112 protein-coding genes, 2 tRNA genes and 1 pseudogene (2 of these 115 running past the window's edge) are annotated in these 115343 nt (G+C 63.0%); 43 read left to right on the forward strand and 72 right to left on the reverse strand.

All coding sequences use genetic code 11. The annotated features are described in order from the left end of the window. Nucleotides 1-724: the 3' portion of an amino acid permease gene (locus EHW12_RS20720; protein WP_003945184.1), read on the forward strand. It extends 659 nt beyond the left edge of the window; the window shows 724 of its 1383 coding nt (coding positions 660-1383); its start codon lies off the left edge, out of view; the stop codon is at nt 722-724. A 9-nt stretch (nt 725-733) separates the two neighbouring features. Here the strand turns inward: EHW12_RS20720 and EHW12_RS20725 are convergent, their stop codons facing one another. Both EHW12_RS20725 and EHW12_RS20730 read right to left on the reverse strand, forming a co-directional pair. Beyond that, entirely contained in the window at nt 734-1492 is a 759-nt protein-coding gene (locus EHW12_RS20725) for an ABC transporter permease (RefSeq protein WP_125051624.1), read from the reverse strand. Then, nucleotides 1492-2481 carry an ATP-binding cassette domain-containing protein gene (locus EHW12_RS20730; RefSeq protein WP_125051626.1) on the reverse strand — a complete coding sequence of 330 codons (990 nt, stop codon included), beginning with the start codon at nt 2479-2481 and terminating at the stop codon, nt 1492-1494. The genes EHW12_RS20725 and EHW12_RS20730 overlap by 1 nt, the downstream gene beginning before the upstream one ends. A gap of 124 nt (nt 2482-2605) precedes the next feature. Between EHW12_RS20730 and EHW12_RS20735 the strand changes: the two genes are divergently transcribed. Then, the gene (locus tag EHW12_RS20735; protein WP_042926343.1) at nt 2606-3913 is read left to right on the forward strand and encodes a DUF222 domain-containing protein; all 1308 of its coding nucleotides are present in this window, start codon (nt 2606-2608) and stop codon (nt 3911-3913) included. On the opposite strand, the gene EHW12_RS20740 is transcribed toward EHW12_RS20735, so the two are convergent. The 8 genes from EHW12_RS20740 to EHW12_RS20775 all read right to left on the reverse strand — a co-directional run bounded on the left by EHW12_RS20740 (nt 3910) and on the right by EHW12_RS20775 (nt 13097). After that, the gene (locus tag EHW12_RS20740; protein ID WP_042448773.1) at nt 3910-5511 is read right to left on the reverse strand and encodes a substrate-binding and VWA domain-containing protein; all 1602 of its coding nucleotides are present in this window, start codon (nt 5509-5511) and stop codon (nt 3910-3912) included. The two genes, EHW12_RS20735 and EHW12_RS20740, sit on opposite strands and share 4 nt — an antisense overlap. A 213-nt stretch (nt 5512-5724) precedes the next feature. Beyond that, nucleotides 5725-7137, reverse strand: a complete 1413-nt coding sequence (locus EHW12_RS20745; RefSeq protein ID WP_030536217.1) for an acyl-CoA synthetase — start codon at nt 7135-7137, stop codon at nt 5725-5727. A 12-nt stretch (nt 7138-7149) separates the two neighbouring features. After that, nucleotides 7150-7830 carry a hypothetical protein gene (locus EHW12_RS20750; RefSeq protein ID WP_030536218.1) on the reverse strand — a complete coding sequence of 227 codons (681 nt, stop codon included), beginning with the start codon at nt 7828-7830 and terminating at the stop codon, nt 7150-7152. Between the two features lie 64 nt (nt 7831-7894). Beyond that, entirely contained in the window at nt 7895-8998 is a 1104-nt protein-coding gene (dapC, locus tag EHW12_RS20755; RefSeq protein ID WP_125051628.1) for a succinyldiaminopimelate transaminase, read from the reverse strand. A gap of 5 nt (nt 8999-9003) precedes the next feature. Then, a complete protein-coding gene (gene fdxA / locus EHW12_RS20760; protein WP_003945248.1) occupies nt 9004-9327 on the reverse strand; it encodes a ferredoxin in 324 nt (107 codons plus the stop codon). 146 nt (nt 9328-9473) lie between these two features. Further along, nucleotides 9474-10232 carry a hypothetical protein gene (locus EHW12_RS20765; protein ID WP_125051630.1) on the reverse strand — a complete coding sequence of 253 codons (759 nt, stop codon included), beginning with the start codon at nt 10230-10232 and terminating at the stop codon, nt 9474-9476. Further along, entirely contained in the window at nt 10232-12790 is a 2559-nt protein-coding gene (locus EHW12_RS20770; protein WP_003945208.1) for a bifunctional FO biosynthesis protein CofGH, read from the reverse strand. The genes EHW12_RS20765 and EHW12_RS20770 overlap by 1 nt, the downstream gene beginning before the upstream one ends. A gap of 118 nt (nt 12791-12908) precedes the next feature. Beyond that, complete coding sequence (locus EHW12_RS20775; protein WP_003945217.1) at nt 12909-13097, reverse strand: hypothetical protein; 189 nt, start codon at nt 13095-13097, stop codon at nt 12909-12911. A gap of 82 nt (nt 13098-13179) precedes the next feature. Between EHW12_RS20775 and EHW12_RS20780 the strand changes: the two genes are divergently transcribed. Beyond that, nucleotides 13180-13683, forward strand: a complete 504-nt coding sequence (locus tag EHW12_RS20780; RefSeq protein ID WP_042926352.1) for a PH domain-containing protein — start codon at nt 13180-13182, stop codon at nt 13681-13683. Then, nucleotides 13680-15251 (forward strand): PH domain-containing protein, encoded by a 1572-nt coding sequence (locus tag EHW12_RS20785; protein WP_125051632.1) that lies wholly within the window; start codon nt 13680-13682, stop codon nt 15249-15251. Before EHW12_RS20780 ends, EHW12_RS20785 begins: the two co-directional genes overlap by 4 nt. Here EHW12_RS20785 and EHW12_RS20790 read toward each other — a convergent pair. The 6 genes from EHW12_RS20790 to typA all read right to left on the reverse strand — a co-directional run bounded on the left by EHW12_RS20790 (nt 15211) and on the right by typA (nt 21607). Then, nucleotides 15211-16056: a uroporphyrinogen-III synthase gene (locus EHW12_RS20790; RefSeq protein WP_003945251.1), complete on the reverse strand. Its 846-nt coding sequence runs from the start codon at nt 16054-16056 to the stop codon at nt 15211-15213. The genes EHW12_RS20785 and EHW12_RS20790 overlap by 41 nt on opposite strands. A 51-nt stretch (nt 16057-16107) precedes the next feature. Beyond that, nucleotides 16108-16524 carry a hypothetical protein gene (locus EHW12_RS20795; RefSeq protein WP_030536224.1) on the reverse strand — a complete coding sequence of 139 codons (417 nt, stop codon included), beginning with the start codon at nt 16522-16524 and terminating at the stop codon, nt 16108-16110. A gap of 92 nt (nt 16525-16616) precedes the next feature. Then, the gene (locus EHW12_RS34700; protein ID WP_003945210.1) at nt 16617-16775 is read right to left on the reverse strand and encodes a hypothetical protein; all 159 of its coding nucleotides are present in this window, start codon (nt 16773-16775) and stop codon (nt 16617-16619) included. A 107-nt stretch (nt 16776-16882) separates the two neighbouring features. Then, nucleotides 16883-17767 (reverse strand): N-acetyl-1-D-myo-inositol-2-amino-2-deoxy-alpha-D-glucopyranoside deacetylase, encoded by an 885-nt coding sequence (mshB, locus tag EHW12_RS20800; protein WP_007726273.1) that lies wholly within the window; start codon nt 17765-17767, stop codon nt 16883-16885. Further along, nucleotides 17764-19548, reverse strand: coding sequence for an ABC transporter family substrate-binding protein (locus EHW12_RS20805; protein ID WP_030536226.1), 1785 nt, complete (start codon nt 19546-19548; stop codon nt 17764-17766). The genes mshB and EHW12_RS20805 overlap by 4 nt, the downstream gene beginning before the upstream one ends. A gap of 151 nt (nt 19549-19699) precedes the next feature. Further along, on the reverse strand, nt 19700-21607 hold the full coding sequence (gene typA / locus EHW12_RS20810) for a translational GTPase TypA (RefSeq protein WP_007726276.1): 1908 nt from the start codon (nt 21605-21607) through the stop codon (nt 19700-19702). Between the two features lie 324 nt (nt 21608-21931). Between typA and EHW12_RS34705 the strand changes: the two genes are divergently transcribed. Continuing rightward, nucleotides 21932-22108 (forward strand): hypothetical protein, encoded by a 177-nt coding sequence (locus tag EHW12_RS34705; RefSeq protein WP_003945207.1) that lies wholly within the window; start codon nt 21932-21934, stop codon nt 22106-22108. On the opposite strand, the gene EHW12_RS20815 is transcribed toward EHW12_RS34705, so the two are convergent. Continuing rightward, nucleotides 22086-22511 carry a (deoxy)nucleoside triphosphate pyrophosphohydrolase gene (locus EHW12_RS20815; RefSeq protein ID WP_125051634.1) on the reverse strand — a complete coding sequence of 142 codons (426 nt, stop codon included), beginning with the start codon at nt 22509-22511 and terminating at the stop codon, nt 22086-22088. The two genes, EHW12_RS34705 and EHW12_RS20815, sit on opposite strands and share 23 nt — an antisense overlap. Nucleotides 22512-22527: 16 nt before the next feature. Between EHW12_RS20815 and EHW12_RS20820 the strand changes: the two genes are divergently transcribed. From EHW12_RS20820 to EHW12_RS35410, 3 genes and pseudogenes are all read left to right on the forward strand, one after another. Next, nucleotides 22528-22830, forward strand: a complete 303-nt coding sequence (locus EHW12_RS20820; RefSeq protein WP_003945236.1) for a 4a-hydroxytetrahydrobiopterin dehydratase — start codon at nt 22528-22530, stop codon at nt 22828-22830. Between the two features lie 271 nt (nt 22831-23101). Beyond that, the gene (locus EHW12_RS20825) at nt 23102-23845 is read left to right on the forward strand and encodes a hypothetical protein (RefSeq protein ID WP_003945233.1); all 744 of its coding nucleotides are present in this window, start codon (nt 23102-23104) and stop codon (nt 23843-23845) included. Nucleotides 23846-23923: 78 nt separating this feature from the next. After that, a pseudogene (locus EHW12_RS35410) lies at nt 23924-24321 on the forward strand (hypothetical protein). On the opposite strand, the gene EHW12_RS20835 reads toward EHW12_RS35410, so the two are convergent. After that, nucleotides 24312-24770 (reverse strand): MarR family transcriptional regulator, encoded by a 459-nt coding sequence (locus EHW12_RS20835; RefSeq protein WP_125051636.1) that lies wholly within the window; start codon nt 24768-24770, stop codon nt 24312-24314. The pseudogene EHW12_RS35410 and the gene EHW12_RS20835 sit on opposite strands and share 10 nt — an antisense overlap. Nucleotides 24771-24855: 85 nt before the next feature. Here EHW12_RS20835 and EHW12_RS20840 point away from each other — a divergent pair, with 85 nt between their 5' ends. Further along, nucleotides 24856-26286, forward strand: a complete 1431-nt coding sequence (locus EHW12_RS20840) for an MFS transporter (RefSeq protein ID WP_003945218.1) — start codon at nt 24856-24858, stop codon at nt 26284-26286. Nucleotides 26287-26521: 235 nt separating this feature from the next. Next, complete coding sequence (locus EHW12_RS20845) at nt 26522-27022, forward strand: nuclear transport factor 2 family protein (protein ID WP_007726289.1); 501 nt, start codon at nt 26522-26524, stop codon at nt 27020-27022. Here the strand turns inward: EHW12_RS20845 and EHW12_RS20850 are convergent. Continuing rightward, nucleotides 27009-27791: a DUF1906 domain-containing protein gene (locus EHW12_RS20850; protein WP_030536231.1), complete on the reverse strand. Its 783-nt coding sequence runs from the start codon at nt 27789-27791 to the stop codon at nt 27009-27011. The genes EHW12_RS20845 and EHW12_RS20850 overlap by 14 nt on opposite strands. Before the next feature lie 895 nt (nt 27792-28686). Here EHW12_RS20850 and EHW12_RS20855 point away from each other — a divergent pair. After that, nucleotides 28687-28917 (forward strand): PLD nuclease N-terminal domain-containing protein, encoded by a 231-nt coding sequence (locus tag EHW12_RS20855; RefSeq protein ID WP_007726301.1) that lies wholly within the window; start codon nt 28687-28689, stop codon nt 28915-28917. Here EHW12_RS20855 and EHW12_RS20860 read toward each other — a convergent pair. From EHW12_RS20860 to EHW12_RS35915, 8 genes are all read right to left on the reverse strand, one after another. Continuing rightward, nucleotides 28905-29846, reverse strand: coding sequence for an antibiotic biosynthesis monooxygenase (locus EHW12_RS20860; protein WP_125051638.1), 942 nt, complete (start codon nt 29844-29846; stop codon nt 28905-28907). The genes EHW12_RS20855 and EHW12_RS20860 overlap by 13 nt on opposite strands. Nucleotide 29847: 1 nt before the next feature. Beyond that, on the reverse strand, nt 29848-31248 hold the full coding sequence (locus tag EHW12_RS20865; RefSeq protein WP_125051640.1) for an amidohydrolase family protein: 1401 nt from the start codon (nt 31246-31248) through the stop codon (nt 29848-29850). 69 nt (nt 31249-31317) lie between these two features. Further along, nucleotides 31318-32016 carry a CPBP family intramembrane glutamic endopeptidase gene (locus EHW12_RS20870; protein ID WP_020908494.1) on the reverse strand — a complete coding sequence of 233 codons (699 nt, stop codon included), beginning with the start codon at nt 32014-32016 and terminating at the stop codon, nt 31318-31320. Between the two features lie 153 nt (nt 32017-32169). After that, nucleotides 32170-33153, reverse strand: a complete 984-nt coding sequence (locus tag EHW12_RS20875; protein ID WP_054188752.1) for an iron-siderophore ABC transporter substrate-binding protein — start codon at nt 33151-33153, stop codon at nt 32170-32172. Nucleotides 33154-33241: 88 nt separating this feature from the next. Continuing rightward, on the reverse strand, nt 33242-33721 hold the full coding sequence (locus EHW12_RS20880; protein WP_125051642.1) for a VOC family protein: 480 nt from the start codon (nt 33719-33721) through the stop codon (nt 33242-33244). An 85-nt stretch (nt 33722-33806) separates the two neighbouring features. After that, nucleotides 33807-34739: an alpha/beta hydrolase family protein gene (locus EHW12_RS20885; RefSeq protein WP_241199016.1), complete on the reverse strand. Its 933-nt coding sequence runs from the start codon at nt 34737-34739 to the stop codon at nt 33807-33809. A gap of 50 nt (nt 34740-34789) precedes the next feature. Beyond that, entirely contained in the window at nt 34790-35794 is a 1005-nt protein-coding gene (locus tag EHW12_RS20890) for an alpha/beta hydrolase family protein (RefSeq protein ID WP_125051644.1), read from the reverse strand. Nucleotides 35795-36127: 333 nt separating this feature from the next. Next, complete coding sequence (locus tag EHW12_RS35915; protein WP_256931554.1) at nt 36128-36259, reverse strand: hypothetical protein; 132 nt, start codon at nt 36257-36259, stop codon at nt 36128-36130. Nucleotides 36260-36531: 272 nt separating this feature from the next. On the opposite strand from EHW12_RS35915, the gene EHW12_RS20895 reads away from it, so the two are divergent. Together EHW12_RS20895 and EHW12_RS20900 are read left to right on the forward strand one after the other, a co-directional pair. Then, a complete protein-coding gene (locus EHW12_RS20895; protein ID WP_125051645.1) occupies nt 36532-37653 on the forward strand; it encodes a winged helix DNA-binding domain-containing protein in 1122 nt (373 codons plus the stop codon). Nucleotides 37654-37767: 114 nt separating this feature from the next. Beyond that, nucleotides 37768-39465, forward strand: coding sequence for a fumarate hydratase (locus EHW12_RS20900; protein ID WP_125051647.1), 1698 nt, complete (start codon nt 37768-37770; stop codon nt 39463-39465). A gap of 60 nt (nt 39466-39525) precedes the next feature. Here EHW12_RS20900 and EHW12_RS20905 read toward each other — a convergent pair whose 3' ends face one another. The 7 genes from EHW12_RS20905 to EHW12_RS20935 all read right to left on the reverse strand — a co-directional run bounded on the left by EHW12_RS20905 (nt 39526) and on the right by EHW12_RS20935 (nt 44180). Beyond that, nucleotides 39526-39876 carry a hypothetical protein gene (locus EHW12_RS20905; protein WP_003945214.1) on the reverse strand — a complete coding sequence of 117 codons (351 nt, stop codon included), beginning with the start codon at nt 39874-39876 and terminating at the stop codon, nt 39526-39528. A gap of 52 nt (nt 39877-39928) precedes the next feature. Then, nucleotides 39929-40492, reverse strand: a complete 564-nt coding sequence (locus EHW12_RS20910; RefSeq protein ID WP_003945221.1) for a mismatch-specific DNA-glycosylase — start codon at nt 40490-40492, stop codon at nt 39929-39931. 20 nt (nt 40493-40512) lie between these two features. Next, nucleotides 40513-41841: a WS/DGAT domain-containing protein gene (locus tag EHW12_RS20915; RefSeq protein ID WP_125051649.1), complete on the reverse strand. Its 1329-nt coding sequence runs from the start codon at nt 41839-41841 to the stop codon at nt 40513-40515. Nucleotides 41842-41873: 32 nt separating this feature from the next. Further along, complete coding sequence (locus EHW12_RS20920) at nt 41874-42350, reverse strand: SRPBCC family protein (RefSeq protein ID WP_007726321.1); 477 nt, start codon at nt 42348-42350, stop codon at nt 41874-41876. 75 nt (nt 42351-42425) lie between these two features. Next, nucleotides 42426-42791 carry a VOC family protein gene (locus tag EHW12_RS20925; protein ID WP_125051651.1) on the reverse strand — a complete coding sequence of 122 codons (366 nt, stop codon included), beginning with the start codon at nt 42789-42791 and terminating at the stop codon, nt 42426-42428. Beyond that, on the reverse strand, nt 42788-43174 hold the full coding sequence (locus EHW12_RS20930; RefSeq protein WP_003945275.1) for a phage holin family protein: 387 nt from the start codon (nt 43172-43174) through the stop codon (nt 42788-42790). The genes EHW12_RS20925 and EHW12_RS20930 overlap by 4 nt, the downstream gene beginning before the upstream one ends. Before the next feature lie 40 nt (nt 43175-43214). Further along, nucleotides 43215-44180, reverse strand: a complete 966-nt coding sequence (locus EHW12_RS20935; RefSeq protein WP_125051653.1) for an L-lactate dehydrogenase — start codon at nt 44178-44180, stop codon at nt 43215-43217. Nucleotides 44181-44287: 107 nt separating this feature from the next. On the opposite strand from EHW12_RS20935, the gene EHW12_RS20940 reads away from it, so the two are divergent. Both EHW12_RS20940 and EHW12_RS20945 read left to right on the forward strand, forming a co-directional pair. Beyond that, a complete protein-coding gene (locus tag EHW12_RS20940; RefSeq protein ID WP_125051655.1) occupies nt 44288-45130 on the forward strand; it encodes a PE-PPE domain-containing protein in 843 nt (280 codons plus the stop codon). Between the two features lie 62 nt (nt 45131-45192). Continuing rightward, on the forward strand, nt 45193-46290 hold the full coding sequence (locus tag EHW12_RS20945) for a glycerophosphodiester phosphodiesterase family protein (RefSeq protein ID WP_206434765.1): 1098 nt from the start codon (nt 45193-45195) through the stop codon (nt 46288-46290). A gap of 296 nt (nt 46291-46586) precedes the next feature. On the opposite strand, the gene EHW12_RS20950 is transcribed toward EHW12_RS20945, so the two are convergent. Continuing rightward, nucleotides 46587-46662: transfer RNA gene (locus tag EHW12_RS20950), tRNA-His, on the reverse strand. 187 nt (nt 46663-46849) lie between these two features. Between EHW12_RS20950 and EHW12_RS20955 the strand changes: the two genes are divergently transcribed. Further along, on the forward strand, nt 46850-47812 hold the full coding sequence (locus EHW12_RS20955; protein WP_125051657.1) for a pseudouridine synthase: 963 nt from the start codon (nt 46850-46852) through the stop codon (nt 47810-47812). 18 nt (nt 47813-47830) lie between these two features. On the opposite strand, the gene ychF is transcribed toward EHW12_RS20955, so the two are convergent. Beyond that, the gene (gene ychF / locus EHW12_RS20960) at nt 47831-48910 is read right to left on the reverse strand and encodes a redox-regulated ATPase YchF (RefSeq protein ID WP_019744568.1); all 1080 of its coding nucleotides are present in this window, start codon (nt 48908-48910) and stop codon (nt 47831-47833) included. Between the two features lie 70 nt (nt 48911-48980). Beyond that, on the reverse strand, nt 48981-49502 hold the full coding sequence (locus EHW12_RS20965) for a CD225/dispanin family protein (RefSeq protein WP_030244403.1): 522 nt from the start codon (nt 49500-49502) through the stop codon (nt 48981-48983). An 89-nt stretch (nt 49503-49591) separates the two neighbouring features. On the opposite strand from EHW12_RS20965, the gene EHW12_RS20970 reads away from it, so the two are divergent. The 3 genes from EHW12_RS20970 to EHW12_RS20980 all read left to right on the forward strand — a co-directional run bounded on the left by EHW12_RS20970 (nt 49592) and on the right by EHW12_RS20980 (nt 53776). Then, nucleotides 49592-51169 (forward strand): FMN-binding glutamate synthase family protein, encoded by a 1578-nt coding sequence (locus tag EHW12_RS20970; protein ID WP_125052689.1) that lies wholly within the window; start codon nt 49592-49594, stop codon nt 51167-51169. Nucleotides 51170-51281: 112 nt separating this feature from the next. After that, on the forward strand, nt 51282-53564 hold the full coding sequence (locus EHW12_RS20975; RefSeq protein ID WP_007726338.1) for a carbon starvation CstA family protein: 2283 nt from the start codon (nt 51282-51284) through the stop codon (nt 53562-53564). A 17-nt stretch (nt 53565-53581) separates the two neighbouring features. After that, a complete protein-coding gene (locus tag EHW12_RS20980) occupies nt 53582-53776 on the forward strand; it encodes a YbdD/YjiX family protein (RefSeq protein WP_030536248.1) in 195 nt (64 codons plus the stop codon). Nucleotides 53777-53782: 6 nt separating this feature from the next. Here EHW12_RS20980 and EHW12_RS20985 read toward each other — a convergent pair whose 3' ends face one another. Next, on the reverse strand, nt 53783-54187 hold the full coding sequence (locus EHW12_RS20985; protein WP_007726341.1) for a hypothetical protein: 405 nt from the start codon (nt 54185-54187) through the stop codon (nt 53783-53785). Between the two features lie 152 nt (nt 54188-54339). Between EHW12_RS20985 and EHW12_RS20990 the strand changes: the two genes are divergently transcribed. Next, complete coding sequence (locus EHW12_RS20990; protein WP_003945249.1) at nt 54340-55533, forward strand: AI-2E family transporter; 1194 nt, start codon at nt 54340-54342, stop codon at nt 55531-55533. On the opposite strand, the gene EHW12_RS20995 is transcribed toward EHW12_RS20990, so the two are convergent. Both EHW12_RS20995 and EHW12_RS21000 read right to left on the reverse strand, forming a co-directional pair. Then, nucleotides 55534-58512, reverse strand: coding sequence for an SMC family ATPase (locus EHW12_RS20995; RefSeq protein WP_125051659.1), 2979 nt, complete (start codon nt 58510-58512; stop codon nt 55534-55536). It abuts the gene before it with no gap. Beyond that, nucleotides 58509-59684, reverse strand: a complete 1176-nt coding sequence (locus tag EHW12_RS21000) for an exonuclease SbcCD subunit D (protein WP_125051661.1) — start codon at nt 59682-59684, stop codon at nt 58509-58511. Before EHW12_RS21000 ends, EHW12_RS20995 begins: the two co-directional genes overlap by 4 nt. A 217-nt stretch (nt 59685-59901) precedes the next feature. On the opposite strand from EHW12_RS21000, the gene EHW12_RS21005 reads away from it, so the two are divergent. Then, a complete protein-coding gene (locus EHW12_RS21005; protein WP_042448843.1) occupies nt 59902-60858 on the forward strand; it encodes a DUF6542 domain-containing protein in 957 nt (318 codons plus the stop codon). A 69-nt stretch (nt 60859-60927) separates the two neighbouring features. Here the strand turns inward: EHW12_RS21005 and EHW12_RS21010 are convergent, their stop codons facing one another. Further along, on the reverse strand, nt 60928-61941 hold the full coding sequence (locus EHW12_RS21010) for a 4-hydroxy-3-methylbut-2-enyl diphosphate reductase (protein ID WP_003945273.1): 1014 nt from the start codon (nt 61939-61941) through the stop codon (nt 60928-60930). A gap of 153 nt (nt 61942-62094) precedes the next feature. On the opposite strand from EHW12_RS21010, the gene EHW12_RS21015 reads away from it, so the two are divergent. Genes EHW12_RS21015 through EHW12_RS21025 form a run of 3 tightly spaced genes read left to right on the forward strand, consistent with a single transcriptional unit; the run spans nt 62095 to nt 64171 of the window. Continuing rightward, nucleotides 62095-62694 (forward strand): lipid droplet-associated protein, encoded by a 600-nt coding sequence (locus tag EHW12_RS21015; RefSeq protein WP_030536251.1) that lies wholly within the window; start codon nt 62095-62097, stop codon nt 62692-62694. After that, complete coding sequence (gene xseA, locus EHW12_RS21020; RefSeq protein WP_125051663.1) at nt 62691-63956, forward strand: exodeoxyribonuclease VII large subunit; 1266 nt, start codon at nt 62691-62693, stop codon at nt 63954-63956. Before EHW12_RS21015 ends, xseA begins: the two co-directional genes overlap by 4 nt. Further along, complete coding sequence (locus EHW12_RS21025; protein WP_003945276.1) at nt 63953-64171, forward strand: exodeoxyribonuclease VII small subunit; 219 nt, start codon at nt 63953-63955, stop codon at nt 64169-64171. Before xseA ends, EHW12_RS21025 begins: the two co-directional genes overlap by 4 nt. Nucleotides 64172-64192: 21 nt before the next feature. Here the strand turns inward: EHW12_RS21025 and EHW12_RS21030 are convergent, their stop codons facing one another. Beyond that, the gene (locus EHW12_RS21030; protein WP_003945206.1) at nt 64193-64762 is read right to left on the reverse strand and encodes a DUF4245 domain-containing protein; all 570 of its coding nucleotides are present in this window, start codon (nt 64760-64762) and stop codon (nt 64193-64195) included. A 180-nt stretch (nt 64763-64942) separates the two neighbouring features. Here EHW12_RS21030 and glpX point away from each other — a divergent pair, with 180 nt between their 5' ends. Further along, the gene (glpX, locus tag EHW12_RS21035; RefSeq protein WP_003945202.1) at nt 64943-65977 is read left to right on the forward strand and encodes a class II fructose-bisphosphatase; all 1035 of its coding nucleotides are present in this window, start codon (nt 64943-64945) and stop codon (nt 65975-65977) included. 101 nt (nt 65978-66078) lie between these two features. After that, entirely contained in the window at nt 66079-67482 is a 1404-nt protein-coding gene (locus EHW12_RS21040; protein ID WP_003945220.1) for a class II fumarate hydratase, read from the forward strand. Nucleotides 67483-67531: 49 nt separating this feature from the next. Here EHW12_RS21040 and EHW12_RS21045 read toward each other — a convergent pair whose 3' ends face one another. Both EHW12_RS21045 and EHW12_RS21050 read right to left on the reverse strand, forming a co-directional pair. Further along, entirely contained in the window at nt 67532-68251 is a 720-nt protein-coding gene (locus EHW12_RS21045; protein WP_125051665.1) for an NAD(P)-binding domain-containing protein, read from the reverse strand. Between the two features lie 59 nt (nt 68252-68310). Then, on the reverse strand, nt 68311-68766 hold the full coding sequence (locus EHW12_RS21050) for a nitroreductase family deazaflavin-dependent oxidoreductase (RefSeq protein ID WP_064112899.1): 456 nt from the start codon (nt 68764-68766) through the stop codon (nt 68311-68313). Between the two features lie 340 nt (nt 68767-69106). On the opposite strand from EHW12_RS21050, the gene EHW12_RS21055 reads away from it, so the two are divergent. The 5 genes from EHW12_RS21055 to EHW12_RS21075 all read left to right on the forward strand — a co-directional run bounded on the left by EHW12_RS21055 (nt 69107) and on the right by EHW12_RS21075 (nt 73931). Next, the gene (locus EHW12_RS21055) at nt 69107-69673 is read left to right on the forward strand and encodes a TetR/AcrR family transcriptional regulator (RefSeq protein WP_003945239.1); all 567 of its coding nucleotides are present in this window, start codon (nt 69107-69109) and stop codon (nt 69671-69673) included. A gap of 97 nt (nt 69674-69770) precedes the next feature. After that, nucleotides 69771-71342: an MFS transporter gene (locus EHW12_RS21060; protein ID WP_047270321.1), complete on the forward strand. Its 1572-nt coding sequence runs from the start codon at nt 69771-69773 to the stop codon at nt 71340-71342. A gap of 97 nt (nt 71343-71439) precedes the next feature. After that, nucleotides 71440-73053 (forward strand): serine hydrolase, encoded by a 1614-nt coding sequence (locus tag EHW12_RS21065; protein ID WP_125051667.1) that lies wholly within the window; start codon nt 71440-71442, stop codon nt 73051-73053. A 17-nt stretch (nt 73054-73070) separates the two neighbouring features. Beyond that, nucleotides 73071-73496, forward strand: a complete 426-nt coding sequence (locus tag EHW12_RS21070; RefSeq protein ID WP_007726363.1) for a limonene-1,2-epoxide hydrolase family protein — start codon at nt 73071-73073, stop codon at nt 73494-73496. Between the two features lie 30 nt (nt 73497-73526). After that, nucleotides 73527-73931 carry a carboxymuconolactone decarboxylase family protein gene (locus tag EHW12_RS21075; protein WP_003945227.1) on the forward strand — a complete coding sequence of 135 codons (405 nt, stop codon included), beginning with the start codon at nt 73527-73529 and terminating at the stop codon, nt 73929-73931. A gap of 60 nt (nt 73932-73991) precedes the next feature. On the opposite strand, the gene EHW12_RS21080 is transcribed toward EHW12_RS21075, so the two are convergent. The 5 genes from EHW12_RS21080 to EHW12_RS21100 all read right to left on the reverse strand — a co-directional run bounded on the left by EHW12_RS21080 (nt 73992) and on the right by EHW12_RS21100 (nt 80545). Further along, entirely contained in the window at nt 73992-75359 is a 1368-nt protein-coding gene (locus tag EHW12_RS21080) for a PhoH family protein (RefSeq protein WP_007726365.1), read from the reverse strand. Between the two features lie 275 nt (nt 75360-75634). After that, a complete protein-coding gene (locus EHW12_RS21085; protein ID WP_030536254.1) occupies nt 75635-76351 on the reverse strand; it encodes a LuxR family transcriptional regulator in 717 nt (238 codons plus the stop codon). A gap of 26 nt (nt 76352-76377) precedes the next feature. Further along, nucleotides 76378-77811, reverse strand: coding sequence for an amidase family protein (locus EHW12_RS21090; RefSeq protein WP_030536255.1), 1434 nt, complete (start codon nt 77809-77811; stop codon nt 76378-76380). 153 nt (nt 77812-77964) lie between these two features. Next, a complete protein-coding gene (gene glyA / locus EHW12_RS21095; RefSeq protein WP_003945195.1) occupies nt 77965-79272 on the reverse strand; it encodes a serine hydroxymethyltransferase in 1308 nt (435 codons plus the stop codon). 76 nt (nt 79273-79348) lie between these two features. Next, the gene (locus EHW12_RS21100) at nt 79349-80545 is read right to left on the reverse strand and encodes a hypothetical protein (protein ID WP_054782059.1); all 1197 of its coding nucleotides are present in this window, start codon (nt 80543-80545) and stop codon (nt 79349-79351) included. Nucleotides 80546-80717: 172 nt separating this feature from the next. Here EHW12_RS21100 and coaA point away from each other — a divergent pair, with 172 nt between their 5' ends. After that, on the forward strand, nt 80718-81650 hold the full coding sequence (gene coaA / locus EHW12_RS21105; RefSeq protein ID WP_003945270.1) for a type I pantothenate kinase: 933 nt from the start codon (nt 80718-80720) through the stop codon (nt 81648-81650). A 6-nt stretch (nt 81651-81656) separates the two neighbouring features. Here coaA and EHW12_RS21110 read toward each other — a convergent pair whose 3' ends face one another. Next, nucleotides 81657-82424, reverse strand: a complete 768-nt coding sequence (locus EHW12_RS21110; protein ID WP_003945211.1) for an isoprenyl transferase — start codon at nt 82422-82424, stop codon at nt 81657-81659. A gap of 172 nt (nt 82425-82596) precedes the next feature. Here EHW12_RS21110 and EHW12_RS21115 point away from each other — a divergent pair, with 172 nt between their 5' ends. Continuing rightward, nucleotides 82597-83265, forward strand: coding sequence for a hemolysin III family protein (locus EHW12_RS21115; RefSeq protein ID WP_058037248.1), 669 nt, complete (start codon nt 82597-82599; stop codon nt 83263-83265). Here EHW12_RS21115 and EHW12_RS21120 read toward each other — a convergent pair. From EHW12_RS21120 to mca, 3 genes are read right to left on the reverse strand one after another with little or no spacing between them, the layout of a single operon-like run. Continuing rightward, a complete protein-coding gene (locus tag EHW12_RS21120) occupies nt 83232-85259 on the reverse strand; it encodes a thioredoxin domain-containing protein (protein WP_125051669.1) in 2028 nt (675 codons plus the stop codon). The two genes, EHW12_RS21115 and EHW12_RS21120, sit on opposite strands and share 34 nt — an antisense overlap. Nucleotides 85260-85278: 19 nt before the next feature. After that, a complete protein-coding gene (locus EHW12_RS21125) occupies nt 85279-85593 on the reverse strand; it encodes a hypothetical protein (protein WP_125051671.1) in 315 nt (104 codons plus the stop codon). Then, nucleotides 85590-86468, reverse strand: a complete 879-nt coding sequence (gene mca / locus EHW12_RS21130; RefSeq protein WP_125052692.1) for a mycothiol conjugate amidase Mca — start codon at nt 86466-86468, stop codon at nt 85590-85592. The genes EHW12_RS21125 and mca overlap by 4 nt, the downstream gene beginning before the upstream one ends. 302 nt (nt 86469-86770) lie before the next feature. On the opposite strand from mca, the gene EHW12_RS21135 reads away from it, so the two are divergent. Together EHW12_RS21135 and greA are read left to right on the forward strand one after the other, a co-directional pair. Then, nucleotides 86771-87196 carry a DUF4307 domain-containing protein gene (locus EHW12_RS21135; protein WP_164490595.1) on the forward strand — a complete coding sequence of 142 codons (426 nt, stop codon included), beginning with the start codon at nt 86771-86773 and terminating at the stop codon, nt 87194-87196. 227 nt (nt 87197-87423) lie between these two features. After that, on the forward strand, nt 87424-87918 hold the full coding sequence (gene greA, locus EHW12_RS21140; protein ID WP_007726385.1) for a transcription elongation factor GreA: 495 nt from the start codon (nt 87424-87426) through the stop codon (nt 87916-87918). An 88-nt stretch (nt 87919-88006) separates the two neighbouring features. On the opposite strand, the gene EHW12_RS21145 is transcribed toward greA, so the two are convergent. Next, nucleotides 88007-89107, reverse strand: a complete 1101-nt coding sequence (locus tag EHW12_RS21145; protein WP_003943296.1) for a C40 family peptidase — start codon at nt 89105-89107, stop codon at nt 88007-88009. Between the two features lie 205 nt (nt 89108-89312). On the opposite strand from EHW12_RS21145, the gene EHW12_RS21150 reads away from it, so the two are divergent. Both EHW12_RS21150 and EHW12_RS21155 read left to right on the forward strand, forming a co-directional pair. Continuing rightward, the gene (locus EHW12_RS21150) at nt 89313-89558 is read left to right on the forward strand and encodes a hypothetical protein (RefSeq protein ID WP_153211881.1); all 246 of its coding nucleotides are present in this window, start codon (nt 89313-89315) and stop codon (nt 89556-89558) included. Further along, nucleotides 89555-90349, forward strand: a complete 795-nt coding sequence (locus EHW12_RS21155) for an FAD:protein FMN transferase (RefSeq protein ID WP_003943281.1) — start codon at nt 89555-89557, stop codon at nt 90347-90349. The genes EHW12_RS21150 and EHW12_RS21155 overlap by 4 nt, the downstream gene beginning before the upstream one ends. Nucleotides 90350-90355: 6 nt before the next feature. Here the strand turns inward: EHW12_RS21155 and ilvA are convergent, their stop codons facing one another. From ilvA to EHW12_RS21170, 3 genes are all read right to left on the reverse strand, one after another. After that, the gene (gene ilvA, locus EHW12_RS21160; protein ID WP_223304414.1) at nt 90356-91519 is read right to left on the reverse strand and encodes a threonine ammonia-lyase; all 1164 of its coding nucleotides are present in this window, start codon (nt 91517-91519) and stop codon (nt 90356-90358) included. 135 nt (nt 91520-91654) lie between these two features. Then, entirely contained in the window at nt 91655-92827 is a 1173-nt protein-coding gene (locus EHW12_RS21165; RefSeq protein ID WP_007728802.1) for a cystathionine gamma-synthase, read from the reverse strand. Nucleotides 92828-92871: 44 nt separating this feature from the next. Further along, on the reverse strand, nt 92872-94257 hold the full coding sequence (locus EHW12_RS21170) for a cystathionine beta-synthase (protein WP_003943292.1): 1386 nt from the start codon (nt 94255-94257) through the stop codon (nt 92872-92874). A gap of 71 nt (nt 94258-94328) precedes the next feature. Between EHW12_RS21170 and EHW12_RS21175 the strand changes: the two genes are divergently transcribed. Both EHW12_RS21175 and EHW12_RS21180 read left to right on the forward strand, forming a co-directional pair. After that, on the forward strand, nt 94329-95300 hold the full coding sequence (locus tag EHW12_RS21175; RefSeq protein ID WP_042448870.1) for an SGNH/GDSL hydrolase family protein: 972 nt from the start codon (nt 94329-94331) through the stop codon (nt 95298-95300). Between the two features lie 121 nt (nt 95301-95421). Beyond that, a complete protein-coding gene (locus EHW12_RS21180) occupies nt 95422-96639 on the forward strand; it encodes an acetyl-CoA C-acetyltransferase (RefSeq protein ID WP_019744600.1) in 1218 nt (405 codons plus the stop codon). Nucleotides 96640-96705: 66 nt separating this feature from the next. On the opposite strand, the gene EHW12_RS21185 is transcribed toward EHW12_RS21180, so the two are convergent. The 9 genes from EHW12_RS21185 to EHW12_RS35420 all read right to left on the reverse strand — a co-directional run bounded on the left by EHW12_RS21185 (nt 96706) and on the right by EHW12_RS35420 (nt 107082). Beyond that, the gene (locus tag EHW12_RS21185) at nt 96706-97461 is read right to left on the reverse strand and encodes an enoyl-CoA hydratase/isomerase family protein (protein WP_070162425.1); all 756 of its coding nucleotides are present in this window, start codon (nt 97459-97461) and stop codon (nt 96706-96708) included. 120 nt (nt 97462-97581) lie between these two features. Next, nucleotides 97582-98430 (reverse strand): Bax inhibitor-1/YccA family protein, encoded by an 849-nt coding sequence (locus EHW12_RS21190; RefSeq protein ID WP_020970268.1) that lies wholly within the window; start codon nt 98428-98430, stop codon nt 97582-97584. 194 nt (nt 98431-98624) lie between these two features. Further along, a complete protein-coding gene (locus tag EHW12_RS21195) occupies nt 98625-99761 on the reverse strand; it encodes a methyltransferase (protein WP_007728811.1) in 1137 nt (378 codons plus the stop codon). Between the two features lie 73 nt (nt 99762-99834). Beyond that, the gene (locus tag EHW12_RS21200) at nt 99835-100521 is read right to left on the reverse strand and encodes a nitroreductase (RefSeq protein WP_003943290.1); all 687 of its coding nucleotides are present in this window, start codon (nt 100519-100521) and stop codon (nt 99835-99837) included. A 68-nt stretch (nt 100522-100589) separates the two neighbouring features. Then, complete coding sequence (locus EHW12_RS21205; RefSeq protein WP_042448880.1) at nt 100590-101495, reverse strand: TIGR03619 family F420-dependent LLM class oxidoreductase; 906 nt, start codon at nt 101493-101495, stop codon at nt 100590-100592. A gap of 3 nt (nt 101496-101498) precedes the next feature. Further along, nucleotides 101499-102350, reverse strand: a complete 852-nt coding sequence (locus EHW12_RS21210) for an SDR family oxidoreductase (RefSeq protein ID WP_030536264.1) — start codon at nt 102348-102350, stop codon at nt 101499-101501. A 46-nt stretch (nt 102351-102396) separates the two neighbouring features. Next, on the reverse strand, nt 102397-104787 hold the full coding sequence (locus tag EHW12_RS21215; protein ID WP_241199018.1) for an EAL domain-containing protein: 2391 nt from the start codon (nt 104785-104787) through the stop codon (nt 102397-102399). Continuing rightward, nucleotides 104780-106042, reverse strand: a complete 1263-nt coding sequence (locus tag EHW12_RS35415) for an EAL domain-containing protein (protein ID WP_241199019.1) — start codon at nt 106040-106042, stop codon at nt 104780-104782. The genes EHW12_RS21215 and EHW12_RS35415 overlap by 8 nt, the downstream gene beginning before the upstream one ends. Nucleotides 106043-106068: 26 nt before the next feature. Then, nucleotides 106069-107082, reverse strand: a complete 1014-nt coding sequence (locus tag EHW12_RS35420; protein ID WP_241199020.1) for a hypothetical protein — start codon at nt 107080-107082, stop codon at nt 106069-106071. A 296-nt stretch (nt 107083-107378) separates the two neighbouring features. Between EHW12_RS35420 and EHW12_RS21225 the strand changes: the two genes are divergently transcribed. The 3 genes from EHW12_RS21225 (at nt 107379) to EHW12_RS21235 (ending at nt 110171) form a co-directional block, all read left to right on the forward strand. Then, nucleotides 107379-108056, forward strand: coding sequence for a tellurium resistance protein TerA (locus EHW12_RS21225; protein WP_007728823.1), 678 nt, complete (start codon nt 107379-107381; stop codon nt 108054-108056). Nucleotides 108057-108345: 289 nt separating this feature from the next. Beyond that, nucleotides 108346-108540 carry a hypothetical protein gene (locus EHW12_RS21230; RefSeq protein ID WP_007728824.1) on the forward strand — a complete coding sequence of 65 codons (195 nt, stop codon included), beginning with the start codon at nt 108346-108348 and terminating at the stop codon, nt 108538-108540. Between the two features lie 944 nt (nt 108541-109484). Beyond that, on the forward strand, nt 109485-110171 hold the full coding sequence (locus tag EHW12_RS21235) for an ammonium transporter (RefSeq protein WP_125051675.1): 687 nt from the start codon (nt 109485-109487) through the stop codon (nt 110169-110171). A 92-nt stretch (nt 110172-110263) separates the two neighbouring features. On the opposite strand, the gene EHW12_RS21240 is transcribed toward EHW12_RS21235, so the two are convergent. The 6 genes from EHW12_RS21240 to EHW12_RS21265 all read right to left on the reverse strand — a co-directional run bounded on the left by EHW12_RS21240 (nt 110264) and on the right by EHW12_RS21265 (nt 114938). Next, nucleotides 110264-110340: transfer RNA gene (locus tag EHW12_RS21240), tRNA-Leu, on the reverse strand. Between the two features lie 34 nt (nt 110341-110374). Next, nucleotides 110375-111340, reverse strand: coding sequence for a Ppx/GppA phosphatase family protein (locus tag EHW12_RS21245; protein WP_125051677.1), 966 nt, complete (start codon nt 111338-111340; stop codon nt 110375-110377). Then, nucleotides 111337-111882 (reverse strand): DUF501 domain-containing protein, encoded by a 546-nt coding sequence (locus EHW12_RS21250; RefSeq protein WP_054827653.1) that lies wholly within the window; start codon nt 111880-111882, stop codon nt 111337-111339. Before EHW12_RS21250 ends, EHW12_RS21245 begins: the two co-directional genes overlap by 4 nt. After that, complete coding sequence (locus EHW12_RS21255; protein ID WP_019744627.1) at nt 111879-112448, reverse strand: septum formation initiator family protein; 570 nt, start codon at nt 112446-112448, stop codon at nt 111879-111881. The genes EHW12_RS21250 and EHW12_RS21255 overlap by 4 nt, the downstream gene beginning before the upstream one ends. 176 nt (nt 112449-112624) lie before the next feature. Further along, the gene (eno, locus tag EHW12_RS21260; RefSeq protein WP_003946309.1) at nt 112625-113911 is read right to left on the reverse strand and encodes a phosphopyruvate hydratase; all 1287 of its coding nucleotides are present in this window, start codon (nt 113909-113911) and stop codon (nt 112625-112627) included. A gap of 214 nt (nt 113912-114125) precedes the next feature. Next, nucleotides 114126-114938: a lytic murein transglycosylase gene (locus tag EHW12_RS21265; protein WP_116058051.1), complete on the reverse strand. Its 813-nt coding sequence runs from the start codon at nt 114936-114938 to the stop codon at nt 114126-114128. A gap of 140 nt (nt 114939-115078) precedes the next feature. On the opposite strand from EHW12_RS21265, the gene efeU reads away from it, so the two are divergent. Beyond that, nucleotides 115079-115343 carry the 5' end (the start) of an iron uptake transporter permease EfeU gene (gene efeU, locus EHW12_RS21270; protein WP_125052698.1) on the forward strand. It continues 638 nt past the right edge of the window, so only the first 265 of its 903 coding nucleotides appear in the window; the start codon lies at nt 115079-115081; its stop codon lies off the right edge, out of view.

Raw genomic sequence — 115343 nt, forward strand, 5'->3', positions numbered from 1 at the left:
GATCGAGATCGTCACCATCGCCGCAGCCGAATCCGAGAATCCGGAACGCTCCATCGCCGTCGCTGTCCGGAGCGTCGTGTGGCGCATCAGCGTCTTCTACATCGGCGCCATCTCGATCATGGTTCTGGTGCTGCCCTGGAACGACCCCGAACTCGAGAGCGGCCCGTTTGTGGCCGTCCTGAACAAGGCGAACATTCCAGGCGTTGCCGGGTTCATGGAACTCGTCGTAGTAGTGGCGTTGCTTTCCGCCTTCAACGCCAACATCTACGGCACCTCTCGCATGGCGTTCTCACTTTCGCGCCGCGGCGACGGACCCGCCTTCATGGCGAAACTGTCGAGCACCGGAGTTCCGACCAATGCCGTTCTGCTGTCGGTGTTCTTCGGCTTCGTCAGCGTCCTGCTCAACTGGCTGCTCCCCGACGACCTGCTCGGCATCCTGCTCAACGCAGTCGGCGCTGCGCTGCTGGTCATCTGGATCTTCATCGTCGTCTCGCATCTGCGACTGCGAAAACAACTCGAAGCGTCGGGCAAGCTGACGGTTCGGATGTGGCTGTTCCCGTATCTGAGCTACGCGACACTCGCGATGCTCGGTGTGTTCGTCGTCCTCATGCTCTTCGACGCCGATGCCCGTGCACAGTTGATCTCGACCACCGTGTTGTTCCTCGTGATCGCGGCATTGGGTTTCCTGAACGCCCGTTGGCGTAAGCAGAATCAGCCCGTCTGATCCGTGTGCCTATGCATCCCGCCTGTTCACGACGACGATGCTGAGACAGAATACGACGAGCACGAAGAGGGCGAAGTAGATCAGGCTGCCCCAGGGTCCCCAGTGGAAATCGACGCTACCGCCGGAACCGAGAAAATTGTTGGCGTTCATGAACGGCAGGAACGGCATGATCTTCTCGCCGATACTTCCGAACAGGTTGAAAAGATTCTCGATCAGCAAGGGCCACAACAGCAGAAGCGCGATCGCACCTGCAGACTGCCGGAGCAACGCGCCCACTCCGACTGCTAGAACTACGCAGAAGAACGCGTAGATCGGTGTTCCGTAGACGACCCGCCAGTTCTCGTCGCCGGACAGAGTCAAGAATCTTCCGGCGTCACCTGCCGTGGCCTTCGTGAGGGCGAAGGCGCCGAACGACAACACGAGAGTCAGCACCGCTCCGAACCCACCGATGAGGCCCGCTTTGGCGACGAGCACCGAGGCGCGGTTCGGAACCGCCTGGAAGGTGGTGCGGATGGTCCCGAAACGATATTCGCTGGTGATCGCGAGAGCCGCCATGATCATCAGAACCAACACACCGAAGCCGGTCACTCCACTGAGTGCCCCCGAAACTGTCGGCATCATTGCACCGTTGGGGCCGCTGAGCGACGACTTGGCGCTCAGTCCGAAAACGGTAGCGAGTCCCAACCCGAGCACGATGATGATGATCGTGCACCACAGCGGCGACTTGGTCGTGGTGATCTTGATACGTTCCGCACTGAGAACAGCCATTACAGTGCACCTCCCATAGCCTGCTGCGTGTTTGCCTGCTGTGTATTTGCGTGGTGTGCACCGACACCCGGATCGATACCGGATGCGTGGTACTGGACATCGTCCCCGGTCAACTTCATGAACGCATCCTCGAGCGACCCCTGCACAGAAGCCAACTCGTACAACACGATCCCCTGCGAACCAGCCAACCCACCGATCACATCGGTGGTCGAATCCACCACCACCAATGCCGGGGCAACACCGGAACCGTCCTCACGCACCGTCAACCCCTGCGAGAGCAACACACTGCGCAACGCATCGAGCTGAGGACTACGCACCCGCACCGTCGACTCCGACGAACGATCCACGAACTCCGCCACCGTCGAATCCGAAATCAACCGACCCCGACCGATCACCACCAACTGCTCCGCCGTGAGCGCCATCTCCGACAGGAGGTGACTCGACACCAACACCGTGCGGCCCTCGGCCGCCAACCGCTGCATGAACTTACGAATCCAGACGATGCCCTCCGGATCGAGACCGTTGACCGGCTCGTCGAACAACAACACCTTCGGATCCCCCAACAACGCACCCGCCAACCCCAGACGCTGCGACATACCGAGCGAGAACCCGCCGGCCTTCTTGCCCGCCACCTCGGACAACCCGACCAACCCGAGCACCTCGTCGACGCGGGACTTCGGGATCCCGTTCGAAGCAGCCATCCACTGCAGATGCGCACGCGCACTGCGATTGGGGTGCACCCACTTCGCATCCAACAACGCGCCGACAGTCCGCAACGGCGTCTTGAGCTCGCGGTACGGCTTGCCCTCGATCAACGCCGCACCCGACGTCGGCTGATCCAAACCCAGGATCATCCGCATCGTCGTCGACTTACCGGCACCGTTCGGGCCCAGGAAGCCCGTCACGATGCCCGGCTTGACCGTGAACGACAAATCGTCCACCGCTTTCGTCGGTCCGTAAACCTTGGTCAATCCCCTCAGCTCGATCATGAGGACCAGTCAACCACGAAAACCGAACTGTCGGAACTTTCAGACGCCAACGGAGAAAGGCGTTGCGTCCGTTCGCCGTCGAGGCTAGTATCGAATGTATGTTCGACACTACCGGGGGGTAAAAGTGACGACGCAAGTATCTGAACAGGCGATATCCAAACAGGCGATATCCGAAGAGACCATCGGACAATTCCGGGCATCACTCGCCAGCATGGATCGATCCATCGACAACGCAGCACGCGTGGATCTTCTGCGCGCATTGGAAGAGTTGAAGGCCAGTTGCGCTGGTGCCCAGGCATTGCTGGCTGCCGATCTCGACGCGTTCACCCGCAACGACCGCGGCGAACGGGGAGTGCCGCGCGCATACCAAGGCCGTGGAATCAACGCGCAGATTGCCCTCGCACGGCGAGAGTCGGCTTGGTTCGGAACTCAGCATCTGAACCTGGCCCGCGCACTGAACGACGAGATGCCTCACACACTTCGACTACTCGTCGACGGCTCCATCAGTGAGCATCAAGCGACGATCCTCATGCGCGAGACTTCATGTCTCACCGCCCAGGATCGCGCTACATTGGATCGCGAGTTCTGCTGCGACGCTGCAATCTTGGACGGATGCGGCAACCACCAACTGACACAAAGAATCCGCGCACGCACTGCCGAAATAGACTCCGATAGTATTGCCAGACGAGCACGCAAAGCCGTGGGAGACAGACGAGTGACGTCACGGCCTGCGCCCGACACGATGTGCTGGCTCAATGTGTTTCTTCCCGTGGCCGAAGGTATCGCCGTGCACGCCACGCTCAGGCGCGACGCAGATTCCGTACTTGCCGGCGGGGACAAGCGCACCCGAGCGCAAATCATGGCTGATCTCCTGGTCGAGCGAGTTACCGGAATCGGCCGCGCCACACCGACACCCGTCACCGTGAATCTGGTTGTCTCCGACCAGTCATTGTTGGGCGAAAATTCCGACCCGGCGTACGTCCACGGGTACGGACCTGTACCAGCCGCTATTGCACGCGAATGGATCACCAAGGCCAGCGAAGACTCCGAAACGGTGGCAACGCTCCGAAAGCTCTACGCACGCCCCGATACGGGCGCGCTGACCGCAATGGAATCCACGGCGAGAACCTTCCCGAAGGGGTTGGCGCGATTGATCGAACTCCGTGATCGAAGCTGCCGTACTCCGTGGTGCGACGCGCCGGTTCGCCACCGCGACCACATTCGCGATCACTCCAGGGGTGGCCTCACCAGCGCAGCCAACGGTGCCGCGTTGTGTGCGGCATGCAATTACGCGAAACAGGGCTCGGACTGGACTGCCGAACCTGTACCAGGTAACCGGCACACCTTCACCACGACGACACCTACCGGGCACCGGTATTCGTCTGAGGCTCCGCCACTTCCGGCACCCTGGACCAGTCCGGATGCGGCCTAAGTTCCTCGGTGAGCCAATGCGTTCACGAACACCTCGGAAATCTCCGAGGGGTCACGAGCGATGTACGTCGAACCGCCCGTCACGCGGGAGATATCGGCGAGCGCCGCCGCATCTGCGTCATCGGTGATGCCGATGGTGACGATGATGACCGGACGCGCCGGATCCTGCTCGCGTGCAAGAACATCGAGCAACTGTTCACGGCTGATGCTGTCAGGATCTTCGTTTGCGCCGTCGGTCAAGATGATGACGCTGTTGACCGCTCGCGGATCGTACGATTCCTGAACCTTACGGAATGCGGCCAGCGTCGTGTCGTACAAACCTGTGGCGCCACGTTTGAGTTCGGTGAGCCGGTTCGCCTGATCTGCCATCAACTTTCGTTGAGTCACACCGTCGACGATCGTGTCGTAGCGCCTGATCGGCACCAATTCCTGGAAGTCCTGGGTTCCGTTCATACCTTGGGAAAACGCCCAGAGACCGGCAGCGACGCTGTCTGGGAAGACCTGATTGCCGGCCAGAGCAGCAGCAGTGGTCAACTGCATGCGCGTCTTGCCGCCTGCCGCCGGGTAGTCCATCGACGCAGACACGTCGATCGCAACGAGTGTCCGGATCGGCTTGGCCATCAGAGCCCAAGCGCCCAGTGTCTGATCGGCCACCGACTGTTCGGACACGGTCAGTGCCGTGACGTCACCGACTCCACCTTCGACGGCTCCACCGCCGGAAGTACGGAACCCGCTGCGCGTCAGCACTTCCTGAGCAGATTCACTGTGCAACAGCTCGGCGATGGCGTCACTCTTCTTGGCTGCGGCGTAGTGCCGGTCCGGTGCCGAAGCACTGACCACCAGGGGGTAATCCATGATCATGGTTCCCGTCGCCGGTACTGTCGCGGAAATCTTCGACTCGGCCTTCGTGAACTCGACGACCTGTTGCTCGGTCGAAACACCGACCTTTCCGGAGCTGACCAATTCGGTGAGCATCTTCTGTCCTACCGGCTGATCTTCGGTACGAACACTCTCCGCTTGCGCATGGGGTACGAGTGCCGCTCGAACGGATTCGGAGGTGGCCCCGGTTTCCGCGAGAGCTCCGAGAATGGGCGCCGACGCAACCCCTGTGAACAACGGATTGCCCAACGCCAGATCGGGAACCTGTAGCGCCGCGAGCCAACTGGCAAACTGTTCGCCACCGCCGGAGGCGAGAACGACAGGCGAGGTGGCGATCGAACCGCCGGCGGCAGCGACCGGCCCCTTGGCCGTCAATGCAGCTTTGCCCACCCACGCTGTCGAATCCGGTATCCACATGTCCGGCGCGTCCACGCCCTTACCCAGGGTTCCCGCAACGTCCCCGGGCAGCGCAGAGGTAACCGTGATCCGCGAACAGCCTGTCTGCTCCGGCGACGATTCTGCGAGGATCTCTGTGACTGCCGGCGCGATCGCAGGATCCGCTGCCAGCGAGTACTCGTCGACGCTCTCGCAGGAATCGGACTGTGTTGCCTTGAAGACCACCACCCCGGTGGCGACTACCGCGACGGCAACCAACCCACCCACTGCGTAGAACCCGATCGACCGCCCGCTGTCAGGACTCGAATGCCGTCCGCCCGCCATGAAATCTGCCCTTCCGAGGCCACTCGCACTCAGGCATACCGACGGTATGCGCGCGACTGGAACTGTCCCTACCGGGCGGTAGTGTAGCCAAGAACACAGAAATTCCAACTAGCACTGAATCGTCGGAGAACCGGCGAGCCCACATTCCGGGACAGGCCGGCCGAATTCACGAACCTTCAAGCGTCGCAGCGACTTTTCAGCAAACCGACCTGCCTAGAGCAGCTCACGCTTCTGAACCTTGCCCATCGCGTTACGTGGCAGAGTCTCGGCAAATCGAACCTCACGGGGACGCTTGTGCGCCGACAACTCCGCCCCGACCAACTCGACCAATTCGGCTTCGGTGACCTCGGGAGTCCCGGGCTTACGGACTACGACGGCGATGATCCGCTGCCCCAGATCGGCGTCGGGGACACCGATCACCGCAACTTCGGACACCGAAGGGTGCCCGAGGATGGCGGTCTCGATCTCGCCGGCGCCGACTCTGAATCCACCGGATTTGATCAAGTCGATGGATTCGCGGCCGACGATTCGGTGGAACCCACCCTCGTCGATGACGGCGACGTCACCGGTCTTGAAGTAGCCGTCCTCCGTCCAGGACTCGGCGGTTGCGTCCGGACGGTTCAAGTAGCCGTCGAAAAGCATCGGCCCACGTACCTGTAGGCCGCCGATACTCTGGCCGTCGTGCGGCACATCGTTGCCCTTCTCGTCACGAAGACGAGTCTCGACTCCGCGCAGCGGCACGCCGACCCACCCCGGGCGTCGCTCGCCGTCGAAACGCGTGCTCAGGGTCAGCATCGTCTCACTCATGCCGTAACGCTCGATGGGCGTCAATCCTGTTCGCTCCCGCAGCTTTTCGAAGACAGGCACGGGAAGCGGCGCACTACCGGAGACCAGAAGTCGGGCACCGGACAACGCGCGGGCAGCTTCTTCGTCTTCGGCGATACGCGACCAGACGGTGGGGACACCGAAGTAGAGGGAGCCTTTGGCCCTTGCGTAGTTTTCCGGCGTCGGCTTGACGGTGTGGATCACCCGGCTGCCGATCCGGAGGGGGCCGAGGATTCCGAGAATCAGTCCGTGCACGTGGAAGAGCGGAAGCCCGTGTACGAGGGTGTCTCGCCACGTCCAGTCCCAGGCCTCGGCGAGCGCGTCGAGCCCGGCTGCGATAGCCGAGCGACTGAGCAGAACGCCCTTCGGTGGGCCGGTAGTTCCGGACGTGTACAGGACGAATGCTGTGGACTGCGGTGCCGGTTCGGGATAGCTGTGCCACGAGCGAGCGTGCAATCGGACGGGAACCACGGGCAGGCCTTCGCAGTGGTCGTCCGTTTCGCCGAGCCACGCCTGGGCACCGGAGTCACGCAGAATGTGCTCTCGCTCAGCCTTCCCCGAGTCCGGCGGGACCGGCACAACGGTGACGCCGGCAATCAACGCCCCGACGACGGCGAGAATCGTTTTTGCTGTGGGAGTTGCCAATACGGCAACCCGATCGGCCTGCGCCACTCGCTCCGCGACCGAGGTCGCGGCACCGAGAATGGCACTCCGCGAGAGAACCGTGTCACCGATCGTCACGGCGTCGTCGAGGTCGTCACCGCGGGCAACAGCAAGGGGGTTCAAGGATCTCAGCAGCACCACGACAGCATCTCACAGCGCGGATGGTCGCAAACTTTCTCCTGCCCGACGCGCGTCCATCGAGTGCGGAGGGAACAGCGTCACCAGCGCAGCCCCCAAGAGCGCCCCGGAAAGCACCGCGAATCCGTGTGCGTCGTCGACCGTCACCAATGTTGCGCCGCCGACGACAATCAGGACCGTCAGAACAATCTCAGGCATTCGCGGGCGCACCAGAACGCCGATGCCCGCGGCCGCCGCTGCCAGAGCAAGCGTGGCACCGGAGTTGCCTGCGCCGGTCGACGGGAAGACTGCGGTGGTGAGCAAACCGAACAACAGTTGACCGAGCAGGAAGAGAGCCCAGCCACGTGCGGCGCCCCAGAGCCGAAACGCAAGCGGTGCAACCACGGCCAGCGTCGCGAGATTGGTGACAGTTCCTGCGGCCCCTCCGTCCTGAACGAGCACGGAGGTCAGAATGCGCCACCATTGCCCGTCACGAATCAACGCGGGATCACGACGAAACATCTCGAGCAGTCCCGGCATCGCCGCCTGCAAGATGGAAGGCACTGCAACCATCAGCCAGAGGAGAGCTGCCGAGAGTGGGAATTCTCCGAAAACTCGACGACTTTTCAACCACACGAGCATCAGTGCAACCGAGGCAGCAACGACAGCAAAAATCAGTACCGCGTCCAAGCCGCCGGTCCCTGAGGTGGTCACAGCGCGACCTTACATCGGACCGATACCGACATCAGGGAACCTGACACCCGCGAAAGCACACGGTTCAGGCGGAGAGGCGCTTTGCTGCCGCGGCGATTCGTTCGTCTGTTGCGGTGAGCGCGATCCGCACGTGCTTGCTCCCGCTCGGTCCGTAGAACTCACCGGGGGCAACGAGGATCCCACGATCGGCGAACCAACTGACCGTCGCTCGACATTCCTCGCCGCGCGTCGCCCAGAGGTACAGACCTGCCTCGGAATTGTCGACGGTGAATCCGGCGCCTCGAACAGCTTCGATCAACACACTACGACGCTCGCGGTACCGCTCGCGCTGGATGTTCTCGTGTTGGTCGTCGCCCAAGGCTGCGGTCATCGCCGCCTGGATCGGTAGCGGCAGGATCATGCCCGCATGCTTGCGCACCTCGAGCAGTTCCGACACCAGAGCCGGATCACCGGTGACGAACCCGGCGCGATAGCTCGCGAGATTGGACGTCTTCGAAAGTGAGTGGACCGCAAGCAAACCGGTCAGATCACCGTCGTTGACACGAGGATCGAGAATGGAGAGCGCATCGGCTTCCCACGTCAATCCGAGGTAGCACTCGTCGGAGACGACGATGGCGCCGCGCTCGCGCGCCCAGGCCACGACCTTCTGCAAGTGCTCGAGGCCGAGCACCTTGCCGGTGGGATTCGAGGGCGAGTTCACGAAGATCATCGCCGCCGACTCGGGACCGAGCTTGTTCAAGCCGTCGGCGCGCAGGACGCGAGCACCTGCCAGTTTCGCTGCGACCTCGTACGTCGGGTACGCCAACTCCGGAATGACCACTAGATCGTCGGCTCCGAGACCGAGCAATGTCGGCAGCCACGCGATCATTTCCTTGGTACCGATGGCCGGCAGCACCGCTGCCGGATCGACGTCGGGAATGTTGTAGCGGCGATCCAGTGACTCCGCCACGGCCTCGCGAAGCGCGAGCGTGCCATGAGTCGTCGGGTATCCGGGCACCTCGGCAACAGAGGCCAGAGCCTCCTGAATCACCGGGTCCACCGGATCCACCGGCGTCCCCACGGACAGGTTCACGATGCCGTCGGGATGAGAGTGCGCCTTCGCCGTGACGTCGGCGAGCGAATCCCACGGAAAATCAGGAAGCCCAGCGGCCACCGGAGTACGAGACAAGATCGCTATTCCTCACCCATGGGAGGCAGCGCCTTGATGAACGGCGTGTCGTAGTCGACCTTGCCGAGCTTGGCCGCTCCACCCGGTGAGCCGAGATCGTCGAAGAAATCGACGTTGGTGCTGATGTACGCGTTCCACTGGTCCGGGACGTCGTCTTCGTAGAAGATGGCTTCGACGGGACAGACAGGCTCACACGCGCCGCAGTCGACACACTCGTCGGGGTGGATGTAAAGCATGCGTCCACCCTCGTAGATGCAGTCGACAGGGCATTCTTCGATGCACGCCTTGTCCATCACATCTACACACGGTTCAGCAATCGTGTAGGTCACTGCCGATCTCCCTGCCTTCCTGTCGTGCATCGCCGCCGCAACACGCAGTTGCAAGGGGCCGAAAATCCGATACGACTCTCACGTACCGCGGGAACAGCCTATTATCCCCCTGCCGACCGACTCTGAGCAGGCGGGGGTAACACATTTCAGCCTACTGCGGTGATGTTCCTCGACCGAATCGCGATCCACTTCTCCCCCAGAGCGGCCGCGTGTACCAGTGCGCCCCGCTCACCGAGGTAATCCGCCACGACGCCGACCACCGGAATCTTGCCGATGATCTCGTACGGTTTTGTCCGAGACGGCCGCTTGTGCAACTCGTCCGTGATGGCACGAAAAGTCTTGGACGTGCGCCACAACGTTCCGATGAGCGCGAACGGGCGCCAGGTCTCGTCGGCGCCGCCGGCTGATTTCTCGGCGAAGTCCTCTCCGGTGAGAAGCTCTCGAGACTTCGTCTCACGCCGGCACAGCACCGACGCCAGGAGGTCCACCTGCTGATCCCGTTCGGTCACTCCGTGTTCACGAGCAACCGCAACGAGCACAACGGCCTGATTCGCGAAGGCCAGCAGGTCCTGGATCGGCAACCGATTGAGGAGGACGCCGAAGATGCCGGGGAACGCCACGGCAACGGTGTTGAGTGCACCCAACCGGGTCGTCCACCACTTCGAGCGCTGCTCGTCGGTCATCACCGACCACGCCGCCGTCCCGGGGAACTTGACGACGTCGAGGACCCAAGCGGCCGCGTCCAACACCATCGCAGCAGCGTTTCGCTCGGGATCGGTCGGCTCGAACGTCCGACGCTTGATACCGAGCGGATCGCTGTAGGCGAGGTCGAGAACCGGGTTGATCCCCCACACCGCTCGATCGAGAACCTCGACGACCTTGCGGTCCCCCAGTACGTCAGCCATCAGGCAATCGCTCCTTCGCGTCGTGCATGTGTGGTGGTTCGTTCGCGTGCCGGACGTCCGATTCCCTCGGCGATGGCGCGCAGTTCTGCGACGGTCTTCTCGGAACCGTGTTCGGAGCCGGCCATCCGCGAGATCGTCTCTTCCATCAGCGTTCCTCCGAGGTCGTTGGCGCCGCCGTTGAGCATCATCTGCGTTCCGGTGATGCCAAGTTTGACCCAGCTGGTCTGGATATTGGGTATGCGGCCGTGCAGCATGATGCGTGCCAACGCGTGTGCAGCGCGGTTGTCCCGATTGGTCGGCCCTGGCCGGGAAGCGCCCGCCAGGTACAGGGGCGCGCTCTGGTGAACGAACGGCAGCAGCACGAACTCCGTGAATCCGCCTGTACGGTCCTGGATTCCGCGAAGAACGTTCAGGTGCCCGACCCAATGGTGCGGCTGATCGACATGCCCGTACATCATCGTCGAACTCGACCGCAGCCCCACCTCGTGCGCCGTGGTGACCACTTCGATCCATTCCGCCGTCGGCAGTTTGCCCTTGGTGAGGATCCAGCGCACCTCGTCGTCGAGGATCTCCGCTGCCGTACCGGGAATGGTGTCCAGGCCCGCCTCACGAAGGGCCGTCAGCCAATCCCTGATGCTCTCACCACTGCGCGATGCACCGTTCACGATCTCCATCGGAGAGAACGCGTGGACGTGCATCGACGGCACGCGCTTCTTGACGGCCCGGACCAGGTCGGCGTAACCGGTGACGGGAAGTTCCGGATCGATACCGCCCTGCATGCACACCTCGGTTGCGCCGGCGACGTGCGCTTCCCACGCACGGTCGGCGACCTGCTCTGCCGACAGCGTGAACGCGTCGGCGTCACCCTTGCGCTGCGCGAACGCACAGAATCGGCAGCCCGTGTAGCAGATGTTGGTGAAGTTGATGTTCCGGTTCACCACGTAGGTGACGTCCTCGCCGACGGCATCCTTGCGCAGCGCATCCGCCAGTGCCACAACGGCTTCCAGGCCCGGGCCCTCCGCCGTGGCAAGGGCCAGGTACTCGTCGTCGGAACATCCGGCCGGGTCGCGTTCGGCACTGCGGAGCGCAGCCAGCAGATCGGTGTCGACGCGAATCGGAGCACTGAGCTCGAGAACCTGTTCGCGCACGGTCTCCCAGTCGCCGAACGCACTGCCCAGGTCACTGCGGGTCTCGGTGTTGCGCCCGTCCGTGTCGATCTCGGTATTGAGATCGACGCGTCCGCTCGATTCCCACGACTCGTCCGGTTCCTGCCACGGCCGACCCACCGGCTTGGTGTCGGGCAAGGCGAGACCGGTCTTGGGATCCGCCAGCGCCTGCACGTGACCCGCAATACGCGGATCGATCCACGGAGCCCCGGCCAGGACATATGCCGGCTGAGCCGCAGTGCGTTCGGTCAGCGTGAAGCCGCCCTCGGCGCTGATCTCGGCCAAGGTCTCGAGATTCGGCCAGGGACGCTCGGGGTTGACGTGATCGGGGGTCAACGGTGATACCCCGCCCCAGTCGTCCACGCCTGCGCCGAGCAGCGCGAGGCACTCGCTGTTCGAGACGAGATTCGGCGGACTCTGGATCCGCATCGTCGGCCCGAGCAGCAGGCGTGCGACGGCGATGGCCGCGAGAAACTCGTCGAGTCCAGCATCAGGCGTATTGCGCATCGCGGTATCGGGCTTGGCCAGGAAGTTCTGAATGATCACTTCCTGGATGTGGCCGAACGCCTTCTGCGACTTGCGTATCGCCATGATCGACTCGGCACGTTCGAGGAAGTTCTCCCCGATGCCCACAAGAATTCCCGTGGTGAAGGGGATGTTCAGTCGGCCTGCGTCGGTCAGGGTGCGTAGCCGAACCGCCGGGTCCTTGTCCGGGCTGCCGTAGTGGCACTCACCCTTGTCGGTGAACAGCCGGGTAGCGGTCGTCTCGAGCATCATGCCCATCGACGGCGCAACGGGCTTGAGCCGCGAGAGTTCCTGCCAGCTCATCACACCGGGATTGAGGTGTGGGAGCAGGCCTGTCTCCTCGAGTACCCGGATCGACATCGCTCGCACGTAGTCGAGGGTGGAGTCGTAGCCGCGTTCGTCCAGCCATTGCTTGGCTTCCGGCCAGCGAGCCTCGGGGCGATCCCCCAGCGTGAACAACGCTTCCTTGCAGCCCAATTCGGCGCCTGCCCTGGCAATGTCCAAAACCTCGTCCGGTTCCAGGAACATGCCGTGCCCAGCGGCACGCAGCTTCCCCGGCACCGTGACGAATGTGCAGTAGTGGCACTTGTCCTGGCACAGACGGGTCAGCGGAATGAAAACTTTTCGCGAATACGTCACGGTGTTCGGCCGACCCGCTGCCAGCAGACCGGCATCGCGAACCTTGGCCGCCGAAGAACACAGATCGGTCAGATCGGTTCCCCGTGCCTGCAGCAGCGTTGCCGCCTCGTCGACGTTCAGGGTCGCTCCGTCGCGTGCACGACGGAGAACTCGCCGCATCGCCGACGCTGACGGGCCGGGCGACGGACTGGACGAGGCGGACGCGGAAATACCTGGCATCGGAAGCATGGTGGGTTTGCCGGAGTCATCACCAGTTCGGTTCACCTAGCGATCATGCGCCATGTGGGACGACTAGTGCCACCCGGTGCCAGAAGTAGGAGGCCTCACCGCCCCGACACCGCCTCGATCACGACGGCCGGTAGTCGTCGTCGACCGCAACCTCGACTCGTTGATCCACCACGTCAGCCACTGGCGCGTCGAGCGGAATGTCGGTCAGATCGGGTTCTTCAGGGGCGTTCGGATCTACGGGTGTCGATTGTTCGAGCGCATCTGATTCCGGAGCCTCCGGGTCGAATGTCGCATCTTGTTCGGTCATCACGTGCTCCCTTCGCGGTCGCCACACTCCACGATAGGGCCGATGTCGACAGATCGCCCCTCACTCGACCAAAGTAGTGCCCATGACTGCGCCGCAACCGCTGACCATGGCCGACCCCTTATGGCGACCCAGCACCAAAGCCCCGAGGCTGTGGGCAATCACTGCCTCACTGTTCTGGGTACCCGTCATCGTCGCCGAAATCGTCTGTGCCGTCTTGGTACCCGGAATCCCGTCCTGGGTGGTCGGCACCGTATTCGCAGTCACCGTACTCTTCGCTGCCACCTACATTCTGATGGTCCCGGCGTGGCGGTATCGGGTCCACCGATGGGAGATCAGTGACACCGCGGTATACACCCGCACCGGCTGGTTCACCCAGGAGCGACGCATCGCACCGATCTCGCGCGTGCAGACCGTGGACACCGAGCGCGGACCGATCGACCGCATGTTGGGTCTGGCAACCGTCACGGTCACGACAGCGTCGTCGGCCGGGGCCGTGAAGATCTCCGCACTCGACCAGGAAGTCGCCGACCGCACGGTGGCTCAACTGACGGAGATCGCGGGTACCAACGTGGGAGACGCGACGTGAACGAGAAACAGTTGGGCGACCCGACCGCGATCGAGATCCCGGTAGAGGCGGAAACGGCAGCTGCCGAGGCCGCGGAAGAGGAACAGCCCTGGCTCCGCCTCGACCGACGCATGCTTCTGGTCCACCCCGTCAACGAAGTCGTCAAACTGCTCCCGGTCCTACTCGTCTCCGTAGTTCTCGGCAGCCAATCCGGAAACCACTGGTGGGGACTCGGCGTCGTCACTCTGCTCGTCATCTTCGGTTTGTTGCGGTATTTCACCACCACGTACCGAATCGGACCCGTCCACGTTCAACTGCGCACCGGGGTCTTCCAGAAAAAGCTGCTCTCCGTCCCGCGTAGCCGCATCCGATCCGTCGACGTCGAGGCCGGGGTCATGCACCGGTTGCTCGGACTGTCGATCGTGCGCATCGGTACCGGCCAGCGCGCCGGGAGCGGCCACGATTCGAACAAGTTCGAGCTCAACGCCCTGTCGACCGCCCTGGTTCCGGACCTACGCGCCGCACTGTTGGCCGGCGCCCAGCAAGCACGGCGACTGGAAACCCCGGGCACGCCGGTCGAAAGCATCACCGAACCGGTCGACACCGAAATCGGTCACTGGGAACCGAGTTGGGTTCGCTACGCCCCCTTTTCGTTCACCGGAATCGCCATCATCGCAGCCATCATCGGCATCTCGTTCCAATACGGCATCGGCGCTGCCGTCGCGAAATCCTCGGCAGTGAGCGACAGCTTCGACTCACTCGAGAGCCTCGGCATCGCACTGATGGTCGTCATCGCACTCGTCGTGCTGCTGGTGCTGTCGAGTGCACTCGCCTGCGTCCAGTACCTGATCGCGTTCGGCAACATGAAACTCACCGACAACGGCCGCATCCTGCATGTCAGTCACGGCCTGTTGAAGACTCGGCAAACCACACTCGACCGCGCCCGCCTCCGTGGCACGACGCTCAAGGAACCGCTCCTGCTGCGATTGGCCCGCGGCGCGCGGCTCGACGCCATCATGACCGGGGTCAGCGCCGAGAAGAAGGAATCTTCGCTACTGCTCCCGCAGGGACCGCGCAGGGAAGCCGAGCGAGTGATGGCCACCGTGATCGGTGACTCACGCCAGGCGTCCGCCCCGCTGATCCCGCACGGCCCGGCCGCGCGGCGCCGCCGGTACACCCGAGCACTGTTCCTCGCCGCGGTGGCGTTCCTGGTCTGTGTGGCGTGCGCGGCTTCGGGACTCGATGTACCGATCTACGCGTGGTTCGGGGTCGCCGTACTCGCCATCGGTGGCACCGCCCTCGCCTTCGACCGATACAACGGCCTCGGCCACGCAGTACTACCCGGATGGTTGATCACCCAAAACGGCTCGCTCGATCGCCAGCGTCACAGTCTCGAATCCGAAGGTGTCATCGGATGGACGGTGCGCGAGACGTTCTTCCAACGACGCGCGGGAGTGGCAACCGTCGTCGCCGCGACGCCCGCCGGCACCGGAAGCTACGAGGTGATCGATCTCCCCGCCGAGAACGCGTGGGCATTGATCGAAGCCGTCACTCCGGGCGGTGGCGACGTGTGGGCAGGTCGTCGATGATGAGCCGCGCCAGCGAACCGAGACGCGATCGCTCCGGCTGGATGGTCGGAACACCGAGGAGTTCCAGCGGGGCGGCCGTCACCGGTCCGACGCAGTAGGTCGGTACCGGTCCGCGCATAGCTGCGACGAACCGCTCCAGCTCGCCCATTTCTTTTGCCGTGCTGAGCATCGAGGAGACCGCGGGGGCACTGGTGAAGGTCAGCGCGTCGATCGCACCGGAACGAACTGCAGCGACCAACGCGCGGACCGGCGACTGATCCGGCGGCCGGATCCACCGATAGACCGATACCGGAGTGACAACCGCGCCGATGTCGGCGAGGGAGGCGCTCAGGTCCGTCAACGGCTCCCATTCGGTGATGGTGCCGTGCAACTGAACTGCGATGCGCAAGCCTGCCACTCCCTCGCTTCCGAGATGTGCCAGAACTTCCTCGGACGACTCACCCGAAGGCGACCATTCCTCGCGCAGTCCGGCGCCTCGGATGGCGCCCGTCGCCTTGGGGCCGCGGGCGATGATGCGCGTGTGGGCGAGAGCCCCGAGGAACTCCTCGGTCAAACCCCACGAGGCGACGGCGTCGAGCCAACCCCTGAAGCCGATCCCGGTACTGATCACGACCAATTCCGGAGGATCGGCAATCAAAGCGGACGTCTGAGTCCTCAGGTCTCGATCGTCCACCAACGGCAGCACATGGATCACCGGTGTCCGCACGATCTCCGCGCCTCGACGTTCGAGGAGCGTCGCAAATTCTTCGACACGCCGTTCTGCGGTCAAGGCGATAGTCGCACCCGCCAAATCATGTTCAGCCACAGGCTGAGTGTCCCTTATGCACGGGTCAGTTTCCTACGCGCGCGCCGAGAACTATTGCGAGCTGAGGGTGGCGAGTCTGTTGATCGCCACTTTGAAGAGGAAAACGGCGGCCGGAGCGATCGCACCGACCAGCAGCAGGAAGGTCAGAGGGGACGAAAGCACGAGTACGTCGCCGCCGGGGCCGCCCACCATGCACACCAAGAACCCGACGATCCAACCGGCGAGCGGCAATGCGGCCCTACCCGGCGTCGTAACCGTGCGGGCGGCGATCACCAATACGAGGTTCGCGGTCGCGGCTACGAGAATGCTGATGGGAAATGCCGTCGTACCGAGATGAGTCGGCAAGAACAGGACGGACAACACCGCGCACAAGAATCCGTCGAAAATCAGGACGCCGAGGATGACAGGGTCGAGCCACGACAGCGACGTTCCTGTCGAGGCGTCCGTGTTGTTCTCGACGGTCGTCATGGTTTTGATAGTGGTCTATCGGTCGTCATCGCGCGAGCGCGGGGTCCCTCCCGACAAGCACCCCGGCTCGCACCCGAAAAGCACGAAGCTGATCAGGGAACCGGCGGGAACCCGAGCAGAGTCAGCAAATGACTCTGCTGATCTGCGAATGCGTAGAGCGACCCGTAATACAAGTCGTGGTAATAACCAGCCATCGGACGCAACGAATCGACGAAGGCGACGATCTGGTTTTGCAGGTCCCAGTTGTACATTTCTTCAGCCCCCAGGCTTTGCTGTTACCGAAAGGACCACCCATCCGGTGACACGCATCACACACCACTACGGCGTCGATCGCAATGCCTGAGAGCCGACGCCCAGGTCAGCTGTGCAGCCCGCCGAACAGATCGCGCTCGCGGCCGTCCTCACCCACCGGACCGAGCGCGCCGGCGGCCAATACGAAATGCTCGACCGTCAGGATCGGTTGGACCACGTTGTTCGACAATGCGAACTCGGCTCGGCTCGGGGCTACCGTCACCTGAGTGGCGTGGGCGCTCAATGCCCTCGCCTTCGCATCGATGACGCCTCGAACGTCGATTGCCGTCGTCACGTCTGTGTCCTCGACGCTCGGCAATTCCCCGGGCTCGGGCAGACGCCAGTTCTCCGGGAACTCGGAAATCGCCGCGATGCCGCGTTCGAGTCCGCTGCGCTCGGTCACGGTCCAGTAGAACTTCGGAGTCGACCACGGCTCGCCGGTCTCGGGATACGCGGTCGTTCCTGCAGCTTCGACGGCCGCTGTCGTGATCGCGTGCGCCTGGATGTGATCCGGGTGCCCGTAGCCGCCGTTGGGGTCGTACGTGATCACGACGTGCGGCCGAATCTCACGAATGACGGCGACCACCGCGCCGACTGCTTCGTCGAGTCGAGCATTGACAAAAGCACGGGGATTGGCGGCCGAAGGTGTGCCGATCATTCCGGAGTCGCGATACCGACCGGCACCGGCGAGGAAGCGAGGAGCGGCACTGCCCAAAGCCGACAAAGCAGCGCTCAGTTCCGCGATCCGGTAGCCACCGAGTTGATCGGCCTCGGAAGCCACGAGCCCGGCCCACGCATCACCGATCACTTCGCCTTCCTCCCCCAACGTGCAGGTGAGGACTGTGACCTCGACGCCTTCGGACGCGTATCGCGCGATGGTGCCACCGGTGGTGATCGTTTCGTCGTCCGGATGTGCGTGTACCAACAGAAGTCGCTTCGCCGACGCGGTCACTTTTCCACCCTCACCCAGTCCGTAGCGTTTCCGAATATCCCCACCTGCACCGGCCCGTCGAGGACCACGCCCTCGACTCCGGTCCCGACCGCGACCAGCGCTCGGCTCTGCACGATCGGCAAAACCGCCGCAAGATCCCACAGCTTGGGTTCCGCATCGGCGATCAACGACCCCAGATCCCCGATGCCACTGAGCGCTTCGTCGATCCGACCTTGCAACGCCGGATCACACAGCCCGGACAGGTTGCTCGGAGCCTCGACGCTTGTCGTTCGGATGGGCTCCGGTGTCTGCGACGGCGTCGGTGCGGGCACTGCCGAACTTGTTGCCGGAGTGGAAGGTGCGCTCGGGCAACTGAACCGCGAGGCCAGCGAAGTGGCCGTGTCGGCGCCTGCCCGGCTCCAACCGACGATCATGTCGACGCGTCCTGTCGTCAGGTCCTCGCCGTAGAGTTCCTCCGGCGCCACCGATTCGACGGTCGCCAGGATTCCCACGTCACGCAATTCGTCGGCAGCGGTGTTTGCCACGGCGATCGCGATGTCGTCGTTTTCGGGAGCGCCGATCAGCAGTGTCAACTGGGCGCCGTCACGGACGATCGATCCGACCGTTCCAGTGCCCGTGACGATTCCGGTGGGCGGTGCCGTCAGGTAGCCGGCTGCAGTCAGCTCGCCCAGTGCTTGCTCCCTGGTCGGTTTCGGCGGCGCGGTGGGCGCATATCCCGGATCCGACGGAGCGAGGATCTGAGCTTTCACCGGGGCGGACGCCGATTCACTCCCTGCCGCCACCACGGCGAGCAGGTCCGGATCGAGCAGTCCCAGAACACCTTTACGCACCCGAACATCTGCGAAGTTCTTGCTTCGCCCGTTCACGTTGATGTCGAGAGTGCGCGGAACGTAGGAGAATGCCGTCCTGACACCCGGGATTGCAGACAGCTGAATATCCGTAGCACTACCCGAATGAACCTGCGCCACTTGGGCATCGTCGGTACGCAGCGCATCCGCCAACTGTGCAGCCGTTCCTCCGCGTCGCAGAACTATCTGATCCGGGTCTGAAGGCTTGCCCCAGAATCGGTCGTTGCGTTCGAGCACGATTTCGTCCCGGCCGCGGTCGACCGAGCGCACGTGAAAGTGGGCTCCCGACACCGGAATCCCCTCACTCAGGCCGGTGCTGAAACCGCCGGGAGTGTCCTTGATCAGGTGGGACGGAAGAATATCGGTGAACAACTCTCGCCATGCCGGATACGGCGCACGCATCACGACGTTGACCGTCTTGCCGCCGCCGGACGAGTTCACGTCGTCGATCATCTGATAGCCCGCGGGATTGACCACACCGGGAACCGAGATCATCTGCTGCCACAGGTAGCGAAAGTCTTCTGCCGCAATGGGAGCGCCGTCCGACCATTGGGCTTCGTTGCGCAGTTGGTAGCGAATCGTGAACGGGGCCTCCGACGTCACTTCAGCGGAAACGAGGAAAGAATCGTCGATCGCCCACTCCGTCGCGCCAGGTTGTGTGGGCGAATTGATCGGGCGAAACGCACTGGGCAGTACGAGGTTGCCGACTGCGGAGTTGACCGGCGACTGATCCGCGAGCAGGTGCGGGTTGAATCCGCCTCCCACCTCGTCGATTGCCACAGTGACCTGCTTCATCGCCGGAACGACCGGAGTCGGTGTGGGCTTGACGGTTTCGGTGCTCTCGACCGGAGGCGGCGGATCGGCTGTACATGCAGTCAGTGACAACGCCGTCACTGCCACTGCCAACGCCAGGTAGCGACGTCCTGAGGCCACAGACAATTCCTTCCGTACGGGGCCGCGTCGCCCCTTTGCACTCGATTCCCTGGCAGATCTTTCGCCTGGAAACCATGAAGGCGAATGTACCTTTCCGCCGAAAACTCGGCTGAAAGGCACATCCGCCTGTCAGGTTGTAACCGACGAAAGACTACAGAGCAGCCTTGTCGCGTGCCTTACTACGTGAACGCTCGCGAGCGCGCTCGGTTGCGTTGAGGTGCACCTTGCGGACGCGGACGTCCTCCGGGGTGACCTCGACGCACTCGTCGCTGGAGCAGAACTCCATCGCTGCTTCGAGTTCGAGCTTGATCGGCTTTGCGAGGGTCTCCATCACGTCTGCGGACGACTGACGCATGTTGGTCAGCTTCTTCTCGCGGGTGACGTTGATGTCGAGGTCTTCCTGACGCGGGTTGATACCGACGACGTGTCCCTCGTAGGTGTCTGCGCCGGGCTCGACGAAGAAGGTTCCGCGGTCGGCCAACTGGATCATGGCGAACGGCGTCACCGTGCCGGAGCGGTCCGAGACGAGCGAGCCGGTGTGGCGCGCACGAATCTCACCGGCCCACGGGCCGTATCCGTCGAACACGGCGTTGGCGATACCGGTTCCGCGGGTTTCCGTGAGGAAGTCCGTGCGGAAGCCGATGAGGCCACGCGAAGGAACGATGAACTCCATGCGAACCCAGCCTGCGCCGTGGTTCGACATCTGGACCATCTTGCCCTTGCGGTTGGCCAGGAGCTGCGTGATCGCGCCGAGGTACTCCTCGGGGCTGTCGATGGTCAGCTCTTCGAAAGGCTCGTGAACCTTGCCGTCGACGAGCTGCGTGACAACCTGCGGCTTACCGACGGTGAGTTCGAAGCCTTCACGACGCATCTGCTCGACGAGGATGGCGAGCGCGAGCTCTCCACGACCCTGGACCTCCCACGCATCGGGGCGACCGATGTCGAGGACCTTGAGCGAGACGTTACCGACGAGCTCCTGGTCCAGGCGGGACTTGACCATGCGTGCAGTCAGCTTGTGACCCTTGACGCGACCGACGAGCGGTGACGTGTTGGTGCCGATCGTGACCGAGATTGCCGGCTGGTCGACGGTGATGCGGGGCAGTGCGACCGGGTTCTCCAGATCGGCGAGGGTGTCGCCGATCATGATGTCCGGGAATCCTGCGACGGCGCAGATGTCGCCGGCGACGGCGACCTCACCGGGAACGCGCTCGACACCGATGGTCGTGAGGAGTTCGGTGATCTTGGTCTTCGTGACGACGGGCTCGCCGTCGACCTCGCGGCACCAGGACACGGTCTGGCCCTTGCGCAGCTCGCCGTTGTGGATGCGAACGAGTGCGAGGCGACCGAGGAATGCGGATGCGTCGAGGTTGGTGACGTGAGCCTGCAGCGGTGCGTCGACCGAGCCCTTCGGCGCGGGGACGTACTCCATCAGCACCTGGAAGAGTGCGGTGAGGTCCTCGGCGTCGGGAGCCTTGCCGTTCTCGGGCTGCACGGTCGATGCCTTGCCTTCGCGACCGGACGCGTAGAGGACGGGAAGTTCGAGTGCGAGCTCAGCGGCTTCGGCGGCCTCGTCGGACAGGTCCGATGCGAGGTCGAGGAGCAGGTCCTGAGCCTCGGTGACAACCTCTTCGATGCGGGCGTCGGGGCGGTCCGTCTTGTTGACGACCAGGATGACGGGCAGCGAAGCGGCGAGTGCCTTGCGCAGCACGAAACGCGTCTGCGGCAGGGGTCCCTCGGAAGCATCGACGAGCAGGACGACGCCGTCGACCATGGACAGGCCGCGCTCGACCTCGCCACCGAAGTCGGCGTGGCCGGGGGTGTCGATGACGTTGATGACGGTGATGGAACCGTCTTCGTTGACCTTATGTACTGCGGTGTTCTTCGCGAGAATGGTGATGCCCTTCTCGCGTTCGAGGTCGCCGGAGTCCATAACGCGATCGACCAGCTCGGCGCGCTCCTCGAACGCGCCGGACTGACGAAGCATGGCGTCGACGAGGGTGGTCTTGCCGTGGTCGACGTGTGCGACGATGGCAACGTTACGGAAGCTGGTGATGGTCACGCGATGGCTCTCCTGGCTGAGTTGATTCGGCCACGCGAAAGTCAAGTCGCACGGCTCTTCTGGTGGCCGCTGCACGAGTGTGTGATCCGAATCAGGGCACGAATCGCCTGAGAAGGCACCGCGGCCTAGTAAATACTACTCGCTCCGGGCTGATACTCCTGCATTGTGCGGCCTCTATCACCGCCCCCACCAGCGAATAGTGATCTGCACCACGCCGATGCGCGTAGGATTACGACCTGGAGAAACAGGTCATTTAAGGGTACGCTAACCTCGTTCCAAGAGCGGGCTCTCCGCCGTAGTGAAACAGGAAAGCCGCAGCGTCACATGGGAAAAGTCAAGGCAAGCAAGGTCTCGCAGCTCAAGCCTAAGAAGAAGTGCTGCCGCAAGAAGACGCGGTGCATCAAGTGTCCCGTCGTCATCATGCGGATGAAGAAGCTCGAGAACGAGGGCGCATCCAAGAAGGAACTGAAAGCGGGTCTCAAGAAGGCTCGTGCGGCGTAAGCGCGCTCAATTCCGCGAGTAACTCGGGGATCCAGGCTCGATCGTTGTCCACCAGATCCATCGACATCAGTTCTTCGGCGTCGACCCATGTCAATTGAGCATGGTCGAGCGCGACCGGTTCTCCCGACACCAACTCCGCCCGGTAGGCCCGCAGGACCAACCCCGGCGACAGTGGCACGTCGACACCGATTCTGGCGCCGCATCTCACCTCGACCGCCAGTTCCTCGAGCAGCTCCCGCGCCAACGCGTTCTGTGGCGATTCGAATTCTTCGACCTTCCCGCCCGGCAGCTCCCAACGACCGGCCAAAGCCGGCGGACTCGTCCGCTGCGCGAGGAGCAGCCTTCCCTCGCGGAAGATCGCACCGGCGACAACTTCCCGATCCCTTGCAGGTGCATCACTCATCGCACCATGATGGAGTATGGCCACTTTGTTGTCCGACTCAGCGATCCAAAACGCTCTCGACGAACTGCCCGCCTGGCAACTGTCGCCAGGGTCGATCACTCGCACGGTCGACTCCGCGACATTCCCGGACGCCATCGCACTTCTTCAACGCATCGCGGCAGTCGCCGAGGCCGCGGATCATCATCCCGACATCGACGTTCGCTGGCGAAAGGTCACGTACACGCTTTCGACACACTCGGCGGGCGGTCTCACGGAACTGGACTTCGACCTTGCCCGTCGAATTGACGTACTCGTCGACGATTCGGTCCGTTTCGACTGATCTTCGAGTGAACAAACCTCGCAATCTGACGTAACAGTTGCATCAACTTTCACATAGATCACTTCAGTCACAGGTATGGTCGCCGTAAATCACGATCGAGGCCGGTCATGCCATAGACTCCCCCCGGTGCGTAGCTGCTCAGCAACTGAACAGCTGTACAACCCGGGGGCTCTGTACATAGAGTGACCCCTCGAGCCGTCAAACGCGGAGCTCGCCTAGGCGCCCGCGCGGTATGACTAAGGATGGGGAAACAGTGCTTCGAACCCGAGGTATGCGAAAGGCGTTCACCGCCGTCGCTATTGCCGCAGTAGCAGGACTGGCATTGCCGGCACAGGCAATGGCCGATCCGGCAGCACCGCCCGCACCCGAAAGTGTGCCGATCGAGTTCCTCGCATCGTTTGCGCCCGCGATCATCGGCGCCGCCGCAGGTCCGGCCGATGTTGCAGGCGGACCGCAGCAAGCGTTGCTCGACCAGGCTCGCGCGATCCTGAACTCCCCCGGCATTCCGCCCGAGATCAAGGCCACCCTCGAGAAGGTCATCACCTTCCTCGACGGCAGCGGCGGCGGCGGACCGGCGATCCCGGACGAGAATGCCCCCGTCATCGCGCAGTTCCTCTACCCGACGCTTGGCAAGGGCTGCATCTCGGCCACCGCCGATTCGGTCGGAACCGCACTTGCCGTTCCCGGCCCGGCTCACCTGCCTCCTCCCGGTCCCGCTGCCGGTCAGGCCGGATTCGTCTTCACCGCTCTCGGTACGGCTCCCGCCGTCGACGACCAGCCGGTGCCGATGACCGTCACCTGGGTCAACATCGACAACCAGCGCAGCGCCACCCAGAACTTGACCAACGCCGCACGCATCAACCCGGACGGCCCAGCCACTCTGTCGGCTATCGCCGATACCGGCCCCGGACGCGTTCTCTCGGTGATCAGCGGTTCGCTGACCACCCAGCCGGAAGGCGCAGATCGCATCACCTGCAGCTTCCTTCCGACCGTGGGCATGTTCGCGGTAGCTTGATCGAAGTCTTGTGAAAGGGACCCACCGAATTTCGGTGGGTCCCTTTTGCATCTCCGATCACCGTGATAGACCCGATAGATGGGACATCTACGAGTGGACATCACGCACGGTCGTCCAGAGAAGAAATCCGGCCCAGACCAGTCGATACGGTCACACAAGTCGACGCGATCGATACTGTCCATCCGATCCGAGGGGTCCATTCTCTCGATCGGATCGGCGTACTCGATCCTGTCGATCGGTAGCGTCGGCTCTTTTCTTTCGATCGGAAGCATCGGGTCTACGGCGTCGGTCCTGAGTTCGGGCTCGTTCGCCAGTCTCGGGTCCGCGCTGTCCGGTCTCTCACGTTGGTCACTGCTCTCCTGGCGTGGAAATCATGCAGCCCCGAAGAACACCCGAAACTTGTTGTCATTGCGCCGGAATCGGATTCGAGCGATCCGGACCGCTCACTACGATCCGTCTCGCACTCTCAGACCTGATTCGGTCGCGGCCATTCGCGGCCTTCCAGCGCTTCGACCGAGGTATTGAATTGCCGCAGTAGGTCACCGAGCGCGAGACGCTGCTCCGGCGTCCACTCGCGGAGGACCTTTTCGACACCGGCTGTCGAATGTTCGCGATCAGCACGAAGTTTCGACAGCCCCAGCGCCGTCGGCCGGACCTTTCGCGCGAGCCCTCCGTCCGGATCCTCCACTCGCTCCACCAAGCCCTGACGCCTCAGCGCGCCGATCTGCCGGTTGATGGTGGAGATGTCGAGCGAGAAAGCGCAGGAGAGCTCCTTGAGGCTCATGGGATGTTGCAATTCCAGTCGACCGAGCAGTAGATACGCCGACCGGTCCAGATGAAGTTCGGCCCGTTGTGCGAGCGCGTGGTAACGCGAGAGCAGAGTCAACTCGTACTCGATATTCACCAGATCAGGGTCCCGGTCCATCCTCATATTGTGCAGACTACACACGATGTGTAGCGTGCACACTGGGGCGAACGCACCAATCAGAACACGCCATGGCGGGAGCCGCATGTCCGTTCACGCAGGGTCGTCCAATGTCGACGAGAAAATCCCCGACACGAACTACGCATCCTCGGGTCCAGTGCTCACCGTTCTAGGACTGTGCGGAATCGTCGTCGCCTTGATGCAGACGCTGGTAGTCCCCATCATTCCGCAATTGCCGCACCTGCTGAACTCCACTCCCGCCGACACCTCGTGGGCGGTCACCGCAACACTCCTCGCCGCCGCGGTGATCACGCCGATCAGCGGGCGCCTCGGCGACATGTTCGGCAAGAAACGAATGCTGCTGGTCAGTCTCGGGATGGTCGTTCTGGGCTCGGCCATCTGCGCGATCGCACCTTCACTGATCGTGCTCGTTGTCGGCCGAGCACTTCAAGGAGCATCAGTCGGCGCAATTCCATTGGGCATAGCCATCATTCGTGACGTTCTTCCACCGAAGAAAGTGGCCGGCGCGATGGCGGTCATGAGCGCCACCCTCGGCGTCGGCGGTGCGATCGGACTGCCGATCGCCGCGGTGATCGCCCAGAATGCCAACTGGCACTTCCTCTTCGTCACATCGGCAGCGTTCGGGCTGATCTGCATCGCACTGGTTGCGTTCGTCATTCCCGAATCGACCGTACGACGCCCGGGACGTTTCGACTTCGTCGGTGCGCTCGGCCTCACCGTTGGTCTGATCACCCTGTTACTCCCCATCACCAAGGGCGGAACCTGGGGATGGGGCGACGCGAAAACCCTGGGGCTCCTTGCGGTTTCCGCGCTCAGCTTCCTGGTGTGGGGATGGTGGGAACTTCGACGCAACGCACCGCTGGTGGACCTCCGCGTATCGGCCCGGCCGCAGGTTCTCTTCACCAACTTCGCGTCGATCGCCGTCGGTTTTGCCATGTACGGCAATTCTCTGACGCTCCCCCAACTGCTCATGGCACCGACGTCCACCGGTTACGGACTCGGACTGTCCATGGTTGCAGCGGGACTCGCACTGGCCCCCGGCGGACTCGTCATGATGGCGCTCTCGCCCGTCTCCGCTCGAATTTCGGCTTGGCGCGGCCCGCGAATCACGTTGATGCTCGGCGCCCTCGTCATCGGATTGGGTTACGCCTTCGCATATTTCACGGTGTCGAGCGTCTGGCAGGTCGCCGTGGCCGGAATGTTCATCGGAGCGGGCGTCGGGCTCTCGTACTCGGCCATGCCGGCCTTGATCATGGGCGCAGTCCCCATCACGGAATCTGCAGCCGCGAACGGACTGAACTCACTGATGCGATCGATCGGCACGTCGACGTCTGCCGCGATCGTGAGCGTCGTCCTGGCCGGAATGACCATCACCGTCGGCACCGCAGTGATCCCCTCGTTCGAGGCGTTTCGTGCCACGTTCCTGATCTCCATCGCCGCCGCCGTCGTGACGATGGTGTTCGCCGGGTTGATTCCCAAACAGAAAGTCTCGTAAGGGAATCAACCCGGCGGAGGACTCACTTCTCCGAAGAGCCTTCGATGCTGCCCGTCTGCAACTTCGACAGAAGTGTGTAGATGAAATTGATGATGATATCCACGTGGTGCCCTCTCACATAACGGGTCCCCGACCCGCCAACGACGGTACCGCAGAACTCTTCTCCATCGAATCGCCGACAATCAATTCTGCAACGTGTTCTAATTTGAGGCGACGACTACCCGAGGAGCCTTTCATGACCTGGACACGCACCGAACTCGAAGACGCCTTCGCGGGTTACCAGAACACCGTTGTCGAGTGCACTCGTTCCGGCGATTGGAACGCCTTCGCGGACATGTTCACCGAGGACGTCGTCTACGTGGAACACGCTTTCGGCACCCTCAATGGCCGAGAGGCCGTACGCAAGTGGGTCACTCGCACGATGACGGAGTTCCCGGGGCACCGCATGACCGAATTCCCGGCCAACTGGTTCGTGGTCGACGAGCAGCGCGGATGGATCGTGTGCGAGATCGACAACCCGATGGAGGATCCGGGTGACGGATCCAAGCACGGAGCCGCCAACATCACGATCCTGCATTACGCCGGCAACGGACTGTGGTCTCGCGAAGAAGACGCCTACAACCCGATGAACTTCCTATCGATGGCAAAAGCATGGTGCCTCGCCGCGGAAGCGGCGGGCACCCTCCCCGACGACGCCAAGGCCTGGCTCGCCAAATTCGGCGCTATGGTGCGATAGATCCTGTCGGCAACGAGGATCCGACCGGCTGAGCCGGACCGACCGCACCGGCCAACGACCACTGCCCGTAGTCCCGAGTGAGGATCGAGTTCAGATCCACGCCGACGCCGTCGACCTTGCGCTTGTCGATCTCGAACTGATGCAGGTTTGCCCGCGGGTGCACATACCCTGCGGGCGAGCCCCAGTTGTGCTGCCAGAACCAGGTTCCGACGCCGGCACTGATCATTGCGTCGATCACGCGAGTGTTTCCGTAGACGCCGAGCGCTCCGTTGCCGACAACCGAGGCCCACCCCTCGAGGTACGGCGTGATCAGCGTAGTGATTTCAGTAGTGGTCGGGTTGTCGTCGATCGACGCGTAGATCGGCCGACCGGACGGCCCACCAGCCGCCGCATGTAGTTCGAGGCCACGGGCAGCATGACGCTTGCCCGCTTCGCGGGCCCCGCGCCAGTCCGCCGTTCCGCCCTTGCCGAATTGATAGCAAGAAACGACTTGAAGTCCGGCCGCGGTCAACGCGTCGGTTTCCCGCGCCAGTACGGGCTTGCCGACCATCCAATCGGCGCCCGGGCGCCTGTCCGAGACGTATCGAATGGCGCCCGCATACCCGGCGGCCTTGATTGCCTGAGCGGACGGCACACCGGCGGCGTAATCGAGCAGGGTCCCGAGCGAACCGGCATTGGCCACCGACGTCGTACCGCTCAATGCAGCGAGTCCGGCAGCCGCCGATCCAGCCGCTGCGTACTTGAAGAGGTTTCTTCGCGAGACGTGCACAAAGCTCCGATCATCGGCGTGTCCCGCTCGAAGTGGCGGGCAGGCAAGCTATCTTCTTTCGCTCGCATTCCACCACAGTCACATCATCCCCGCCATGCACTTGGCCAACATGAGCCACATTTGCGACAAATGGGCTCGGTGCCCACTCCACCGCGCAGCTCGACGAAACAGAGAAGTGCCCCCGCGCCACAGGCTCGGGGGCACTTCTTGCTCTGCGGGACTTACTCTGCCGACAGGCCTTCAACGCTTCCGGAGATGAAGTCGAGGAATCCGAAGAGGTCAGCGAAAGCGCCGAGGAAGTCTGAGATGTCGCCGAAACCGATAGTAGGCATTGATATTGCTCCTGTCAGTGATGAACTGTCCGTGATGGCGGGCCACTGGCTGGCTGCCGGGGCTAACACTAGAGCCCTTCCGTTACTTTTACGACACCAAATGTGTCCGGGACGTTACATTTCAGGCCCGCTCTAGTGACCTCATATCCACAGGTAACAACCAGTCACGGTGAACAATTTGTCACCATATTGCGCATTCCTGACAAAATTCGAACATGGTTGCCGAGATCAGTTATCGTGCAGCATCACCGCTGGACCGGTGCTGCAAGAACAGAGGGCTCGACTTCCCCACCCTGAGAGATTCGCCGTCAAAGTCTCTTACTTGCGAATCGATGCCAAATTTCCCCATCCAGGGCACATTGCATCCTGAGCGTGTGCGCAATTTTTCAGCCATAACTTCAGTTAGCGAGATCTTTACGCCGAAAACGACCGGCCCGACGGCCCGCGGGACCATACCTATCGGTCATCATGGTGACGCTATTCACACTGATTTGAGGAACTCCCGGCACCGATAACAACCGGATCTCGACACCGATTGGACGTTCGAGGGCACAGTGGAGTTCATGAACCTCACAAAGAAGAAGTCCTGGAGTGAGCTGTCACCCGCGCAACGCCGCGTCGTCGCCGTGCTCGCAACGATTCAGTCCCTGTTGGCGATCGCCGCGTGGACAGACCTGGCGCGACGCCCTGCCAATACGGTCAACGGCAGCAAGAAGAAGTGGGCGGCGATCATCTTCGTCAACTTCTTCGGACCGCTCACCTACTTCCGCCGAGGCCGGATTCAGTCGAAGTAGTCCCAGAACTGCAGCCACTTCACGGAGGCGAAGAGCGTCAGAGTCACGACGTACACCGCAATTACCGCCGCGACGCCGCGCCAGTTGGTGCGGGGAACGGCGCCGTCGACCGGGTCCAGCCAATGACGGAACCATCTCGTGACCGTCGGCATCAGGAACCACGTCATGGCGCCGACGCTGACTATCTGGCTCAACCACATCGACAGCCACGGCGGCGCTCCGATCCCGTCGAGCAACGGCCCGAGAAACCTCGACAGCGTCATCACCGTCGGATAGAGGACGAGCAGGATGATCATCGCCGTCTTCCAATTCGGCGTCGCGCGAGTCTGCCCGTTCTCCGTACGCAGAATGGTGCCGAACGGTGTCGACCGCGTGGTCTCGGTGAAGTCCTCGGCCAACTCGGCCCGCAGTTTCGGTAGTGCTGCGGCCCTCTGGGGCGACGCCATCCACACCGCCAACTGCTGCTCTGTCCGAAACCGAAGGACGGACTTCCACTGGGTGGAGTCGGTGACCGACCGCAACAACATCACCGACTCGTAGCCGGAGAATCGCGAACTGAGATCGATGAGGTGTCGTTGCGTTCGCAGAAACTCATTCTCCTTACCCACGACGACGGCGTGGTCGTACACACCGATACCGGGCGGCGGCAGCACGCCGTCGATCAGAACGAGATCACTCGTCTGCGCCAGAATTCCCGTTGCAGCAGCTGATCTTTCGAGATCGCGGCGATCAGTCGACTCCAGCCAACGATGAAGATCGTCGGCACTGTCGAAAGTGACGGACACGCCGTGCGACACCGGTTCCGGTTGATCACTGATGCCACAGCTCAGGTAGCCGTCGAATCGACCGGCGGTCTCAGCCGCACGCTCGACCCACGCCCGGAATCCCGAACTCGTTCGGTGGTACCCGGTGATGGCAGTTGCGGACACGTCAGCCCGATATCCGGCGCCCTTGCACGTACACGTGCGCAATCGCGGGCTCGCGCATCGCCATCAGGAGCCCGAAGAGCGTCTGGTCGCGGGCGAGTATCGGATCATCCGAACGCGTTCCGTAGTTGACGAGCCCGGCGAGCGGCGGCCACCCGGACGGATCGATCACCAGGAAGTCGGCCTCTTTGCCCTCGTCGAAGTTGCCGATCCGGTTCTCCATGTCCAGCGCGCGAGCACCGGCGAGTGTTCCGGTGAACAGCAGTTCGGCAGGGTGCATCGACACTCCGCCGTCGCCGGCTTCGGAGATGTGAACCTTGAAGGCGTCGCCGAGGACTCGGGTGAGCAGGCACTCGTCGCCGCCACCGAAGTCCGATCCGATCGCGATGTTGACCCCTGACGCAACGGTTCGTTTCCACGGCATGGTGCCGGAGCCGAGAAACTGCTGGGAAGTAGGGCAATGTGCGATGGAGGTTCCGGTCTCCGCCATTCGTGCGAGTTCGGAGTCCTGGCAGTGCACCGAGTGCGCGAGTATCGCGCGTGGACCCAGGAAGCTCTTTCCGCCGACCTGTGAGCCCGGGAGGAACTTGCCGTCGTACGTGTCGAGATAGGTCTCGACCTCGTACTCGGCGAGTGTGGTCGCCACCTCGCCGGTTCCGGGCCGATTGTTCTCGTTGAGATGACTGTGGAAGTAGACGCCCCGGCCACGGACGGAGTCGTACAACTCCCCCAAGTCCTTCAGCGTCCGTGTTGTCACCGCGAGAGAGAAGCGGGGAACCACTGCGACGTGAATGAGCGCAGTGTTCACGTCGCCGGTGTCGGCCGCGTGCCACTTGTCGATCTCCTCGCGGGTGAGTCTGATCGCGTCCTCTTCCGAGGTGATCAGCGCGGCAGCGGAGGCCGGGCCGGTGGTCTGAATCCCACGTCCGCTGACCACTCGAAGGCCGCGTTTCAGAGTTTCCGAGAACAGGGCGTCCTGCGCGTCCGGGAAGGCCGATCCGAACACCATCGCGGCCGTGGTTCCCGTGGCGACTCGGCGAGCGCAGAAGGCCTCGGCAGCGTGCTGGGCGAATTCCGGATCAGCGAATCTCGATTCGGAGGGAAAGACGCACAGGTCGAGCCACTCGAGGAGTTGGCCGCCGCCGTAGGCGTCGCCTGCGTAGGTCTGCGGGAAATGAATGTGTGCATCGACGAATCCGGGCAGCAGGAAACCCGGTCGGTGGTCGTGAATTTCGCCGCCCGCGAGGTCTCCGGGGAGCGATTCGAATTCTCCGCAGTAGACGATCGTTCCGGCATCGTCGATCGCCAAGACGCCGTCGGGGATCGAGACGAGCGACTGCGCCGCATCCTCAACCGTCGGACGACCGGAAATGTGGAAGACATGGCCTCGATGAAGGTGCGTCACTTACTGAGCAAAGCACAAAACTACCCGGCGCCGCGCGGCGAATGCTGTCCTTTTTGTCAGATATTGGGATCAAGCAAGAGTTGCATGCCAAACAAGAGCCGCAGCCAGTGCACCTGCACCATTCAACGACCAATGCAGAGCAATCGGCGCAATCAGGCTGCCGCTGCGATGACGAAGCCAGGTGAACACGAGACCGGCCGCAGCGGTGGCGAGAACAGCTCCGAGGATGCCGGCGACCTGGCCGACGACTCCGGTACCGAGAAAGCCGGACAGCCCTTCGTTACCACTGGTCAAACCCATCGACGACGCGATGTGCCACAGTCCGAACATCAGAGAACCGGCAGCGGCGACGCCGCGGAATCCACTGACCCGGTTCAACGTGCCGTGCAGGACGCCACGGAAAGCCAACTCTTCGGGAATGACGGTCTGCAGCGGGATCACGATCATCGACGCGATGATCGCGCCGGAAATAGTGGCGTAGCGATCCGCCATGAAGAAAGGACGTGTGAGCGGAAGCAACGCGCCGACGGCGACAACCGTCAGGACCAGGCCGACGGCGGCAAGCGCGTACTTCGAACCTCGCCGCAGGTCACGAGGGGACAGCCCCAATTCCGCCCACCCCATTCCCCGGCGCTTGGTGAGCGCCAACAGGACGAGAGCAGAGATGGGTACCGTCGCGATGCTTGCCCAGGCGGTGGTGAAATGCGCGATCAGATTGGTTCCCACCAGCACCACGATCACAACAGCGATATCCACGTATGCATGCATCCGCGGAAAACGAGGAGCGGTCGCTTCGATCTCCACTGGGCCGCCGCTCGTTAGCTGAAAGTTCACTTTGTCCAGTGTACCGGCGCACGAGAACTGCCCGCCACTGTTTGCGAACACGCTCACAGTGACGGGCAGGTCCCGAAACAGCTCTGATCAGGCGCCGAGCGTGCTCGCAAACTTCGGAACGGCGTTGTCGATTGCGTAGGTCAACCCCGGTACCGAGCCACTCGAGAACGCATTGACGAGTGCCGGGTCATCGAGGATCAACAGATGTCCCTCCTGAGCCGACGGGATTGCGCGCAGTAGCGGATCGTTCGCAAACGCACTGCTGTCGAGGAAGATCGGAAACAGCACCGTGAGATCCGCGTCGAACAGGTTCAGGTTCTCGTTGGCGACCGGGATGTAGAAGTTTCCGGTGGCTTTTTCGGTGATCGCCGTCGGGATCGTGAAGCCGAGGCGGGTCATGAAGTCTGCGCGTGCGTCGCCGGGTACGTACGCGCCGTAACCGTCGGAACTGTAGGCGCCGACCGCCGCGGTCTTGCCCGCGAAGTTCGGATTGGCGGCAATCGCGGCGTCGAACTTGGCGTCGAGGCCGTCGAGTAGCGCCTTGCCTTCCGATTCTTTGCCGAGTGCCTTGGCGACGAGTTCGGTCTGCTGCTCGACCGTCGTCCCGTAGGCCGTGGCGAGACCTGGAGGCGGCCCGACCGTCGGCGCGATGGCACTGAGCTTGTCGTAGGTGGCCTGCGTGTTGTCGCTTCGCGTCCACAGAATGAGGTCCGGTTCGAGCGCGATGACGTCTTCGACGCTCAAGTCCATCGTTCCGAGGATCTTCGGGTCCGTGGTGAACTCGTCCGCAATCCAGGGTCCGACGCCCTTGCCACCGAACGCCATCCAGTCCGCGACACCGACCGGCTGTGTTCCGAGGGCAAGTGCCGTCTCGGCGTCCGACCAACCGAGCGCAACGACGCGCTGCGGGTTGGCCGGGACCTCGACGTCACCGAACATGGTCGAGACGGTTGCTCCCGCCTCCGCGGGTGCGTCAGCGCTGTCGCTGCTGCAGCCGGCAAGTCCGGCGACGGCGAGCGAGGCCGCCAAGGCGGTGACTGCAATCTTCATTCGAGAGACTTTGATTCGCATGGTTACCAGCACTCCTCCAACGCTCAGCGAGAATTAGGGAAGGCTAGCATCAGCTAACGAAGGCTGTCGCCCATCGGCCAGATCGTGTTCAGGACGCCTCTGCTGCCCGTTCGAGCTCCGCGATGTCGATCTTCTTCATCTTCATCATCGCGTCCGTGGCGCGTTGCGCCTTGGCCCGATCCGGATCCTTCATCAGTTCGAGAAGACGATTCGGGACTACCTGCCAGGACAATCCGAACTTGTCCTTGGCCCAGCCGCACGGGCCCTCTTCCCCACCCTCGGTCAGCCGGGACCAGTAGTGATCGACCTCAGCCTGATCGACGCACGGAATCTCGAAAGACACTGCTTCCGAGAACGTGAACATCGGCCCGCCGTTCAATCCGGTGAATCGCTGACCGCCGAGTTCGAAGCTGACGGTCATCACCGAGCCTGCCGCCATTCCGGAGGGCGATCCCTCGACGTACCGTTCGATTCCGAGTATCTGCCCGGAACCGAACACCGAGATGTAGAAGTTGGCTGCTTCTTCTGCTTGGTTGTCGAACCACAAACAGGGAGTGATGGAAGGCATGTTCTGTCCTTGTCGGAGAGGTTACGAAACAGGTGTACAGGGTTATAGACCCGACCCGAAACGAAAACTCATCGCCAGGAACTGCTCAAGCGGACAACGCAGATTCGAGCATCGGCCAGGAACGAACGAGTTCGTCGCGCCAGTACGGCCAACCGTGCGTCCCCACCGGCTGAGCGCTGCGGGTGACATCGACTCCGCGATCACGCAACACCTGAGTGATCTGGTCGGTGCACAGGTTCGATCCCAGTTCCATGACCCCGCCGACGACCAGTACCCGGCCCAGGGCAGGAGTATCGAGAGTTTCGTGCGGACCTGGTAGTCCCGATCCCGAGGCGAGATACACCTTGGTGCCGCGCAGCTTGTCGGCATTGGCGAAAATGTCGTGCTCTTGCCAAGCCTCGCTGCCGGCCGGACCCCACATCTGCTCCGAACGGGCATTTCCGTTGATGACCACGAGATCGGTCAACGCCTTGCCGAATCCTCCGACGGTTGTGTAGCAGCCGCTGTAGCCCGCGACCGCGTCGTACAACCCGGCCGAGCGTTGGGCCAGGATCAGAGCGGCTTCTGCACCCATCGAGATCCCGCCGATTGCGTTGTGCCCGTTGGTGGCGAACCTCGTGTCGATCAGTGGGGGAAGCTCTTTCGTCAGGAACGTCTCCCACTTCAGACGACCGAATTTCGGGTGGTCTTCCTGCCAATCGGTGTACATGGTGCCGGTTCCACCGATGGGGAGTACGACGTTCACATTCTTGTCGGCAAAGAACGGGACGATATCGCCGTTAGCCGGGGCCAACCAGTTGTTCTCCTCGATCTGCCCGGAATTGCCGTCCAGGAGATACAGCGTCCCGCGCGGTTCCGAGCGGTCGGCAGGAAGCAGCACTTTCACCGCCATGGTGCGCCCCATGGCGGGACTCGCGACGTCGAGAATCACCAAGCGCGAAGACAGTTCGGTGGCGCTCGTTATCCGGGGAGTCTCGTCGGCGAGCGCGGCCGAAGGCGGCGCCAGTACTGAAATCAAGGCGAGCGCGCCTACGAGAACGACGCTTCGAAGACTTGCTCGTTGGGGCCTCACACGCCGAGCGACGCGGCGATCATCGGCCACGAGTCGTGTAAGTCGTCTTCCCAGTATCCCCATGAATGCGTTCCTGCCGGCTTGAAGTTGTAGCGAATCTTGTTCATACCCAATGCGTTCGTCCTGTCCGCAAGCTGGGTGGTGCAGTAGTTAGTTGCCGCCTCGATTCCGCCACCGAGAACAAGCTGCAACGCCAAATCTGTGACGTCGTTGCCGATCCGCGGATCGGCAAGTCTGTCGTACGGACCCGGAATTCCGGTTGCGGTTGTGATGTACATCGGGATTCGAGGTAGCTTGTCCGCGTTGACAACCGGATCGTGAGCCGGCCAACCCGGACCAAAGTACGGACCCCACATGTTTTCCGCGTCACCCCCACCGACGGCGACCACGAGTTTCACGAAGTCCTGCCCGATGCCCGGACTCGTCATCGCGCACCCGCTGAAGGACCCGACACTCTTGTACAGCGCGGGCGCCGCCATAGCCAGATCCAGTACCGACGTGCCTGCCATCGACAGGCCTGTCAGTGCGTTCTCGCCGGTCGTCCCGAACGTCGAATCAATGACTGGCGGTAGTTCTTCCGTCAGGAACGTGGTCCACATGTTGACCCCGTTGTTGTTGCCGGATTTCGCGAGGCCGGGGTCCGGCCGCTCCCAATCGGTGTAATAGCTGAATGCTCCACCGAGAGGGGTGACCACGTTGACGTGCTTGTCCGCGAAGAACTTCGGTGCGTCGGTCCGCACCGACCACGTCGCGTCGTCTTTTCCTCCGTCTACTCCGTTGAGTAGGTAGAGCGTCGGAGCAGGCGTCGAAGTATCAGCCGGCCGCAAGACCTGCAACGGAATGTCGCGCCCCATCGACGGTGAGTACACCGAGATGTCGACCAGCCTGCTGTCCGCCGACTGAGCGTGACCTGGCGCTGCGAGGAACTGGAGCCCACATACTGCCGTGGCCAACGCCACGAAGACACGGAAAACCGTTCGTAACGCACGAGTCTCGATCATCCGGGTCACTCTCTTCGGCAGCGGAACCTTTCGAACGGTACCGCCTGAAACAGGCAAACCCGACATGATCGGAAAAACTCGATCCGGTCGACACGGAAAGGCTCACGCACCGAGTGCGTGAGCCTTCCTCGTCAGACGACGCTTACTTGGGCGTAACCGTGCCGCCGCTGAGCTCGGTCAACGCATTGAAGAATGCGGTGCCGACGCTGTTGACAGCCGTGACGACGTTCCCCACGATTTCGATGGAACCCATGAAAACTCCTACAGTTGTTTAGGTCTCGGTAACCCGAGCGGAAGTTGTGCGACAGAACAGTCCGATTCCGGCGAGCGGAATCAGCCGAGCGGCTTGAGGCTGCCCGTGTTCGCCTGAACCGAACCGATGAAGGTTTCGAACAACTGGTCGCCGGCACCAAGCGAGCCCATGCCCTTGAGTGCAAGTTCGACGATCGACATCAGTGAACCCATGTGAATCTCCTAGAGAAGTCAGAGGTCAGCTGCCAAAAAGCACCCGACAGTGCTGTGACAGCTGCGTCACATCTGTAATGTATCCGTGACGTGGGTAACAGTAATCATACGAACGACCAGTTGGCAAAGGATTCCGACAATGGGGTCATTATTTCGACTAATAAGGTCTGCTACTGAAAAAATTCCGGCCAATCGGTCGAATTTGACCAATTCTGTCGCCGCATTGATCAACCGCCCCAAATCCTGCGGTTACCCACCAGTAAACTGAAATCATGTCTAGCGCAACCTCACTCACGCAGGTAGCTAATTTCCGGTGGCACCGCCATCAACTCGACCGAGCGGTTGCCGGTGACGCCAATCACAGCGATTGCAGCATTCTCGATCTCGGGATTCAGAACACCGGACCTGACGGAGCCGCCTGGGCCCTGCGGATCCGCGGCGTCCGCGGCGACGCCACTGAGCTCGCTCTTGCCTGGACGTTGCGCGGAGCTCCCCACTATTACCGTCGGGGTGACCTGCCTGCCATCGCCGTCGCCACGTCGCCGTTCAGCGAAGCCGATGCAGCCAAACGCATTTACGACGCGAATCGGCCCCTGAAGGCCGCCGGCATCCCGACGCTGACTGCCCTGCAAACAGTTGCTACTGCGATGCGGGATATCGTCTCGAAACCAACCGTCAAGGGCGAGATGTCCGCGCAGTTGACCAACCGAGTGACCGAGCCCTATCTGAGATTCTGCCGCCCGTGCAATGCCACTCATCTGTACGAGATGCCGTTCCGGCTCGCGGCACTCCAGGCAGGCCTCGAGCTACAGCCGGACACATCTCCCCCAGTGCTCGAACGCATTCCGGGTTGGCGCCGACGCCCATTCAGCGCCACGGGCGCAGACGCAGATTCCCGCTTCGACGTGATCCGGGGTTATCTGCGGTTCTACGGCCCCGCGACTCCTGCTCACGTCGCGTCGTTTCTCGATGCTCCGGTCAGGGACGTCAAAGCCCACTGGCCAGTCGATGCCGAGGAGATCGAGGTGAACGGCGAGAAGCGGTGGATTCTCGAACAGGACCGCGAAGACTTGTTCGGCTCCCCCACCGATTCGAGTACGCGCTTGCTCGGGCCTTTCGATCCGTATGTACAGCTCAAGGATCGGGAGACCCTGGTTCCCGATCCGACCGCCCAGAAGACGGTGTGGCCGACCCTCGGGCGACCGGGCACGGTGGTGGTCGGTGGCACGATCACCGGATTGTGGCGACCACGAGCATCCGGAAAGAAGCTGAAGGTCGCGATCACCCCGTGGGGAACATGGTCACGATCGGCCCGCGCAGCAGTGGCCGAGCAGGCCGAAATACTTGCCGAATTTCGCGGCGTCGAGCTCTCCGAACTGGTCGAAGTATCTTGATCGAGCCAGTGGCATCCGGATAATTCCAGCTCACACCCGCCCCGATTCGGAGAAGGAAACCCCCAACGATAACCTGAATGCGACCTTCGCACGCACCCTTGTTCAGGAGAGATGATGGCCGACTTCCTCTATGAGGACCTGTTGCCGATCGGTGATGACACCACCGAGTACCGATTGCTCACCACCGAAGGGGTGTCGACAGTCGAGGGACCGGACGGCCGCACCTTCCTGCAGGTCGAGCCGGAAGCGATGCGCTTGCTGACCGAAACGGCGCTGCACGACATCTCTCATTACCTGCGCACGGATCACCTGACGCAGCTCGCGAGCATCCTCGACGATCCCGAAGCGTCGAACAACGACAAGTTCGTCGCGCTCGACCTGCTCAAGAACGCCAATATCGCCGCTGCCGGCGTTCTGCCGATGTGCCAGGACACCGGAACCGCCATCGTCATGGGCAAGCGTGGACAGCACGTACTCACCCCCGGCGACGACGAGAAGTCCATTGCCCGCGGTGTCTACGACGCCTACACGCGTCTGAACCTGCGCTACTCGCAGAACGCCCCCATCACGATGTGGGACGAGAAGAACACCGGCAACAACTTGCCCGCGCAGATCGAGCTGTACGCCGATACTGCTGCCGGACATGAGAACTCGTACAAGTTCCTCTTCATGGCCAAGGGCGGCGGAAGCGCCAACAAGTCCTACCTGTACCAGGAAACCAAAGCGATCCTCAATCCCGACTCGATGATGCAGTTCCTCGAGGCGAAGATCCGCTCACTCGGCACCGCAGCCTGCCCGCCCTACCACCTTGCAATCGTCGTCGGCGGTACTTCGGCCGAGTTCGCGATGAAGACGGCGAAGTACGCGTCGGCGCACTATCTCGACGAATTGCCCACCGAAGGCGCCATCACGGGTCGCGGCTTCCGCGATCACGAGCTCGAGAAGAAGGTTTTCGAGCTGACGCAGAAGATCGGTATCGGAGCACAGTTCGGCGGCAAGTACTTCTGCCACGACGTCCGCGTCGTCCGACTCCCCCGCCACGGCGCTTCGTTGCCCGTCGCCATTGCGGTGTCCTGCTCGGCAGATCGACAGGCGAAGGCCAAGATCACCCCGGAGGGCGTGTTCCTGGAACAGCTCGAATTCAACCCGGGCCGTTTCCTGCCCGAGGTCACGGACGCTCAGCTCGACGAAGAGACGGATGGCATTTCGGGTACCGGCAAGGGCGCTGCGGTCAAGATCGATCTGACCAAGCCGATGTCGGAGATCCTCGCCGAGCTCTCCAAGCACCCGGTGAAGACTCGTCTCTCCTTGACCGGTCCGCTCGTCGTGGCACGCGACATCGCGCACGCCAAGATCAAGGAACGCCTCGACGCAGGCGAAGAGATGCCGCAGTACCTCAAGGATCACCCGGTGTACTACGCCGGCCCCGCCAAGACGCCCGACGGCATGGCGTCCGGTTCGTTCGGCCCGACCACGGCCGGCCGTATGGACTCGTACGTCGAGCAGTTCCAGGCCGCCGGTGGCTCGATGATCATGCTGGCCAAGGGAAACCGCTCCAAGCAGGTCACCGACGCCTGCAACTCGCACGGCGGTTTCTACCTCGGGTCGATCGGTGGACCGGCCGCTCGCCTGGCGCTCGACTGCATCAAGAAGGTCGACATCCTCGAGTACGCCGAACTGGGAATGGAAGCCGTCTGGAAGATCGACGTCGCGGACTTCCCCGCCTTCATCGTCGTCGACGACAAGGGCAACGACTTCTTTGCGCACACCGGTGAAGTGACCCTGACGATCGGCAAGCGCCCGGGTCTGTAGACACGTCAACAGCAAAGAGCCCCGGCGAGTTTCGATCGCCGGGGCTCTTTTGTGTCTTTGTCAGGTCCAGAGCGCGGCCACGAATACGGTCACGATCGACAACCCGCCGACGACGTGTACCAGATTCGGATTGGGCTGGCCCTTCTTCTGCTTCGCCCGGGTGATCTCGGCAAGCGCCACGATGACCAGCGAAAGCACCAGCTTCACAGCGATCTTCGCGTGAATGTAGTTCTTGTCCAGGGCGCCTTCGCCCAACCCGACGATGATCAGGCCGGACACGAACTGCATCCTGGCACCCCACACCATGACCTCGGTGATCGAAGGAGCCTTGAGGACGGTGAAGTAGCTACCGACCAGGGCAGCCATGCCGAGTAGGTGAATCACTACAAAGACGTTGTATAGAACAGACATACAAGCACTTTAACTTGTACCTTGTTCTGGCCGAACGGAACTGCGACTTCTCTCAGAGAATTCCGGCTTCGGATGCGGCGGAACGATATTTCGCTGCCAAGGTGTCCACCGTCTCGTGTGCGTTGAGACCACTGGGATTGGGCACGATCCACAGTTTTGCCCCCTCGAAATCACGGTCCTGACGCCCGGCCTTCGCCTTCTTGTCACCGAAAGCTGTTCGATAGGCGGTGATCCCGGCGAAGGCAACGACTACTGGATTGGTTGCGCGCACGATGTTTCGGACCCGAACTCCGCCAGTTGCGAGTTCCTCCGACGTCAATTCATCGGCGCGCGCAGTTGCCCGCACCGCCAAATTGGTGATGCCCACTCCCCGATCGATCAGATGCTGTGTGTCAGCGTCCGACATACCCGCGGAAGGATCGATCGCATGCTCGATTATGCCTGCCCGCAGCAGTGCCGGATAGAACCGATTACCCGGTCTGGCGAAATGCGCGCCGGTCGCCGCCGTCCACAGTCCCGGATTGATACCGACGAACAACAGCCGGCAATCCGGCCCGATCAGATCCTCGATCTCGGCGTCTCGGAACGATTCCAGTTCGGCGCGCGTGAATCCCATGCAGCCAGTACATCAGGCCGTCACGACAGCGCTTCGCGCACCTCGTCGATCGCGTCGTGCATCATCTGCTCGTACACATCGACGTCCGGAATCGAGGCCGGACTGCTGGTGATGCTGATCGTCACCGTGTCCCCGATCCCGTGTACGCCGTGGGTCAACGACATGACCGGCGACAAACTCGGGAAGCCCGCTGTGAACCGAACGACGCCGCCTCCGAGCACCAGATCCGCGTCACCGCGCGCGACACTCGACACCACGGTGTTTCCAGTGACCTCGTCGGGTACTGCCGTGAAATCGTATTGCTGCACGCCCCAACGGACCAGCGGGCCGGGAACAGCGTTCAGCGCGAGATCCGACGCTGCGCTGGATGGATGGGACGCACGTGCGCGACGCTCGTCCATCGACTCCTTGATCAGTTGGGCTCGCTCACGAAGATCATCGACTTCCGGGAACAGCCCGACACCTGCATTGCGGAAGTGATTGCGCGCCGTGGGTGTACCTGCCTTGGCGATGGTCACCTCAGCTCCCAATTCGGGCGGTACCGAGCCGTCTCGCTCGGTGAGGTAGTTCGCCATCGCTACCGAGATGGCTGTCATCGCTCCGACTGTGACGGATACGCCGTCGCCACGGAAATCTGCGCTGTCCCGCACGACCATGCGCACCAGTCGGTGCGGTCCGGGAGGGATGTTCGAGCGCACCTTCGGACGGCTCGCCGCCTGCGGCGCAACAACTCCCGATTCGGTGTCCGCCTGCAGCTGTAACTGCGCGCGGTGCCCCGCCCGGCCGTCGCGGAACAGCGAAACAAGTTGGCCCGGAAGGCGCAGGGCGGCGCGGCCCAGAATCTCGGCTGATCCGCTACGCCGCACGTCCGTCTTCTGCTTCGCGGGCGGTTGCGGCGAGAACAGCTGGCGAGCAATCGCCGACGCACGTTTGCCGTCCGCCAGAGAATGAGCGACCTGCAGAACTGCGATCAGCGCCGGGCCACTGCAGCGCGGCACGCCGGTGACGCCGTGAAACAGGTGCAGCGTCCACGGGGACTCGCGCGGGTCGACGTGGTTCTCGAGTAGTTTCTCGATTCCGTGAATGCACGAGAGCCACGAGTTTTCGGGCAACTCATGCACTCTCACCAAGGAGGCGTCGACCGGCATGGGCTCCCACACCGGATAGTCGAGGTGCCACGGTGATTCACGAATCCGAACATTGAGATCCGGAATGAGCGACGCTCTTTCCACCACCGAGCGTCGTAGCTCGTCCATGTGCTGGCTCTGCCCGTCGAAACAGTAGAGCAGCAGCTGATCGTTCGGGATCTTCTCCGAAATCCAGAAGGTTTGGGCATCGGTGGGCGTCATCCGTAACACCGGGAGACGGTACCACCGGCTTGTCAGCTCTTTTCTGCAGCAGCTTTCAGCTGGGACAGGCCCTTCTCGAAATCCTTTCCGACAAGCTTGTCCATGCTGAAGATGAAACCGAAGATCTTGAAGAACAGATTCTTCTTTCCGGTCATCTTCCACGTCACCTGAACTTCACCGGAATTCGGCGAGATGAGAAACGTGGTGACGTTCTGCGCCTTGAACGGCTTGAGGAAGGCCAGGTCCAAAACTACTCGTTCATTCGGGACGGATTCGGTGATCACCATCGAACCGGAGCCCGCCTTCTTGTTTCCCGCCCAGGCGTACGAAGCCCCGACGCCCGCGTCAGGCCCCGCGTACGTACGCTGCATCGCCGGGTCGAGACCTTCCCACGGCGACCACTGAGTCCACTGATGGAAATCGTTGATCAACGCGAAGACGACCGGTGCTTCTGCCTTGACGATCGTCGTACGTTCTACCAGGAATTCGTTGGAATTCTGCGAAGCCATCGTCGATCTCCAATTCTCGGGCGTGACAAGTGTTCGGAATTATCCACGGTCGACGAGATCGGAGCGAGTCGACACTCAGTCCCGCAGGCACAGGCAGAAATAGTGACCGACCGGGTCGCGGTACACGCGGAAAGTCTGATGCTCCGGAATGTCGGTCACCCGCTGCGCTCCAAGGTTCGTCACCCAAGCCTCGGCGGGGTCGAGAGAATCCACGAACAGATCCAGATGGATCCCGACACCGGAGGTCGGCCAGTCCACCGGAACGAAATCCGGAGCGAGCTGAAACGCGAGCCGCTCCCCGCCGGGTCCTTCGATCACGTGCCAATCATCCTCGTCGCGAACACTTTTCCACTCGAGGACCTGGACGTAGAAGTTGGCCAATGCAGCCGGATCCGGGCAGTCCAGGACTGTGTAGTTCATGCCGATGTTCGGGCGCGTCACTGTGCCTTCTTCTCCTGAACTTTCTTGCGCACGAACAACAACGGAAGAACCAGCGTCGCAACGGCGGTTACCAGCCACACGACGACGGTTCCCAGAATCCACGTCGAGACACCGGAGATCGACAGATTGGAGAAGAGCGACGCCACCAACAGCGCGACAAATGTCGACACCAATCCGATTCCGCCGAGAAATGCCGGTGCATGGCGCTTTGCCACCGTGGCGATGAACGGCGCCAGGACCGACTGCGCAATCGCAAAGATCACGACCGCAACGATGAATCCGGATGTGGGCGCCGAGAAGCCCGAAAGAATCAACGACGCAACTAGAAGCCCGACAGCGGCAGAACCCAGGAAGATCGCGGCGCGAATCAGGAAGCTGATCATTTGTTGATCCTATATGTCGGATATCGAGGAGAACAGATATTCACAATCCCAGAGATTCCTGCACCTCTCGCAATGTCCGGGCAGAAGATCGGAGCCCCGAAGCCTCTCTTTCCGATAGCGGTACTTCGAGGACTCGGCCGGCACCAGCACGACCAACCATCGTGGGAAGGGACAGGCAAACGTGCTCGAGTCCGTGGACGCCGCTCTGCAAAGTCGACACCGGCAGAACCCGTTGTTCGTCCCGCAACACGACTTCCGCGATGAATGCGCTCGACAATCCGATGGCGAGGTTGGTCGCACCCTTACCCTCGATGATCTCGTAAGCACTCTCGACTACAGACTTCGCTACTTTCGCGCGTAGGTCGGGGCCGAGGACGCCACCCGACGGTCCCACGAACGAGGTTGCCGGCACTCCGCCGATGGTTGCGCTCGACCAGAGCGGAATCTCGGAATCCCCGTGCTCGCCCACGATGAAGGCATGAACGTTCTCCACCGCGACTCCGAGTTCGGTAGCCAGCAGGAATCGCAATCGGGCCGTGTCCAGCACGGTCCCAGATCCGAAAATTCGGCCGCGGTACGACAGTCCCGCGGCCTGGATCGCTGCGTAGGTCGCCACGGCGACCGGGTTGGTGACGAAGAGAAGGACCGCGTCCGGTGACACCGCCAACAGTTGTTCGGTCAGTGTCTGCGCGATCTTGACGTTCACCGCGGCAAGTTCGAGCCGCGACTGACCGGGATGCTGTTTGGCGCCCGCGGTGACGACGACCAAGTCGGATCCCGCGGTGACCGAGATGTCATCGCCTCCGTCGACAGTGCACGGCGGTGTGAACTGGGTGCCGTGGTTGAGATCGAGAACTTCGGCCCGGACCTTTGCGCTGTTGGTGTCGTAGAGGGCGAGCGCGTCGGCCGATCCGCGTATCAGGCACGCATACGCAATTGCGGTGCCGACGCTTCCCGCACCGACAACGGACACTTTTCGTCTGGATGAACGATTCGGCGTCGTCATGGGTAAATGGTGCTCGCTCGATAACGATTTCGCAGTACAACGGATTGCCAGTCTCTTCTCAGGGTTTGGATGCAGACCTCTCAGAATCGACGTGGATGATCGCTGACATGGCTGAGGTAACCGTTCTTGCAGTTGGCGGCACCGGCGAATCCCACGTCGGCGACCACGGCGCCCGTGTGCGCGGACTCCTCAGTGCCGTCACCGACGAACTCGACAGTCGATTCGATTCTCGCTGGGTCGCTTATCCCGCATCGTACGGTCCGGTCGCCGACGGCTGCCTGAGCTTTCGGCACAGCACAGCGATGGGTGTGAAAGCCCTCACCGCCGAAATCGCACAGACAGACGGCCCGGTCATGCTGATCGGATACTCACAGGGATGCACCGTGATCCGCTCGGCTCTTCCGACGCTGAACAGCGCCAACGTCATCGGAGTCGGACTGATCTCCGATCCTCAACAACCGGCGGGCGTGATCGTAGGTTGTGAGGGACACGGAGTTGCCGGCGACGGACCCGAGATCCAGCCGTGGATTCCGGTCAAGTGGATCGGGCACCCGCAGGACATGATCTGTAATGCCAGCGACGACAGCTACATTCGCGACATCGCAGACTTGACGCGCTGGATGTCCTTCTCGCAGGCACGCGTGTGGGCAGGAAAGGTTTGGGAACTACTTCGTAGCAATGCTTTCCAGAATGCGCAGAAGACTCGTTTCAGTCCCAAACAGTGGCGTACCGATCTACGACGCATTCGCACCGCGTTCCTCGAAGTACTTGGTTACCTGCCGACGAAGTTGAACCTGAACCGATTTCAGCTCAAGAACCCTCGCGGCGGTAGACACATCAGCTACGCGATCGAACCTCTCGACGAGAGCGGACTGACCGGGTGTGAGCTTCTGGCGTCGTGGATGAAGGTCCACGCGAGCGGCGTCGGGCAGCGCATTCACGCGGCCTGACCTTTACCGTTAGTTTACCTAACGAACCCCGGCGAGCCATTCGACGCCTCTACGTTCCTTTCATGCAACTGAGCAGAATATTGTCGTGCGCCGCCGTGACCGTCGCACTCCCCCTCACCGCCCTGGCGGCCCCGGCCGCCGCATCGCCAACCGGCAGTCTCGACTGGTCCGGTTCGTTCGGTAGTTCAGCGCCCCAGCCGGTTTCGACGTTCGACGTCCAAGCCCACCGCGGCGGGCTCGGCCTGTACACGGAAAGCAGCCTGGCCGCGTTCGCGAATGCCCTCGAAATGGGCGTCAGCACACTGGAGCTCGATACACAGATCACCGAGGACGGGATCGCTGTCGTCACGCACGATCGCAAGATCTCGAACAAGAAATGCCTCGACACCGAGCCCGCAACTGCGGGTGACCCGGAGTTCCCGTACGTCGGCAAATTCGTCAACACGCTGAGCCTGCAGCAGATCAAGACCATGGACTGCGGCACTCTCCCCCTTGCCGGATACCCTGAGCAGCAGAATGTTCCGGGAGCGAAAATGCAGACGCTCGAAGAAGTGCTTGCCCTGGTGAAGTCGTACAACGCACCCGGAATCAAGCTCAATATCGAGACCAAGATGGAAGCGGGAGCGCCTCACGAGACCGCCCCGCGTGAGCAGTTCGTCTCTGTTGTCCTCGACACGATCCGGGCAGCCGGATTGTTGGACAGCGTCACCATTCAGAGCTTCGACTGGGGCTCGCTCATGCTCACCCGTCAACTCGCGCCGAGTGTCCCCGTCGTTGCGCTCACAAACGGCGACTTTCTCCAGGTAGGCAAGGACGGAGCGTCACCGTGGCTCGGCGGTCTGGACATCGATGATTTCGGTGGCGACGGCATCGCGGCGGTAGCAACCTTTGGTGCCTCCGCCTACTCCCCCGTCCAAGGAACTCCGCAGGGCGGAAAGGTCGGGGATCCCGGTTTCACCCTCTATCCGACAGCCGACATGATCGCGAGCGCACATGCGCGTGGCATGAAGGTCATCCCGTGGACCGTCGATGATCCCGCCACCATGCACGCCCTGATCGACCTCGGTGTCGACGGGATCATCACCGACTACCCCAATCGTCTCCGAGCCGTTCTGGCCGAGCGAGGCATGCCACTACCTGCACCTGCGGTCAAGAAGTAGCCTCCACCGCGCACCGAAGCAGGTACCTGAACAGGTACTACGGCCGATGTCCCCGGGGTCCCGTCGGCCGCATCCTGGACAGGTACTTGCTCGGGTGATCGGAGGTGAATTCTGATGATGTCTTTGAAGGATCAGTTGGACAACTGCGAATACCTACTTGCCGACGCGGAAATGGCCGGCGACTGGAATGCTGTCCGGCGATTCAGGGAATACCGGCTCAGGCTCGTTCGACAACTGTGCAGGCAAAGGGCCGCCGGCCTCTGCGCCTAGAGGCCCGACCTCAACCGTATCTGAGCTGGTCCCTCTGGGCGGTTACGATCCGCCGTCGCCCGAGTCACAGTCGGGTGCTCTCACCAATTGAGCTACAGAAGGTATGGCCCGCAGTGCTTTTCGACTGCGATCTTTCTCTGCCGAACCATACGGGCCCGCATCTCGTCCGCGCTACTGATTTTCGAGTAGACGATCTACACCGACCACCGCTGTGAGTTCGGTTCCGCGTCCCCGCGGGGACGTCCCCGTCGAGGCCACACCGAATCACCGCTGACCAGTAGTCGATGGGATGATGACCTGCGTGTCCATGTCCCCACCGCTGCCCGTCAAGAACGGGGTTGGCCCGACGCGCCTACGCATCCCGCTCTCTGGGCCGTGGGCGACGATCGCCGAGTACGTCGTAGCCAAGTTCGACCATCTGGACGCCGAGAACCTGTATCGGCGGTTCGACGACGGCGAGTTCGTAGATACCGACGGCCACTCGATCTGCCTGAACACAGAACTCAGCGCGCACCGGTTCGTCTGGTACTACCGTGAGTTGCCGGCGGAGGACCCGGTGCCGTTCCACGAGGAGATCCTGCACACCGACGACGATCTCGTCGTCATCGACAAGCCACATTTTCTCCCGACCACTCCGAGCGGGCGATACCTGCGTGAGTCGGCGCTCATCCGCCTGCGGGTTCGTCTCGACAACCCAGATCTGACCCCGATCCATCGACTCGACCGCGGCACCGCAGGGGTGGTGATGTTCTCGGCCCGCCCCGCGACGCGCGGCGCCTACCAGTCACTGTTCGAGAAGCGTCAGGTCACGAAGGTTTACGAGGCGGTGTCGGCGCGACCGACCCGGCGGGGCCGGGATGCACCAGCGCTCGACGTCCCTCTCGTTTACCGCAACCACATCGAAGCTCGACGCGGCGAGTTGCGAGTCGTCGTCGACGACAGCCGTGAACCCAACTCCGAGACCATGATCGAGGCGCGAGGGATGGGCGTGAGTGCCTCCGGACGTGCTGTGCTGCACACGGTTCTACGTCCGCAGTCCGGACGGATGCACCAGTTGCGGGTGCATTTGGCAGCTCTCGGCGCCGGGATCCTGGGCGACCGGCGATACCCCGACCTGCTTCCCGACGCCCCGGACGATCATTCTCTCCCACTCCAATTGCTCGCGAGGGAACTCGAATTCACCGACCCGCTGTCGGGGAAAGCGCGGCGGTTCGTCACCCGTCGGACGCTCAGCGAGATGCCCGTGGGGTGAGGACCAGAAGCCGCGGATTTAGACGTTGAAGCGGAACTCCACCACATCGCCGTCGGCCATGACGTATTCCTTGCCCTCCATGCGGACCTTGCCGGCAGCCTTGGCTGCGGCCATGGAACCGGCCTCGACGAGGTCGTCGAAGGACACGATTTCAGCCTTGATGAAGCCGCGCTCGAAGTCGGTGTGAATGACGCCGGCAGCCTGGGGCGCGGTGTCACCCTTGTGGATGGTCCAGGCGCGAGCTTCCTTCGGACCAGCCGTCAGGTAGGTCTGCAGTCCGAGGGTGTGGAAGCCGGTGCGCGCGAGAGCGTGCAGGCCCGGCTCGGTCTGACCGATCGAGTCGAGCATTTCCTGGCGGTCTTCCTCGTCGAGCTCGAGGAGTTCCTGCTCGACCTTCGCGTCGAGGAACACAGCGTCGGCCGGTGCGACGGATGCGCGCAATTCCGCAACCTTCGCTGCGTCGGTGAGCACAGACTCGTCGGCGTTGAAGACGTACAGGAAGGGCTTGGTGGTGAGCAGGCTCAGCTCACGAAGCAACGAGAAGTCGAGCTTGTCCTTGACGCTGAAGAGCGTCGTGCCCTCGTTGAGGAAGGCCTGAGCCTTGAGTGCCTCGTCGTGGGCCGGCTTGAGCTCCTTGTTCTTGCGAGCTTCCTTGTCCAGACGCGGGAGAGCCTTCTCCAAGGTCTGCATGTCGGCGATCACGAGTTCGGTCTCGATGACCTCGATATCGGAGGCCGGGTCGACCTTGCCGTCGACGTGGATGACGTCGTCGTCGGCGAAGACGCGAACTACCTGGCAGATGGCGTCCGCTTCACGGATGTTGGCCAGGAACTTGTTACCCAGGCCTGCGCCCTCGGACGCTCCCTTGACGATGCCGGCAATGTCGACGAACGACACGGTCGCGGGGAGGATGCGCTCGGAGCCGAAGATCTCGGCGAGCTTCTGCAGCCGCGGATCGGGCAGCTCGACCAGACCGACGTTGGGTTCGATGGTCGCGAACGGGTAGTTCGCTGCCAACACGTCGTTGTTGGTCAGTGCATTGAAAAGGGTGGACTTGCCGACGTTGGGCAGTCCGACGATTCCGAGGGTAAGGCTCACGGTCTGTGGATTCTACGGCCTCGCGGCGACGTGACGGGTACTCGCCCCACCGTCACGTCGCGGCAGGTGATCAGTTGTAGGTATACGAATCGACGGATGACACGATCGCAACCAGGAAGATGACGTAGAACGCGATGAACAACACCCAGCAGATGACGGCTATGAGGAGCGAAATCTGCCCGAGCTTCTTCACCCGCTCGGACGCGTACTGCGCGCCCTGGTGATCGCCCATCGCCCACTTCGGGTAGATGTCGTGGAGATGGTTGAACGCGGCGAACGCGATAGGCCAGAAGAAGATGATCGACGCGACGGCCCATCCCGCGTTGGACTTCGGCGGACCGTACTGCGGCGCCGCGTACGTGGGAGCGGCACTGTACTGCTGGGTCGCGCTGTACTGCTGACCGGTCGGATACTGCTGTCCGGCTGAGTACTGCGGGTCGGTCGGGTACTGCTGGCCCGTCGGATACTCCTGGCCTGCTGAATATTGCTGACCGGCTGAATACTGCTGGCCCGCCGGATACTGCTGTTCCTTCGGATACTGCTGCTCCTTCGGATCCTGCGGGTCGGTCGGATATTGCGGTTCGGTCATGATTCCCCCAAAGAGTCGGATTCGGTTCTCTATCGCAGAACCTAGTGGAGACTTACCGCTGCCGTGTCACAGTGAGCGCCTACGCTCTCGAGGTGACTCGGATGCTGATCGTGCTCTTGATATGGATAGTGGGTCTCGGCACCGCCGCGCTCGCAATTGTCGCCTCGCCCGGATGGTGGGTGATCGCTGTCGTCACACTCGCGCTGGCGGCGATGGGCACCTACGACCTCACTCAGAAGTCCCACAGCATCCTCCGTAACTATCCGGTCCTGGGGCACGCGCGATTCCTCCTCGAGAAGATTCGACCCGAGATCCAGCAGTACTTCGTCGAATCATCCACCGATGGAATGCCATTCGATCGCGAAACGCGAGATCTGGTTTACGAGCGGGCAAAGGGAACACTGGCGGAAGAGCCCTTCGGGACCGAGCGCGACGTCAATGCGATCGGCTACGAGTTCATGACGCATTCGATTCGCGCACGGACCGCCCCCGACACCGTTCCCCGAGTTCGCCTCGGCGGACGCGATTGCACGAAGCCGTACGACATCGCTCTCCTGAACGTCTCCGCGATGAGCTTCGGGTCGTTGTCCGCCAACGCAATCGAGGCCCTCAACGCCGGCGCAGCCAAAGGCGGTTTCGCTCACGACACCGGTGAAGGCGCGATCAGTCCGTATCACCGCAAACACGGCGGCGATCTGATCTGGGAAATCGCTTCGGGATACTTCGGATGCCGAACCGAGGATGGCCGATTCGATCCTGACCGTTTTGCCGAGCGTGCCGGACTCGATCAGGTGAAGGCCATTTCGATCAAGCTCTCGCAAGGTGCGAAACCCGGGTTGGGTGGCGTGCTTCCCGGAGTCAAGGTCTCCCCCGAAATCGCTGAAACCCGCGGGGTACCCGTCGGCCAGACCGTGATTTCGCCACCCGCGCACACCGCGTTCAGCACCCCGGTCGAACTGGTCGATTTCATCGCGACCCTGCGAAAACTGTCGGGAGGCAAGCCGGTCGGGATGAAACTGTGTGTCGGCTCGCGTCGCGAATTCCTCGGAATCTGCAAGGCGATGATCGAACGCGGCATCACGCCCGACTTCATCATCGTGGACGGTTCCGAAGGCGGCACCGGCGCAGGTCCGGTGGAGTTCGAGGACCACATGGGCATGCCGTTGACCGAAGGCCTGATGCTGATGCACAACGCTCTGGTGGGAACCGGTCTGCGCCCTCTCGTGAAAGTCGGCGCTTCCGGAAAGGTGGCGAGCGGTTCCGACATCGTCAAACGCATCATCCAAGGCGCAGACTTCACGATGGCGGCCCGCGCAATGATGTTCGCAGTGGGCTGCATTCAGGCCCAGATGTGCCACACCAACCGCTGCCCGGTCGGCGTTGCCACTCAGGATCCGGCACGCACCCGCGCACTCGACATCCCCGACAAGAGCGAGCGCGTCTACCGCTTCCAGAAGGCAACCGTCGCCAGCGCACAACAGATGATCGCGTCGATGGGCATCGATTCGTTCGACCAACTGCAACCGGGAATGCTCAACCGCCGCGTCGACGGTCTCACCACGCGTACCTATGCCGACCTGTTCGACTGGCTGATGCCGGGCGAACTGCTCGACTCCCCGCCGCAGAGCTGGCTCACCGATTGGATCGACGCCGACGCTCACCGATTCTGACGGCGGTCGACTCTCGCGCCACAGATCGCGCGGATTCACCCTTCTGGTCCTACAGTGACAGATGGCCCGCTGTGACGGCGGCCACACGTGCACTAGTGGACGGAGTTCGACGATGAGCTTGACGACTGCGCCGGAACCAAATGTCGAGTACCTGAAAACCGATCCTGACCTGCCACCTGTCGGCGTCATCGACAAAACACCCATCTCCACGACTGCGCGCGTCGTCTTCCTTGTTCTCGGACTGGTCGGCGCGGGCGCCTGGTACATGATTGCGATCGTCCGCGGTGAACACATCAGTGCTGTGTGGTTCGTGTTGGCCGCAATCTGTACCTATCTGATCGCCTACCGCTTCTATGCGCGGTTGATCGAACGCAAGATCGTCAAGCCCCGCGACGACGTCGCAACTCCCGCCGAGATCATGGAGAACGGCGCCGACTACATGCCGACCGACCGTCGGGTGCTGTTCGGTCACCACTTCGCGGCAATCGCCGGTGCCGGCCCCCTGGTCGGACCCGTGTTGGCCGCGCAGATGGGATATCTTCCGGGAACGATCTGGATCATCGTCGGCGTCGTGTTCGCCGGGGCGGTGCAGGACTTCATGGTCCTGTGGATCTCGTCGAAGCGCCGCGGGCGCAGCCTCGGTCAGATGGCCCGCGAAGAACTCGGCCTTGTCGGCGGCGTCGCCGCACTGATCGGCGTGTTCGTCATCATGATCATCCTCATCGCGGTGCTCGGACTTGTGGTCGTCAATGCGCTCGCCGAGTCCCCGTGGGGAGTGTTCTCGATCGCGATGACCATCCCCATCGCGCTGTTCATGGGCGTGTACCTGCGGTATCTGCGGCCGGGCAAGGTTTCCGAGGTCTCCCTGATCGGCGTCGTCCTGCTTCTCCTTGCCATCGTCTCCGGCGGATGGGTTGCCGATACCGGTTGGGGCGCAGACTGGTTCACACTCTCGAAGGTCACCATCGCGTGGCTGATGATCGCGTACGGATTCGCCGCATCGGTGCTGCCAGTCTGGCTGCTCCTGGCACCGCGCGACTACCTGTCGACGTTCATGAAGGTCGGCACCATCGCGCTGCTGGCCATCGGAATTCTGGTCGCACGACCCGCTCTGAACATGCCGGCAGTGACGCCATTCGCCTCCAACGGCGAAGGCCCGGCCTTTGCCGGTTCACTGTTCCCGTTCCTGTTCATCACCATTGCCTGTGGCGCACTCTCGGGCTTCCACGCACTGATCGCGTCCGGTACGACGCCAAAGCTGCTCGAGAAGGAAAGCCAGACCAAGATGATCGGGTACGGCGGCATGCTGACCGAATCGTTTGTCGCGATCATGGCTCTGGTCACCGCCTGCATCCTCGATCAGCACCTGTACTTCGCACTCAACGCTCCCGCGGCACTGACCGGTGGAACACCGGAAACCGCAGCCGAATACGTCAACAATCTGCCCCTCGGCACTGCCCCCATCACACCGGACGTGCTGACTCAGGCAGCCGAGGCCGTCGGCGAAGAATCGATCATCTCGCGAACCGGCGGCGCCCCGACGCTCGCGTTCGGAATGTCCGAAGTGCTCAGCGACGTCTTCGGCGGCGACTCGCTGAAATCGTTCTGGTACCACTTCGCGATCATGTTCGAGGCGCTCTTCATCCTCACCACGATCGATGCCGGCACCCGCGTCGCTCGATTCATGCTCTCCGACTCGCTCGGCAACTTCGGCGGTCCGGCGAAGAAGTTCAAGGACCCGTCGTGGCGCATCGGCGCGTGGCTGTGCTCGCTGATCGTCGTCGCTGCCTGGGGCGCGATTCTGCTCATGGGTGTCACCGATCCGCTGGGCGGAATCAACACACTCTTCCCGCTCTTCGGCATCGCCAACCAGCTACTCGCCGCGATCGCACTGACGGTGGTCATGACGATCGTCATGAAGAAGGGCCTGTTCAAATGGGCCTGGATTCCCGGCGTGCCGCTGGTGTGGGACCTGGTCGTAACCATGACCGCGTCGTACCAGAAGATCTTCTCCGACAACCCCGCGATCGGGTACTGGGCTCAGCACAACGTGTTCAAGGACGCGAAGGCTGCCGGCGAGACGGCGCACGGTTCCGCGAAGACTCCGGAGGCCATCGATGCCGTCATTCGCAACACCTTCATCCAGGGCACGTTGTCGATCATCTTCGCGTCACTGGTGATCGTCGTGGTCATCGCCGGGATCATCGTATGTGCCAAGGCAATCCGAGCGGGCGGGCTGCCGACCACCGAGTCCCCGGAAGAACCGTCGAAAATCTTCGGACCCGCCAGCTTCATTCCGACGCCCGCGGAGAAGGAAATCCAGAAAGAATGGGACGAGCTGATCAAAGCCGGGAAAGTCCGGGCGCCCGGCGCCGCACACGGAGGTGGGCACTGACCATGACGACGGCCACCATGACGGCAAAACTCACCACAGCGTTCCGCGGAACGCTGTGGTGGGTTCGCTCGGTGATGGGTGATCTCGACTATCAGCGCTACGTCGAGCACACCCGACGCCACCACGCCGACTCACCGGTGATCAGCGAACGAGAGTTCTGGCGCCGCCGACACGCAGCAGCCGACGCCAACCCAGGCGCCCGCTGCTGCTGAATCCGGTCAGGGGCAGGTGGCCTTCGCGAGTTCGTAAATGTGGCCGGCCTGCTCGTCGGTGGGCTTGTTGCCGTTGTTCTCGGCCAGGTCGGTGATCTTGGTCTTGACCTCCGCCTCGCCCGTGCCGTTGGCGACCTCGGTACACGTGGTCGTCAAGATCTCCTCGATGTCTGCGTCGTCGCGGTTCTCCGCCAACGGTGCGTAAGCCCCACGGAACGTGGCGACGAACAGCGCCGTCTTGCCCTGATCGATGGCGTTGCCCGCTGACTGTTTCGCCGTCTCGAGCGCCTGTTGCCCGCTCGTGACTGCCTCGCTGATCTTGTTCTGCGCGTTGTCCTGATCCTCGGTGCTACACGCGGTGAGCCCGAGAACGACGATTGCTGCTGCCCCGACTGCTGCTGCGATTCTCATGACGGAAATGTTAGTCCGATCAGCATGCTTCAAAACACAGTATTGCAGCGCAACACACGAGTTATCGCATGCAGTCGTTACGATCAGCTCAGCTAGATCACCGGATTCGCACATCGGCGAGGAGATCCCTGCGCCGACGGAAAGGACGATCAGTGAGCGAGCAAGACAAGGGGACGTCCGCAGGGGTGCGCAAGCGCGACCGCGGCGAGATCATCGGGCAAGGGGGTATGTGGCTCGCAAAATGGTCGTTGGTGTTGGCGTCGATTTCGCTGGGCGCCTGGATTTTCGGCTGGCTGATCGAAAAGCTCTGGGTCATCATCCTGCCGGTGGCTCTGGCTATCGTTGTTGCGACAGTCATGTGGCCGCCGACCCGCGGCATGATCAAGCGCGGGATGCCACCGGCCGCGGCAGCCGGCATCACCCTGGTGCTCTCGATCGGAATCCTGGCCGGTGTGATCGCCGGCATCGTTCCGTCAGTGGTCAGCCAGGCCCCCGAGCTCGCGAACAAGACCACCGAGGGCATCAACCAGGTTCAGGACTGGCTCCAGGGTCCGCCGCTGAACCTGAAGGACGACCAGATCGACAACGCCGTCCATGCCGTCATCACCAAGGTGCAGGAAAGTGGAACCGCCATCGCTTCAGGCGTTTTCAGCGGCGTGAGCACAGCGAGCTCGTTGTTGGTCACGCTCGGTTTGGTCCTGATTCTCGCTTTCTTCTTCATCAAGGACGGACCGAGGTTCATCCCCTGGCTCCACGCTGTCGGCGGCGGCCGTGCCGGTCGGCATCTCGAAGAGGTCCTCACCCGCATGTGGGACACGCTCGGCGGATTCATCAGGACACAAGCACTGGTGAGTCTGATCGACGCGGTCTTCATCGGCGCCGGATTGCTGATACTCGGGGTCCCGCTGGCACCGGTGCTGGCAATTCTCACGTTCATCGGTGGCTTCATCCCGATCGTCGGTGCCTTTGTCGCCGGCGCCCTGGCTGTGTTGGTTGCGCTGGTGGCCAACGGTCTCACCACCGCCATCATCGTGTTGATCATCATCCTGGCCGTTCAGCAGATCGAAGGAAACGTCCTTCAGCCTGTGCTGCAGAGCAAGTCGATGAAACTCCACGCCGTCATCGTGCTGCTTGCCGTGGCCGCCGGTAGCTCGCTGTACGGCATCGTCGGCGCGTTCCTCGCAGTGCCCGTCGCCGCTGTGGCAGCAGTTGTCATCCGGTACATCGGCGAGCAGATCGACGAACGCGCAAGCGACAACGAGCCGATGCCCGCCGGCGATGCGTCGGACATCCTCGAGGATCAAGACGACGACGCCGAGTCAGAGGTAGAGAACAAAAAGGCCTGATCAGTCCGCGATCACCTTCACCGAGGAGCCTGCACGTCCGCGAATGACGTGCAGGCGACTCGGGATTCGCTGCCTCATCTCGTCCACGTGACTGACGATGCCCACCACTCGTCCACCGTCGCGAAGCTCGTCCAACACAGCCATCACCGAGTCGAGGGTGTCGGCGTCGAGAGTGCCGAATCCTTCGTCGATGAACATCGTGTCGAGAACGATTCCGCCGGACTCCGCCGCAACCACATCGGCAAGTCCGAGGGCCAAAGACAATGACGCCAAGAATGATTCACCGCCCGAGAGCGTCTTCGCCGAGCGAACCACACCCGTGAAGTCGTCCCGGATGTCGAGTCCCAGACCGCCGCGGCGACCCCGAGAACCTGCCTCGTCACTGTGCACGAACTCGTATCTGCCCCCGGACATCCGCTGCAGCCGAACCGATGCCGACACGGCGATCTCTTCCAACCGCGACGCGAGCACATACGCTCGCAGCGACATCTTGCGACTGTTCTGACCTTTGCCGGCGATCACGTCGGCAAGCGCCGCGAGTTCGTCGTGCAGTTCACGCTCAGGTGCAACCGCTTCGTATGCCTTCTCGAGTTGTCCGCTGAACCGTTCGAGATCCGACACACGGTTCTCGGCCAGGGAAGCAGCTGCAACAGCCGAGTTCACCACCTCGGCGCACCGAAGAGCACGCTCGCGAGGACCGTCGACGTCGACTGTCTCGACTTCGCTCACCGCAACGACCTCGGGGTCGTCGAGGACCGTCCGAGCGGCCACCTCGAGGTCGCGTGCTTTGGCGAGTTCCGTTTCGATCGCCGCGATTCGGGCCGGCGATCTCACCCCTTCGATCGCAGCCTCGACCGAATCGAATCCAGCAGCGGCCGCCGCAGCGGCCAGTTTGGTCGACAGTTCCGCCGATCGCGCCTGCGCACGAACGGCGTCGTCACGCATCTCAGACGCCGCCGAGGCAGCGGAGGCAATCCTTTCGAACCACGAGCGCCGAGCAGCGATGGTCGAATCTTCTCCCACCGCAGCGACGATCGCCGCTCGAATCTGCTCGACCGTGGCCGACAGAGTCGTCGTACGCTCGGTCAGTGCCGCCAATTCGGCCGTCAGAGAAGCGGATTCCTGTTGCAGCTCGCCGTCACGCTCGTTGAGATGCCCGAGCTTGTCGGCCAACCCTCCAACCTGACCGGCAGAGTGGGTCGCCTCGTCAACGGCGTTCCGAGCCGCGGCGCGGAGCCTGTCGAGTTCTGCGACGTCGCCGTCCCCGCCGCGGGCGATCACCCGGTCGATGTCACGGTCGACGGTTACCTGGCGGTCGACTACCTTGCTCAGGGCTTTCTCGGCCGCACGCTCGGCTGCGGACGCGACTTCCAGATCGGACTCGGTGACCGTCACGACATCAGACTGCGCCGGCGCAGGGTGTTCACGCGAACCACACACCTGGCATGGGTCACCGGGCGCGAGTGAACTCGCCAACTCCGCAGCCATGCCCTCGATACGCTTCTGCACGAGGTCGAGCCAGCGCCCGCGAGCACTCTGATGGGCGTCGCGCGCATCCAACACCTGCACACGAATCTTCTCGGCTTGCGCACGCAGAGAGACGAATTCATGAGCCGCTGCCGCAGCATCCGATGCTTTGGCCAGTGCAGCTTCGAGGCCGGGCAGAGCCGCGTGCGCGCGTTGCGCATCCTCCAGTCGTTGGCCGGCCGAGCGCACCATTTCTGGCAGTTGAGTGCGTTCAACCGCGATGGCATCGATGCGCTCGGACAGAGCGTCTCGCCGAACTCCGAGTTTCTCGATCTCGGCTTCTGCCGCATCGGCTCTGCGAGCGTCCTCCGCCATTGCGTCCAGGCGAACGATCTCGTCACGCCAGGTCCGGATCCGAGCTACGACGCGTTGACGCTCGTCGTCGGTGGGTGGCCACACCTCCGGCACAAAAATCTCCGGACCGCCCGTTGCGGAGTAGGTCGACATCGCTGCGGTCATCGATTCGAGTGCGGCAGCGAGGTGCAAGCCGGCAGCGTCCACATCGCCGGCGACAGCGGCCACCGGCAGTGCGCGCTTGGCGGTCTCGAGTTCAGCGCCGATCACAGCTCTTTGGGCGGCGCCCGTATTGAATGCTGCGAGTTCAGCGGTCGCACGATTACGGCGAGCGACCAGATCTGCGGTTCGCTGCGCCGCCGACAGAACCCGATTAGCCTCGGCTGCTGCATCTTTCGCGGTCACCAGCTCCGCAAGACTTGTATCGCGGGTGTCCTGAGCCTCGGCGAGGAGTTTGCGCGACCATTCCAGTGGGTGTGCCTCGGCGCCTACCTCGAGTCCCGCAGCTGTCTCGACCTTCGCGAGCAGTAGTCGCACGGATTGCTCCCTGGCCGCGAGCGCGGTCGCACTTGCCTTTCGCTTGGCGTCGAACCATGCCTCGACGGAGACAAAACGCTTGGTGTCGAACAGACGCTCGAGCAGTTTGCCTCGCTCGTCGCTCTCGGCACGCAGGAATTTGGCGAACTCACCCTGCGGCAAGAGCACCACCTGGAAGAACTGATCAGCGCTCATGCCCATGAGGCGGTTGATCTCGTCACCGATGTCAGGGATGCGCGAAAGGTTTTCGCCGCGGCCGTCCAACCACGTCAGTGTGGCCTTTGCGTTCTCTGTGATCGAACCGGTGCCACGCTTCTTCGGGCGCGAATACTCTGGACTGCGAACAAGTTTGATTCTGCGACCACTGATGGTCGCTTCGAGTTCCACGCGCGGCACCGAACCGGCGGGCGCGTGATCGGACAGTAGCCGTTTGCTCTCGTTGCGCGCACCCGGCACCCGCCCGTACAGGGCAAACGCAACCGCGTCGAGGATCGTGGTCTTGCCTGCCCCGGTGTCACCGTGCAGAAGGAACAGCCCGTCTGCACCCAAACGGTCGAAGTCGACCTCGACCGTGTCGGCGAAGGGCCCGAAAGAGCTGACTTCGAGTTTGTGCAGCCTCACGCGGTTTCACTCAGTTCTACCGTGGACTCCTCGGCGCGCGCGGCAGCGCTGAGCGCTTCGGCCATCAATGTGACCTCACGCTCGGACGGGTCACTACGCACTGCCGAGACAAAGCCGCGGGCGATCTCCATGTCGGATCGACCCCGTACCGCGTCACGGTACTTGAGATCCGATTGCCCTTCCGGCCTTTGCCATTCGAGATGAACGGCAAAGGGAAAACGCGCCTGAAGTTGCCTCATGGCATCGACGGGACGAACCGGATCAGTGAGCAATGCGGAGAGGTAGCACTGCTCGGAATCGGTGTACTTCGACTCACCGAGTAGTTCCTCGAGAGTTCCCGTCACCTGGCTCAGCCCCCGAATGACCGGGAGATCCAGGCGCTGCACCGACGACAGGCCGGCTGCGTCGAGTTCTATCAGCAGCGCCGCCTTACGGTGGCTGCGTTCACCGAACGAATACGGCAACGGTGAACCCGAGTACCGCACACTCTCCGAGAGCATCTGCGGAGAATGCAGGTGTCCGAGGGCGACGTAGTCGACGCCGTCGAACTCGCCCACTGCGACGGTCTCCACTCCGCCGACCGAGATGGAGCGTTCCGATTCAGAGGCCTCACCGCCCACGACGAAGGCATGGGCGAGCAATACCGATCGAGTCGCGGGGTCGGCAGCCGTTCGTTCGGCGAGATCTCGCCGAACACGCGACATGGCCGCTCCGAGGATGTCGGAATGAGTACGAGCCCGGGGCACGTCCAACTCGACGCGCGTGATCTCCGGCTCGAGATACGGAATCCCGTAAAAGGCGACGGGCCCGAACTGATCGCTCAGCATCACCGGAGTACCGATCTGGCCGACGCGAGTGATCAAGTGCAAGCCGCCGGCAGCGGCAAAGGATGCCCCGGCTCCGAGCCGCACCGCGGAATCGTGATTGCCGGACGTCGCGACGATGACCGCCCCCGCCGCCCGGATTGCCTCGAAGCCTCGATTGCACACGGTGACCGCGTCGGAACTGGGAATCGAGCGGTCGTAGATGTCCCCCGGCACGACCACGACGTCGACTCCGTGTTCGCGGACGGAATCTGCGATGGAACTGAGCACACTCGCCTGATCGGCCAACAGATCGACGCCGTGAAAGGTGCGACCTATATGCCAATCGGAGGTGTGCAGAATCTTCATGAATCCGACGGTAGAGCAGCCCACCGACACCGCCGATCTCCCACGCTGACGGCTTCGGCGGTGTGCCCCGACCCACGAGAGTCCGGTGACCCTGCACACAATCCGTCCGGTTCGTTTGGCGAAGAACCCGAAACCATCGCGCCATCGCGTCGATAAATGCGCCAGCCACGACCCGCACAAACACGGCCGACAACGCAAGAACCGCTAATGTCGTTATGTGTCTGCAACCCAACGTGCTCGCTCCGGGGTACCGCTGGACAAGCGATCGCTCATCGTGACCGTCCCCGGCCTGCCCTGGTGGGGAGTGATCCTGCTTGCTGCCGGTGTGACCGCCGTCGGCGTACTGATCGATGCCACCGGAGGCGGCGGAGAGCTCACCGCGGTGTTCTCGACGTTCTACTTCCTGGGCTGTCTCTTTGCTGTGGTTGCCGCTTCGAACAAAGCACTCTTCACCGCGATGGCCCAGCCGCCGTTGCTGCTCTTCGCTGCGGTGCCGATCGGGCACACGCTCATCGGCAAGGACAACAGCACCGCGCTGCGCGATATCGCGATCAACATCGCGTACCCGTTGGTCAACCGCTTTCCGATCATGTTGGCCGCAACCGTCGTCGTGCTGATCATCGGCGGTTTCCGGTACTTCCTGCTCAATCAGCGTCCCACCGGGCCTGCCCGCTCGACCCGCTCCCGCCGCTCGGCGGCCACCACTCGTGACTCCTCTGCGGCTGCCACGCGAGAACAACCCGCACCCGAGACCGGGCGTCGACGCAGAGTCTCGGACGCGCCCGTCCCCGGGCCGCCGCGTCGCCGCGCCCCCGAGGTGGACGAGCAGCCCGCCTACCGAAGCACCCCCAGGCGCGAGCCGATCCAGGACGAGCGTCCGCTGCCGCCTCGGAGAAGCCCTCAGCCACCCAGGGTCGATCGCACGCACCAACCGCCTACGCGTCGCCCCCAGCCCGACAGTCGGCCCGTGGCAGACGACGACTACCCGTCGTACGGTCGCCGCCGGGCGCCCGAGCCCACTCCGTCGCCCAGACGTGAGGAGCGGATGGAGCCCTTCTTCGCTTCGGGTGACGACGTATCGCCGCCGCTGCCCCCTCGCCGCCGCCCACCCGGAGTCGATCTTCCCGCGTATCCGCCGCCGCGAGTTCGGTACCGCGATCGCGAAGAGCCCTGAACAGACGCGCCCGGTAGCACAAAAATGCGGGGCACCTTCCAGATGGAAGGTGCCCCGCATTTTCTTGTTTCAGGACGTGCGCGCTGCTCGCAATTCACGGGGAAGGGCGAACACCAGAGTCTCGTTGGCAGTGGTGACGGGTTGAACGTCGTTGTATCCGTGCTCGGCAAGAAGTTCGATCACGCCGCGCACGAGCACCTCGGGTACCGATGCGCCTGACGTGATGCCGACTGTCTGGACACCCTCGAGCCACGCGAGATCGACCTCACGGGCGTAGTCGACCAGGTACGACGCGGCAGCGCCCGCCCCGAGCGCGACCTCGACCAGGCGAACCGAGTTGGACGAGTTCCGCGAACCCACCACGATCACGAGATCGCACTCGGGAGCCATCGCCTTGACCGCGACCTGACGGTTCTGCGTGGCGTAGCAGATGTCGTCGGACGGCGGGTCCTGCAGATTGGGGAAGCGCTCACGCAGGCGCGCGACGGTCTGCATCGTCTCGTCGACGCTCAGCGTGGTCTGGGAAAGCCAGATGACCTTCGACTCGTCACGAACCGTGACCGCGTCGACCGAATCCGGGCCGTCGACGATGGTGACGTGATCGGGAGCCTCACCTGCGGTGCCCTCGACCTCCTCGTGGCCTTCGTGGCCGATGAGCAGAATGTCGTAGTCGTCGCGGGCGAATCGCTTCGCTTCCTGGTGCACCTTCGTGACCAGGGGGCACGTCGCGTCGATCGTGCGCAGGTTCCGCTCGGCAGCCGAGTCGTGGACAGCCGGCGACACACCGTGCGCCGAGAACACGAGCAACGATCCCTCGGGAACCTCGTCGGTTTCGTCGACGAAGATCACGCCCTGATCTTCGAGCGTCTCGACGACGTGGCGATTGTGGACGATCTCCTTACGCACGTAGATGGGTGCGCCGTGCTTCTCGAGGGCCTTCTCGACGGTCTCGACCGCGCGGTCGACGCCGGCGCAGTAGCCGCGAGGCTCGGCGAGGAGCACGCGCTTGGCGCTGCCCTTGCGGGTGGACGGCGAATCAGCCGAGTGCGCGATACCGAGATTGAGAGGAACAGCCGAAGACATGTGACCAGCCTACTGGCACCTCGAACGTGAGACACTCCGGCAAACGTGAACACCTCGGTTTCGGGCTCCGATCGAAGGTTCCGAAGTAAACGAGTACAGCCGTCACAGGCAAGTCGGCTACCGATTGTCGGAGCTTTGCGGCAAGCTGTGGGAATGATCCGACCACCGTTCGTGGCGCGCGTTGCCGCGGGACTCGCCGTCACCGCGATGGAAGAGGCAAAGAAGTTGCCCACCACCGCCGTCGCCCTGCCGATGACCGCCGTGAGCCAGATGCTGCAGACAAGCATGCGCGTGCAGCAGTCGATCACCTCGCTGGCCATCAAGGGCGATCAGGCATTTGCACTGATCAACTGGTCTTCCGAGGACGAACAGCCCGAGTGGGCGGTCTTCGACGAAGACGTCGATGCGCCTGCTGACCCGACGCCTTCCACCGGATCGACCACCGCTGACACCCCGACCAACGCCGGTCGCTTCGCGCTCTACTCGCTCGAGCCGACTGCCCCCATCGAGGAACCCGCACCCGTCGCCGAGTCCGAATCCACGGCAGCTACGACGGACGGACCTGCCGAAGAGCCCGAGATCGTCACCGAACTCGACTACCCCAACCTCACACTCGCACAGCTCCGTGCGCGCATCCGGACGCTCAGCATCGACGAGCTGACCGCAGTCCTGGACTACGAGAATGCGACGCTCGCTCGCGCACCGTTCCAGACCATGCTCACTAACCGCATCACCACAGCCAAGGCAAAGTGACTTCCGCAACGCCCCCCGCTTCATCGCAGCGATCGTCCGGCGCCAGTAGCGCTGAGCAGCCGTGGCCGGTCCGCACGGTTTCCGCCAAGGTCGCCGGCTGGATCGATCGGCTCGGCAGTATCTGGGTCGAAGGTCAGATCACCCAGATCAATGCACGCCCCGGCACCCGAACGGCCTTTCTCGTCCTGCGTGATCCGTCGGCAGACATGTCGCTGTCGATCACGTGCTCACCGCAGTTGTTGCACAACTCCCCGGTGCCGTTGACCGAGGGCTCGCGTGTCGTGATGTTCGGCAAGCTCTCGTTCTACACCGGACGCGGAACGGTGTCGTTGCGTGTCACCGAGATTCGCGCCGTGGGTATCGGTGAGCTGCTTGCCCACATCGAGAGACTGCGCGCCTTGCTCGCCGCCGAGGGCTTGTTCGATCCGCGGCTCAAACGGCCGCTTCCGTTTCTGCCCGGCACGATCGGCCTGATCACGGGCCGAGCCAGTGCGGCCGAGAAGGATGTCGTCTCAGTCGCCCATCGTCGTTGGCCAGCAGTTGCCATCGCAGTGCGTAACACCGCGGTTCAGGGCCCGACTGCTGTTCCCCAGATCATCGAAGCGCTGAAGGAACTCGACGCCAACCCGGTAGTCGACGTCATCATCCTCGCTCGCGGCGGCGGTAGCGTCGAGGATCTCCTGCCGTTCTCCGACGAAGCGCTGTGCCGCGCCATCGTGGCCTGCACGACGCCGATCGTCAGTGCCATCGGACACGAGCCGGACAGCCCGCTCAGTGACCACGTCGCCGACCTGCGCGCAGCCACACCCACGGACGCGGCCAAGCGCGTCGTACCCGACGCGGTTGCGGAAGCTGCCCTGGTTGCGGATCTGCGTGACCGCAGCGCTGCGGCACTGCGCAGCTGGGTCAAGCGTGAGTCTCATCTGATCGAACAGTTGCGCACTCGACCGGTCATGGCATCGCCGCTGCTCGCGGTGGACCGTCGCGCCGAGGAGGTCGAAAGGCTCCAAGCCGCCGGACGACGCGATGTGACTCGGTTGATCGACACCGAGTCCCGAACGATCGAGCATCTGCGCGCCCGGCTCACCACGCTGGGCCCCGCCGCGACGCTGGCCCGCGGGTACGCAGTCGTGCAACGTGTTGTCGCCGACGGCGATCCGGAGGTTCTGCGCTCGGTCGAGGACGCGCCACCCGGTACCCAGATTCGAGTTCGACTTGCAGACGGCGCCGTTCGCGCCGCAGTGATGGGAAGAGAAAAATGAGCAACGCCACCGACACCGACATCAACGAACTCGGCTACGAAGCAGCCCGCGACGAATTGGTGAGCGTCGTGAAGATTCTCGAACAGGGCGGTCTGGACCTCGACGCGTCACTCTCACTGTGGGAGCGAGGCGAAGCGTTGGCCAAGCGCTGTGAAGAGCACTTGGCCGGCGCGAGGGCCCGCGTCGAAAAGGCTCTGGCCGAAGCGGACGAGTAACGTCCGCTCCGACCGCAAATCCTATGGCGTGATCGGCTGCGCTGCGCCGACCTTCTCGGCAAGAATCCGGAACTCTTCCGGCGTCGCCGCGCCCGTGAGCAACAGGCGAACATCCCCGACGTCCGTGACCCAGATCGACTCGACACCTTCGCCGCCGAAGACGTTCCACGTATCGGCACCGACGGTCTCGACTCCGGTCGCGAATCGCTGTCCACCGGCAACATGTGACACCAACGGGAATTCCTCGGCATTGCTCTGTGTCAGCTGGATGTAGCGACCACTGGTCGTGATGAATCCCACAGTGCTCGAATCTCCGCCGCCGTCGCCGGAGATGATCTTGCGACTGCCGGAGTTCGGAGTCCACCCGTCCGGAACACCGGGATTACGGATGGGAAATCCGAGTTCCTTCGCGTCGTAGTTCAGAGCTGCGTCCACGTCGACGCTCGGGATAGGCCCCTGTGTCGGGCCGCCAGGACTGAACGTGCACTGGCTGGCGATGCCCGCAATGATGATGCAGAACAGCACCAACGGTACGAGAGACCAGACCATGTCTTTGTTGTCTTCGAGAATGCGGGGTTTCTTCGATGCCACACCCCCAGTATCCAGGTACTCCGCAGTAGATACGATTCCCGGTCCCCCTCGAGCGAGACAAAACGTCTCTGCGGCGACCCGACAGCGCACGTAGCCGCTCCCATCTGGGACAATGACGCCTGAAGAAACCACTGCGTCGACACACCCCGTCGACCGCGACCGCGCCAGGAGGCACCGCACATGACGGCCAGCAGCACTCATCGTGAGACCCCGGACCGTAACCTCGCACTCGAATTGGTCCGAGTCACCGAAGCCGGTGCTATGGCTGCCGGCCGCTGGGTAGGCCGCGGCGACAAGGAAGGCGGCGACGGAGCAGCCGTCGACGCCATGCGTCAGCTCGTCTCCTCAGTCTCGATGCGCGGCATCGTCGTCATCGGTGAAGGCGAGAAGGACGAAGCGCCGATGCTGTTCAACGGCGAAGAGGTCGGAAACGGCGACGGCCCCGACTGTGACTTCGCCGTCGACCCGGTCGACGGCACCACCTTGATGTCCAAGGGCATGCCCAACGCAATCTCTGTTCTGGCTGTTGCCGAGCGCGGCGCGATGTTCGATCCGTCGGCCGTGTTCTACATGGAGAAGATCGCTGTCGGGCCGGATGCCGCAGATGTCATCGACATCAGCGCACCGATCGCCGAGAACATCAAGCGCGTGGCCAAGGTCAAGAAGGCGTCGGTCTCCGACATCACGATCTGCATCCTGGACCGCCCGCGTCACAACCAGCTGATCCAGGACGTTCGCGACACCGGCGCCCGTATCCGTCTGATCTCCGACGGTGACGTTGCCGGCGCGATCGCCGCAGCGCGTCCGGAGTCCGGCACCGACATGCTCGTGGGCATCGGCGGAACGCCAGAGGGCATCATCGCCGCAGCAGCCATGCGCTGCATGGGTGGATCGCTACAGGGCAAGCTGGCCCCCACCGACGACGAAGAGCGTCAGAAGGCCATCGACGCCGGTCACGATCTCGATCGGATCCTGTCCACCGAAGATCTCGTCTCGGGCGAGAACGTCTTCTTCTGCGCCACCGGCGTCACCGACGGTGACCTCCTGCGCGGCGTCCGCTACTACGGCGGCGGCGCCAGCACGCAGTCCATCGTGATGCGTAGCAAGTCCGGCACCGTTCGCATGATCGACGCGTACCACCGTCTCGAGAAACTGCGCGAGTACAGCTCCGTCGACTTCGACGGCGAAGAGGGCGCGGTTCCCCCGACGTTCTGATGGGCTCCGCCCCGTGAGTGGTTAGGGAGTCCCTGCACTCCTTAACCGCTCACGGGGGACGTAGTCCCCTACCCGCTCTCGAAAAGTGGCAATGTGGAGCCATGACGGAGAGCAACGATCAACAGTTCCGAATCGAACACGACACCATGGGCGAAGTTCGGGTGCCCATCGACGCACTGTGGCGAGCACAGACCCAGCGTGCAGTCGAGAACTTCCCGATCAGCGGGCGCCCGCTCGAGCGCACCCAGATCCGCGCAATGGGCTTGCTGAAAGCAGCGTGTGCGCAGGTCAACAAGGACCTCGGACTCCTCGACGCGGACAAGGCCGACGCAATCATCGCCGCCGCGAACGAGATCGCCGAAGGCAAGCACGACGATCAGTTCCCCATCGACGTCTTCCAGACCGGCTCGGGAACCAGTTCGAACATGAACGCCAACGAGGTCATCGCATCCATCGCGAAGGCCGCCGGTGTGGACGTACATCCCAATGATCACGTCAACATGTCGCAGTCCTCCAACGACACCTTCCCCACCGCCACGCATGTCGCAGCTACCGAAGCAGCGGTCACCGATCTTGTTCCGGCACTGGAACATCTGCATGCTGCGCTTGCCACGAAGGCGACCGAGTGGAAGACCGTCGTCAAATCCGGGCGCACCCATCTGATGGACGCTGTGCCGGTCACGCTCGGTCAGGAGTTCGGCGGCTACGCACGTCAGATCGAGGCCGGCATCGAGCGCGTCAACGCAACACTCCCCCGCCTCGGCGAGCTGCCGATCGGCGGAACAGCAGTCGGCACCGGTCTCAATGCTCCGGATGGATTCGGCCCCAAAGTTGTTGCCGAACTGGTCAAGTCGACCGGCGTCGACGCGCTGACTCCGGCGAAGAACAGCTTCGAAGCGCAGGCCGCGCGTGACGGACTGGTCGAGGCATCGGGCGCGCTGCGGACCATCGCCGTCTCACTGACGAAGATTGCCAACGACATTCGGTGGATGGGATCGGGTCCGCTGACCGGGCTCGGCGAGATCGCACTCCCCGATCTGCAGCCGGGAAGCTCGATCATGCCCGGAAAGGTGAACCCGGTCCTGCCCGAGGCAACCACTCAGGTTGCGGCTCAGGTGATCGGAAACGACGCCGCCATCGCGTGGGGCGGCGCAGCCGGAGCTTTCGAACTCAACGTCTACATCCCGGTCATGGCTCGCAACCTGCTGGAGTCGTTCACCTTGCTGGCCAACGTCTCTCGACTGTTCGCCGACAAGTGCGTGAGCGGACTGGTCGCGCACGAGGAGCACCTCAAGACGCTCGCCGAATCGTCGCCGTCGATCGTGACGCCCCTCAACTCGGCAATCGGTTACGAGGAAGCCGCAGCCGTCGCGAAGCAGGCACTCAAGGAGAAGAAGACGATCCGTCAGGTCGTCATCGAGCGCGGACTCGTCCCGGACAAGCTGAGCGAGGAAGAACTCGACAAGCGTCTCGACGTTCTGGCGATGGCGAAGGTCAAGGACTGAACAAACAAAAGAGTGGCGGTTTCCACTTCGGAAACCGCCACCCTTGCACTCACACCGCAGCGGTTGCCCGCCACTCGTCGGTGCGATCGGGGCTCGCCTCAGCCAATGCCTTCAGCGACGCTTCGCGATCGAAGTCCTTGCCGTACACGGGAGTTCCCGGCTGCTGACGCCAGGAATCGTCGATCGTTCCCGCATCGACGGGATCGAAGCCCAACTGATTGATCAGATCGAAGACGACCTGCTTGTTCGCGTCGTCGTCGCCGGCGATGGGTAGCGCAATGCGCCCCTCTGCACCTTCGGGAAGGCCCTTCTCGAGGAGATGCTTCCACCAGATTCCGTTGAACGCCTTGAATACCGGAACACCCAGGTGCTCCTGCACCCATCCGCTTTCGGTCTGCCCGTCCTCGATGGCCGAGATCAGACCGTCACGCTGTTGCGGGTAGTAGTTGTTGGTCTCGATGACCGGGGCACCGGCGACCGCACTGCTGAGGATCCCCGCCGGTAGATCAACCACGTTCTTCTGCGGAATGCTCACGATGACCAGCTCAGCACCCTCGGCGGCCTCGGTGCTGCGGACTGCCTTCGCACCCGTCTCGGCTTCCAGTTCTGCAAGCGTGTCCGGTGTCCGCGAGTTCGAGACGCGCACGTCGTGACCGAGCGCAGCGAGCCTACGTGTGAGCGTGCCACCGATCTGACCGGCTCCGATGATTCCGATGCGCATGACCCTGCTCCTTCGTCGTGTGCAGTGGCGATCGCGCCACCGCTGCATTCGTCAACGACGAGAACGCACCGGGTCATTCCGCACCGACCATTTCAACTCCCGTTGATTCAATCGGTTGACGGATCGAGTGCGAGCCTGATGCGGACACTGACCGGGTCGGTCTGCAATCCGCGAAAGGCAGAGGCCGTCAGCGCCGATCTGATCTTCCCCGACGCAAATGTCTTCACCCGCGCCGGCACGTCGTCGTCCGGCATGATCTGGGCCTGTCCGTCCACCCACTCGCCGCGGCGACGGATCCGAACCTTCGGCGTCGCAGAGATATTGGCACCCCACCCCGTGCCGGTGCCATGCTGCGCAATGACCCACGCCTCGTCACCGTCGTAGGTGATCGCAACGGGCACTCGGCGGGTCAGACCGGTTCGGCGTCCAACCGTCTCGATCTCGGTCATCAACGACGGCATCAAACCGATCCGATTCAATCCGGTGACCAGCGGATTGGCGAAATACTTCCCGACTGCGACTTCGATTCTTCGTTTTCGTGCAACTGACGTCGGTACCGGCATGTCGTTTCCTCTCCTCCGAAGCTGGTGCTCGAAGCAACAGCTCTATACCGCTCGATATAAACACTGTTCGGGGAGTTTTGCCACCAAGAATCTCCGTCGATACCCACCACCTGCACACAACACTTGACTGTGTCTGTCGGTTACATCTAGTCTCAGATTCGTTCCTATACCGATCGACATACTGGGAGGCAGTGATGAACACACCTCGAGACGCCTCGTTGCCATGACCGGCCCGCAGACGCGTTGTCCGATCGCCGCAGCGCGTCGCAAGTGGGGAGTACCAAGAGAATCAGCGGCACCAGATGATTCGAACAGCACTGCGATTGCATACGATGGCGGGATGGCCGACTCCGATTCCCGCACTCTGATGCTGGTCGGCGCCATCAATGCCTTCCGTGAACACGGGATCGCGACGACCTCGCTCACCGAGATCGTCGAACGCTCGGGAGCTCCCCGCGGGTCGGTGTACCACTACTTTCCCGAGGGCAAAGGACAGCTGGCCGGCGAAGCAGTTGCCTACTTCGGCCGGGGCGTCAGTGCCGCCATCAGTTCGATGATCGCTCAGTCTTCCCCACCGGAGATCATCGACGCGGTTGTCACGATATTTCGAAACAGCTTGGTAGAGAGCGATTTCACCTCCTCCTGTCCGGTCGCAGCCGCGGCAGTGGAGGGCGCGTCGACGCCGGCGGCGTTAACTGCTGCGGGCGAATCCTTCACCTCGTGGGAATCGCTTCTCACATCGTTCTTCTGGCAGCAGGGACAGCCGTCCGAGACTGCAGCACAATGGGCAACCGTCGTGATCGCGTCAATCGAAGGCGCGACGCTGATGGCAAAAGCTCAGCACACCACGGCGCCTCTCGATCGCATCGGCGCTCACCTCAAGGCTCTGGTCTCGGCCCCGAGCTGACCAACCCTCTTTCTTCCAACCGCTGCTGCCGTCCGCGCAGGAGCAGAGATGGCGTACAAACATGTCTCACACACTTGCACCGGCGCCCTCGGCGCCCATGATGACCAAGTCACGTCGATTCACTGCGCTGATCTTCATCTGCCTCGCCGAACTCCTTGTCGTGCTGGACAACACAGTGGTCAACGTCGCACTGCCGACGATGAGCGTCGACTTGTTCGCCAGCGTCAGCGACCTGCAATGGATCGTCGACGCGTACACGTTGACCTTCGCCGGGTTCCTACTCACTTTCGGCCACCTGGGTGACCGCTTCGGACGCCGCCGAGTGATGATCATCGGCTTGATCGGCGTCGGTGCGATGTCGCTCGTCGGCGCTTTGGCTTCCAACCTCGAACAGGTGATCATGGCGCGAGCCGCCATGGGTGTCTTTGCCGCAGCTGTCTTTCCGGCTACGTTGGCCATGATCACCAACATCTTCACCGACGCCAGAGAACGAGCCATCGCCATCGCGGCCTGGACCGCAATGGCCGGCTTCGCGATTGCCATCGGCCCGACTGCGGGCGGCTGGCTTCTCGAGCACTTCTCCTGGCACTCGGTGTTCTGGATGAACGTTCCGGCAGCATTGTTGGTCATCGTGGGTGTGCTGCTGGTTGTTCCGGAATCGAAGGCGCTCCACGTCGGCCGATTCGATTTCGTCGGAACAATCTTGTCGCTACTGGGCATCGTCATTCTGGTGTGGACCATCATCGACGCACCACATCGCGGATGGGTGTCGACATTCAGCATCACGGGATACCTCTCTGCGACAGTGTTGTTGGCCGCATTCGTCGCATGGGAATTGCGCACCGACGCGCCGATCCTGAACATGAATCTCTTCCGAATCCGGCGGTTTTCTTTCCCCGCCTTGGCTATTGCTGTCAGCTACTTCAGCATGTTCGGATTCTTGTTCCTGATCACGCAGTACTTCCAGGGCGTTCGGGAGTACTCGCCGCTCGAATTCGGCATCCACTCTTTGCCTTTCGCTGCAGCTGTCGCCGTGGGCGCCCCAGTCGCCACCTTGGCGGCACAGAAACTCGGCACGACTGCAGTGATGGTGTTCGGCCTCCTGGTACTCAGCGGCGGGATGTTCCTGGCGGGTCGGACGACCGTCGAGACGCCCTACCTCGGACCCGTCGTGATCTCGATGGTCCTCATGGGTCTGGGCCTCGCAATTGTCCAGGGACCGGCGACCGACTCCATCATGTCCTCGGTGCCCCTCGACGAAGCGGGCGCAGGTTCGGCAGTCAACGACACGACGCGTGAGCTCGGCGGGACCCTGGGCGTCGCCGTCATCGGTTCGATCGTCGCCTCGTACTACACGTCCAAGGTGGCTCCGATCGTCGACGCCATTCCCGACGCCGTGATGTCGGCGCAGGAGAAAGGCTTCGCTCGTGAGTCCGTGCTCAGCGTCATCGAAATCCGCTCCCGCGACATCAGTCCGCTCTTCGAGCAGCAGAAGGACAGTCTGATCTACACGATGAAGACCGCATGCCTGGAAGGTTTCGCCATCGCGTCGTACTTCACGGTCGGAGCAGCATTGATCACCGCTCTGCTGGTCGCGTTGTTGCTCCCTTGGAAGCCGGTCACGGAAGGCTCCATTCTCGGCAGTCTGACAACCAAGACCCCGAAGTAGCTACAAGGTTTCCCGATTTGTCCCAATATCAGCCCGCCGTTCCCCGATACTGGATTGACCGAGTGGTACCGACGACAACCCTGCTAGGGAGAATCTCGTGTCCATCACCAGTAGAAACAGCTCGCGACTGTCGGCAGCGGCGGTTCCGGTAGTACTGACGGTCGCCCTGCTCGCCGGATGCTCGTCCGATTCAGACACCACCTCGGCGCCCGGGCCGGTCGTCAGCGACGCCAGCCCGGGTCTCGACGCCGGGGTGCCGATCCCGGACGGGCAAATCGACGACGCGGTCGGGAAGCTCGACGGCCTCGCGAACGACCTCATGGCAAGTTCCGGTGTTCCCGGCATGGCGGTGGCCGTGGTGCACGGAGGTAAGACTGTGTACGCAAAGGGATTCGGGGTTCGCGAGTTGGGTAAGAGCGCCACCGTCGATGCCGACACCGTGTTCCAACTGGCATCGGTGTCGAAATCGGTCGGGGCCACGGTGGTCGCCCACGAAGTCGGAATCGGGACCGTGGACTGGGACACTCCGGTGATCTCGAAACTGCCGGGGTTTGCGCTTGCCGATCCGTGGGTGACCGACCACCTCACGATCTCCGATCTCTACACGCATCGGTCGGGGTTACCGGACCACGCCGGCGACGGGCTGGAGGACCTGGGCTACAACCGGGCCCAGGTGCTCGAAAAACTTCGCCAACTACCGCTCAATCCCTTCCGAATCACATACGAGTACACGAACTTCGGCGTCACTGCCGGTGCGGAGGCCGTTGCAGCCGCGGCGGGCACCGATTGGGAAACGCTGTCGCAGAACACGATCTACGGTCCGCTCGGTATGACGTCGACGTCTTCGCGGTTCGCCGATTACCAAGCCCGAGAAAATCGAGCAGTCGGCCACATCCTCGAAGACGGAAAGTACAAGGTAGGGCCGGTTCGGGACGCCGACGCCCAATCCCCCGCCGGTGGAGTCAGCTCCTCGGTGAACGACATGGCCAAGTGGTTGGACATGGTGCTTTCGGGCGGTCGGTATCAGGGGCAGCAGGTCGTTCAGACGGAGGCGCTCGTGCCCGCAGTCAACCCGGAAATCGTCTCGCGCCATGCGCAGGAAATCGGGGAACGCTCCGGCTTCTACGGCTACGGGTTCAACGTTTCCGACAGCGCGGCAGGCCGTGTGACCGCCAGCCACTCCGGCGCCTTCCTGCTCGGTGCCGGGACCAATTTCGTGACGATTCCCTCCGCTGACGTCGGCATAGTCGTTCTGACCAACGGCACGCCCACCGGCGTCGCAGAGACCTTGACCGCCGAATTCGCCGATCTGGTGCAGTTCGGGAAGATCACCCGCGAGTGGCGCCCGCTGTACGAAGCGTCCTTTGCCTCACAAGCCGACCCTGAGGGCGAACTTGCCGGGAAGACGCCGCCGACCTCCCCCGCTCCCGCGCCACCGACAGACCAATTGACCGGCGACTACGGCAATCCGTACTGGGGTCCCGCGCTCGTGACGCAGCAGAACGGTGCGCTGACCTTGACCATGGGTCCCGCGGCCGCGACGTACCCTCTGACCCACTGGGACGGAAACACCTTCACGTTCCCGCTCAGCGGCGAGAACGCACCGGCCGGGACGGTCTCGAAGGCCACCTTCGACGGAAACTCGCTAACCTTGGAGTACTTCGATCACGATCATCTCGGTACCTTCATCCGGGCAACACCGGCCGAATAATCAGCCAAGGACACCCCATGAGTAGTTCGACAGCCACGGTGAACGCAATGTTCGCGGCCCTCACCGATTTCGACGTGGACGCCGCAGCCGAATTGATGACAGACGACATCGTCTGGCAGAACGTCTCGCTCCCCACCCTGCGAGGCAAGAAGACCGTCGTGCGAGCGCTACGTCTGGTCACCAAGCCTTCACTGAAATTCGAGGCGGAGATGCACCACATCGTCGGCGACGAGTCCACGGTGCTCACCGAACGCACCGACATCCTCACCGTCGGACCGCTGCGCATCGAGTTCTGGGTATGCGGAACTTTCGAACTGCGCGACGGCAAGGTCTGCGTCTGGCGGGACTACTTCAGTCTGCGAGACGTCGCGTGGGGCGTGGTGACCGCGGTCGGCCGCGCAGTCGTCGGGACCGGGACACGAAGTAGGCTTGCTCCGGCCTGAAATCACCTGCCGAAAGCGAGCGAACCTGCCATGTCCGAAAACACCACGCCTGACTCCTTCGACGCCGGATTGGCTGTGCGCACCGAAGTCATGGGGGCCGATTTCGTCGACGCCGCCTTCGAGCGCACCCGGGGAACGGACAGCGAAGAACTGCAGAACTTCGTGACTGCCAACGTCTGGGGTTCGGTATGGACGCGTCCCGGACTCGATCGCCGCAGTCGCAGTCTGATCAATCTGGGGATGCTGATCGCGCTGCGCGCCGAGAACGAACTCAAAGGCCACGTACGTGGGGCATTGCGAAACGGCTTGACGCGCACCGAGATCGTCGAAACCGTGATCCACGCGAGCGCGTATTGCGGCGCTCCGGCCGGACTGGCGGCGATGCGTGTGGTGCAGGAAGTTCTCGACAACGAACTGGGACCGCTGCAAAACTGAACAACTTCAAACCCAGGCATCTCCCCGTGCAGACCGAAGTCCGCACGGGGAGATCACTTCTCAGGAAGTGGGGCCGAACTCCTCGAGCATGTCGGTCACCAACTCGGCGATCGGCGAACGCTCACTGCGCGTGAGTGTGATGTGCGCAAAAAGCGGGTGCCCCTTGAGCTTCTCGATGACGGCCGCAACTCCGTCGTGCCTGCCCACTCGCAGGTTGTCACGCTGCGCGACGTCGTGCGTGAGGACCACTCGCGAGCCGGTTCCCAGACGAGAAAGCACTGTCAGCAGAACATTTCGTTCGAGCGACTGCGCTTCGTCGACGATCACGAACGAATCGTGCAGCGACCGACCGCGAATATGCGTCAGCGGCAACACTTCCAGCATTCCGCGGGCGAGAACCTCCTCGAGAACCTCTGGCGAGGCCAACCCGTCGAGAGTGTCGAAAACGGCCTGAGCCCACGGGCCCATCTTCTCGCTCTCACTACCGGGAAGGTAGCCGAGTTCTTGTCCGCCAACGGCATACAACGGACGGAAGACGACAACCTTGCGCTGAGTGCGGCGCTCGAGAACCGCTTCAAGACCTGCCGTCAGAGCCAAGGCCGACTTACCGGTGCCCGCCTTACCACCGAGAGAGATGATGCCGATGCTCTCGTCCATGAGGAGATCGAGCGCAATGCGCTGCTCGGCGGAGCGGCCGTGCAACCCGAACGCCTCGCGCTCACCGCGCACCAACTGGATGCGCTTGTCGGGAGTCACCCGACCGAGGGCGCTCGACGAACCACCGAGCAGGCGAAGACCCGTGTGACACGGCAGATCTCGCGCTTCGTCGAGGTCCAGGAAACCCTCGTTGAACAGCTCGTCGATGTCCGTCGAGGCGACGTCCAGCTCAGTCATGCCCGTCCATCCGGAGGGCACGACGTCGTGAGCGTGGTACTCGTCGGCAGGTAGTCCCACCGCGCCTGCCTTCACACGAAGCGGAATGTCCTTGCTGACGAGGACTACATCCTTGCCCTCCGCAGCAAGATTCAGCGCACACGCCAGAATCCTCGAATCGTTACTGTCCGTGCGGAATCCGACGGGCAGGACCGCAGGGTCGGTGTGATTGAGTTCGACCTGCAGTGTCCCGTTCTCGGTGCCGATCGGCACCGGACGGTCGAGGCGGCTGTATTCGATCCGTAGATCGTCGAGCATGCGGAGCGATTCTCGGGCGAACCATCCCAGTTCGTGGTGGTGCCGTTTGCCTTCGAGTTCACTGATCACGACCAGTGGGAGTACCACGTGGTGTTCGGCGAATCGAGTGACAGCCCATGGATCGGACAGTAGTACCGAGGTATCCAAGACGTACGTGCGAAGTGCATCTCCCGAATGATTCCCGGCTGATTGATCAGCCCGGGCCGAGTGGGCAGAGACGGAGCGTGATGCAGTCACGTTGGGCTCCTAGGTCTGCGCGGCACCCGCGCAAACTCAGCTCGCTGGGCCGGACGGCTCTGGTGTCAGGTGACGCTGTGTCAGCTGAAACAAGGGCCGGGCGCCGGCCCTCTCGTACTGAGTGTTTCAGTCACGATCAGAACCTCCCGCACAAGTAACTTCTGGTTACTCGTTACTGCCGACGGTACTGCGGATCGGACACTCGCGCCACGGAACGAGCCGCACATCTGGTGAACGCCAGGTAACAAAATGCCACTCGTGTGATTCGGCGTCACTCAGGACTCGATCAGACCCCACTTGGCGGCGCGCACCGCTGCCTGAACCCGCGAATTGGTTCCGGTCTTGACGAAGATGTTCTCGAGATGGGTGGCGACGGTGCGACGGCTGACGAACAACTCCTCGGCGATCTCGACATTGCCCGCGCCCCTGGCCACCAATTGCAGTACTTGAATCTCCCGTGGGCTCAGATGGACACGATCGAGCGCCACCTGGTCCCCCACGACGCGCGAGCAGGCTGCGCTGGACGCCGCCACCACCTCCCGTACGCGATCGACGACGCCGGAATCCGCGAAGCTCATGTGCAGCAATCCGGTCACCTCACGGCCGGAGAACCCCAATGCGACCGAGGCACCCTCGGCGTACCCGGACGGCCGCAGAACATCGGTGACCATCTCGACCTGCTCGAATCGTGGCACGTCCTGCCAGAACACGGGCACGCCCGAAGCCTCGCGAATGATGCCGAAGAGATTGCGATCGGCGACGAAGTCCTCGAGCAGGAACTCGAGCACCCTGGCGTCGTATCCGGAACTCGCCAGAGCCCGATGCCTTCCGCTCGACGGGTCCCGGTACGTGACCGCCGCAGCCGAGTACGCGAGTCCACGTGCGCGGAGTTCTTCGGCGCACAGGCCGAGAATGCCGTACGCCCCGGCCGCCGGCGATCGCGGCGCGAACATGTCAGGTCCAGCGCCGCGATCAGGCAGTACAGACGTCATCACACCAATCTAGCCAATCGTGTGAGCTAGGCCACGACCAGTGAATCGGCCGGCTTCTTGTCCGCCCACGGACGTGCCGCTTCGAAGTTCGCGGCAGCCCGCAGGACCACTGCGTCCTGGCGGTGACGTGCGGCGATCTGCAGCCCCACCGGTCGACCGTCGGCGGTGAATCCAGCGGGCACGGTGATCGCCGGATTGTTGAGCATGTTGTACGGGTAGGTGAAGAGCCAATCGAGCAACTGCTCACGCAGCGACGCACCTTCGAGCCACGACGGCGCGAACTGACTGAGCGGGAACGTGGCCGAAGCCAGGGTCGGCGAGACCAACACGTCGTAGTCGTTCATGAACGTCGTCCACGTGTCCCACATGACGCCGCGGAATGCGTCGGCCCGCCCGACGTCGACACCGGTGAGCCGCTCGGCCTCGTGCATGATCTCGATCAGGTTGTCGTCGACCTCGCCGCGCTGGTTCTCCCAGTCGAGCAAGTCGTATTCGGAAGCGAAACCGGGAACCCAGATGCCGTTCCACATCGACTCCGACGGATTTCCCCACTGCGGGGTCGCCTCGGTGATCCGGGCACCCAATTCCTCGAATGCCGACAACGCGTCGAGACACACCGCCAGCACCTCCGGATCAACATGGCCGAGACCGAGATTCGTCGACCACGCCACGCGAAGGCCCTTCACGTCGCCCTTCGAGGCTTCGACGTACGAGGTCTCGGCACGCTCGATCGAGAGCGGGTCCGCATTGTCCGGCCCGGCCATGATGTCGAGCATCAGCGCGTTGTCGGCAACAGTCCGGGTGATCGGACCGTGATACGCCCAGTTGTAGAAGCGCCCGGCCAGGATGGTCTGCGGGATGACGCCGGTGGTCGGCTTCAACCCGACGACCCCGCAGAGCGCCGACGGGATACGCACCGATCCCGCGCCGTCACTGCCCTCGGCGAGTGGCCCGAGGCCTGCAGCCACAGCAGCAGACGCACCGCCACTGGACCCGCCCGCGCTGTTGCCGAGCTTCCACGGGTTGTGCGTCGGCCCGTACAGGTGGTTGTCCGTGCCACCGTAGTAACCACTTTCGGGAGTATTCGTCTTTCCCAGGAACAGTCCGCCGGCGCCACGCAGCCTGTCCACGACGACGGCATTTCCCGTCGCGATGTTGTCGGCCATCGGCTTCATCCCGAACGTGGTCGGCAGCCCGTCGACTGCCGTCAGATCTTTGATCGTGAACGGAACGCCGTGCAGCGGGCCGAGTTTCTCGCCCGCTTCCTGTTGCCGTGAGAGTTCGGCCGCATCGCGCGTCACCTGCTCGCGATCGAACTGGACTATCGCGTTGATCGACGGATTGACGGCGTCGACGCGCTGGATCATCGCTTCGGCAATCTCGTTGGGCGAGAGACTGTTCGACGCGACCGACGCCGCCATCTCGGTAGCGGAGAGCCAATGCAGATTCTGTTCGGTCATGGGGTTTCCTTCGCCGGAGGGGTGATGCTCTCAGGCTAGGAAGCACCGAACTCGGCCACCATCGGTCATGTGACCGATGCCACAATCCGCGACTGGCAAAAAAACCAGCGGCCCGGCCCCTAAAAAGGGACCGGGCCGTCGGTGAAGGAATTCCTAGACGTTCTTGCTGAGCAGGCCCCAGTTCTCGAGACCGTCGTACAGCGGAAGGTCGAGAGCGAGCTTGGCGACGCGCGCACGCAGCGCCGGCAGATCCGCGTTGCCGGCCAGAGCGGTACCGATGATGTCGGCGACCTCGGTGAACTCGGCATCGCCGAATCCGCGAGTGGCCAACGCTGCGGTACCGATACGCAGACCGGAGGTGGTCATCGGCGGGCGGGGATCGAACGGAACAGCGTTGCGGTTGACCGTGATGCCGATTTCGTGCAGAAGGTCCTCACCCTGCTGGCCGTCGAGCTGCGAGTTACGCAGGTCCACGAGCACGAGGTGGACGTCAGTGCCGCCGGTCAGGACGCTGATGCCCTGGTCTGCGACGTCCTTGTTGCCCAGACGCTCGGCAAGGATGCGCGCACCGGAAAGGGTGCGTGCCTGACGATCCTTGAACTCTTCACCGGCAGCGATCTTGAAGGTGACTGCCTTGGCCGCGATGGCGTGCATGAGCGGTCCACCCTGCTGACCGGGGAAGACAGCGGAGTTGAGCTTCTTGGCCCACTCTTTCTTCGCCAGGATCAGGCCCGAACGCGGACCACCGAGGGTCTTGTGGACGGTCGAGGAGACGACGTCTGCGTACGGGACGGGCGACGGGTGCAGTCCTGCCGCAACCAGTCCGGCGAAGTGAGCCATGTCCACCCACAGGTACGCCCCGACCTCGTCGGCGATCGCGCGGAACGCCGCGAAGTCCTGCTGACGCGGGTACGCGGACCAGCCGGCAACGATGACCTTCGGCTTCTCGGCGAGGGCGATCGAGCGCACCTCGTCCATGTCGATGCGGTGATCTTCCTTGCTGACGCCGTAGGACGCGACGTCGTACAACTTGCCGGAGAAGTTGAGCTTCATGCCGTGCGTGAGGTGACCGCCGTGTGCAAGGTCGAGGCCGAGCAGCTTCTCACCCGGGTTCATCAGTGCCATCAGAACAGCAGCGTTGGCCTGTGCGCCCGAGTGCGGCTGAACGTTCGCGAACTCTGCACCGAAGAGTTCCTTCGCACGGTTGCGCGCCAGATCCTCGATGACGTCGACGTGCTCGCAACCGCCGTAGTAACGACGTCCCGGGTAGCCCTCGGCGTACTTGTTGGTCAGGACGCTGCCCTGAGCCTGCAGAACCGAGCGGGGAACGAAGTTCTCCGACGCGATCATCTCGAGCGTGTCGCGCTGACGAGCCAATTCACCAGCCATCGCCTCGGCGACTTCGGGGTCGAGTTCGGCGAGTGATGCAGAGTTGACGTCGGAGCCGGGCACAGCGGTCATCGAGGAATCTCCAAGCTGGATGCGGAAACGAATGCGTCCAGTCTACGAAGTTCGCTCCCGCCGTCTCCACCCGGCACTAGGCAGCACGCAGAGAGCTGGGGACCAGCGGCTCGTCGAGCAGCCTGCGGAAGCGTTCGGTGCGCTCCGCGCCCACCGGCACCTCGTCCAGCCAGCCCCCGAGCAGCCGGTATCCCTCGACATACGTGCTGGTGTATGCCCGCCACAGCGGCGAAGACAGGAACTTGAGCGATTGGCGAGCGCGTTCCGGCGTCGACAGCGACCACCGTTCGAGGAACAGCGCCACGTCGTCGAGGCTGCGCCCCTCGTCGTGCAACATCAGCGCCGCATCCTGCCGGACACTCAGCAGTTGCCCCGACGCGGCGGAGAGCCGTTGCGCCTTTTCCCCGTCGAAAGACAAGCCGAGGTCGGCGTAGATGTCCTGCGCCCACAAACCCCAGTCCGGGCCGACAATCGCTTCCAGCGCCAAATCCGCGAGGCCTTCGGCCATGATGCACTGCGGCGTGTTGACCAGGAACAGTGTCTGCTCGAGCTGGCCCGAACCGACCAGACCGGCTTCCTTACGGCAATGCTCGGTGTGATGGCCGGGGTAGGACTCGTGCGCGATCAGCCGCGGTAGGTTGGCCATGAACTGCGGCAGATCCGAATTGATCGCAACCTTGGAGCGGTAGTCACCGAGGTAGTAGTTGAAGCCGGACCACGGCTTGTCCCCCACCACTTCGTATTCGACGGTTTCCGACGCGGGAAGCCCGAACGTGCCGCGGACCAGATCGCGCAGCGCACTCGACATTGCCTCGACGCATTCGTTCAGTTTCGCCGCGGGGATCTCGTCGTCCTTGCGATGGGCCTGCACCCGCTGCGCCAGCGGTCCCGGACCGGGCAGAACTTCACCCATCAACCGGTGAGCGTCGCTGTAGGCGTCCTCGTTTCCCTTCTCGATTCGGACGTCGAAGTACGCCTCGACCTCGTCCACGAAGCCGATGTCATCACCCGCGAACTTGCGCCCGGAGCATTCCAGGGCGCGAAGGTGTACGTCGACGAAGTGGGCGCGTTCGGCATTCAGACCACTTCCGGCCAACTCGCCCCGCAATTCACGTGCCGTGCGGGCAAGTTCACGCGGATCGGGCTTCGGGGCGCTCTCGATCTGCTTACGCAGCGCCGGGTCACCGGTGAATGCGTCGACGAACCCGTCTTCGAGACGGTCGAAACCCAGTCCGAGCAGCAGGTATTGGCGAACAAGTGTGTCTGGATCCATAACGACCGAGCCTAGTCGCTCGCTCCGGAATGCCACCCGGCGAAAGTCCCGGACGTGGCACCGAGCACAATCCGACTATGCACTCGGATCGTGCGCACACGCGCCTGGCTTGCTCGCATAGCTGTTTCGTCCGCCGGGCCCCGGGTTCACTACGTGCCGGTGAGCTGGGCTGATGGCGCGCACCAACGAATCGAGTCCCTACGTCGAGTTCGATCGCAAGCAGTGGCGGACACTGCGTAAGTCGACGCCGCTGGTGTTGACCGAGGACGAGTTGTACGGCCTGCGTGGTCTCGGCGAGCAGATCGATCTCGAAGAAGTTGCCGAGGTTTATCTCCCCCTTGCACGTCTGATCCACCTGCAGGTGGCGGCACGCCAACGACTGTTCGCGGCCACCGCGACCTTCCTCGGTGAGAAGCATCCCGACCGTCAAGTGCCCTTCGTCATCGGTGTCGCCGGTTCGGTCGCGGTCGGAAAATCCACGACTGCTCGTGTGCTGCAAGCTCTCCTGGCCCGCTGGGATCACCATCCACGCGTCGACCTCGTCACCACGGACGGATTCCTCTATCCGACCAGGGAACTCCAGCGTCGGGGCATCATGCACCGCAAGGGTTTTCCCGAAAGCTACGATCGCCGCAAGCTGTTGCGCTTCGTCACCGAAGTCAAGTCCGGGGCGGAAGAGGTAGCGGCACCGGTCTATTCGCACACGTCGTACGACATCATCCCGGGCCAGTACCACCTGATCCGCCAGCCCGACATCCTCATCATCGAGGGCCTCAACGTCCTGCAGACCGGCCCGCGTCTGATGGTCTCCGATCTGTTCGACTTCTCGATCTACGTCGACGCCCGCATCGAGGACATCGAAGCCTGGTACATCCAGCGGTTCCTCGCGCTACGCAACACGTCGTTCGCCGATCCGAACGCCCACTTTCACCACTACTCCGGCCTCTCCGACCGTGACGCGACCATCGCGGCGAAGGAGATCTGGAACTCGATCAATCACCCGAACCTGGTGGAGAACATTCTCCCCACCCGTCCCCGCGCAACCCTGGTGCTGCGCAAGGACGCCGACCACACGATCAACCGGCTGCGGCTGCGCAAGCTCTGAGACGGCTCAGGCGCCGAACCGGCGGTGGCGCGCCGCGTAATCGCGCAAGGCTCGAAGAAAGTCGACTCGACGGAACTCGGGCCAGTACGCCTCGGTGAACCAGATCTCCGAATAGGCGCTCTGCCACAACAGGAATCCGGAGAGCCGCTGCTCGCCGGAGGTGCGGATCACCAGATCCGGATCGGGCTGTCCCGACGTGTACAGATGCCCGTCGATGCCGTCGACCGTGACGGCCTGGATCAGTTCGTCTCCGCTCAGGCCCGCACCGATCTTGTCGCGCAGGAGCGATTGGACGGCGTCGGCGATCTCCTGACGCCCGCCGTATCCGATCGCGACGTTGACATGTGTCCCGGTTCGGCCGCTCGTCCCCGCCGCCGCTTCCCGCAAGCGCCTGGACTGCTCGGGAGGCAGAAGATCGAGAGCCCCGACGATCTGCACACTCCAGTTCTTGCCGGGCCCGGAGATCTCTTCGACGACGTCGGTGATGATTTCGAGGAGGGTGTCGAGCTCTTCCGGCTCGCGGCGCAGGTTCTCGGTCGAGAGCAGGTAGATGGTTGCCATCTCGATTCCGGCGGCGTCGCACCACTCGAGCAATTCGGCAATTTTGAGCGCGCCCATGCGGTGCCCGTGACTGACATCGGTGAAGCCGTTCTCGCGAGCCCATCGCCGATTTCCGTCACACATCACCGCTACGTGCCGTGGGTGCGCGAGACCGTCGAGATGACTGAGGAGTCGTCGCTCGTAGATGCTGTACAGCAGTCCGCGCAGATTCACCGTGACATCACCATGGTGTCAAAGACTACGCCCGGCAGTGACAGCCACATGCGAGCGCCGTCACGCTTTTTGTACGCGTCGAAAACCCGCAGGTAGGTTATGCTACTGATGCGTAACCTACGGTACCGTAGGTTACGCGGTTGGCAACAGTACGGAACGAGAGGGGTTGCACATGACGGCATTCGGGCTCGAAGAGCTTCCGGTCAAACCACGCATGCGCGGTTGGATCCATCTGTGGGCGCTCGGTGTCTCCGTCGTCGCGGGCATCGTTCTCGTCTCCGTAGCCGGCGCTCAGGTCGGCGCCAAAGCGGCTTGGGCGACCGCGATCTACAGCGTCACGATCTGTGGCCTCTTCGGCATCAGCGCGACGTATCACCGCATCCAGTGGCAGACGGTCAAGGGCCGTACGTGGATGAAGCGTGCGGACCATTCGATGATCTTTCTCTTCATCGCCGGCAGCTACACACCGTTCGCCATGCTCGGCCTCCCGACTCACACCGGCAAGATCATCCTCGCGATCGTGTGGGCAGGCGCGCTCGCCGGCGTCGCACTCAAGATGCTCTGGCCCACCGCCCCGAAATGGGTGGGAGTCCCGCTCTACCTGCTCCTCGGTTGGGCGATCGTTCCCGTGGTCGGTGAACTGACGCACCAGGTCGGTGTGGCGCCGATGGTGCTGCTGCTCGTCGGCGGAATCTTCTACAGCGTCGGCGCAATTCTGTACGCGACGAAATGGCCAAACCCGTGGCCCACGACGTTCGGGCATCACGAGTTCTTCCACGCCGCGACGGTCGTCGCAGCGATCTGCCACTACATCGCGGTATGGCTCGTCGTGTTCAACTGACTCGCCAGTTCCACCACCGTCGTCACCGGCCGATCACACACGAATCCCCGACAGATGTACGCGGCTTCACCTCCGTCGACGAGGGGTCGATCTGCAAGCAGCGGTGAAGAATCCGGGGCACCCCCGACAACCACTGCACCACCCGGCGCAAGCTGGCGGGCATCGGCCAACAGCGAACCTTCCCCGACGACGGCCACCTGTATCGGACCACGCAACGACGCTTCCGCCACCGCGAGCCAGTGCCCCGCCGACCGAGGCGCACGCTCGAGCGGCAGCGTGGCCCTCGCCAGCGCGTCCGCCGCGGCCTGGGCGTAACGAGAAGAGCGCTCGGCATCGGTCAACGCCGCTGCGGTCAACAGAGCCTCCGCGACGCTCGACGCACCGGACGGCGTCGCGCCGTCCAACGGGTCTCGGGGCCGAGTCACGAGCGACTCCGCGAAATCGGCCGTGTCGAACCAGCTTCCCGGCTCGGCCGGATCAGCGAAGTGGTCGACAGTGACGTCGAGCAACTGCTGCGCCGCATCGAGCCACCGCGCCAATCCCGTTGCCTGGTATAGAGCCAGGAGGCCGGTGGCCAACATTGCGTAATCCTCGAGCACACCCGTCGGGGCGCCGACAGCCCCGCCGAGGGAAGCACGACGCAAGTGACCGTCCACCAGGTGAAGGTCGAGAAGAGCGCCTGCGCACTCGGCCGCCGCGGTGATCCAGTCGGGTCGGTCCAGGGCAAGTCCCGCTTCCGTCAAGGCCGTGACGGTCAGCCCGTTCCAGGCCGTCACCACCTTGTCGTCGCGGCCGGGCTGTGGACGCTGAGCCCGGACGGCGCGTAGAGCGTCGGAGACCGTCTGCCAGCGCGACCAGTCGTCGGGGTCACGGAGCAACTGCAGTACCGACGCACCCTCTTCGAAGGTTCCGGTATCGGTGACCCGGAACAACTCCGACGCCCACTGCCCGTCCTCCGCGCCGAGAATCTCGACCAGCTGCGTCGGCGTCCATACGTACGTGAGGCCTTCGACGCCGTCGGTGTCGGCATCGAGAGCCGAAGCGAAGCAACCGTTCTCGGTCAGCAGATCGGAGAGCAGGAACCTTGCGGTCTCCTCGGTGACGCGAGTGGCGAGGTCCGATCCGGTGCGCCGCGCCCAGTGCGCGTAGAACCGCAGGAGCAGCGCATTGTCGTAGAGCATCTTCTCGAAGTGCGGAACCACCCACTCGGCATCGACCGAGTACCGCGAGAAACCGCCACCCAACTGGTCGTAGATCCCGCCACGTGCCATTGCTTCGGCGGTGCGCTCGATGCCGCCGAGGATCTCGCCCGAACCCGTTCGCTCGTACTGTCGGAGCAGCCCCTCCAGTAGTGCCGACGGTGGAAACTTCGGTGCCCCACCGAATCCCCCGCGCGGGACGTCCTCGTCGCCGAGGATCGACCGGCCCGCCGCGTTCAGCAGCTCGGCGTCGATGGGTGCTCCGCCGTACGGAATCCCGCCCGACGCGCGCTGAAGTTCCGTGACGATCGACTGCGCCGCGTTGTCGACCTCGTCGCGCCGATTCGTGAAGGTGTCGACTATCGCTTCGAGAAGCTGTGTGAACGAAGGCATTCCGCCGCGAGGCGTCGGCGGGTAGTACGTGCCGCAGTAGAACGGTGAACCGTCGGGAGTCAGGAAACAGGTCATGGGCCAGCCGCCCTGGCCGGTCATCGCAACCGTCGCATTCATGTAGACGGCGTCGATGTCGGGACGTTCTTCTCGGTCCACCTTCACACAGACGAAGTTCGCGTTCATGACGGCCGCGATCTCGTCGTTCTCGAACGACTCGTGCGCCATGACGTGGCACCAGTGGCACGCCGAGTATCCGATCGAGAGGAGAATCGGCACGTTGCGCTCGCGCGCCCACTCCATCGCTTCTTCGCCCCACTGTTGCCAGTGGACCGGATTGTCGGCGTGCTGACGCAGGTAAGGGCTCGAGGACCCACCCAGGTTGTTCCGCATCCGTGGGTCCATCGCCACTACCTCGTTCGTCTCAGGATTCTTGCTTGGGCTTCTTCTCGGTAGAGACGTTGGGTTCCGCCGGGCTCGGAGCAGTGATAGCTCCCCGGTCGGTGCCTTCGTCTGCCTGCTGATCGAGTTCGGGATGATCCGGTTCGAACGTCTCCGGCAGCTTCTTGAGCTGGCGGTTCATCGACCGAACCAGGAGGATCACACCGATGAGCAGCGCAAGAATCACCAGCAGGCCGACCGGAGACGACTTTCCGAACTCCGGGCCGGATGGGTTACTCGGGGTCTGAGCAAGAAATTGTGTGGTGCCGAGAACTACCTCGACGGACAGAGCATTCACTTCTGAGCGTCCTCTTCGAGACCTGCGAACAGGTCGGTTTCCGGAATGGACGTGGTGACCCGCGTCTTGGCGAGCTCGAATTCCTCGGTGGGCCAGATCTTCTGCTGAATGTCGAGCGGCACAGCGAAGAACGAACCGTTGGGATCGATCTGCGTCGCGTGTGCGCGCAGAGCATCGTCACGCTGGGGAAAGTAGTCGCCGCACGTGACCTGAGTGGTCACCCGGACCATCATGTCGCCGCGTTCGGTCTTCCACTTCTTGAGCCAGTCCGCCATCGGGAACGGATCTCCGCGACGCTCGTACTCCTCCTGGAAGAGTTCGAGGCGCTTACGGATGAATCCGTGCGAGTAGTAGACCTTCTTGATTTCCCACGGCTGACCGTCCTCGGGGAAGTACTCGGGATCGGCGGCGGCTTCGTAGGCTGCCATCGTCACCTCGTGGCACCGGATGTGATCCGGGTGCGGGTATCCGCCGTTCTCGTCGTACGTCGTGACGACGTGGGGACGGAACTCGCGAATCACCTTGACCAGAGCGCGCGTCGACTCTTCGAGCGGAACGAGGGCGAAGCACCCTTCGGGCAGCGGCGGAAGAGGGTCGCCCTCGGGAAGCCCGGAATCGACGAAACCGAGCCAGCGCTGCTTCACGCCCAGGATGCGAGCGGCCTCGGCCATCTCCTCCTGGCGAACTTCGCTGATTCGATCGCGGACACCGGGAACGTCCATGGCCGGGTTGAGAATGTCGCCACGCTCACCCCCGGTGAGCGTCAGGACCATCACTTCGTGGCCTTCGGCTGCATAACGGGCGGTGGTGGCCGCACCCTTGCTCGACTCGTCGTCGGGATGGGCATGGACGGCCATGAGCCGGAATCCGCTCACGTGTTCGTTCACCTCAACTTCACCTGTAGCCGTTGCCGGCAGTTCACCTGTAGCCGTCACCGGCGTTCACCTGTAGCCGTCACCGGCAGTCTTCGAATCACACGCTGTGCACCGCTCGGATTACTCCGGGCCGTTGCCGTCAAACGTACCGACTGCCGACAAACCTACCGACGGCGCGACGGGATACGTCCTCTATAGTTCCACCCGAGAGTTCCTGGCGCAGCCGTGACCCCTTCGGTAATCCGGCGGGACACAGTCAGTTGCTGCACGACACGCGAACTCGAGTCTTCGAGAGCAGAGTGATGAGCAAACCGCTTCCCCAAGATCGGTACCCGAGCACAACTCGCACGGGCAGTCCCCGCAAGTGGATGGTGTGGGCTCTGACCGCTCTCGTCATCGTCGTAGGCGGCGGAATCTCGTACTACGCGTACGGAAAATTTGCGGTCAAGGAAATCGAGACCGAGACCATCTCGTTCGACATCGCCAACGACTCCACGGTGAAGATCCGTTTCACCGTCACACGCGACGACTCGTCGCGTGAAGCGATGTGCATCGTGCGCGCACGCTCGAAGGACGGCTCCGAAACCGGTCGACGTGAGGTCTACGTCCCGTCGTCGGAACATCAGACCCTCGAGTTCAACACCGAGGTCAAGACGTCCCAGCCGCCAGGCATGGCCGACGTCTACGGCTGCAGCTTCGACGTTCCGGAGTACCTGACCAAGAGCTGACCTCGGAACGCACCCACCCTGCCGGACGTTTGACGCCGGACAGGGCGGGTAGTCATGCGTGATAGAATTGCCCGATACACGGTTCCGGGTGGAACCGTGTATTGCTGCATTGACGCAAGGTTTGACGGCAAGGTTGCATCCCTGGTGGTGCTTCTGTGTCGTTGTTCGCTGCTGTTGCAGCGATCGTCGAGGGAGCCCCCGGCTCCGACTACTAGGGAGTGATCGAGATGACCGAGACCCAGGTGACCTGGCTTACCCAGGAATCACATGACAGGCTCAAGAACGAACTCGACCAGCTCATCGCCAATCGCCCGGTCATCGCCGCCGAGATCAACGAGCGTCGCGAAGAGGGCGACCTGAAGGAGAACGGCGGCTACCACGCTGCCCGCGAAGAGCAGGGTCAGCAGGAAGCCCGCATTCGCCAGCTCCAGGAGCTGCTGAACAGCGCAAAGGTCGGCGAGGCCCCCACTCAGTCCGGTGTCGCACTGCCCGGATCCGTAGTCAAGGTCTACTACGACGGCGACGAGAGTGACACCGAGACGTTCCTGATCGCTACCCGCGAAGAAGGCGCACGTGACGCCAAGCTCGAGGTCTACTCGCCGAACTCACCGCTGGGCGGCGCGCTGCTCGAAGCCAAGGTCGGCGACACGCGTGAGTACAACCTGCCCAACGGCAGCACCATGAAGGTCACGCTGCTGAGCGCGGAGCCTTACCACAGCTGATCGGCTGTACCAGCTCTGAAAAGAAGCGCCACCCGACTCGGTCGGGTGGCGCTTCTTGCTCTGTCGACGCTCGCCGTTTCCTGCCCACTCACACCACGCGGCGAGCCTTCATGCCGGCGAAGATCGGGCCGACCTTCACCACGTCGCCGAACGTGGGTGCGTGAAGCATCTGACCGTTGCCGACGTAGATCGCCACGTGGCCGGGGCCGCCTGCCTGCCAGTTGCCGAACAACAGGTCACCGGGCTGCGCCTGATCCAGCGGGATCTCGACGCCGACACCCCACTGCGTCTCCGAGGTCCGGGGCAGAGTCACCCCGGTGGCCGCGTGGATCGCGTACGACGTCAGCCCCGAGCAGTCGAACCCGCCCATCGACGGCCCGTTGATGTTTCCGCCACCCCACACGTACGGCAATCCGAGAAACTTCAGACCGGCCTCGACGACGCCGCCCACCGCTGCGGCGAGGTTGTTGTAGTCGAAGGGCGCAAGCATCAGGGCGAACGAGTCCTGCAACGATTTGATCTGGGCGACGAACGGAGCGGCGACCGCCTGCTCCGCAGGAACCTCGCCCGACTTGTCTGCCGGAACGCCGCCCGCTTCGCGAACTGCGTCCGGCCCGACGTCGTAGGCAGCGAGCGCGAGGTCGACGGTATCGCCCTCGACCTCACCGGACTTCTGCCAGGACTGCGCTTGCTTCACGAGATCGCACAACCGGTATCCGGTTGTCATCACCGGATCGGCAACGCCCAGGATGTCCATCTTTCCGTCGCCGTCACCGTCCTTGCCGTATGCCGTCCACGCTGCGGTGGTGAAGCGGCCAGGCCCGCGCCCACCTTCCGGTGAGATGTCGGTATCGGGTCCGTACTTGAATCCGTTCTCGACCGAGTACAGCGAGGCGATCACCGCGGGCGTGATCTCCGAGCACAGAGCACCGGCCTTTTTGATCCACGGCGCGAACACTGCCACCGCTCCCACGGGCGCCAATGTCGCTCCCGGAAAGTTGGAGGGTACGGAAGGCACGATTCCCTCAGGTGTGTCCTGAGTTCGTGCCGGTCCGTTCCAGGCTGCAAGTGAGACTGCAGCATTCGAAGACTCGTTCTTCTCGACTTGTGCGGGCGCTCCGAGAGTTCCACTCATCACGCCCAGTGCGGTGCCGATCGACACAGCGATCGCCAGGACACCGACTGCCATCCGAACCTCCGATAAACCTCTGAAAATCCATGTACGTGGTCGTACCCGAAACTTGTCGGTGCGAACATCTACTCTTTCGAACATGCATTCGACACGGCTCAGTCTCGCGACTCCTGTAACCAATGTCTCATTTATCTCGGCGGGCGTTACGCAAATGACTACAGACGCCAAGGCTTTTCTCAGGTTCGGCGTGCAAGCTGAGTCCATGAGCGACGATCGGCCACGACCCGCCCGGGGACGCACTACGGTGTATCGACCCGTTCGCCTCGCCCTCGCAGCCACGGCTGTGGCGGGAGCACTCGCAAGCGGCGGACTTTCACTCGTTTCTTCTCCCACTGCCACGGCACTCGCGCCGGACACGTCGGCTTCTCACACCAAGAATCCCGTAGCGAAGCGGCCCGTCGTGGTCGCCGGATTCGGAACCCCGGACGCCGTCTCCAACGGTTCGTGAGTACTCCGCGCTCGGCCTCCGAGTGGCTCACGTGGGGGGTTCAGGCCCGGGTCGTCGTCACCGACCCTGAAGTCCTTCCCTCCGCGGCCAGCCTGGTTCGCGGGTACCTCACCGCTGCCGACGCCGCCACCAATCGAGATCGTGCCGACTCCGAGATTCGTACCTATGTCAGCGCCGCGAGCAACGTCGACGGCGTCGCCGTGACCCCGATGTTCGCGCACTTCCTCGAAGACGCGTTGGCTGTCGCACGACTGACCGACGGCAAACTCACGCCGACGGCCGGGTCGGCAGACCCTCACTCCTGGTGGAAGATTCGCGTCGAGAACAACCGCGTGTACAGCCCGGACGACGTCGTTCTCGATCTGTCCGCGACGGCCCGCGCCAGTTCAGCGGACCACTGTGCCGCGTCCACTGCGACTCTTCTCGGGTGTGGCGTGCTGGTCGGCCTCGGCGGGGACATCGCGGTTGCCGGCCCGGCGCCGGAAGACGGCTGGCAGATTCAGGTGCAAGACCTGCCCGGCGACCCGACCTGCCAGGTAGCACTTCCGTCCGACTGCGGGATCGCCACGGCCAGCACCGTCAAGCCACTGCACCGCGAATCGACGGCGACGCCGATGTGGCGCACGGTGTCGGTGATTGCATCCTCCTGCGCCCAGGCCGCCGCATTCAGTCGGGTTGCGGTCGGCATGGGCGGTTCGGCCATCGACTGGCTACATCAACTCGACGTACCCGCCAGGCTGGTCGACCAGGAGTACCGCGTGACGGTTCTGGGCGGCTGGCCTGACGAGTAACTCGCCTCAGTTCTGCAGTCGTACTGCGTAACCGGCGCGGTCGAAGGCCGTCAGAAGTTCCGCCTTGTTGTCCGGACCACGCGTCTCGACGGTGAGGAAGACTTCCACTTCGTCGAGTGCAAGTTCGCCACCGGTACGGGAATGGATGACATCGACCACGCTGGCGCCGTTCGCTCGAACCACTTCGAGCAACGAGACCAGTGCGCCCGGCCGATCGTCGATGGTGATGTGAACGCCGAGGAACCGTCCGGCCGCTCGCAGACCGTGCGAGATGACGTGCGTGAGAAGTAGCGGATCGATGTTGCCGCCGGAAAGCACGGCGCACACCGGCCCTGTCAGTCCCAGCTCCTCCGGAGTACAGGTCATCAAGGCCGCGACGGCCGCGACGCCGGCCGGTTCGACGATGAGCTTGGCGCGTTCGAGGCACAGCAGGAGCGCTTTGGACAGCGCTTCCTCGCTGACCGTCACCACGGCGTCGACATGGGCGGCAACTTCGGCGAACGGAACCTCGCCCGGGCAGCCAACGGCGATACCGTCTGCCATCGTGGACATCGACGCCAAGGCGGTCGGCTTCCCGGCTGCCAACGACGCCGGCCAGGCAGCCGCGGTCTCGGCCTGCACTCCGACGATGCGGACCTGCGGGCGCACAGCTTTGACGGCTGCAGCCACTCCCGCGATCAACCCGCCGCCGCCGGTGGGAACGAGGATCGTGCCGACCTCAGGCAGTTGCTCGAGGATTTCGAGCCCCACAGTCCCCTGCCCCGCCACGACGTCCTCGTGGTCGAACGGGTGGACCAGAACTGCTCCGGTTCGGTCCGCGAATTCGCGAGCGGCCACGAGCGCTTCGTCGACAGTCGAACCGTGCAGGTGGACCTGAGCTCCATATGCCTTGGTGGCCACCAACTTCGGCAGCGGCGCACCCGTCGGCATGAAGACGGTCGACTTGATTCCCAATTCTGTTGCAGACCAGGCAACTCCCTGCGCATGGTTACCGGCACTGGCCGCCACCACGCCCGCTGCCCGTTCCTCTGCGGAAAGATTGGCAATGCGATTGTACGCACCGCGCGGTTTGAAAGAGCCGGTGCGCTGCAGATTTTCACATTTCAAACTCACGGCGAAGCCGGTGGTTTCGGACAACACTCGCGAGGCCACGACCGGGGTGCGTCGCATGACCGGGGCGAGCAGTTGCTGTGCAGCCTTTATCTGTTCGAGATTCACGCATGCCTCCAGAAAGTGCGCCTCCACACCCTCGTGAGGTGTGAAGGCGCACTGCAGATTCGAAGTCGAATTACTGTAGAGCGAAGATCAGGACAGCGCTTGCTCGATGTCGCCGACCAGATCGGAGGCGTCTTCGATGCCGACCGACAGGCGAACCAGATCGTCGGGAACCTCGAGAGCGGAACCGGCCGTCGAGGCGTGGGTCATCGCACCGGGGAATTCGATGAGGGATTCGACTCCGCCGAGAGATTCTGCCAGCGTGAAGATCTCGGTGCGCGAGCACAGGTCGAGAGCCGCCGCCTTGCCGCCCTTGAGGCGGACGGAGATCATGCCGCCGAAGCGTCGCATCTGCTTGGCCGCGACCTTGTGCGACGGATGCGAAGCCAGTCCCGGATAGATGACGCTGGCAACCGCGGGGTGACCGTCGAGCAATTCGACGACCTTCTCCGCGTTGTCACTGTGACGCTCCATGCGCAGCGCCAGTGTCTTGATTCCGCGCAACGTCAGGAACGCGTCGAACGGGCCGGGAACGCCGCCGGATCCGTTCTGCAGGAAGGCAAACGCGGTGTCCAGTTCTTCGTCGTTGCAGACGAGAGCGCCACCGACCACGTCGGAGTGTCCGCCGATGTACTTGGTCGTGGAGTGCAGCGCGATGTCGGCACCGAGCTGCAGCGGCTGCTGCAGGTACGGCGAGGCGAAGGTGTTGTCCACCACGATCTTTGCGTTGCCCTCGTGGGCGACCTCGGCAAGGAGCTCGATGTCACCGATATTGAGCAGCGGGTTCGTGGGCGTCTCGACCCAGACCAGCTTGGTGTTGGACTTCATCGCCGCGCGCACCGCATCGACGTCGGACACCGGAGCCGGGGTGTACTCGATCCCCCACTGCGTGAACACCTTGTCGATGAGACGGAAGGTTCCGCCGTACGCGTCGTCGGGGATGACCAGGTGATCGCCGGGTCGAAGTACCGAACGGAGCAGGCAGTCGGTGGCCGCCATTCCCGAACTGAACGCTCGGCCGTAGGTTCCGGATTCGAGCGCGGCGAGGTTCGCCTCGAGTGGGCGACGGGTGGGGTTACCCGTTCGCGCGTACTCGAAGCCACTGCGCATTCCACCGACGCCGTCCTGGGCGAAGGTGGAACTCGCGTAGATCGGCACGTTGACCGCACCGGTCAGCGGATCGGGTTCGTAACCCGCATGCACCGCTTTCGTGGAGAAACCCTGCCAGCTGATGTTGTCGGCCTTGCTGCGTTGCTCACTCATGGTCCCCAGCCTAATGGCGCCGGTGCCGGCGCAGGAATCCGAACTCAGGAATCCGAACTCAGGAAACCCAGGAGATCGTGGCGCGTGATGACACCGACCGGCTTGCCGTCGTCGACGACCATGAGTGCGTCGGTGTCACCGAGCGCCTTCGTGGCAGCCGAGACCGGCTCGCCGGAACCGATGAGCGGGAACGGCTTGCTCATGTGCTTCTCGACGGAATCCGCAAGGTGCGCACGGCCTTCGAAGACCGCGCTCAGCAGATCCCGCTCGGACACACTTCCGGCGACCTCGCCCGCCATGACCGGCGGTTCCGCACCCACGACGGGCATCTGGGACACGCCGTACTCGCGCAAGATCTCGATCGCGTCGCGCAGGGTCTCCGACGGGTGGGTGTGAACGAGGTCCGGCAGCTCGCCCGACTTGCCACGCAGAACGTCGCCGACGGTGGGGACGTTGGTCTTGCCGTCGAGTGGGGTGCGCAGGAATCCGTACGACGCCATCCACTGATCGTTGAAGATCTTGGACAGGTAGCCGCGGCCACCGTCCGGGAGGAGGACGACGATCAGGGCGTCGGGGCCCTCACGCTTGGCTACTTCGAGGGCAGCGACGACGGCCATACCGCAGGAACCGCCGACCAGCAGTCCCTCCTCGCGGGCGAGGCGACGCGTCATCTCGAAGGAATCGGCATCCGAGACGGCGATGATCTCGTCCGGGATGGACGGGTCGTATGCCGACGGCCAGAAGTCTTCGCCGACGCCTTCGACCAGATACGGACGACCGGTGCCGCCGGAGTAGACGGAGCCCTCGGGGTCTGCGCCGATGACCTTGACCTTGCCGCCCGAAACTTCCTTGAGGTAGCGGCCGGTGCCGGTGATGGTGCCGCCGGTGCCGACGCCCGCGACGAAGTGCGTGATCTTGCCGTCGGTGTCGGCCCAGATCTCGGGGCCGGTGGTCTCGTAGTGGCTCTCCGGTCCGCCCGGGTTGGAGTACTGGTTGGGCTTCCAGGCGCCGGGGATCTCACGGGTGAGACGGTCGGAGACGCTGTAGTAGCTGTTCGGGTTGTCCGGCGCGACGGCCGTGGGGCACACGACCACCTCGGCGCCGTAGGCGCGCAGGACGTTGCGCTTGTCTTCGCTGACCTTGTCTGGGCAGACGAAAACGCACTTGTATCCACGCTTTTGCGCCACGAGCGCCAAGCCGATTCCGGTGTTGCCCGAGGTCGGCTCGACGATGGTGCCGCCCGGCTTCAGTTCACCCGAAGCCTCGGCTGCGTCGATCATCTTGACGGCGATGCGGTCCTTGGAGCTACCGCCAGGGTTGAGGTATTCGACCTTGGCTGCCACCGTGCCGAAGTTTTCGCCCGTGACGGACGTGAGCTTGACGAGTGGGGTGTTGCCGATGAGGTCGACGACGTGTTCCGCGATGCGCATTCGTCCATGTTCCCAGATGAAAGAAAACGGTGCGCGCGGACGTCGGGCGAAGGTGGTGCAATCCGGCTAGATTGGCAAGTGTGAGTCGAACCGGACTGAAAGCGTCGGTGGCCACGGTGGTGGCCGGATCGAGTGCAGGCACGCTCTCCTGGTTGGGCTACAACTATCTGATGTCGCAGGCGGGGGCGGCCCGCGGGGTGATCGGTCGCAATATCGCCAAGCCACCCGAGGCGGACGGGGTGTACGCGCCCGGCGCCGACAACCCGGAACTCTGGTGGCGGGCCGTGCCCTTCGATCTCCACTTGATGATCTTCGGCGATTCGTCTGCGGCCGGCGTGGGCGCGCTGACGGCCTCGGAAGTTCCGGGTGTTCAGGTCGCGAAGCTGCTTGCGAGTGAAACCGGGAAGCGAATCCGTTTGAGCACCAAGGCCATCGGGGGCGCCACCTCCCGCGGGTTGAGTGGGCAGGTCGACGCCATGTTCGTCGCCGGTCCTCCCCCGGACGCTGCGGTGATCCTGATCGGCGCCAACGACGTCACCGCCAAGAACGCGATTCACGCGTCGGCTAAACGCCTCGGCGACGCGGTTCGACGCTTACGCGAGAGCGGCGCCGTCGTTGTTGTCGGCACCTGCCCGGATCTGGGGGTGGTCACGGCGATCCCGCAACCTCTGCGCTCCGTGGTGCGCGAATGGGGCCATCGCCTCGCACTCGCCCAGGCGGCCGCGACCAGAAACGCCGGGGGTCATCCCGTTCCACTGGCCGACCTGCTGGCCAAGGAATTCCTGGCCTCGCCCGACACGATGTTCTCGGCCGACCGTTTCCATCCGTCCGCGGCCGGATACGAACTCGCGGCGAAGCAGATCGTCCCGGTTCTCGCGTCGGCTCTGGGTGAATGGCAGGGTGGCCCGCTACCCGAACTCCCCCACGTCTCGGAGGCGGCGCAAGCCCGCACCGTCGCGGCCCGACTGACGGCGGCGGCAACCCAGTGGAAAGCCTTCGCGAGACGCACCAAACCTGCAGGTCAGCGCCCCGACGTCAACTGAGTGAGACTGCGTGACCACCATCTGGGAGCGGCAACGTAAATTGTAAGTCGAAGCTGCATTCAACTTGCCCTGCTCGACGGCGTTTCAAGCCGCCCTCGAGCAGTACACAAAAGGAGTTTTCATGCCCGAGGCAGTAATCGTCTCAGCAGTACGGTCGCCCATCGGCCGCGCAATGAAGGGTTCGCTCAAGGACATCCGCCCGGATGACCTCGCAACTCAGATGGTTGCCGCCGCGTTGGCAAAGATCCCCGAGCTCGACCCCACCGAGATCGACGACCTCATGCTCGGTTGCGGCCAGCCCGCCGGTCAGTCGGGCTTCAACATCGCCCGCGTCGTCGCCGTCCAGCTCGGCTACGACTTCCTCCCCGGTGTCACGGTCAACCGTTACTGTTCCTCCTCGCTGCAGACCACCCGCATGGCGCTGCACGCCATCCGCGCAGGCGAGGGCGACGTCTTCATCTCCGCCGGCGTCGAGTCCGTCTCCAGCTTCATCACCGGCAACGCCGACGGCCTCCCCAACACCAAGAATCCGCTCTTCGACGCAGCGCAGGCCCGTAGCGCCAAGCTCGCCGAAGGTGGAGTCGCCTGGACCGATCCTCGCGAAGAGGGCCTGATCCCCGACGTGTACCTGGGCATGGGCCAGACCGCCGAGAACGTCGCTTCGGCCACCGGCATCACCCGCGAAGACCAGGACCGCTGGGCAGTTCGCAGCCAGAACCGCGCCGAGGAAGCCATCGCGCGCGGCTTCTTCGAGCGTGAGATCACGCCCGTCACGCTCGCCGACGGCACCGTCGTCTCCAAGGACGACGGCCCCCGCGCCGGCACCACCTACGAGGGCATCAGCGGCCTCAAGCCCGTCTTCCGCCCCGACGGCACCGTCACCGCCGGCAATGCCTGCCCGCTCAACGACGGCGCAGCCGCACTGGTGATCATGTCCGACACCAAGGCAAAGGCACTCGGCCTGACCCCGCTCGCTCGCATCGTCTCCACCGGCGTCTCGGGCCTGTCCCCCGAGATCATGGGCCTCGGCCCGATCCAGGCCGTCAAGAACGCCCTGAAGATCGCCGGCAAGTCGATCTCCGACATCGACCTGTTCGAGATCAACGAGGCATTCGCAGTGCAGGTCCTCGGATCCGCTCGCGAACTGGGCATCGAAGAGGACAAGCTCAACATCTCCGGTGGCGCGATCGCGCTGGGTCACCCCTTCGGTATGACCGGTGCCCGTATCACCAACACCCTGATCAACAACCTGCAGGAGCAGGACAAGACCTTCGGCGTCGAGACCATGTGTGTCGGCGGCGGACAGGGCATGGCAATGGTGATCGAGCGCCTCAGCTGATCCCCTGAGCACGTCGAAAGCGGCCGCCCGGCTTCTGCCGGGCGGCCGCTTTCGTGTGGTCGGGTTTCAGGTAGTCGTGAACTTCCGAGCAAAACTCCCCAACTCGCGAATCAACTCTCGCGCAGCGTCGTCCTCACGCTGCACGGCAGCGCGAGCTTCGTCCGCCCATCCGTGACGGAGCAGTCGTTTGGCGGCAAGAACTGCCGGTCCGACGTTGGCGGCAATCTGCTCGGCACTCTCGCGGGCGCGTGCCTGTACCTGGTCGGCCGGCACGGCGGCTGTCGCCAGTCCGTAGGCGGCAGCTTCGACGCCGCTGAGCCACCGGGCCGACAGGATCAGCTCGGCGGCTCGCTGCGTTCCGATCACCTTGGGCAGCAACCAACTACTGGCAGCTTCGGGAGCTGTACCCAGCGAAGTGAACGGTGCCCGCAGACGTGCGTCCTCGGCAACGTAGACGACGTCGCAGTAAAGCAGCATGGTCAGGCCGATGCCGACGGCAGCGCCGTGTACCGCGGCGATCAATGGCTTCGGGAACTCCACCAGCGCGACGATCAGCGGCGCGAATGCGTGGCCGAAGTCGGCGTTGTCTGCGCCTGGTTCGGCGAGTGCGCGTAGGTCGACGCCACTGGAAAATGCCTTGCCTGCGCCCTCGACGATCACCACGGCCACGGCTTCGTCCGACGCCGCGTCGTCGAGCGCTTTGGTGAACGCTCGAAAACCGGCTGCATCAAATGCGTTCAGGCGACTCGGATTATTGAAGGTCAGCGTTCGCACTGCTCCGGCATCCGCGACCAGGATGGGTTCAGAGGTGTTTGTCGACATTCGCTCCCCTTCGTTCCAAACCAAGCAGTTGCTAGGTATCCAAGCACCGTAACCGTCCACAGACGACAAAAGAAGGGCCCCTCGCGGGGCCCTTCTTCGTGTTACGGATCGACTCGAGAACTAGTCGTTGTTGAAGTAGCTCAGCAGACGCAGGATCTCGACGTACAGCCAGACCAAGGTGACGGTGAGGCCGAATGCGACGCCCCAGGCTGCCTTCTCGGGCGCCTGTGCGCGGATCAGCTGATCAGCGGCGTCGAAGTCGAGCAGGAAGCTGAAGGCTGCGATGCCGATGCAGACGAGGCTGAAGATGATGGCGACGGTTCCACCGTCACGCAGTCCCAGTCCGCCCTCGGTGAAGAAGCTCGCGACGAGGTTACCGAGCGCCAGAACGACAACACCGATCAACGCACCGATGATCATTCGCGTCAGACGAGGTGTCACCCGAATCGCACCGGTCTTGTAGACGACCAACATGCCGAAGAACACGCCGAAGGTTCCGAGGACCGCCTGCGCAATCAGCATCGACGCGTCAGCGCCTTGGAGTTGGAAGGTGAACATGAACGACAGCGCACCGAGGAACAGGCCCTCGGCCGCGGCGTACGCCAACACGATTGCCGGGTTGTCCATTTTGCGACCGAACGTCGCGACCAGAACCAGAACGAGGCCGACGAGACCGCCGCCGATGACCAGCGGGGCTGCGAGGTCGGCGTTGTTGTTGACCAGGAAGTACGACACCAGTGCCGAGATCGTCAGCACACCGAGCGTGATGCCCGTCTTGGTGACGACGTCGTCGATCGTCATGGCCCGCGAGGTGGGACCGGTCTGGTACGGCTCGGCCGGAGCGTACTGCGGCTGACCGAACTGCTGGGTTGCCTGCGAGGCGCCCGCCGTCGCAGATCCGAACGAGGCGTATCCGTTGCCCTCTTGCTTGGGCAGATTGCGGAACACCGGGTTGCTGGTGGTGCGCACCGTGATCATCCCTTCATCGTGGTGGCCTACGACGGGTGCGTCGCGGGTTCGCCGGACGGATCCGAGTTTCCGACACGGTCCGTGTACCTGACTAAAAGTAAAGCACTCGTAATTTACAACGTCGAAGCTTCGGTTGTAGTTCCCGGCGCATTTCCAGAAGATCAACACTCTTCGACACTCGTCCCTTTTCGATACTAGGACGGTTTGACCGACTTCATCACGATGAACTTCGCGTTCTTCGCCATCGCCTCGCTCGGACCCACCGCGGCTTTCAACGGTTCGCGATACCCCAGATGCGCGTTGTGAACAGTCCACAACTCGCCACCGGGACGCAGGACACGGCCGGCAGCTTCGAACATCTTGAGTGCTCCGCCGGTGTGGACCGCCGCGCCGACGTGGAACGGCGGGTTCAACAGAACCAGATCCGCGCTCGCACTGGGCAACGAACTCACGGCGTCGTCGCGCAGGCCGCTCACTCGATCGCCGACGCCATTTGCGGACGCGGTCGCCAGAGCCGAAGCGACGGCTGCCGAGGACTGATCCGTTGCGATCACGTGCACGTCCGGGAACTTCCGCGCGATCGCCGCCGCGAGAATGCCGCTGCCACAACCCAGATCGATCACGTCGCTCAGCGGATCGACCGCAATCTTTCCGAGGTTCTCCAGGAGCAACCGGGTGCCGATGTCCAGGCTCGCACCGGCAAACACTGCGCCGTGAGCAACGACGTCGAGGTCGAATTCGTCGAGGCGTTCGGTCACCGGGAACGTGATAGCAACATCGGGCTTCGGTTCCGAAGCCTTGAGTACGCGGGACTTCTGACGCCCACGCGAGGCGCTGACGTCGGAAAACGATTCGCCGAGAACCTTGTTCATCGCCGGGGTGATGTGCTTGTCACGCCCACCGGCGAAGACACGAACCGCCGGGTCGGCGTGAAGCGCGATCAGCTGGGCGATCTCGGCAAGTTCGGCGAGGCTACGCGGCAATTGCATGAGCACGACGCGGGCGCCGCTGAGCAACTCCTCGTCCAGTCCGTGCGAGGTGAAGGCGTCACTGAATCCGAGTTCGCGCGCATTGTTCGCGAGGGCCAGCTCTCCGGTGAGCGGATCCTGGTGAACGCGCACGGCGGCGATTCCGTGCACGAGCGCAACACCGGCAGTCAGCGCACCGTAATGATCGCCGATCACGACGACGGTGCCCGCCGGTGCCGCGGCGAGAGCGTCGGCGGCCTCGTCGAGGATCAGACGGTCAGCCGCATCGACGGCAAAGAGATTGGGTGCCTCGACATCGGGGAATCGGCGCAGACGATCGAACAGTTCGGGTGTGTCGGACATGCCACCAGTCTTTCAGGTGGAACTACGCAACACTCAATCCCCCGACCAGCAGGTGATCAGTTCGACATCCCTGTCAGTTCGACATCCACTGCACGACGTTGTCGACGGTTTCGCGTTCGGTGCGGAATCCGTTCACCGGGTGGTCGGCGTCGGGGTATCCGAACGAGATCGCGCAGACAACCTTGCGAGTGTCGTCGATACCGAAATGCTCGTGAATGAACTTGGAGCTGCCCGCGAGCGCCGCCTGCGGAATGGTGGCGACCCCCAGACTCTGGGCCGCGAGCAGGAAGCTGTTCACGTACAACCCGCAGTCGACTGCGCCGTAGGTGCCCAATGCCTCGTCGGTGGTGATGATCGCGACGTGGGGAGCGCCGAAGAGCTCGAAATTCTTCATCGTCTGTGCCGCGGATCCGGCGCGGTCACCGTGCTCGATTCCGACGCTCGAATACAGCGCCATCGCGCAGTCGAACCGACGCGACTTGTAGATGCCCTGGTACGCGCGCGGGAACTCGAAGTCCGACTCCTGGGCGTTGGCCATCACGTACTCACCGAGGCCGGCGCGGAATCGCTCGGTGCCCTCCCCTTCGGTGATCGCGACCTGCCACGGTTGCGTGTTGCACCACGACGGCGTCTTCTGCGCCAGCCGAAGGATCTCCTCGATCACCTCACGTGGCACCTGACGGTCCTCGTAGGCGCGGCAGCTGATCCGGGCGTCGAGCAACGCTTCCAGGCTCGTATCCACGACGATGCTCTCGGTCATGTGTTCTCTCCTCGATCAGGCTGCACTACAACACTTCGCACGATAGAACTACCGCCTCGACGCAATCGTCAGCGGGTCACCTTTGCGAAGGCCGCCACCAGCTCGCCGAACTCTGCCATCGCCGCATCCGGATCCGGATCTACTGCCGCCAGCGCAACCAGCACATCGGTGGCACCGGATTCGAGCAGTTGCTCGGCGCCGATCATCGTCGCCGGGAGGTCGATCGAACCGTCGGACCCGCGTACGACGGTCAGTCGCCCACGGACCTGCAATTCCGCTGGATCGCGTCCGAGATCCGCCATCGCTTTGCCGATGACGTCGATCCCTTCACGTAGGTCGTCGTCCGCGGCACCCATGATCGGAATCCACCCGTCACCCCAGGTTGCGACGCGTCGTACAACGGCCTTGGAGAGCGAACCGGACACCCAGATCGGGATTCCAGCGGCCGGACGGGGCGCGCAGTACACGTCGTCGAACTTCAGACGAGGGGTGTCGATGCTCGCCGGCGCCGAACTCCACAGGGCCCGGCACACTGCGAGAGCGTCGTCGAGCAGTGGTCCCCTTTTACCGAAGTCCATACCTGCCGCCTCGTATTCACGTTCCTGCCAACCTGTTCCGACGCCAAGGTCGAGTCGGCCCCCGGAGAGCAGATCGAGTGTCGCGGCCGTCTTGGCCAGTACCGCTCCCCCGCGCAGCGCCGCGATGACGATTCCGGTCCCCAAGCGAATTGTCTTCGTCTGTCCGGCAACAAAAGCCAGGACGGTCAGCGGCTCGAGCCAGTTGGCGTCGGGCTCGGTGGGGAACGCCGACCACGTGTACGCCGAGTTGTCCGAGCCCATCACCACGTGATCGGTGACGAGGACCCGGTCGAAGCCCGCAGCTTCCGCGCTCTGACAGACCTGCACGAGTTTCGCGTAGGAGTCCTCCGCGAGAGTGGTGCCGAAGTTGGGAACGTTCAGACTGAAAGTTGTCATGTGTCAAGCCTTTCGGGGCCGGTTGGTCCAGCCACCCTCTTCTGTGGGGAACCAGCCTCCGGCAGCGTGCGAGCCGCCGTCGACGTGGATCACGGTTCCGGTGATGTATCTCGCCAGGTCGGAAGCCAGGAACAGTGCGGGGCCGGCAATGTCGACCGGCTGGCCCGGTCCGCCCAACGGTGCCCACCCCGGCCACTTGTCCCAGTCGTCGGCAGGAACGATCGTGCGATACGGCACCTGTACCGACTCGATCAGATCCGGGGCAATGGCGTTGACGCGCACTCCGGTTCGACCGATCTCCACACCAAGGCTCCTGGTGAACTGTGTCAGCGCGGCCTTGTATGCCGAGTACATCGTGTGGCCCGGGATCGCTCGATGCGCCTCCACCGTCGTCAGGTTCACGATCGATCCACCCAAACCGCGGTCGATCATGCCGGGAAGCAGGGCATGGGTCAGACGCACGACGTGATCGAAATTGATGCTGCCGGCCTCGGACCAGAAACCGGGATCCGTACCGGTGAACTCTGTCGGCGGGTTCAGGAAATGACCCACGTTGTTCACCAGGACGTCCGGAGCGAACTCGGTCAACGCTACGGGGACTTCCCGCGTCCGCACGTCGTACTCGAGATAGTTGATCGAACCACCTGCAGCCGAGTCGAATTCGACGTCGCCAAGAGGAGCCACGTCGACAACCAGAACTGACGCGCCATGCGATGCAAATGCTCGAACAATCGCTGCGCCGATTCCCTGGGAACCGCCTGTGACCACTGCCTTCTTACCCACCAACATCGGCCCTGGGGAGTACGCCGATCCGACCACCACGAAGACACCCTTCTGCAGTTCGATGTGAAGCACTTCGGCGTACCGTCACACATCGAACGGCAAAACGGGCGCAAAGTTCTCACTCAGTGGTAGCCGCGACGCCCCACCTGCTCGAACCGCCGAGTCGCCCATTCAAATAGTGCGGAATCTCGGCTGCCCGTATCGGCATTCCCTCGAGGTACCCCTGGATCACGTCACATCCGCACTCGGTCACTATCGCGCGCTGCCTCTCCGTCTCCACGCCCTCGGCGACGGTGTCCAGCCCCAGAGACTTGGCAATCGCGATGACGGCTCGCAAGACAGCGAACCTCGAATTCGAGGGATCCGCGTCCAGCGGTGCGACGAACGCCCGATCGATCTTCAACCGATCGAGCGGCAGCCGGGCCAAGCTGGCAACCGAGGAGAACCCTGTGCCGAAGTCGTCCATCGCAATGGCGATGCCGAGCGCCGAGAGCTGTACCAACACATCTCGGTCGGCGTCGTCGATGACCAACGATTCGGTCACCTCGATCTCGAGTCGGCTCGGGTGGAGGTTCACCTCGATCAGTGTCCGGCGTACCGAGTCGACGTATCGACTCGAACGCAGTTGCACCTGAGAAACGTTGACGGCAACCCGAATGTCCTCCGGCCACTTTGTCGCCGCCGTGCAGGCAGCCCTCAGAACACCTGCACCGATCGGCACGATCAAGCCGGTTTCCTCGGCGACCGAAATGAAGTCTCCCGGCGAGACGAGACCTGAAGTCGGATGGTTCCACCGCAGCAGAGCCTCGAACCCGACAACAACTCCCGTCGCGGCCGAGACCTGTGGTTGATAAACCAACTCGAACTCTTCGTCGATCAACGCACGACGAAGATCCAACAGTGCCCTGGCCCTACCCGTCGCACGATCCCGCAAAGTCGCATCGAAGGCGCGAATCTGGTTCCGACCGCTCTCCTTTGCGTGGTAAAGCGCGAGGTCCGCGACAATCACCAGGTCTTCGAGGCTGTCTGCGTCGTCGGGCATCGAGCCGTAACCCAGACTGGCACGAATGCGAATCTGGTTGCCGACCAGTGAAAATGGTCGTTCGAATGAGTCGAGAATCGATTGGAATCTCTTCTCCACCTCATCTGCACTCCCGATGTCGTCGAAGGCTACGTCGTCGAAGGCGATGGCGAACTCGTCACCCCCCAGTCGGCCACAGATCTCGTTCGATCGCAGAACGCTGTGCAGTCTGCCGGCAACATCGCGAAGCACGTCGTCTCCGATGTGGTGTCCCAACCGGTCGTTGATCGACTTGAAGTTGTCCAGATCCAGAATTGCCAGCCACACCCTGTGTCCGTCCCGAATCCGCGAAGACAGTTGAGCGTTGAAGCTGTACCGATTTCTGAGCCCGGTCAACGAATCGATCTCTGCCAATCGCAAGATGTTCTGGCGCTGGTGATACGAGTGCGTGATATCGGATCCGACACCGCGCCACCCGTAGGTCGCCCCATCGCCACTGCCCGGGTGACCTGACATCGACCACCAGCGAGTATCGCCCCGAACGACGACCTGCATGGTGAGGTCCCGAAACGCCGTCCCGGCTTGAAAATTCGCGGCGAGGAGATCAAGGGACTTCCTGCCCACATCTGTTCGGGACGCGCCGATCCCGATCAGGATCTCGTGCATTGTGCGGCCCCGAATCTGTGCTGCCGGCAAACCGACCTGCTCGGCGAATCGATACGACACGGTACTGGCGATACCGCGCGAATCGGTCTCCCAGAGCCAATCCTGTGCTCCGTCTTCGAGATCGTTGAGCAACAACTCGACGAGATCTCGTTCGTCCTCGGCTATGAGTTCGGCGCGTAGCCGTCTCTCGAAAAGTTTGGCCAACAGCAAAGTTCCGCTGTAGAGCGAACCTACAAAGACGACCAGCACCCCGATCAGCACGAAACGCGATGTGCCCGGTTCCGTCCAGAACGCCCCGGCCAACCCGACTCCCACCAGGCTGATCCAGACCACAGTGATTCCGCGAAACATCATGGTGGGAAACACGCCGACCGCGATCCCACCGATCAAGGTCGAGCTCAGTACCAACTCGTCACGAGGATCGAGCATCGGAAAGAGAACGAGAGCCAAGCACGCCAGGAGCACTCCCCAGACAATGATTTCGACTGTGAGTACCACCAGTTCGGTGGTCTGGGACTCGGAGACGCCGAGACGCGAGCGCCGGAGCCAATACACACTGAATCCAGCGCTCGACAACAGCATGACGCTCGACCAGGCGAAGGTGAACCATCCGGCATCCACCGGCAGAAGCACCACGATCGCTGACAAGGCAACCGCCGCGGTCAGAAACGACCACGGCAGTACGCGCGCGGTGAACCGCAGTCGTCGATCGAGTAGGCGACGGCGATCGTAATCCGAGAGGTGTTGTTCCGTGCCGCTGCGACCGAGTTTGCGCACCGACGTCCCGACGCGACGCCTACGGAGTACTGCCGGGTCATCCACGTCGGCCTGCTACCGCCGCTGCGACCGCGTCGACCGACATGGCTCCGCCGGCGATGTATCCCTGAACAGTCCTCACCCTTGCAGCGGCCACGGACTTCAAGTCTTCCTCACCGTCGACTCCCGAGACGACGACCTCCATTCCCAATGCGTCGACCAGATCCACGACAGCTTCGAGGATCGACCGTCCACCAGGCACTGCACCCGAAATGGAGCGTTCTATCCGGACTCGGGTGAACGGAAGGCCGGACAGTGATGCGAGCGAGGAGAATCCGGCGCCGAACTCGTCCACGGTCAGCGCGATTCCCATGTCCGCGATGGCGTGCAACGCAAACTTGGACTCGTCGGTGATCGCCGATGATTCGTTGAGTTGGAGCTCGAGCTGATGTGCACTGACACCTGCTCGTCGAAGCGAGTCCCCTATCGCGACGACAAAGGAATCCGATTCGAGCTGACGCGTCGATACCGCGACGGCTACCCGCAGGTGATCAGGAAGGCGGGACGCCGCCTCGCAGGCCAACTCGAAGACGGTAGTCCCCAGTGAGTACGCCAAACCGGTGTCGTCTGCGACGCTCATGAATTCGGCGGACGTAACGGCACCGAGGCGGGCGTTGTGCCAGATCACGCGGACTTCCACGGCCACGATCTCGCGGGAAACCACGTCGATCCTGGGCAACAGCTCGAGTTCGAGGTCCTTCTCCGCGACAGTGTTTCCCAGATCTTCGAGCAGGCGGGCCCGCCGATCGGCCACGGACTTCATCGAGTCTCGATATTCACGTACGGCCCCGCGCCCGGATTCCTTTGCCGCGAACAAGGCCAGGTCCGCAGCGCCCATCATTTCGTCGGCGGAGGACGGCAGCTCGTCGGGGAGGTAGTACCCGATGCTGCATCCGATCTCCAACCGCGTACCGGCCACTGTGATCGGCTCGTGCAGAGTTTCGATGTAGCGGCCGAGCAGAGTACGAACTTGTGAGCTGTCACCCACATCGGTGAAAAGAACCGCGAACTCGTCTCCCCCCAGACGTGCGAACAACTGTGACACCCCGCCGGCTTCGGACAGGCGATCCGCGACCTCTCGCAGAACCGCGTCGCCAACGGTGTGTCCCAGTGTGTCGTTGACCGACTTGAAGTTGTCGAGGTCGAGCATGGCCAACGCGAGACCACTTTCGCTTGTGTACGGCTCGCGCAGCAGTCGCTCGAGCTCGGTCCAGAAGCTGTGCCGGTTCGGCATACCGGTGAGTGCGTCCACACGACCCATCCGCACGATCTCGTCACTCTGCAGTTTTACTTCCGTGACGTCGGAACCGACTCCTCGCCAGACGAACTCGTCGGGTGTACGGCCGGGGCGCGGGCGTCCGGAGATCTGCCACCACCGAATTCACCGTGAACTCGGACCGGAACGAGCACGTCGACGAATGCGGTCTTCGTGTGGCGGGCCTGCTGCAACTCCATCAGCGCATCGATCCCGCCGGGGATCCGTAGGGTGCCCAACTCCATGAACAGGTCCTGCCACGCCGTTCCCTGCAACTCGGTGGAGTCCAGCCCCGCTTCGACCGCGAGCCGCGTCGGGATTCGGTTGAACTTGCCCTTCTGGTCCGTCTCCCACACGAAGTCCCCGGCGTTGCCTTCGAAGTCTTCGAGAAGCATCTGCACGACCGATCGTTCCGACGCGGCGCTCAATTCAGCTCGATAGCGAGATTCCAGGTTGCCCGAGACCACTATCGTGCCGCCGATCAGAGCCGCGCCATAGGCGATCATTCCAATGAGAATTCGTTCGAACTCGGGTCCCGGCTGAAGCCAGAATGCCACCCCGAGGATTATCAGATTGGACAGGACCCAGGTGACCCCCACCACTCGCAACATCGCGGTGGCCACGGCTCCGGCACCGGTGATCGATGTGGTGACCGCTATCAGGATCAGATCGCCGGAATCGTCCAGGATCGGGTACAGGACCAGGGCGAGCGAGGAATACAGGATCCCGACTACAGCAAATTCGACGATGAGAAACGCGTAGGACATCCGGTACGTGGGTGTGATCAGGTTGAAATGAATGGCGAGACCCACGCACATCCCCACCAACCCGATCACGCCGGACAGCAATGGCCACACACGCGGCAGCGGTCCGCCGTCCGGGGGAATTACATACAACGTCAGCCCGAGTGTGACGACGAGGTGGACGGCAGCGGCCCAGGGCAGCACGCCGAAGGTAACGGCTATCTGCTCACGAGTTACGTCATCACGTTGGGCGGGCGTCAGTCTTTCTCTCTGGCGGGGTTGCAGAAGCGACAGGACTGGCATCACTTACCTCCCGCTCCCACGACGAAATTGAATCGGACGTCCGACTCAGCAATTCTTCCGTAATTGGACGTTGCCGTGTCAACCAGTGCGTCCACCCTATTTCGGAGTCGCGTCTGCCCACAGACACAGTAATCAGCAAACTGCTGGTCTGCCGCAAGTTGGCGCCGCAAGTTTGATGCCCATGGGTTGAAATCAGACATGAGGGACAATGGCCGGAGATCGCCGATCACGTCGGTGGAGATTCCTCGACGGGTAACACGATCGGACTCATTCGAGTTCAGACAAGGACTATCACGATGGCAATCGACTACACCCGACGTTCCGGCGAGTCCACTCCGTCGCAAGCACCGGTCAGCCTGAGCAAGATCACGCTGACAAAATCGGCGCCGACGGTCAACCTCGCGAAGGCGGGTGAACGACAAGGCAATATGCGCGTGAACCTCAACTGGTCACAGGGGGCACCACCGAAGAAGACCGGTTTTCTCGCCAAGCTCGCCGGCGCAGGCTCTGGTGCGGTCGACCTGGACCTCGGATGCCTCTACGAACTTGCCGACGGGTCCAAGGGAGTAGTTCAGGCCTTGGGTAACAGTTTCGGTTCACTGACTTCTCCGCCCTACATCTCCCTCGACGGCGACGACCGCAGTGGTGCGAACACCGGCGGCGAGAACATGCACGTCAATCTTGGTGACCCAAGCGCTTTCCGGCGAATCCTGATCTTCGCGATGATCTACGACGGCGCTCCCAACTGGGCGGCGGTGGACGGCGTCGTCACCTTGTATCCCACCAACGGGCCGGAAGTGGAAGTGCGACTCGACTCCGCCAGCAACCAGGAGCGACTGTGCGCAATCGCTCTCATCCAGAGTTCAGGTCAGGGCGTGACGGTGACCCGTGAAGTTCAGTACATCAACGGCAGTCAGTCAGATCTCGATCGGGCCTACAACTGGGGAATGAAATGGGCTGCCGGACGAAAGTAGGGGCTGCGGACGGGATCTCCCCCATCCGAATGACAATGTCCGAATCATCCACAATGTCGCAAGTTACTGGATAGTGTCGAGAAGTGGGGTCGGACATGAGGGGTCACGCTCGACACCGATAGTGGGTCGGTGACGCTATGTGCTTGGCGGCGCCGACGTTCGACCGGAAAGGCCCTCGATTTCCCCCGAGATCGAGGGCCTTTTCGTATCTTGCGTCACTGTTCACACCCTTTCATTAGTTGATCGTTAAACTAGGCGTTCGTCCAACATGCACCGATGGAGAACGTGAATGTCCACGAATTCAGATCGACGCCCGCGCCTGCCCGTGAGAATCGCCTACCTCGCCGCAGGAGTTCTCTTTGTCGCCGCCATGCTCCTGTTGGCAAGCGTCGTCAACCCTGATCGGGACCGCGATTTCTCGATGAACCACGTCCCCGCGGGGACGTCGACGACCGCCTTCGCCGCAACGTCCGACCTCGGCTAACGAAGGTACCGGTACGTAAGTGGCGCACGTCACGAACTGTGGGTAGTTTCAACGCCGATGGTTCGCCGTAGGTCGGTATTGAGAGGGACGGCCAACCACTGCCCTGCCTGGTTGCCCCACCCAAGCAGGCAGGGCACCCCAGATCAGGCAGGCACCCCCGATAATTTAAGCCTCAAGTAACTGTTACTCGGGAAAGACTTGTATCAAACGGGGACGAATCGTACATTTCATCCGGCAGTCGGCCTTCGTCCGACGCCTTTACCGTCAATGTCGACGGAACTTCTCTGAACACCACCACAAGTCGGCCACTTGTCGTGACCGCATTCGTCCTCGCGAAAGGCTCGCCCATGTTCGATTTCTTCGGCGCAATCTCCGGCTTCTTCGGCCTACTGTTCGGCACCGGCTCGTCGAGCGGGAGCTCGGGAGGAAGCAGCGACGCACCCGTCGCCCCGCCTACCTGATCCACAAGCCTCACCCGGCACCGATCCGCCGGGTGAGGCTCTCGCGAATCTCTTTGAAACACAACGTAACAGCACTTCAACTCCACCGACTTTTCTGCGGATCCACGCCGACACACTCCGGCGTCCGGACAGTTTCACCACATCGCCTGCAGTAATGGGTCCTGTGTCCGCCATTCTCCGTCGAGGCACACCCGCAGACCTCCCAACCGACAAGGCATGTGTTCGCCGTGAGCCGGTGTCCGTTGGGGCAGCAGTCCGGGGATTGCTCGGTCAACCGCATCTCCACATTTTCGCACACATGTTCGACAACTTGATACTGCACGCTGCACATTCGATTACACCGGCCGCTTCCGGTCGGCCCGAGCGCAACTATCCCTTCCGTCACTTCGGTCTGCTTTAATACGAAGGCTTTGTCGGGGGTTTACCAATGTCCGAAGTTGTCGAGTTTCTGCGAGCACACGCAGGCGAACACGGGGTTGAACTATGGGTTTCTTCAAGAAGACGGCTGTGACTGCTCTAGCGGTCGCTGCAGTCGGAGCATCAACAGGGATCGCATCAGCTGATCCGTCGACCGACGTGAATTACGAAGCGAAGGTCGTCGACAAGTCGATCGTCACCACCATCGACGCCGGGCTGTTCAAGGTGTCCGGCGACGGCAAGTCCGTCGTCTTGCAGGACAGCAAGGGAGCCGACCTTGTTTCCCTGCCTCTCGCATACAACCTCGGGGATCTACAGTTCCCCTTCGATCGCACGATCAGTGAAGACGGTAAGACCCTCACGCTGACACCGATCACCGATTCGGCGAAGGCAACACCTCGACCCGAGAGTGCGCCTGCGGCAAAGGAATGGACGCCCGTCGCCTCGCCCGAGGAGAATGATCGGGCGATTGCGCACTTCCAGAGCCAACTCGGACTCGGCACTCAGGTCGGCAGCCTGCTCGGCACCATCGTCGGCGCCGGAATCGGTTGCGCTGTCGGCGCTCCGCTGGGCTTGACCATCGTCGGACTCCCCGTCGCCGCGGCACTGTGCCTGGGTGGCCTCGCAACAGGCGCCGGAATCGGCGGTGTCGCCGGAACGATCCTCGGCGGCGGCGGCGCGGCTGTCGTAGCCGGCATCGATCTCGTCAACACGCTGAATGCTCCTGCAGGGACGACCGTCTGGGCTCAGTAGCCACTTGGTGGTCAGTCGCTGCTCCACGGAAAGCCCCGCCCGCCCGAAGAGGACGAGCGGGTTTTTCGATTCAATGTGCAGGAGGATCTACGTGGTGCCCCCAGTCGGACTCGAACCGACACTTGACGGATTTTAAGTCCGTTGCCTCTGCCAATTGGGCTATGGGGGCCTTGCCGCACCCGACGGGTCGGGTGCGGCAGGGATCAGACTATCGGGTCGGTCTGAGCTACCGACATCGCGATGCCGTCGAGTATGTCGTGTTCGCTGACAACCAGTTCGGTGATCCCGGCTTTGGCTTCGAACGCTTGAGCCAGCACCGTGGTGATGATCGCTCCGCCGCCGATGACGTCCACCCGCCCCGGATGCATCGGGCCGAAGGCAGCACGATCAACCCGAGGCATAGCAATGAGACGCTCGCACACGTCGAACAGTTGATTGAACGAAATCCTCGACAGGTGCACCTTCTCGGCGTCGTACTCCGGAAGATCCTGCGCGATCGCGGCCAGCGTCGTCATGGTTCCAGCGACACCCACCCACGTGTGCGCCTTATCGACGGGTACGGCCTCGAACGCCTCGGCAAGTTTCGCGGTCGCGAAAGCCGTCGCCTCGGAAACCTGCTCTGCTGTAGGCGGATCCGACGGTAAGCAACGCTCCGTGACGCGCACACAGCCGATGTCGGTGGAGTACGCAGCCTGGACGCCCGACGTGTCGCCGAGGACAACTTCGGTGGATCCGCCGCCGAGATCGACCACCACGAAGGGGCCCTCGGACGGATCGAGTTCTCCCACAGCACCGCTGAACGAGAGGCGCGCCTCTTCGTCGCCGGTGATGACCTCTGCTCCGGATCCGGGAATCACCGCGCCGAGCACGTCCCGCGTCATCGTGAAGAATTCTTCCCGATTCGCAGCGTCGCGAGTAGCCGAGGTGGCGACCATGCGAACGGCGGTTGCTCCGGCATCGGCGATCATCGACGCGTACTCGACCAGCGCGACCCGGGTGCGTTCGATGGCCTCGGGCGCGAATGTCCCTGTCGCATCAACACCTTGACCGAGTCGCACGACGCGCATCTCGCGCCGGACATCCACCAGACGACCGTCGTCGCCGACGTCCGCGATCAGCAGTCGAATGGAGTTGGTACCGCAATCGACTGCGGCGACACGGCGAGTCACCGGTCGGTGTTGTCGGCATCGTCGATGCCAGGCCAGTCCGCGGGAATTGCAGTGCCGCGCAGCTTTCCGTGACCGGCCAACGCGACGGACTCGTCACCGAGCGGATTGACGCCGGGTCCCTTGGCAAGCGAATGTGCCATCAGCACGTGCAGGCACTTGACACGATCCGGCATCCCACCGCCGGCAAAGTCGGTTCCCAGAGATTCGATCGCGTCCCGCTCGGCAAGGTACGACTCGTATGCCCGTCGGTAGGCCGCGGCAAGTTTCGGATCCTGGGTCAGGCGTTCGGTCATTTCACGCATGACGCCGGCGGATTCCTGACGGCTCGCTTCGGCAGTCAGTCGCGGGTCCGTGAGGTAGTACAACGTCGGGAACGGTGTTCCGTCCGGAAGTTTGGGGGCGGTCTTGACCACGCCCGGCTGACCGTCCGGGCTGCGGTACGCGATCTCGATCACTCCGCGTGGCTCACGGCCCAATTGAGCGGCAACGGCGTCGAGATCCGCTTGTGAAACCTGTGGGGAATTTTCGGACGTGTTGCTCACCCGGTGGGTACTCCTTGTTCTTCTGGCTCTATCGGCGCCAACGGCATCGGGGCCGGTGTCGTCGTCTCGGGAACCACTGGCGGTTCCGAAATCGTTTGCCACAGATCGCGATACCACGGACCTGTGAGCGGTGTTTCCTTTTCCTGCTTCTTCTCGGGTTCCTTGTAGTCACCGGGAAGCTGAACCTGGAACGGGGTCTCGCCCGGTTTGACGTACCGAAGGCGTTCTCGTGCAAGAGCTTCGATGTACGCAGGGTCGTCGAAGCGCGCGTTCTGCCCTTGCAGCTTTCGCAGTTCTTCCTCGAGTACCTGACGTTCCGCCGCCACCTGCGCGGCATCCGAACGCTGGCTGATGTAAGTACGGAGCGGCACTGCCAGTGTCAGCGCCAGCATGAGCACAACCATCGCGAGCACAACTGCCCGACTGGTGGACAAGCCGAAAATGGTGTTGTCCGACTTCGGAAGCCGAGACCAGAACTTGTTGGTTCCGCTCTTCCCCCGGGCCGACTTCGACCCTCGCGCCGACGCTTTCTCGGCGGAGACCCCCGGTTGCGCGGGGTCTGTCACAGCGGAATCGACTGCTTCCGGATCTACCGAAGGTTCCGACACGCGCGGGCGTCGGGCGCTGTCCCGACGCGCACGCGACGGTGTGTCCCCACGACGGGAACCACGACCCCCCGGACTTCCGCCGGGGGATCGTGGCTTACCGCGCTGTGCAGACACTACTGAATCTTAGATTTCCGTCAGGCCTCGAAAGCGAAGCGCGGGAACGCAACCTCGCCGGCGTAACGTGCTGCGTCGCCGAGGTTTTCCTCGATGCGCAGCAGCTGGTTGTACTTGGCAACGCGCTCGCTGCGTGCCGGAGCACCGGTCTTGATCTGGCCGCTGCCGACGGCAACCGCGAGGTCGGCGATGGTGGTGTCCTCGGTCTCGCCGGAACGGTGGCTCATCATCGTCTTGTAGCCGTTGCGGTGAGCGAGATCGACGGCGTCGAGGGTCTCGGTCAGGGTGCCGATCTGGTTGACCTTCACCAGGAGTGCGTTGGCCGCACCCTTGACGATGCCTTCTTCGAGGCGCTCGGGGTTGGTGACGAAGAGGTCGTCGCCGACGAGCTGGATTTTGTTGCCGATCTGATCGGTGAGTGCGACCCAGCCGTCCCAGTCGTCTTCGTCGAGCGGATCCTCGATGGAAACGAGCGGGTAGGCGTCGATGAGCTCGGCGTAGAACGCCGCCATCTCGGCCGCGGTGCGGTTCTTGCCCTCGAACTTGTAGCCGGTGCCGTCGGTGTAGAACTCGGTGGCAGCGACGTCGAGAGCGAGCGCGACGTCGGTACCCAGCTTGAGGCCGGTCTTGTTCACGGCGATCGTGATGAGGTCGAGTGCTTCCTTGGTGCCTGCGACGTCGGGCGCGAATCCGCCTTCGTCGCCGAGACCGGTGGAGAGGCCCTTCTCCTTGAGAACCGACTTCAGGGAGTGGTAGACCTCGGCGCCCCAGCGCAGCGATTCCTTGAAGCTCGGTGCGCCGATGGGAGCAACCATGAACTCCTGGACGTCGACACCGGTGTCTGCGTGTGCGCCACCGTTGAGGATGTTCATCATCGGGACAGGGAGAACGTGAGCGTTGGGGCCACCGACGTAGCGGAACAGCTCGAGGCCCGAGGACTCGGCGGCGGCGCGAGCCACGGCAAGCGAGGCACCGAGCAGAGCGTTTGCGCCGAGACGCGACTTGTCCGGGGTGCCGTCCGCGTCGAGCAGCGCCTGGTCGACCGTGCGCTGCTCGGTTGCGTCGATGCCGATGATGGCAGGAGCGATCTCGCCGAGCACAGCCTCCACGGCCTTCTCGACGCCCTTTCCGCCGTAGCGTGCGCCACCGTCGCGCAGTTCGACGGCTTCGTGCTCACCCGTCGAAGCGCCGGACGGCACCGCAGCCCTGGCGAAACTTCCGTCTTCGAGCAGAACCTCGACCTCAACCGTGGGGTTACCACGGGAATCAAGGATCTCGCGAGCTCCGACCTGCTCAATACTGGCCACTGTGTGGTTCTCCTTCGAATGGGCTTCGCATTGGGGCACGCTCTGCGTGCTTGACACTTGGGCTCCGACCCCTCCGGTCGAAAGAGGACCACGATCGCGGCTGGGCCTCTGCAGTGCCAGCACCTCTGTAGTGCCAGCACACAGCCTAACCGCACGGGCCGAAGGCTTCTTTATCGACGCGCGGTCACGGGTCCGACCTGCGGATCGATCACCGTCAGTCCGGCCGTACCCCGACTGAATACGCCGACGCACGATCACGAACGAGTGCGAGATAGTCGCCCGAGAGGTTGTACGCCATCAGTGCCTGCTGCCATCCGGCAGCGGAAGTGAGGTCTCCCCCGCGTGCACACAGGTAGCGGGCGGCTGTGAGGGCAGCGTCGTCGATGTTGTCTGGGTCCACCCGGCCGTCGCCGTTGGCGTCGACTCCCCATTTGAGCCACGTTTCGGGGATGAACTGCATGGGCCCCATCGCACGGTCGTGCACTGGATCGCCGTCCATCGCCCCGCCGTCGGTGTCGGGGATCTCGGCAACTCCCGGGCCACCGTCGAGGGGGATTCCCCGAATGATCGGAGCAACCTGGCCGAACGCGTCGACCGACGAGCCGTCGTAGGTCCCGTGGCGGCTCTCGACGCTGCCGATACCGGCCAAAGTTGTCCACCCGATTCCGCAGCCGGGAAGCGTCTCGGCCATGACCGCGGCGGCGTACCCGTAGGCCTCGAGTGCCGTCGTCCCGATCCCGATGTCGTCCGACAATCCCGCTGCCCAGTCGGCGAGTTGATCAGCACTGCGGCCGGGAGCATTGATGTCGATCGGCGGCGTCGGAGAGCCGGTACCTGGGGGTATGCCCTCCGGAATGGCTACTTTCGGTTCGTTCGATCCACAAGCCACGACGCCTGCGCCCAGCAAAGCTGTTCCGGCAGCTACTGCTGCTACGGCTCGCGAGAGACGCCGGGGACTTCTGCGGGCTGCGGGAGTTCGGTACACCCCTCCATCATCCACATGAGAGTGAACTACTCCCGAATCCATTGGTAAAGAACAGCAAAAGTACAGGTGAGAGCATGGTTCGCCGTCGATGATGGAGTATCTTCTTCTGAGTTAAGGCTGGCCTAGCCTCATGCGTTCGTCAGAAGCTGTTGCACTCACTCAGTCAGGAGTCGCCCGTGCCCGTGTCGGTACTCGCTGCCGCGAGCACACCATCAGTTGCCACCCAGTTATTCGGCAGTGGCCTGATCGGTCTGCGCGAAGGCCTCGAAGCGGGCATCGTGGTGATGATTCTCGCCGCCTACCTCGTAAAGGCGCAGCGCAAGGACGCACTGAAATGGGTGTGGCTCGGCGTCGCGATCGCCGTCGCGATGGTGGCGATCATCTTCTTCGCGATCCACTACGGAACGTCGACGGTCGACGGCCTGACCGCAGAGATCATCGCGGGCG

The sequence above is a fragment of the Rhodococcus sp. NJ-530 genome (assembly GCF_003860625.1).
GTDB classification, from domain to species: Bacteria; Actinomycetota; Actinomycetes; order Mycobacteriales; family Mycobacteriaceae; genus Rhodococcus_F; species Rhodococcus_F qingshengii.

What these genes read in the sequence shown, in the direction of transcription:
- EHW12_RS20725 (WP_125051624.1), bottom strand. Translation starts at nt 1,492, where the DNA reads ATGGCTGTTCTCAGTGCGGAACGTATCAAGATCACCACGACCAAGTCG.
- EHW12_RS20730 (WP_125051626.1), bottom strand. Translation starts at nt 2,481, where the DNA reads ATGATCGAGCTGAGGGGATTGACCAAGGTTTACGGACCGACGAAAGCG.
- EHW12_RS20740 (WP_042448773.1), bottom strand. Translation starts at nt 5,511, where the DNA reads ATGGCGGGCGGACGGCATTCGAGTCCTGACAGCGGGCGGTCGATCGGG.
- EHW12_RS20765 (WP_125051630.1), bottom strand. Translation starts at nt 10,232, where the DNA reads ATGGCTGACGTACTGGGGGACCGCAAGGTCGTCGAGGTTCTCGATCGA.
- EHW12_RS20770 (WP_003945208.1), bottom strand. Translation starts at nt 12,790, where the DNA reads ATGCTTCCGATGCCAGGTATTTCCGCGTCCGCCTCGTCCAGTCCGTCG.
- EHW12_RS20775 (WP_003945217.1), bottom strand. Translation starts at nt 13,097, where the DNA reads ATGACCGAACAAGATGCGACATTCGACCCGGAGGCTCCGGAATCAGAT.
- EHW12_RS20780 (WP_042926352.1), top strand. Translation starts at nt 13,180, where the DNA reads ATGACTGCGCCGCAACCGCTGACCATGGCCGACCCCTTATGGCGACCC.
- EHW12_RS20795 (WP_030536224.1), bottom strand. Translation starts at nt 16,524, where the DNA reads ATGACGACCGTCGAGAACAACACGGACGCCTCGACAGGAACGTCGCTG.
- EHW12_RS34700 (WP_003945210.1), bottom strand. Translation starts at nt 16,775, where the DNA reads ATGTACAACTGGGACCTGCAAAACCAGATCGTCGCCTTCGTCGATTCG.
- EHW12_RS34705 (WP_003945207.1), top strand. Translation starts at nt 21,932, where the DNA reads ATGGGAAAAGTCAAGGCAAGCAAGGTCTCGCAGCTCAAGCCTAAGAAG.
- EHW12_RS20815 (WP_125051634.1), bottom strand. Translation starts at nt 22,511, where the DNA reads ATGAGTGATGCACCTGCAAGGGATCGGGAAGTTGTCGCCGGTGCGATC.
- EHW12_RS20820 (WP_003945236.1), top strand. Translation starts at nt 22,528, where the DNA reads ATGGCCACTTTGTTGTCCGACTCAGCGATCCAAAACGCTCTCGACGAA.
- EHW12_RS20825 (WP_003945233.1), top strand. Translation starts at nt 23,102, where the DNA reads ATGCGAAAGGCGTTCACCGCCGTCGCTATTGCCGCAGTAGCAGGACTG.
- EHW12_RS20835 (WP_125051636.1), bottom strand. Translation starts at nt 24,770, where the DNA reads ATGGACCGGGACCCTGATCTGGTGAATATCGAGTACGAGTTGACTCTG.
- EHW12_RS20840 (WP_003945218.1), top strand. Translation starts at nt 24,856, where the DNA reads ATGTCCGTTCACGCAGGGTCGTCCAATGTCGACGAGAAAATCCCCGAC.
- EHW12_RS20845 (WP_007726289.1), top strand. Translation starts at nt 26,522, where the DNA reads ATGACCTGGACACGCACCGAACTCGAAGACGCCTTCGCGGGTTACCAG.
- EHW12_RS20855 (WP_007726301.1), top strand. Translation starts at nt 28,687, where the DNA reads ATGAACCTCACAAAGAAGAAGTCCTGGAGTGAGCTGTCACCCGCGCAA.
- EHW12_RS20870 (WP_020908494.1), bottom strand. Translation starts at nt 32,016, where the DNA reads ATGCATGCATACGTGGATATCGCTGTTGTGATCGTGGTGCTGGTGGGA.
- EHW12_RS20875 (WP_054188752.1), bottom strand. Translation starts at nt 33,153, where the DNA reads ATGCGAATCAAAGTCTCTCGAATGAAGATTGCAGTCACCGCCTTGGCG.
- EHW12_RS20880 (WP_125051642.1), bottom strand. Translation starts at nt 33,721, where the DNA reads ATGCCTTCCATCACTCCCTGTTTGTGGTTCGACAACCAAGCAGAAGAA.
- EHW12_RS20890 (WP_125051644.1), bottom strand. Translation starts at nt 35,794, where the DNA reads ATGATCGAGACTCGTGCGTTACGAACGGTTTTCCGTGTCTTCGTGGCG.
- EHW12_RS35915 (WP_256931554.1), bottom strand. Translation starts at nt 36,259, where the DNA reads ATGGGTTCACTGATGTCGATCGTCGAACTTGCACTCAAGGGCATGGGC.
- EHW12_RS20895 (WP_125051645.1), top strand. Translation starts at nt 36,532, where the DNA reads ATGTCTAGCGCAACCTCACTCACGCAGGTAGCTAATTTCCGGTGGCAC.
- EHW12_RS20900 (WP_125051647.1), top strand. Translation starts at nt 37,768, where the DNA reads ATGGCCGACTTCCTCTATGAGGACCTGTTGCCGATCGGTGATGACACC.
- EHW12_RS20905 (WP_003945214.1), bottom strand. Translation starts at nt 39,876, where the DNA reads ATGTCTGTTCTATACAACGTCTTTGTAGTGATTCACCTACTCGGCATG.
- EHW12_RS20910 (WP_003945221.1), bottom strand. Translation starts at nt 40,492, where the DNA reads ATGGGATTCACGCGCGCCGAACTGGAATCGTTCCGAGACGCCGAGATC.
- EHW12_RS20915 (WP_125051649.1), bottom strand. Translation starts at nt 41,841, where the DNA reads ATGACGCCCACCGATGCCCAAACCTTCTGGATTTCGGAGAAGATCCCG.
- EHW12_RS20920 (WP_007726321.1), bottom strand. Translation starts at nt 42,350, where the DNA reads ATGGCTTCGCAGAATTCCAACGAATTCCTGGTAGAACGTACGACGATC.
- EHW12_RS20930 (WP_003945275.1), bottom strand. Translation starts at nt 43,174, where the DNA reads ATGATCAGCTTCCTGATTCGCGCCGCGATCTTCCTGGGTTCTGCCGCT.
- EHW12_RS20935 (WP_125051653.1), bottom strand. Translation starts at nt 44,180, where the DNA reads ATGACGACGCCGAATCGTTCATCCAGACGAAAAGTGTCCGTTGTCGGT.
- EHW12_RS20940 (WP_125051655.1), top strand. Translation starts at nt 44,288, where the DNA reads ATGGCTGAGGTAACCGTTCTTGCAGTTGGCGGCACCGGCGAATCCCAC.
- EHW12_RS20945 (WP_206434765.1), top strand. Translation starts at nt 45,193, where the DNA reads ATGCAACTGAGCAGAATATTGTCGTGCGCCGCCGTGACCGTCGCACTC.
- EHW12_RS20955 (WP_125051657.1), top strand. Translation starts at nt 46,850, where the DNA reads ATGATGACCTGCGTGTCCATGTCCCCACCGCTGCCCGTCAAGAACGGG.
- EHW12_RS20975 (WP_007726338.1), top strand. Translation starts at nt 51,282, where the DNA reads ATGAGCTTGACGACTGCGCCGGAACCAAATGTCGAGTACCTGAAAACC.
- EHW12_RS20980 (WP_030536248.1), top strand. Translation starts at nt 53,582, where the DNA reads ATGACGGCAAAACTCACCACAGCGTTCCGCGGAACGCTGTGGTGGGTT.
- EHW12_RS20985 (WP_007726341.1), bottom strand. Translation starts at nt 54,187, where the DNA reads ATGAGAATCGCAGCAGCAGTCGGGGCAGCAGCAATCGTCGTTCTCGGG.
- EHW12_RS21000 (WP_125051661.1), bottom strand. Translation starts at nt 59,684, where the DNA reads ATGAAGATTCTGCACACCTCCGATTGGCATATAGGTCGCACCTTTCAC.
- EHW12_RS21010 (WP_003945273.1), bottom strand. Translation starts at nt 61,941, where the DNA reads ATGTCTTCGGCTGTTCCTCTCAATCTCGGTATCGCGCACTCGGCTGAT.
- EHW12_RS21015 (WP_030536251.1), top strand. Translation starts at nt 62,095, where the DNA reads ATGATCCGACCACCGTTCGTGGCGCGCGTTGCCGCGGGACTCGCCGTC.
- EHW12_RS21025 (WP_003945276.1), top strand. Translation starts at nt 63,953, where the DNA reads ATGAGCAACGCCACCGACACCGACATCAACGAACTCGGCTACGAAGCA.
- glpX (WP_003945202.1), top strand. Translation starts at nt 64,943, where the DNA reads ATGACGGCCAGCAGCACTCATCGTGAGACCCCGGACCGTAACCTCGCA.
- EHW12_RS21040 (WP_003945220.1), top strand. Translation starts at nt 66,079, where the DNA reads ATGACGGAGAGCAACGATCAACAGTTCCGAATCGAACACGACACCATG.
- EHW12_RS21045 (WP_125051665.1), bottom strand. Translation starts at nt 68,251, where the DNA reads ATGCAGCGGTGGCGCGATCGCCACTGCACACGACGAAGGAGCAGGGTC.
- EHW12_RS21050 (WP_064112899.1), bottom strand. Translation starts at nt 68,766, where the DNA reads ATGCCGGTACCGACGTCAGTTGCACGAAAACGAAGAATCGAAGTCGCA.
- EHW12_RS21055 (WP_003945239.1), top strand. Translation starts at nt 69,107, where the DNA reads ATGGCCGACTCCGATTCCCGCACTCTGATGCTGGTCGGCGCCATCAAT.
- EHW12_RS21060 (WP_047270321.1), top strand. Translation starts at nt 69,771, where the DNA reads ATGATGACCAAGTCACGTCGATTCACTGCGCTGATCTTCATCTGCCTC.
- EHW12_RS21070 (WP_007726363.1), top strand. Translation starts at nt 73,071, where the DNA reads ATGAGTAGTTCGACAGCCACGGTGAACGCAATGTTCGCGGCCCTCACC.
- EHW12_RS21075 (WP_003945227.1), top strand. Translation starts at nt 73,527, where the DNA reads ATGTCCGAAAACACCACGCCTGACTCCTTCGACGCCGGATTGGCTGTG.
- EHW12_RS21085 (WP_030536254.1), bottom strand. Translation starts at nt 76,351, where the DNA reads ATGACGTCTGTACTGCCTGATCGCGGCGCTGGACCTGACATGTTCGCG.
- EHW12_RS21090 (WP_030536255.1), bottom strand. Translation starts at nt 77,811, where the DNA reads ATGACCGAACAGAATCTGCATTGGCTCTCCGCTACCGAGATGGCGGCG.
- glyA (WP_003945195.1), bottom strand. Translation starts at nt 79,272, where the DNA reads ATGACCGCTGTGCCCGGCTCCGACGTCAACTCTGCATCACTCGCCGAA.
- EHW12_RS21100 (WP_054782059.1), bottom strand. Translation starts at nt 80,545, where the DNA reads ATGGATCCAGACACACTTGTTCGCCAATACCTGCTGCTCGGACTGGGT.
- coaA (WP_003945270.1), top strand. Translation starts at nt 80,718, where the DNA reads ATGGCGCGCACCAACGAATCGAGTCCCTACGTCGAGTTCGATCGCAAG.
- EHW12_RS21115 (WP_058037248.1), top strand. Translation starts at nt 82,597, where the DNA reads ATGACGGCATTCGGGCTCGAAGAGCTTCCGGTCAAACCACGCATGCGC.
- EHW12_RS21120 (WP_125051669.1), bottom strand. Translation starts at nt 85,259, where the DNA reads ATGGACCCACGGATGCGGAACAACCTGGGTGGGTCCTCGAGCCCTTAC.
- EHW12_RS21135 (WP_164490595.1), top strand. Translation starts at nt 86,771, where the DNA reads ATGAGCAAACCGCTTCCCCAAGATCGGTACCCGAGCACAACTCGCACG.
- greA (WP_007726385.1), top strand. Translation starts at nt 87,424, where the DNA reads ATGACCGAGACCCAGGTGACCTGGCTTACCCAGGAATCACATGACAGG.
- EHW12_RS21145 (WP_003943296.1), bottom strand. Translation starts at nt 89,107, where the DNA reads ATGGCAGTCGGTGTCCTGGCGATCGCTGTGTCGATCGGCACCGCACTG.
- EHW12_RS21150 (WP_153211881.1), top strand. Translation starts at nt 89,313, where the DNA reads ATGAGCGACGATCGGCCACGACCCGCCCGGGGACGCACTACGGTGTAT.
- ilvA (WP_223304414.1), bottom strand. Translation starts at nt 91,519, where the DNA reads ATGCGACGCACCCCGGTCGTGGCCTCGCGAGTGTTGTCCGAAACCACC.
- EHW12_RS21165 (WP_007728802.1), bottom strand. Translation starts at nt 92,827, where the DNA reads ATGAGTGAGCAACGCAGCAAGGCCGACAACATCAGCTGGCAGGGTTTC.
- EHW12_RS21170 (WP_003943292.1), bottom strand. Translation starts at nt 94,257, where the DNA reads ATGCGCATCGCGGAACACGTCGTCGACCTCATCGGCAACACCCCACTC.
- EHW12_RS21180 (WP_019744600.1), top strand. Translation starts at nt 95,422, where the DNA reads ATGCCCGAGGCAGTAATCGTCTCAGCAGTACGGTCGCCCATCGGCCGC.
- EHW12_RS21185 (WP_070162425.1), bottom strand. Translation starts at nt 97,461, where the DNA reads ATGTCGACAAACACCTCTGAACCCATCCTGGTCGCGGATGCCGGAGCA.
- EHW12_RS21195 (WP_007728811.1), bottom strand. Translation starts at nt 99,761, where the DNA reads ATGTCCGACACACCCGAACTGTTCGATCGTCTGCGCCGATTCCCCGAT.
- EHW12_RS21200 (WP_003943290.1), bottom strand. Translation starts at nt 100,521, where the DNA reads ATGACCGAGAGCATCGTCGTGGATACGAGCCTGGAAGCGTTGCTCGAC.
- EHW12_RS21205 (WP_042448880.1), bottom strand. Translation starts at nt 101,495, where the DNA reads ATGACAACTTTCAGTCTGAACGTTCCCAACTTCGGCACCACTCTCGCG.
- EHW12_RS35415 (WP_241199019.1), bottom strand. Translation starts at nt 106,042, where the DNA reads ATGGGTCGTGTGGACGCACTCACCGGTATGCCGAACCGGCACAGCTTC.
- EHW12_RS35420 (WP_241199020.1), bottom strand. Translation starts at nt 107,082, where the DNA reads ATGCCAGTCCTGTCGCTTCTGCAACCCCGCCAGAGAGAAAGACTGACG.
- EHW12_RS21225 (WP_007728823.1), top strand. Translation starts at nt 107,379, where the DNA reads ATGGCAATCGACTACACCCGACGTTCCGGCGAGTCCACTCCGTCGCAA.
- EHW12_RS21230 (WP_007728824.1), top strand. Translation starts at nt 108,346, where the DNA reads ATGTCCACGAATTCAGATCGACGCCCGCGCCTGCCCGTGAGAATCGCC.
- EHW12_RS21235 (WP_125051675.1), top strand. Translation starts at nt 109,485, where the DNA reads ATGGGTTTCTTCAAGAAGACGGCTGTGACTGCTCTAGCGGTCGCTGCA.
- EHW12_RS21265 (WP_116058051.1), bottom strand. Translation starts at nt 114,938, where the DNA reads ATGGATTCGGGAGTAGTTCACTCTCATGTGGATGATGGAGGGGTGTAC.